This window comes from Helicobacter cetorum MIT 99-5656 (assembly GCF_000259275.1).
GTDB lineage: Bacteria > Campylobacterota > Campylobacteria > Campylobacterales > Helicobacteraceae > Helicobacter > Helicobacter cetorum.
Map to the genome: position 1 here is coordinate 863,895 of NC_017735.1, position 115,343 is coordinate 979,237.

Below are 115,343 nucleotides of genomic sequence, written 5' to 3' on the forward strand. Positions count from 1 at the left end.
GCTTCATTAAAAGCACTACCTTAAACTCGTAAAAAGAGAATTTAAAGTATAATACTCTCCAAGGGGTTTTGCCACTTTTTTTCATGGCTCACTCCTAATAGGGAAAATTTACCCCCTAACTCTTCTAAAAACTAGGGGGTAACTCAAATTTTACAAAACTTCTCCTTAAGATAAAGAAAAAAGAAAATGACAAGCCTTACAAAAACTTATAATGATTTAAATGCTCTCCCCTACAAGGAAAAGTAAATTTTAAAGCGCTAAACTTAGCATTCTATTAAGGAGTTGGTATGAAGATCACCACAGAAAGAAAGACACAAAATAAAGTGATAGAAACTTTTAAAAGCATGGGTTATGACTATTTGGGGGTTTTAAGAAATAGTGATAATGAAAATATTAACAAAGAAATCTTAAAAAAATGGCTCTTTAAACATCAAAAGATAGACGCAAATATTTACAATAAAATTGAGCAAGAAATCACTAACGCCTTAAAAGATGATTTATATGATGCGAATAAAAAGTTTTATGAGCTTTTAGTTTATGGGGTGAAAATAAAAGCGAGTGTGAGTGAAAAACATCAAACTTTTTGGCTCATTGATTGGAAAAATATTTCTAATAATGAATTTTATGTGGCTGAAGAAGTGAGCGTTAAAGGAAAAAACACCAAACGACCTGATATTGTGCTTTATGTCAATGGGATAGCTTTAGGCGTATTAGAGTTAAAAAAGTCTAATAGGAGTGTAGAAAGGGGGATTAGACAAAATTTAGACAACCAAAAGAAAGAGTTTATTAGAGATTTTTTTAAAACTATCCAGCTAGTTATGGCAGGCAATGAAAGCCAAGGGTTAAGATATGGCGTTATAGAAACTAAAGAAAAATACTATCTTTCTTGGAAAGAAGAAAATGATAAAAAAGATTTGTTTGAGAGCATTAAATGCTTTTTAAACAAAGAGAGATTTTTAGAATTTATCAGTGATTTTTTAATTTTTGATAAGGGGCAAAAGAAATGCGCGAGATTTCATCAGTATTTTGCGATTAAAAACACTCAAAAATTTATCCATAGAAAAGAAGGGGGCATTATTTGGCACACACAAGGCAGTGGCAAGAGTCTCACTATGGTATGGCTTGCTAAATGGCTAAGAGCGAATAAAAAACAAGCCAGAATTTTAATCATTACAGACAGAACAGAACTAGATGCTCAAATTCAAGGGGTGTTTAGTGGGATAGGAGAGAGAATTTATCGCACACAGAGTGCGAGAGATTTATTGAGCGTATTATCTGAAAACAAAGAATCCTTAGTTTGTTCATTGATTCATAAATTTAAAGATAATGACTCAGATGTTTTTAAAAAGCAACCTATCTTATACGAATGGATTGTTTTAGTAGATGAATGCCATAGAACTGAAAGTGGCAAATTGCATAAAGCCATGAAAAGCTTGCTTCCTAATGCGATTTTTATAGGATTTAGTGGCACGCCTTTATTAAAGCAAGATAAACAAACCAGCTTAGAAGTGTTTGGTAGCTATATTCATTGCTATAAATTTAATGAGGCAGTTGATGATAAAGTGGTGCTAGATTTATGCTATGAGGCTAGAAATGTAGAGCAATATGTCAATAACCCTAAAAAGCTAGATGAATATTTTGAGCTAAAAACACAAGGATTAAATGATATAGCTAAAACACAGCTGAAAAAAGAATGGGCTAACTTACAAAAAGTCTTTTCAACCAAAGAGAGATTAGAATGTATTGTGCAAGATATTTTAATGGATATGCAAAAACTCCCTAGATTAAGGAATGATAAGGGCAATGCTATGCTGGTGGCTGAGAGCGTTTATAATGCGTGCAGATATTTTGAACTCTTCTCAAACACAGAATTAAAAGACAGCATAGCCGTAATTACAAGCTATGAGCCAAATATTGCCGACATTAAAGATTGTGGGAGCAATGAAAGCGAAGAGAGTTATAAATACAAAACTTACTCTAAAATGCTGCAAAACTTTTTTAATGAAAAAGATGAGAAAAAAGCCCTTAATAGAATCAAAGAGTTTGAAGAAAAAGCTAAAGAGCGTTTTATTAAAGAGCCTCATAGAATGAAACTACTCATTGTAGTAGATAAGCTATTGACCGGCTTTGATGTGCCAAGCTTGACTTATTTATATATTGATAAAAACATGCAAGACCATGGGCTTTTTCAAGCAGTATGCAGGGTCAATAGATTAGATAGAGAAGATAAGGATTTTGGCTATATCATAGATTATAGAGATTTGTTTAAAAGCCTACAAAAAGCGCATTTTGATTACACTAATGAAGTTTTTAAGGACTATGAAAAGCAAGATATTGAAGGGCTACTCTCTAACAAATCCCAAAAAATTAAGAAAAAATTAGAAGAGACAAGAGAGCAATTAAAGGCGCTTTGCGAAGAAGTGAAAGAACCCAAAGATGAAACAGATTATATCGCTTATTTTTGTGGGGATAATTTAGAACAAAATGTTAGGAAAAGGCAATTATTCTATAAACTTGTAGGTGCGTTTATAAGAATGTTTATAGAATTAAATAATTTAGAAAAGCCTATCTATTCTAAAGAAGAAATGCGAGAGATTAAAAAAGAAGTAGAGTCTTACAAATACTTAAAAGAAGTCATCAGTCTATCTGGTGGGGAAGCCATAGATTTAAAAAGCTATAATGAAGATATGCGTAGAACCTTAGACGCTTATATCAAAACCCATGATAGCGAAGTATTAATAAAGATAGAAAATCAAGGGCTATGCGAAGTTTTAGCCCATACAGATATTAATGCGTTTAATAAAGGGCTGTCTAAAGTATTTAAAAACAAAAACTCTATGGCAGAGACCATAGCAAATAACATTAGAAAACTTATTTTAGAAAAAGAGGCGAGCAACCCAAAATATTACGAAAAATTATCTTCAATTTTAAAAGACTTGATCAATCAGCTTAAAGAAAACAAATTAGAATATTTAGAATACTTAAAACAAATCAAAGATTTAGCTAGTCAAGTGATTACAAAGCAAGGCAATCATTATCCTAAAAGCTTAAACACTAATGCCTTAAAAACTCTCTATGATAATTTGGAGCAAAATGAAGATTTGGCATTAAAAATAGATGAGTGCATAAGGGATAATAAAAAGGCTGATTGGATTGGTAATTCTATCAAAGAAAAAAAGCTTAAATATGCCCTAAGCGAAATAATCAATGATAAGAATTTGCTAGAAAAAATCTTTGATTTAGTAAAAAATATAGATGAGTATAGATGAATACCCATCGTTTAATTGTAGGCAATATAGACATTATCGTAGAAAGAAAAGATATTAAACATTTACATCTTAGCGTTCGCCCGCCTAATGGCTTAGTGCATGTGTCTTGCCCTTTAAAATTAAGCCTTGAAAGCATTAAACTTTCTTTAATCACTAGACTTTCTTGGATAAAAGAACAGCAACAAAATTTTTTAAACCAAAACAGACAAAGCAAAAGAGAAATGCTAGAAAAAGAAAGTCATTATCTCTTTGGCAAACGCTACCTGCTCACAATTAAGAATACCACTCAAAAACACTTTGTTCTTCAAACCCCCAAGCATTTGATTTTGCATGTCAATAAAAATACAAGCCCAAAGAATCGCCAAAAAGTGCTAGAAAATTATTACAGACAGGCACTAAGAGAAAAAATACAAACTTATATAAATAAATATGAAAAGATTTTAGATGAAAGCATACAAAGCTTTAAAATCCAAAAAATGAAACGCATATGGGGAAGTTGCAACATATCTAAACGAACCTTACTTTTTAATTTGGAGTTAGCAAAAACATCTAATGAGTGCATTGAATATGTGGTAGTGCATGAATTATTGCATTTAAAAGTGCGTCATCATAATGAATATTTTAGAGATTTATTAAGTTCATATTTGCCTAATTGGCAAAGGGCTAAAGAAAAATTAAAAGAGACCTATTTGGAGTGTCCTTAAAATTCAAAATCCTATTTTTTAAGTTACAATACCCCATGCAAAAAAAGATTTTTTTACTAGAAGATGACTATCTCTTAAGCGAAAGTATCAAGGAATTTTTAGAGCATTTAGGCTATGAAGTAACTTGTGCGTTTAATGGTGAAGAGGCTTATAATCTACTCACAAAAGAGCGTTTTAACCTCTTGCTTTTAGATGTGCAAGTGCCTAAAATGAATAGTTTAGAATTATTTAAAAATATCAAAAATGATTTTTTAATCTCTACGCCTACGATTTTTATCACCGCCTTACAAGATAACGCCACCTTAAAGCACGCCTTTAATCTAGGAGCGAGCGACTATTTGAAAAAGCCCTTTGATTTAGATGAATTAGAAGCTAGGATTACAAGATTTTTTAATTCTGAGCCTATAGAAATTACCCCTAACATTTCTTATTATGAGCAAATCTTAATTGTTAACGGGAAAAAAGAAGCCTTAAAGCCTAAAGAAGCCAAGCTTTTAGAGTACTTTTTAGCCCATAAAGACCAAATCATTAGCTCTCAAGTCTTAGAAAATAACCTATGGGAACAGCCTATTGAAGACTCCACTTTACGCACTTATATTAAAAATTTACGCAAACTTTTAGGCAAAGATTGTATACAAACGCATAAGGGGGTGGGCTATTGTTTTAAACCACTATGAGAAAAAATCTCTCAAACTCTTTTTGGGGGTGTATTTAGGCTCTTCGTTTGTTTTAATGCTCATTATTAGCATTTTAATTTTTAATTATGAAAAAGATGTGCAACTAAAAGCGATACGAATGGAGATGTTTCAGGTGGCTTCTAAAATGGTGAGCGAAGTGGTGGCATTGCACATGCAAACGCAAATTAACCATAAAGAAGCTTTAAACACTTTCATTTCACGCCATAAAGACGCTTCAATGACGCTTTTTGATAGCAGGCGGCGGATTTTATACTCCACGATACCTGAAAGCTTGGAACTGATTAAAGAGCATAGAGATATAGGCTTTTTTAACTTTAGGGGGGCGTATTACTTAATTACAGATAAAACATTCGCCCATTTAGGCGTAGCCAAAATCCTTTTTAAAAATTCTAAGCCCTTAAATTTTTCTTCTTTATACCGCAATATTATTTTGGTGTTTGCAATAGCGTTTTTATGCGTGATAGGGATTTCTATTTTTTTAGGGCGTTTGTTTTTAAAACCGATTAGAAATGAAATCACTCGCATAGATAACTTTTTGAAAAACACCACGCATGAGTTAAACACCCCTATGAGTGCATTACTCCTATCTTTAAAAACCTTAGAAGATAACGAGCAGCACCGCCGTATTAAAATAGCCATTAAACGCATGAGCTTTTTGTATCGCTCGCTCTCTTACTTAGTTATGCAAGATATTGAGCGTGAGTTACCTGTGATTTTAGACTTAAAAGCCCTAATCACTAAAGAAAATTTGCTTTTTAGTGAGATAATAGCCTACCATAAGCTTGAACTTAAAAGCGAACTTTCAGTAGTCAAGCTTAAAGCTAGAGAGCAAGATTTCATTTCGCTTTATAGTAATTTGATTATGAATGCGATTAAATACAATGTAGTGCATGGGTATATCCATGTAGAGCTAACGCCTGAGTTTTTGAAAGTTAAGAGTTTGGGGCATGAAATTCCTAAGGATAAAATTACAGAGCTAAGCGTTCGCTATGCGCGTTTTAATTCTAGTGTGTTAGGCTATGGTATAGGGCTAGACTTGGTTAAAAAAGTGTGTGAGAATTATAAAATGCGTTTAGTTATTCATAGTGAGCCTTGTTTAAATAGCTCGTTTTATGAAAATTCGTTTTGTATCGTATGGAGTGAGAATAGATAATGCGTGCGGTGTATGAAAAAGTGGGTTTCTTAGACAAAAGAGCTGTTGAAGAATTGCATTTAAGCGAAGATGTTTTAATGGAAAACGCTGCTATAGCTTTAGAAAAGGCGGTTTTTAAAAACGCTTCTTTAAATTCTAAAGTGATTATTTTATGTGGGAGTGGGGATAATGGGGGCGATGGTTATGCACTAGCTAGACGCTTAGTGGGGAATTTTAGAGTGCTAGTTTTTGAAATGAGACCCCCAAAAAGCCCTATGTGCAAACTCCAAAAAGAAAGGGCGTTAAAAATAGGGGTAGAAATTAAAAAATATAACCCATTAGATGATTTAGAATGCGATGTGTTAATAGATTGCATTATAGGGAGTCATTTTAAGGGCGAATTAGATTCATCTCTAATTAATTGTTTTGAAAGCCTTTCTAAAAGAGCAAAATTTAAAATCGCTTGTGATATTCCTAGTGGCATAGATTTAAAAGGCAGAATCTCTCAAGGGGCGTTTCAAGCAACTATGACTATCAGCATGGGAGCTTTAAAATCATGTTTATTGAATGATAGGGCTAAGGACTATGTGGGGGAATTAGAAGTAGGGCATTTAGGCATTGCTTCTAGTGTTTATGAGACAAAGACAGACACTTTTTTATTAGAAAAAAGCGACTTAAAATTACCCCTAAGGAAGCACAAAAACGCTCATAAAGGCGATTACGGGCATGCACATGTGCTTTTAGGTAAGCATAGTGGAGCAGGGCTACTCAGTGCGATGAGCGCGTTAAGTTTTGGAGCAGGGGTAGTGAGTGTTCAAGCCCTAGAATGTGAGATTAATCCTAGTAACAAGCCTTTAGAATTAGTCTTTTGTGAGAATTTTCCTAACAAGCTTAGTGCGTTTGCCCTTGGAATGGGATTAGAGAGTTTGCCAAAGGATTTTAAAAAGTGGCTTGAACTTGCGCCATGTGTTTTAGACGCTGGGGCTTTTTATCACAAAGAAATTTTACAAGCCCTAGATTATGAAGTCGTGTTTACCCCACACCCTAAAGAGTTTTTATCGCTTTTAGAATTAGTAGGGACAAAGATGAATATGCAAGAATTGTTAGATAATAAGCTAGAAATTGCAAGGGATTTTTCTTGCAAGTATCCAAAGGTGGTGTTGCTTTTAAAAGGAGCTAATACTATTATTGCTTATCAAGGGCAAGTTTTTATTAACAATTTAGGGAGTGTTGCTCTAGCAAAAGCAGGGAGTGGCGATGTGTTAGCTGGACTGATTTTAAGCTTACTTTCTCAAAAATACACGCCCCTAGATGCCACAATTTGTGCGAGCTTAGCCCATGCATTAGCGAGTTTAGAATTTAAGAATAATTATGCTTTAACACCCCTAGATTTGATAGAAAAGATTCAATTATTAAGAGTGTAGGAACTTTATGAACGCATTAACAGCATTCTATGATTTGCCTAAAGAGTGGGAAGTGGTTAGGCTTGGGGATATGGCTACCTTTTTAAAAGGCAAAGGATTATCAAAAAGTCATGTAAGTAGCCAAGCAAAATATGAATGTATTCTCTATGGCGAGCTTTTTACGCATTATAATAGAGTGATTACAAACATTAAAAGTTTTACAAATATTTATGATAACCCTATCCTTTCTTTAAATAATGATGTTTTAATGGCTACTTCGGGCGAAACGCCTGAAATTTTAGCTACCGCTAGTTGCATTCTTAAAAAAGGCGTTATTTTAGGGGGAGATATTTTAGTGATAAGACCTAGTAGCAATCTTTTAGATGGGTGTTTTTTAGCTTATTGTATTGTTAATAGTAAAAAACAAATCTTATCTAAAGTAGTGGGTAGCACGGTGTATCATCTCTATGCAAAAGACATGAAAGATTTTGAAATCCTTTTACCCCCTTTAAAAGAACAAAAAGCTATCGCTACAATTTTAAATGATTTTGATAGTTATATTCATAGCTTGAATACTCTCATTCTTAAAAAAGAGAACATTAAAAAAGCCTTGAGTTTTGAGCTTTTAAGCCAGAAAAAACGCTTGAAAGGCTTTAATGGAGTATGGGAAAAAGTAAGGCTTGGGGATATAGCTGAAATTAAAAGGGGGGCATCGCCTAGACCTATTGAAAACCCTAAATGGTTTTGTATTAATTCTAGCATTGGGTGGGTAAGAATTTCAGATATTTCAAAAAATAGCTGTTTTTTATATAAAACAACTCAAAAACTTTCTAAAGAAGGTGTTAAAAGAAGTAGATTTGTTAAAAAGGATAGCTTGATTATGAGCATGTGTGCGACAATTGGTAAGCCCATTATCACTAAAATTGATACTTGTATTCATGATGGTTTTGTAGTTTTTGAAAATCCAAAAATAAACTTATTTTACCTATATTATTTTTTATGCTCTATAGAAAGAGAATGGCTAGAAAGTGGGCAACAAGGCTCACAAATAAACTTAAATGTAGATTTAATTAAAAATAAAGAAATTTTTTACCCAAAAAATTTAGACGAACAAAAAGCTATCGCTACAATTTTAAGCGATTTAGATAAGGAAATCACAAGCCTTAAAAATAAAAAAATGAAGTTTCAAAATATTAAAAAATCTTTAAACAATGATTTAATGAATGCTAAGATTAGGGTTTAAGGCTTATTTTAAAAAAACTTGATTTAATAGAGTTTTTTAATGATAAAAGAGTGGTAATGAATAACCCCTTTGATAAAAGGATAAAACATGGAATTAGAACAATTACAGAGATTACAAAACATTGAACGGATTGTGCTTTCAGGCATTGTGTTTGCTAATGATAAGATTCAAGAAGTTCATAGCATTTTAGAGCCTAGCGATTTTTACTACCCGCCTAATGGCTTGTTTTTTGAAATCGCTTTAAAGCTTTATGAAGAAAGCTATCCTATTGATGAGAATTTTATCCGCCAAAAAATGCCAAGCGATAAGCAAATCAGCGAAGAAGATTTGCTCGCTATTTTTGCCGCAAGCCCTATGGATAATATTGAGGCGTATGTAGAAGAGATTAAAAACGCTTCTATTAAACGAAAGCTTTTTAGCTTGGCTAATACGATTAGGGAAAAATCCTTAGAAAGCCCACAAAAATCTAGTGATATTCTAAATTCTGTGGAACAAGAAGTCTATGCTTTATTAAATGGTAGCACCATAGATGGTTTTAGGGATATTAAAGAGGTGCTTAGTAGCACCATGAAAATGATTACAGAAAACATGGAAAAAGGGAGCTTAGAAGTTACAGGCGTGCCGACTGGGTTTACCCAACTAGATAGCTACACCACCGGATTTAATAAGGGGAATTTAGTCATTATTGGGGGGAGACCTGCTATGGGTAAAACCAGCCTTATGATGAATATGGTTTTAGCCGCTCTTAATGATGATAAAGGGGTAGCGGTTTTTAGCTTGGAAATGTCTGCTGAAGCTTTAGTTTTAAGGGCGTTATCGGATTTAACTTCTATCAATATGCATGATTTAGAAAGCGGAAGACTTGATGATAGAGAATGGGAAATTTTAGCCAAACGATTTGATGAACTCTCTCTTAAACAACTCTTTTTTTATGATAAAAGCTATGTGAGAATAGAACAAATCCGCCTGCAACTAAGAAAGCTTAAAGCCCAGCATAAGGGCTTAGAAATCGCTTTTATTGATTATCTGCAATTAATGTCAGGGAGCAAAAACACTAAAGAACGCCATGAGCAAATCGCTGAAATTTCAAGAGAGCTTAAAACTTTAGCTAGAGAATTAGAAATTCCTATTGTGGCGTTAGTGCAACTTAATCGTGCTTTAGAAGGTAGAGATGACAAACGCCCCATACTTTCGGATATTAAAGATAGTGGGGGGATTGAACAAGACGCTGATATAGTCCTATTTTTGTATAGGGATTATTGGTATAGGATTCAAGCTGAAAACAATAAAATAGACAAGCTCAAACGAGAAGGCAAGGTTGAAGAAGCAGAGACTTTGCGTTTAAAGGTTGATGAAGAAAGGCGTCTTCACAAACAAAATGGCAGCGTAGAAGATGCTGAAATCATTGTGGCTAAAAACAGAAATGGGGCTACAGGAACGGTTTATACACGCTATAACGCTCCGCTCACTCGCTATGAAGATATATCTGTAGATACCACTCATTTAGAAGAGCAAGAAACCAAACTAAACATCATGCCCATTTGAAAACAACATCTTTTAAGGGGGCGTTTGATTTGCTTACAACCCCCAAAGAAACTTTAGTGTGTTTGGTTATCCTAGGCTTATTGTTTGTTTTTAATCTCTATTTAGAATACTCTCATTACAAAAAACTTGATTTTTCAAAGCCCATGAGTTTTAACGCTCAAATTTTATTGCAATACTCTAAGATGAAAAATCAAAAATCCTATTTCGTGCTAAAGCTCAAATCCGCTCAAGGCGCAATTTTTTACACCACTACAAAAGAGCCTTTAAAAAATCTTCAATACCGCTATGCGCGATTTTTTGGTAAGGTCATGCCTTGCTCGTTTTTAGAGTCTTTAAAATCATGTTATTTTCACACCTATTCTTTTTCTTTATTGCATAAGCAAGATTTTAAATCCTACTTACGCAATTTTATTGATAGCTTTCATTCAAACAACCTCATCAGCAATTTGTATCGGGCGTTATTTTTGGGCGATAGTCTTAATAAAGATTTAAGAGATAGGGCTAATTCTTTAGGCGTTAACCACCTACTAGCTATTAGTGGGTTTCATTTAGGTATTTTGAGTGCCACACTTTATTTTCTTTTGTCTCTCTTTTATAAGCCCTTACAAAATCGCTATTTTCCTTACAGAAACGCTTTTTTTGATATAGGGGTTTTAGTCTGGGTTTTTATGCTAGGTTATTTAGTGCTATTAGACTTTTTGCCATCTTTTTTTAGGGCATTTTTAATGGGCTTATTAGGGTTTTTAGCATGCTTTTTTGGCATAAGGTTACTAAGTTTCAAGCTCTTAATTTTAGCGTGTTTGATAGCTATTGCCCTATTCCCTAAATTGCTTTTTAGTGTGGGATTTTTGCTCTCAGTTTGTGGGGTGTGGTATATCTTTTTATTTTTTAGACATGCTAAAACTTTTTTTAAAAACGATTCTTTTTTAATGCGATTTTTTCAAGCCATAAGCTTAAGTATTTTGGTGTTTTTTAACATGCTTATCATTGTGCATGCCTTTTTTCCTATGTTTTCGCCCTATCAACTATTTAGCATTCCTTTAGGCTTTGTTTTTGTGGTGTTTTTTCCTTTGGGCTTGTTCTTGCATATAGTCAATTTGGGGCATCTATTAGATAATTTTTTAAGCACGCCTTTAGAAATTCCTACCATTTCCATGCATACACCTTTGTGGCTTTTAGGGGCGTATTTATGCCTAACGCTTCTTAGCGTTCGCTTTTTTAAGGCTTATCTAATAATGAATATTTTAAGCGTTGGCTTTTTCTTGTATTGTTGCTATCAATATATTATAATGCCTAGTTTAATTGTAGGGAATTAAGGGCTTAAAAGTGAATACCATATTACGGCTTATGGGTAAGGGCATTTTGGTGCTACTACCGATTATCATTTTGTTGTGGTTGTTATCCTTTGTATATAGCTTTGTGAAAAATTTCATAGAAATTATTTTTAACACGACCGCAAATAGCCTGAGTGCGACCATGGGCATTTTATTTTTAAGTGCGTTATTGTTGGTGTATGTGGGGCGTTTGTTTGAAAAAAACAAAGAGTTTTTACTTATCAAGGCTTCTGAATACATTATCAGCAAAATTCCTATTATAGGCTCTATTTATAACGCTTTAAAAGACATGATAGCTGTTTTTTCAGGTAAGAATGGCATGGAGTATTTGGGCGTGGTGTTTGTAGAATTTGGGGGGAGTGAAGTCATAGGATTTATTACCAAGAAAGAAGAAGATGAATCTTGCTGGGTATTTGTGCCAACTACCCCAAACCCCATTTCTGGCATTTTATTAAAAATTCCTAAAGAAAAAATGAGGTTGACTGATTTGAGCGTGTCTCAAGGTTTGAGAAAAGTTATTTCGTTAGGAATTAAATAATTGATTAAAAAAATCACGCATAAAATCAAAGCCTTAAGTGAGTTAGTCGCACTAGAACACACCATATTTTCTAGTATGTTTTTGTTTATGGCTATGGTTGTTAGCTCGTATCAAAAAAATCAAACACTCTTTTTTGGCATAGAGATTTTAATCCTTTGCTCTTTAGCCTTATTAAGCGCAAGAAACTTTGCTATGGGGTTTAATCGCTTAGTAGATAGAGATATTGATAAAGATAATCCAAGAACGAAAAATCGCCCTAGTGTTGATGGGCGTATTGGTGTTAAAGGCATGGTTATTTTTAGTTTTTCAAACGCTCTTTTATTTGTTATTGTAAGTTATTGCATCAATGCTTTAGCCTTTAAGCTCTCTTTGCCCTTTTTAGTGATTTTGGGGGGGTATTCGTATTTCAAGCGTTTTTCTTCTTTGGCTCATTTTATCGTGGGCTTAGCACTAGGACTAGCCCCCATTGCTGGAAGTGTGGCCATTTTAGGAGCTATTCCTTTATGGAATGTCTTTTTAGCTTTGGGGGTTATGCTATGGGTAGCTGGATTTGACTTATTGTATTCTTTACAAGATATGGAGTTTGACAAAAAAAGGGGCTTACATTCCATTCCAAGTAAATTGGGCGAAAAGTGGTGCTTAAACCTTTCAAGGCTCTCACACCTTCTCGCACTAATATGCTGGCTAGGTTTTGTGAAAAACTATGATGGGGGGCTTTTTGCGTATTTGGGCTTAGGGGTTTCAGCCTTAATTTTACTATATGAGCAAATCTTAGTGGCTAGAGATTATAAAAATATTCCTAAAGCCTTTTTTGTGAGTAATGGCTATTTGGGGGTTATCTTTTTTATTTTTATTGTTCTTGATGTGGGATTAAAACATGCATAACTTGGTTTTAAAATCTCAAGCCTTAGGGTTTCAAACCCGCCTAGTTCAATGCGATTTAACACTCTCTTATGAAAAATTTATTCCACAAAGCAAACGCTCTGTGGCGGTTTTAGAAGAATTTGAAAGGCTTAATTCTGGTTTTGATTTTTCATGTTTGAATGTTGAAAATGATACTTTAGAATTACTCAAAGCCATGTATTCTAAGCTAGAAAGATTAGAGAGCTTGCTTTTAAAAGAACATTTGCTTGAATTAGAGCAAAGTAGCCATATTCTAGCTTTAGGGCATGGGCTACTTTGTGCAAGAGATAAGAGCTTTATAACACAAGAAACTTACTATGGGCGTTGCTTATTAGAAGCAAAATACTTAGCCTTTTTTGGTGTGGCAAAAGATGAGAGCTTTTTAGAAATCACTCGCATGCACGCCTTAGATATTAGGCGTTATGATGCTTTTATTGTTAATAGTGAAAGAAAGGGATTAAAATTATGAATAGGAGCAATGATGTTATCTTCTAACGATTTGTTTATGATAGTTTTAGGGGCTATTTTATTAGTGCTAGTGTGCTTGGTGGGGTATTTGTATTTTAAGGAAAAAGAGTTTTATCATAAAATGAGACGCTTAGAAAAAACCTTAGATGAATCCTATCAAGAAAATTATGTCCATTCCAAGCGTTTGAAAGAATTAGAAAGCCGACTAGAAGGCATTTCTTTAGACAAAGACACCAAAGATGATGGCACTCTTAGAACGACTTTATCACATCTTTATAGTCAGTTGCAAGAAATCCAAAAATCTATGGATAAAGAGCGAGATTACTTAGAAGAAAAAATCATCATCTTAGAAAATAAGTTCAAAGATATGGGGCATTATGTGGGAAGTGATGAAATCAATGAAAAACAAGTTTTGAAAATGTATCAAGAAGGCTATAGCATAGGCTCTATTTCTAAAGAGTTTAAAGTGAGTAAGGGCGAAATTGAATTTATACTGAATATGGCGGGGTTAAAATAGTGGCTTTAAGCAACACGCTTTCAAGGGTTTTTGGCTCTTTGGCTCGTTATGAGTTTATGCCATTTATTCAAAAACAAATCAATGCCCTTTATGTCAGAATCTTTAAAATTGATTTGAGCGAGTTTGAGCCTTTAGAAAATTATAAAAGTTTGAACGCCCTTTTCACTCGCTCTTTAAAAAAGGAACGCTTTTTTGACACTAGCTCACACACCTTGATTTCTCCATGCGATTCATTCATCACAGAGTGTAAGGCTTTAGAAAACAATCAAGCCTTACAAATTAAGGGCATGCCCTATTATGCAAATGAACTGGTCGGCGAAATTAACCCCATAAGCCCTTCTTTTTTCTATGTGAATTTTTATCTCTCGCCTAAGGATTACCACCACTACCACGCCCCTTGTGATTTAGAAATTTTAGAAGCTCGTTATTTTGCTGGCAAATTACTACCGGTCAATATGCCTTCACTTTATAAAAACAAGAATTTATTTGTCGGCAATGAACGAGTGGTGCTTGTTACAAGAGATGTTAAGGGCAATAGGCTGTATTTTGTGGCTGTGGGGGCGTTGAATGTAGGTCAAATGCGTTTTAATTTTGATAAAAATATTCAAACCAACGCTAAAACTAATTTCACGCAATCAACCACTTACGACCCCCCTATTAAGGTTAAAAAGGGGGAGAATTTAGGGAATTTTGAAATGGGTTCTACTATAGTCATCTTTGCTCAAAACATAGCCTTTAAAGAATTAAGGGAACAATGCGTGAAGTTTGGAGAAAGTATAGGGGAATTTAATGCAGACTAAAAAAGATTTAAAAGCTTCTATTTTAGAACTATTGAATGATTTAAACGCCCTTTTGGTGGCTCATTTTTATCAAAAAGATGAGATTGTAGAGTTAGCCCATCATGTGGGCGATAGCTTAGAATTAGCTAAAATCGCAAGTAAAAGCGATAAAAATCTCATTGTGTTTTGTGGGGTGCATTTTATGGGCGAAAGCGTGAAAGCCCTAGCCCCTGAAAAACAAGTGATTATGCCAAAACTCTCATGCTGTTCTATGGCTAGAATGATAGATAGCCACTACTATAATAAAAGTGTGGATTTATTAAAAGAGTATGGTATTAAGGAATTTTATCCTATCACTTATATTAATTCTAATGCTGAAGTCAAAGCTAAAGTCGCACAGGATAATGGTGTGGTATGCACGAGCAGGAACGCCCCTAAAATCTTTGATTACGCCCTAAAACAAAATAAAAAAATCTTTTTTTTACCGGATAGGTGTTTGGGCGAAAATTTAGCCCTTGAAAATGGCTTAAAGAGTGCGATTTTAGGCATAAATAGTAAAGAAGAAATACAAAACGCTGATGTCATTTGTTATAATGGCTTTTGTTCGGTGCATCAACTCTTCAAACTAGAAGATATAGAGTTTTACCGCCAAAAATACCCAAATATTTTAATCGCTGTCCATCCTGAGTGTGAGCCTAGCGTGGTTCAAAACGCTGATTTTAGCGGTTCTACAAGTCAAATCATAGAATTTGTAGAAAATCTAAGCCTAAATCAAAAAGTAGCCATAGGCACTGAAAGCAATTTAGTCAACCGCCTAAAAGCCAAACGAAACCATCAAAACACCTTTATTCTTTCTAGCTCTCTTGCTCTTTGTCCTACCATGAATGAAACGACCTTAGAAGATGTGTTTGAAGTGCTAAAAGCCTATAAAAACCATAGAGCTATTAATATGATTGAATTAAAAGACGAAGTAGCGCATTATGCCAAAATCGCTTTAACTAAAATGATGGAGTTATCATAATGAATATCAAAACCTTTTTAGAACATGCCCTAAAAGAAGATTTAGGGCATGGGGATTTATTTGAGAGAGTATTAGAAAAAGATTTTCAAGCTACAGCTTTTATTAGAGCTAAAGAAAATGGAATCTTTTCAGGCGAAAAATACGCCTTAGAGTTATTAAAAATGACAGGCATTGAGTGCGTTAAAAGTATCAAAGACAAAGAGTGTTTTAAACCCAAAGACACTTTAATGGAGATTAAAGGGGATTTTAGCATGCTCTTAAAGGTTGAACGCACCCTTTTAAATATTTTGCAACATAGTAGCGGAATTGCTACTCTAACAAAGCGTTTTGTAGAAGCACTAAATTCTAAAAAAGTGCGTTTGTTAGATACGAGAAAAACAAGACCCCTTTTAAGAAGTTTTGAAAAATATTCGGTGCTAAATGGGGGAGCGAGCAATCATCGCTTAGGTTTAGATGATGCTTTAATGCTAAAAGACACGCATTTAAAACATGTGAAAGATTTAAAAAGCTTTTTAGAACATGCCAAAAAGAGCTTGCCCTTTACGGCTAAGATTGAAATTGAATGTGAGACTTTTGAAGAAGCTAAAAACGCTATGAGTGCAGGAGCTGATATTGTGATGTGTGATAACATGACAACTGAACAAACCAAAGAAATTGTAGCCTATAGAAACACGCATTATCCTTTTGTATTATTAGAAGCAAGCGGCAATATTTCTCTAGAAACGATTAATTCTTATGCTCAAAGTGGGGTGGACGCTATTAGTGTGGGAGCCTTAATCCATCAAGCTACTTTTATTGATATGCACATGAAAATGGCTTAAAAAAGCATTTAAAAGGGTTTTAAAAGCGTGTTAAAAGGGTATTTAAAAAACATTAAAGACATTAGCCCCACTACGAATGAATACACGCACCGCCCTTTTTTATACAACTTGCTTAATACTTTAAAAAACAAGTTCAATAAAGACCTTAAGATTGAACACGAACCTTCAAGAGACAAACAAGGGGGTCAGCCAGATTTTCGCATTTCTTATCAAGGGCTTAATATCGGCTATGTAGAAAACTTGTTACGCTTTTTAATGAATTTCTAAATCAAGAAGTTATTCAAATCACTACTGCTAATGACTTTGCCTTGCATTTAAAGGTTAAGATAGCCTTAAAATGTTTTTGTTAGAATCAATAGGTCAACAGATAACAAAAAGGGTTTATTGATAGCAATGGATTTTTTACAAACACACTTAAACTCTATCATAGAGGGGGATTGTTTAGAAAAACTACAAGATTTTCCTAATAAAAGCATTGATTTTATCTTTGCTGACCCCCCATATTTTATGCAAACAGAAGGGGAATTAAAACGCTTTGAAGGCACAAAATTTCAAGGTGTTGAGGATAGTTGGGATAAATTTAGCTCTTTTGAAGAATACGATACATTTTGCTTAGCTTGGCTAAAAGAATGCCAAAGAGTTTTAAAAGATAATGGCAGTATTTGCGTGATAGGGAGTTTTCAAAATATTTATCGTTTGGGGTATTTAATGCAAAATCTAGGATTTTGGATACTCAACGATATTATTTGGTATAAAAGTAATCCTGTGCCTAATTTTGCTGGCAAAAGACTATGTAATGCCCATGAGACGCTTATTTGGTGTGCTAAACACAAAAATAGTAGAGTTACTTTTAATTACAAAACAATGAAATATCTTAATAATGATAAACAAGAAAAATCAGTGTGGCAAATTCCTATTTGTATTGGCAATGAAAGATTAAAAGATGCAGAAGGCAAAAAAGTGCATTCTACTCAAAAGCCAGAGGCGCTTTTAAAAAAAATTATTTTAAGTGCGACTAAACCTAAAGATATTATTTTAGACCCCTTTTTTGGCACAGGCACAACAGGAGCTGTGGCTAAGTCTATGAATAGATTTTTTATTGGCATTGAAAAAGATTATTCTTATATCAAAGAGGCTACAAAACGCCTTGATAATATTATTGATAAAAGCGATTCTATCACTAATTTAGATTTGGAAACTAAGCCCCCAAAAATTCCTATGAGTCTTTTAATTTCCAAACAATTGCTCAAAATTGGGGATTTTTTATATTCGCCTAACAAAGAAAAAATTTGTCAAGTTTTAGAAAATGGTAATGTAAAGGATAGCCAAAATTATGAAACTTCTATCCATAAAATGAGTGCCAAATATTTAAATAAAATCAATCATAATGGCTGGAAATTTTTTTATGCGTATTATCAAAATGAATTTTTATTACTAGATGAATTGCGTTATATTTGTCAAAAGGAGTTTTAATGGATTATCAAAAATTTAACAATATTTTTAATCATATTATTTTTTGCAAATCTAATCCCAAGGCAGATTTACTTATTAATATTGCTAAACACTCTGAACGCTATTTGGGTATTTTTAGACCTACTAAAACCAAAACAAAGTTATTGCAAAGCTTACTAGTTTCTCGTGAAATTAAATTTGGTAAAGCATTTGAATGCTTGGTTGGTAAATACTTAAAGGAATATAAGTTTGATACTTCTCCTGATAAATATGAAGTTTTGTTACAGAAAGCTTTAGAAATAGATCAGCTTGCAAAAAAAGATAATACTTATTATTTTATAGAACAAAAAATGCGAGATGACCATGATAGTGCTAAGAAACGAGGACAGATAGAGAATTTTAAAGAAAAACTAAAATTGTTAATCAATCGTTATGGCGAAAATATTAAGGGTTATTTTTATTTTATAGATGATTGTTTGGCTAAAAATAAAAAATATTATGAAGAAGAATTGCAAAAATTGTCGTTTAAATATAAAGTTCCCTTAAAATTATGCTATGGTAGAGAATTATTTGAATTTCTTAATATCCCCCAAGTTTGGAGTGAGATTTTAGAATATTTAGTGCAATGGCGTGAAACTTTGCCGGATTTACCTAGTTTGAATTTTGATAAATATTTTTCAGAGAGCTTTGAAGAAATCAAAGATTTACCCCCAAATATTTATAGAAAGCTTTTAGATAATGATGAGATTTTTGAGAATATTGTTTTAATGTTATTTCCAAAAAGAAAGGTTTTAGAAATGTTAGTAGAACATTTTAGACAACAAGATGAAACGATTTATCGGCAATTAGCATCAAAGTTAGCAAACAAATTATCCTATCATTCAAAATAGGTGGGAATCCTTTTATTATAAACAGCGTCTTTATATCAACAAAAGCGCTTATTTTAAAGGGGTGAGTAAGGAAATTTATAGTTACATGATAGGGGGATATGGTGTTTTAGAAAAGTATTTAAAGAGCCATAAAAACGAGTCTTGCGACTTTTACCATGTGGAGAAAATGATTAAAGTCATCGCACGCACGATTGAAATCCAAAGCTTACTAGAAATTTTAACGAACGATTTACCCCACCTAGAAGGCAACACTTCTAAAAATTTGATTCAAGAAATATTGCAAGACTTACCCCCCCCCCCCCATTTAAGCCAAGTAGCATTAGCGGGTGTGAGACAAGCACGAGCGAGCCAAAAGTATTTGCATGCGTTTATAACACACTATCATGGAAATGTGTCTCATATCCAACCGCACCACAGAGGGCAACTATGTATTTCCCCTATGTCTAATCTCGCCCTAATTTGCGATAGAGGTAGCAAAGCTAGTCCTATTTCTAATATTTTTATGAGCAACATGCTTTGTGATTTGCATTTAAATGGTTCAGGAAGTTATGCGTTTTTATTGTATCGCTTAGGCTCAAAATAAGTGGGTATATTGTCTAAATTTAGATAGAATAAACACAAAAATTGAATAAGCCCTATTAAGGCTATATTAAAAATGGGTGGTGATACTGAAAATGGCAAAACGACTTTTTAAGGGGTTGTTAGGGGTTTCTCTTTCTTTAGCTCTTTGTGTAACTCTATATGGTGGCGAGACTAAGGAAAAAAAGCCAGTTAAAGAAAATCCGCAAGAATTAGCGGCTAAAAGGGTTGAAGCGTTCAATCGTTTCACTAATGTGGTTTCAGAAATTGAAAAAAAGTATGTGGATAAAATCAGCATTTCTGAGATTATGACAAAAGCTATTGAAGGCTTGCTCTCTAACTTGGACGCGCATTCGGCGTATTTGAACGAAAAGAAGTTTAAAGAATTTCAAGCCCAAACTGATGGCGAATTTGGTGGGCTTGGAATCACAGTGGGCTTGCGCGATGGTGTTTTAACCGTTATTGCCCCCCTAGAAGGCACGCCAGCTTATAAGGCTGGGGTTAAGTCAGGCGATAGCATTTTAAAAATCAATAAAGACAGCACGCTTAATATGAGTATTGATGATGCTATCAATCTTATGCGTGGCAAGCCAAAGACTCCTATTCAAATCACTGTAGTGAGAAAAAACGAGCCAAAACCCTTAGTGTTTAATATTGTTAGAGATATTATCAAAGTCAAATCTGTGTATGTGAAAAAAATTGAAACAACCCCTTATTTATATGTTAGGGTAAATTCCTTTGATAGAAATGTTACTCAATCCGTTTTAGATGGGCTAAAAGCTAATCCTAAAACCAAAGGAATCGTGCTAGATTTAAGGGGAAATCCAGGGGGACTGCTCAATCAAGCGGTGGGCTTGTCTAACCTATTCATCAAAGAAGGGGTTCTAGTCTCACAAAAGGGTAAGACTAAGGAAGAAAATTTAGAATACAAGGCCAATGGCAGAGCCCCTTATGCGAATTTACCTGTTGCGGTATTAGTTAATGGCGGTTCAGCGAGTGCGAGTGAGATTGTAGCAGGAGCGTTACAAGACCATAAACGGGCTGTTATCATCGGAGAAAACACCTTTGGTAAAGGAAGCGTGCAAATGCTCTTGCCTGTCAATAAAAATGAAGCGATTAAAATCACTACTGCACGCTATTATTTACCGAGTGGTCGCACCATTCAAGCTACCGGTATTAAGCCTGATATATTGATTTATCCAGGTAAGGTGCCAGAAAATGAAAACAAGTTCAGTCTGAAAGAAGCAGATTTAAAACACCATTTAGAGCAAGAACTCAAAAAACTTGATACTAAAGACCCTACTTCTAAAAATACAGATAAAAATAAGAAAAGCGAAGAGGAAAAAGACATCACCCCCAAAATGGTGGGCAATGATATTCAGTTGAAAGTCGCCATTGATAGCTTAAAGACTTGGTCTATCATAGATGAGAAAGCTCAAAAAAAGAAATAAGCCAGTTTGGTTTTCTTTGATTGAAGCTGAGATAAAGCAGCATTTTTGAAATGGCTTGTTTTTGCACGCATTCAATGAAAATAATAAAAGCTATCGGCTCGATTTTAGCAGTTTTTATGGTGTTCTTGTATGCAGAGCCAGAAGAAGAAATCAAGCCAAAAGTAGCTTATCTCAAAGTCTCTCATTTAGAAAATTTAGAAAATACACCGGTTTATATAGGACAAACCATAGGTGTAACCTACGAATTATTGTTGTTTGATGCTCAATTTTTGGAAGCCAAAATAGAAGGCGAACTAGATGAAACGCAAATTGAACCTTTAAGCAAAATGCCTAAATGGAGAAAAGTTGAAAAAGAGCTGTTTAAAACGACCTATTACTACAAGATTAAGGGCATGAAGGCTAATATACCAGCCCTAAAAGTCAGTGCGTTTTCTAATAAGGACAAGTATATAGACTATTCTACAGCCCCAAGTGTGGCTTTACAAGTAACCGATTTATCGCAAAACCCCCGCTATGCAGGGATTATGGCAAAGAATTTGGAAGTGGTGCAATACAAGACAAAAGATTATGATGATGAAAATAATATTTTGGTTATGGAATTGGCGTTTAGGGGGGCGAATTGGGAAGATTTTAGCGTTAAAGAAGCGATTAAACAAGGTTTTGATAACGCTTCTTTGAATCAGAGCAAGGCTAAAGAAGGAAGCGTGTTTTATTATTGTGTGTTGCCTAAACACATTCAAAGCCTTTCGTTTGATTACTTTTCGCTTGAAAATAAGGAATTTCAAACCTTGTCTTTTTCAGTTATTCCCACTCAAGAAAGCGTGATAACTCAAGATGAATTAGTGCCTAAAAATAATTTTTTAATCTTTTCTAATATCGCATTATTAGTTTTATGCGTGTTTTTCTTGGTGCTATTTTTGATTTTTGGACGCAAACTCATTTTTTTATTGCTTGGAGTTTTGTGCTTGGGATTTGCTCTATATAATCTCTGGCTCACGCAACGCTCAGCTACTTTGCTCGCTCAAAAAGAAATCCGCATTTTACCCACGCAAAATTCTACGATTTTAGGCGTTTCTAAAAATAACATGCCTATTAAAATCCTAGACTCGCACAACAATTACTATAAAATCTTAACTCCGCATGAACAAATAGGATGGGTGAAGAAAAATGAAGTCAAATAGCTTAAGGGCGATTTATAGAGCCTTAGTTATCGCTATAGGACTAGCCATTATCATTGTTTTGAATTACTTCAATCGTAAGAATAACAACGCGCGCTCCACTCGTAAAACCTGTGCGAGCTTTTTTGCTCTCACAGGCATTACTTTAGAAAAAGTAGGCGAATTTGATACAGATGCAAAACTCATTGTCCTAAACCACCAAAGCTTGCTAGACATCATTTACCTAGAAGCCTACCACCCTAACAATATTTGCTGGATTGCTAAAAAAGAGCTTGGAGAAATCCCTTTTTATGGGCATGCCCTAACAGATACTGAGATGATTTTAATAGATAGAGATGATAAAAAGGGGCTTGTAAGTCTCTTAAAAGCTTGTAAAGAAAAGTTGAACCAAAACCGACCTTTAGTGATTTTCCCTGAAGGCACTAGGGGTAAAGGACAAGAAAAATTTCTACCCTTTAAGCAAGGGGCAAAAATTATCGCTGAAAAATTCCAGCTCAAAATCCAGCCTATGGTTTTAATCAATTCTATTAAAGTTTTCAATTCTAAGCCTTTAGAAGCCTATAAAACCCGCACTAAACTAGTTATGCTAGAGAGCTATACGCCTGATTTTAATGCACCGACTTGGTATGAAGAATTAGAAAAACGCATGCAAACAGAATATTTGAAACATTACCACGAGCTAAATGCTTAATTTTGAAATTAGCCCCTTCAAAGCATGAAACTTTTTGATTACGCCCCTTTGAGCCTACTTTGGCGAGAGTTTCTACAAAGCGAATTTAAAAAGCCCTATTTCTTAGAAATAGAAAAACGCTATTTAGAAGCCCTAGAAAGCCCTAATACTATCTTTCCTAAAAGCTCAAATTTGTTTAACGCTCTTAATTTAACACCCCCCCATGCCGTTAAAATCATTCTCTTAGGACAAGACCCCTACCATTCCACCTACCTAGAAAATAACAATGAATTACCTGTAGCCATGGGGTTAAGCTTTAGTGTAAATATTAACGCTCCTATTCCACCAAGCCTACGAAATATCTATAAAGAATTGCATGCGAATTTAGGCGTGCCTATCGCTTGTTGCGGGGATTTGAGCGCATGGGCTAAAAGGGGTATGTTGTTATTAAACGCCATTTTAAGCGTAGAAAAGCACAAAGCCGCTTCGCACAAGCATATTGGCTGGGAACGCTTTAGCGATAGGATATTAGAACGCCTTTTTGAAACCACCACCCCCTTAATCGTGGTGTTATTAGGACAGGTCGCTCAAAAAAAGAGCGCATTAATTCCGTCTAATAAACACATCGTTATCACAGCACCACATCCTAGCCCATTAGCTAGGGGGTTTTTAGGGAGTGGGGTTTTTTCAAACATTCAAAAAGCTTACAGAGAGATTTATCACACGGATTTTGACTTCAGCTTGTAACTTAAGAATAACTTTATTTAAGGGCATTTGTGATAGAATGCTACTTTTTAAATAAAGGAATATTTGATACCATGCCAATTAAAATCGCTATCAATGGAACAGGACGCATAGGTTTATGTGCAATAAGAGCCGCCAGCAAGAGAAAAGAGTTAGAAATCGTAGCCATTAATTCTACCGCCGAAATAGAAACTCTTTTGCATTTGCTACGCCATGATAGTGTGCATGGGCGTTTTGAAGCCAAGTTGAATGCCGATAGAACCCTAAGTATCGGGCATAGCAAAAATATTTTGGTGCTGAGTGAGCGAGATATAAATAAACTTGATTTTTCCGTAGCTCAAGCTGAAGTTATCATAGAATGCACCGGAAAATTCAATTCTTTAGAAGCTTCAAGCGCACATCTTAAAAACGGCGTGAAAAAAGTTGTCATCTCTGCCCCAGCAAAGAATGCGCCCACCTTTGTCTATGGAGTGAACCACACAAATTATCACAATGAAAGCGTTATTTCTAATGCATCTTGCACGACTAATGCGACCGCCCCTTTACTAAAAATCTTAGATGAAGCTTTTCATATAGAAAACGCTCTTTTAACCACTATCCATAGCTACACTAACGACCAAAATCTCTTAGACACCAAGCACAAGGATATCCGCCGTGCTAGAGCGGCAAATCTTAATCTCATTCCCACAAGCACCGGCGTAAGCAAAGCCATTTCGCTAGTCTTGCCCCATTTAGGCCCTAAGATTACAGGGCTTGCAATTAGGGTGCCTACCCCTAATGTGAGTTTAGTAGATTTGTCGCTAACTTTTAACAAAGCTGTTACTAAAGAAAGCATTCAACACGCATTCAAAGAAGCTTGTGAGAATGAATTTAGGGGGCTTGTAGGTATTGATGAAGAGAAGCTTGTTTCAAGCGATTTTATTTCTTCGCCCTTAAGTGCTATTGTGATTGATGACCAAGTGATGACAATAGGTGAAAAAAATGCTAAAGTGTTAGCATGGTATGACAATGAAATGGGCTATAGCGAGCGCTTAATTGATATGGCACAACATGCCGCACAAAATTAAAAGAAAGGATTTTTATGTTAGCTAAAATGTCGTTTATGCAAAATGTTAAAAACATTCAAGAAGTAGAAGTTAAGAATAAAAGGGTGCTAATTAGAGTGGATTTTAATGTGCCTTTAGATGAAAACCTTAATATCACTGATGACACACGCATAAGAGAGAGTCTCCCTACCATTCAATTTTGTATTGATAATAAGGCTAAAGATATTATTTTGGTCAGCCATTTAGGTCGTCCTAAGGGCGTTGAAGAGAAATTGAGCTTAAAGCCCTTTTTAAAACGCCTTGAAAGGCTATTGAACCACGAAGTGATTTTTTCACAGAATATCACGCAATTACAACATACTCTAAAAGAAAAATCGCAAGCAAGGATTTTTCTTTTAGAAAATATTCGTTTTCTAAAGGGTGAAGAAGAAAATGACAACAATCTAGCTAAAGAATTAGCGAGCCTGTGCGATGTGTTTGTTAATGATGCCTTTGGCACAAGCCACAGAAAGCATGCAAGCACTTATGGGGCGGCTCAATTTGCCCCCATTAAGGTGAGCGGATTTTTACTCAAAAAAGAAATTGATTCTTTTTATCAAGCGTTTAACCACCCCTTACGCCCCCTATTATTAATCGTGGGGGGAGCTAAGGTCAGCTCTAAACTCACTCTATTAAAAAACATTTTAGATTTAATTGACAAGCTCATTATTGCTGGGGCGATGAGCAACACCTTCTTAAAAGCCTTAGGTTATGATGTAAAGGATTCTCTAGTAGAAGATGCTTTATTAGGAGAAGCCCTAGAATTATTAAAGAGTGCGAAAGAAAAAAAAGTCAAAGTCTATTTGCCCATAGATGCTGTTACAACTGATGATATTTTAAATCCTAAACAAATCAAAATTTCACCCGTTCAAGATATTGAGCCTAAGCATAAAATCGCTGATATAGGACCTGCGAGCGTGAAGTTATTCTCTGAAGTCATAGAGAGCGCACCTACCATTATATGGAATGGTCCCTTGGGTGTGCATGAAAAACAAGAATTTGCTAGAGGAACAACCTTTTTAGCTCATAAAATCGCTGACACTTACGCCTTTTCTCTCATCGGTGGGGGTGATACTATTGATGCGATTAATCGTGCGGGTGAAAAGGATAACATGAGCTTTATTTCTACAGGTGGGGGGGCGAGTTTGGAGCTGTTAGAAGGTAAGATTCTACCTTGTTTTGAGGTTTTAGATAAGCGTCATTAACTCTTTCAATAAGGATTGCTTATGGTGAATGTGTTTTTCAAGCAACAAGAATTTGTCATCAAAAAACGCTTTAATGATTTTAATGGTTTTGATATAGGGAAAAATGAAGTTCTGTGGTTTGAGCTTATCAACCCCACGCCAAGTGAATTAGCCATCTTAAGCCAAGAATACGCTATCCACTACAACGCAGACAATTCTCAGCGTATCTCATCGGTAACAAAATACTGGGAAGATAGCTCAAGCGTTACTATCAACGCCTTTTTTGCTAATCAAGATGAAGGCGAGAGTTTCCACACTGAAATGGCAACCTTTATTTTATCTAACAACATTCTTTTCACCATTTACTACGGCACTTTAGAGATTTTTGACGCTATCCAAAAGAAAGTTCTAGCAAGCCCTAAAAAATTTGAAGACGGATTTGATGTTTTAACCAAAGTCTTTGAAGTGTATTTTGAAAAAGGGGTAGAATGCCTAGAGTGGATAAACAAGCAAACAAGCCTGTTGCGTAAAGACATCATTTTTAAAAAAACTTCATGCATGCATGACAATGTTTTGGTGCGTTTGTCTAATTTGCAAGAGTTTAATGTAGCCTTAAGGGATTCTTTTTTTGACAAACGCCGCATTATTACCGCATTACTAAGAAGCAACAAAGTGGATAGCGATACCAAAAATAATTTAAATATTATTCTAAAAGATTTCAGCTCTTTAGTGGAGTCTGCAACCATTAATCTCAACTCATTAGACAACATTCAAAATCTATTCGCTTCTCAAGTGAATGTGGAGCAAAATGAGATTATCAAGCTCTTTACCGTGGCGACAATGGCGATGATGCCCCCCACTCTTATTGGCACCATTTATGGCATGAATTTCAAATTCATGCCTGAGTTAGAATGGCAGTATGGCTATCTTTTTGCCTTGATTATCATGGCGGTCTCTACGATTCTACCTGTGATTTATTTTAAGAAAAAAGGCTGGCTATAGCCTTGTTATGGAGTTTCTACATCCACTCTTAGGCGCTCTTTCTACAATCCATGGCGTAGTGTCTTTGATTACACTCACGCTCTTAGAAATCATTCTAGGAATTGACAACATCATTTTTATTATGGTGGTAGTCTATAAACTCCCTAAGCACCAGCAGAACAAGGCTAGGGTTTTGGGCTTAGGCTTAGCTATGCTTACTCGTATAATGCTCTTAGGAAGCTTATTTTTCATCAGCCATTTACAAAAACCCTTGTTTGTAGTGGCGAGCATGAGTTTTTCAGGGCGTGATATGGTGCTGCTTCTTGGGGGGACATTCCTAGTCATTAAGGCATTATTAGAATTGAAAGAACAAGTTTCTTTAAAAGATTCAAAAACTGAAACACGCTCCAAAAAATCCTTTCTATTGACTTTAATAGAAATCATGCTTATAGACATTGTCTTTTCTTTAGATTCCGTGATTACCGCCATTGGTATTGCGAAGCACTTAGAAATTATGGCGCTAGCCATTATTTTAGCGGTAGTGGTGATGATGTTTTTTTCTCAAATGATTGGCGATTTCATTGAAAAGCACTATCGGGTCAAAACCCTAGCCTTTGTGTTTTTACTCTTTGTGGGCATGAGCCTATTTTTAGAAGGCTTGCACCTACACATCAATAAGAATTATTTGTATATTGGCATAGGGTTTGCCCTACTGGTAGAATGCCTAAACATTTTCATAGAAAAAACGCTTCAAAATCCTAAGAATTAAAAATATAGAAGTTAAAAACACAAATAAAAATTTCAGCTCATTGCAGCTCTTGCTAAAACTTGGTAACGAGCCTTGTTGCAATGTTGGAGAATTAAAATCCTTGACTCATAAACATGTTTTTGGATAAAAGGGTGGTTAAACAAAAGAGTTTAAAGTCATATTTTTAAAAACACTTTTTTGATTTCCTTTGTTGATTACCAGAACACATTCTTGTAGGAGCAGCTCACTATTCATTGCATCTTGTATCTTTACCCCCTTGCTTCAAAAGTCTTTTTGAAGTCCCAAAACACCCCGCAAGGCAATTCAAAATTATCGCTCAACTGAGTTAAACTCTTATTTTTTCAAGCTACCATAAAATTTAAAAGGATTTGTTGTAAAATTTTTGCTACGCCCTATAAACATCATTATAAGAGTAAATGTTTCTAAGGAGCATTCCGTAAATCCTAAAAGCACAGCAAAGCTTCTTCTTAAAAGAATATACCCAAAATTAGTTCTTAGACTTAAAGTTTAAGCTCAAGGATTAAACCTTAAATTTCTAGGGGGTTGAGTTTAGACTTAGGGAGTTTTCCTTAAGATGAATTTGCTTTAACTTTTTAGAGCGTCTTTTATTTTTTAAAATAATGTGTCTTTTTTTTGTAGTTTTTGCAAATTATCTTTCCCACAAGCTTAGTGGCATTGATTTTGTTTTCGCTGTATTCTACTACGCCTTATATTGTGAAGCTCTTATTGTTTTTATTTGTTTCTCAAAAATGCTTTTTTGTTTTTAAATTTCACTTTTTAAAAAATAGCATTTCTTAAGGAAGGCTTTAAAATACTTTCGCATTATTCACTATTTTTAAAAGTGTGTTTATCACTTTTAAAAACGCTCATCGTTTTAAAGCTCTTTATTTTTATCTTTCTCTATCGCTTTTTAAAATAAAGTGTTTTGTTTAGGAGTTTTTTTGACTTAGCGCTTTCTTTAATATAAGGTATTTTTGATTAAAAATTCTTTTTTGATGGCTTGTTATTCAAGAAAGGTCAGGGCAGAATAACGGCTTACCCCCTAGTTTTTTCAAGAGATTAGGGGGGTGAAATTTTCTTCAAAGGAGTGAACCATGAGTAAAAATGGCAAAACCCCTTGAAAAACATTATACTTTAAAATCTCTTTTTGGGTTTAAAGTAGCGTTTTTCATTAAGCGTTAGTTTTCAAGGGGGGCTTCTTTTTTGGGAGCCTTCTTTGAAAGAAAATAACAACAAAAAATACTTTTTAAAACAAACCCTCTTTTTTAATCATTTGTGAATTTTCTTTTTCTATCACTTGTTTTGTGGCTTGGATTTTGAGCTTGTTATAGGTTATTGTGCTTTTAATAATGCTTTTTAATTTTTATCTTTCGCTTACCCTATAAAGAAACCCCCTATTTTAAGGGGGGTGGGGGGGGAACCTTTGGCTTAATAGACTTTTTTGACTACTAATTTAAACCTATACTTGAAAAATGGAAATTTCAAGTATAATAGCACCAAAGGTTTTTTACTATGCTTTTTAGCCATAGTAAATCCTTAGCGGTAAGTTGTTACCCCCTAACTTCGCTAAAAACTAGGGGGTAAATGTCATTTTACAAAAATCTTTCTTAACTCTAAAAATAAAGTATCTTTTTTAATCATTTGTAGATTTCCTTTTTCTATCACTTGTTTTGTGGCTTGGATTTTATTGTAAGATTTTATCACGCCCCATAAGGTGAAATTATGGGGCAAATTACAGACATAGGAGTTTGTCATGTCCAAACCACATGATAAAAACTCTTGGTTAGCAGTATATCTTAAATTCTCTTTTAAGGGGTTTAAGTTTGTCTTTTTAGTTGAAAGATAGCTAATCAAAGTTCCCTTAAGCTCACGCTTAGGGGTTTTCCTTAAAGTAATTTGCCTTTAACTTTTGGGGCGTTTTTTTAAAACAAGCTCTCTTTTTTAAGTGTTTGTTTGTTGTCTTTTTTTATAACTTATTTTTTAGTTTTAAATTTTGCTTTTTTAAAAATAGCGTTTTTTTATAGGCTTTAATTTCATAAAAAGGTTTTGTTTTAAGAAGGCTTAGGGTAGAATAACGGCTTACCCCCTAGTTTTTTGAAGAGATTAGGGGGTAAAATTTAACACTAGGAGCAAGTATGTTTAAAAAACATACAAAAAGCTCTTATCGTTCATTATACATTAAGTTGTCTCTTTTTGGGTTTAACTTTGTGCTAAAAATCAAACGATAGAGTTTAGCCCCCTATTTTTAGGGGGTGCTTCTTTTGTTAAAAACCTTTCTTAAAACAAACTATCTTTTTTTAAATTTTGTATGTTTTCTTTTTCTATGATTTGTTTTGTGGCTTTGATTTTAGTGCTATTGCTCAAGGTTTTGTTTTAAGAAGGCTTAGGGTAGAATAACGGCTTACCCCCTAGTTTTTTGAAGAGATTAGGGGGTAAATTTTGACACAGGAGCAAAGCATGAAAAATCGTGCTAAAAGCCCTTGTCGCTTATTATACATTAAGTTATCCTTTTTAGGGTTTAAGTTAGTGTTAAAAATTAAGCGATAAAGGGTTTGCCCCCTTTAGGGGGTGCTTTTGATGTCAAAATAAAGTTTGTGTGTTTTGTAGATTTCCTTTTTCTATGACTTGTTTTGTGGCTTGGATTTTAGTGCTATTGCTGAAGGCTATTGTTTTAAGAAAGGTTAGGGTAGAATAACAGCTTACCCCCTAGTTTTTTGATAGAGTTAGGGGGTGAAAAATTTGCTTTTAAAGGATTTTACTATGCGTAAAGAACATAGTAAAAACTCTTATCAAGCATTATACTTTAAAATCTCTTTTTATGGTTTTAAAGTGGTGTTTTTTATCAAACGCTGATTGGTTAAGAGTTCCCTCTCTCTTTTAAGGGTGGGGGTTTCTTTAAAGCAAAATAACAACAAAAATAAATTTTTGATTTTTTGTTTTATTTTTTTTAATAAAAAACCTTTCTTAAAATAAAGTATCTTTTTTAAAACTTTGTGCTTTATCTTTTTCTATGACTTGTTTTGTGGCTTGGATTTTAGCATCGTTATATTCTGCTATGGCTTTAATGAATTTTGTTTTTTCTAAGAAGTTTTTTCAAATCATATTTTTATTCTTAGCAAAATTTTCTAAATTCATTCTTTAAGGGGGGCGAAGACACTCTTCATTGTGTCTTACCCCCCCTTAAAAATCCCCCCATATTCCGCAAGGCTTTTAAAGTTATCGCTTTAAAACTTTGTTTTAAAGCTCTTTTATATTTATTTTAAAAAGCTATCGTTTTTTTCTTTTTCTATGATTTGTTTTGTGGCTTTGATTTTGAGTTCGTTATATTCTACTACGGCTTTGATGATTTGCTTTTGTAGGGCGTTGATGAGAGCGTGCATGAAATTAAAGTCTATATTGCTGTGTTTAGTGGTGGGTAGGGTGATTAATTCGTTTTTAACTTTGTTCCAGCTTGCCTTATTTTCATAACTAAATTTTAATTTAATAGCCTTATAAATACAAGGCACAAAAAATAATAGTATTTCTTTCGTTGGTGTGAAATTTGGTTTTATTAAATAAGCATTGTAAAGAACGCCTGTTTTAAGCGGTTGCGGATAAACATTTGCAGTTGAAACCGCCCCATCATTGACAATATCAATTGTCATTTCCGCACTTTCAAAATCGCTTGACCTACCATAATACATAATTCCATTATCGCCATTTTTAGCATTGACAAGCGGTAAATCAAACTCGCTCGTTTGGTTTTTTGAAATATCCTTTTGTTTATTAAAGGTTTGTTTCTTAAATTTTAAGTCTAATTTTTCAAACAAATCCCCTAATTTAAAGCTTTTCCATTCTAGGCGACCATGCGTTTTACTCTCTCTCTCTCTCTCTCGTTTTCGTTCAATTGTTTAAGGGCGTTTTCTTCATCGCTATTTAGAGTGGTGTTTTTTAGCCCTGTAGCTTGTAAGTAAGCGTCAAGTTCGGCGAGCCGACACTCTTCAAGTTCGGCTATAAAATTTTCCATAAAATTAAAGTCAATGTCGTTTAGAGTGGGGGTTTGTGAATCTTGGGTTTGTGGTTTTAGGGGTAGTTGGATTTTAAAATCATTATGCTTTAATTTAGAACTTGATAATTGTGTTCCATAAGTAAATTGATTATAAAAACATTTATTAAGCTGATTAGTAATAAATAACCCTACTCGCCTTGTAAAATCATAATTTTTTAATTTTAATACATGGACTTTCATTTCTACACTTGCTAAATAAGGGTGATAAAAACAATTTCCAAAAAAATTTACGCTGATAAAATTTTCAAAATGCCTTGCTTTTTTATTGTTTAAAGTGTCAAAATAACCATAAACGCCATTATTATCACTTTTGACTGATATGCGGACAATATCGCCTTTTACTAGGTCATCTTGACTTAATAATGAGCCTGTATAAATCTCAAACAAATCCCCTAATTTAAACTCGCCCCACTTAGTCGCTTCTAATTCGCCACTAAGGGGGCTTACAACTTTGGGGGCGTATTCTGTTTTAAGATTAAGCTCACTTCATAAGCGAGGTAATCGCTAATGGTTCTTTTAAAATCTTCTAAGGTGGGTTTAGTGTCTCTTGGTTTAGTTTGGTTCCAGTCGCTCCCATTTTTGGGGTCTATAACATTCTCGTAATATTCATCTTCGCTTAAAAAATTCAAACAAGATTTGCCATAATGGACTAAATCTACTACTTCGTTATAGCGTTCTTTAGCGTTATTGCTATCTTTTAAGTTGTGGCTGGCTTTGGCTTTTTTGCGATTCGCCCTTGTATAGCCATCGTTACTAAAATCTATGAATTTAACCATGTGTTTAGGGTTATGTTTTTCATTGACTTTAAACACATAAATATGCGTTTGCACACTGGATTTTCCTATAAATAAATCTATAGGCATTTTAATGCTAGCTATTAGTGTATGCTTTTCTAAAATCCTAAGATTGTATTCTTTAGCTTTGCCACTGCCGGCACTACTTTGGATAATTACGCTGGCATACCCGCTTTGCATTTTTTCTAAGGCTTGTTCTACAAATACCATGCCATTACCGCTTGCAGAATAAGGTGGGTTTAACACAAAGGCGTTCGCTTTAAAAGGCTCATTATTGATTTCTCCATTAAATTCATTTAGGCTGTCTTTGTTGAGCATGTGGCTACTCCCATCGCCCATTAAAATCATATTCAGCACTGCTAGAATATAGACATCTTGTAAGATTTCTAGCCCTAAGAGTTGCTTGGCTTTGATGTGGGCGATTTTTTGCTCTAAAATTTCAGGGCTTGAAATAGAGTTTTTAGCGTCTTCTATCATTAAATTCATGCTTGCGACTAATAGTCCGGCACTGCCTGTGGCAAAATCCCATACGAAGCTATCTTTATTGACTTTAGAAAGCTTGGCTAAAAGCGTGGCGACATAAGGGGGTGTGAGGACGACATCGTTTAATTTGTCTTGCGTGAAACCTAACCAGCGATACATTTCATTAAACAATTTACCGGTAAAATCCGTGCTTAAGTTGATTTTATAATAAATGCCTAGACTATCTATAATCTCAGTAAAACAGCGTTTTAATCGGCTCTCGCCGTTTATGGCTAGGTTGTTATTTTCGTTGTTTAATAAAGGCTCAAGCGAAGAAATAACGCTTTGTTTTTTCTCTAAAGGTAAATTTTTATGCTTTAAAAAGGCGTTGATTTTTCTTAAAATAATATCGCCATCTCTATTACCTGCTTCTATACTAGATTTTAAATCGTCTTTAGTTAAAGGGCTTACTAGGTTTCTTATGCCTAAATTAGCGATAATGCTCGCAATGACTAAATACACTCTGTTATGTTCGCTTAAAAAATTCTTTTCTTTGTTGTAGATGCTGTTATTGAGCTGTGTTAAACAATCTTCTATTTCTTGGTTTTTCTTTTCTTTAATACGCTCTAATTGTTCATCGCTTAAATGTAGAATGTCTAGGTGTTTGATAAAGTTATCAAAATGCTTAGGGGCTAAAAAGGATAAATCGCTGTATTTTAACTCTTTGTCTTTTAAAACTTCTATGCCTGCACCTAGATTATCCTTGCTCACATAATAAATAGCGATTTGTGGGGTTATTTTATCCTTAAGGTCTTTATGCCCTGTAATGCCTATGGCTAAACACTCTGTGTAGCTCGTGTAATGTAAAATCGCACTCGCATAATGCAAAGCCCCATTTAGGGCGTATTCTTTGATGTTTGTATAATGGGGGCGGTTGTTTTTAGAATCAAAATTTTCTACTAAATGGTGTTTATCAAGCTTAATGAGTTTGTCCTTAGAGCCTTTATATTCTATTAAAACAGGGATTTTTCTGTTTGGGTCTTGTGTGTTTAATAAAAGTTTGACATCAGGGCGATTACCCCCTAGCCCTCCACTTTTAGAAGCATAATTTTTAAGGGCGTTATCAATTTCACTATTTAGGCTTTCTTGTTCTAGTTTAAAGTCTAGTTGATAACTAGCTAGTTCGCTATTAAAATGGTGGGCGATTAGGGGTTCAATGGATTGTTTCATTAATTTCCTTTTAAAAAATTTTAATTATAGCTTAATCGCTCGCATCAGCTAGTGCGATAGCAAAATGCACTTTTATATCTAAATTTTTAAGATAGCTAATTGCTTCTTTAAGAGTTGTGCCGGTGGTGATAATATCATCTAGCAAGAAGTAATCTAAAGTTTTATCGCCTTTGAATGTGAAATTCTTTGGGTTGTTTGTGCGAAATTCTAGGCTTTTTCCTGCGTAAGTAATAAAATTAGTTGCCCTTAAATTCCCATAAGTGGCTTTTAAGTTGTTTTTACAAAAACCTTTTAAAAGCACGGCGGAGTGTGAGTAAAAAGACTTCACTCTGTCATCAACAGCGATTCCATAAAGGGTGGTGTTTAAACCCTTTTCTTTTAAAATTTTTAGAAATTCCTTGCTCGCTTTTTGAGAGAGCAAAAATAAAAGGCGTGAGCCTATTAAAGAATACTTGCTTTTAATCAATTCTTCTACTTCGCTATAGGCATAAAAGCTATACACGCTCACGCCTTCTAAGACTCTTACTTTTAATTGTAGGGGTAAGTCATTCAAGCAACTTTGGCAAAGGGGTTTGAAAGAGAGTTTTAAGCAAGTGAGACAACGCATTCAATAAACGCTATTATTTTTTGGTGTAAATCCTCTATGCTTTCCTTAGCATTTAATTCTAAAATCTCGCATTCAAACTTTTCTTTTAATAAATAAGCTTTCTCTTTTAAGCGTTGCTGGATATGAAGTAACTTTTCTGTGCCTTGATTTTCTATTTTATCTAAGGTTTTAAAGCTCAAACGCTTTTTTAGATTTTCTGCATCTAAAAGTAAAAGAATGATTTTTTGGGGCAAGATATTTTGCGTGGCTAAAAGATTTAATTCTAAGCTTGACAACTCGCTATAGGCCATGCCAGAGATTAAACTTCTATCACTGATAATGAGTTTTTTTTCTTTTAAAGCTGGTTTGATTATGCTTTCTATATGCTCGGCTCTATCGCTCAAGAATAAAAACGCTCTAGCTAACTCGCTTAAATTTTCATTTAAAGCGATTTCTCTTAAATTTTGACCGATTTTTGTCCCACCCGGCTCTTTAGTGAAAACGGCGTTTTTAAAATGCGTTTTTAACAATTCTATTTGGGTGCTTTTACCCGCACCATCAATGCCTTCTATGGTGATATACATTCAATCCCTTTGGATAAATTCTAAAATTTCTTCAGGCACCAAATGGCTCGCATCGCCCTTGTGAATAATGATAGAACGCACAATAGAAGAGCTAATGAAAGCGTTTTGTAAAGTGGGCATGAAATACAATGTTTCTAATTCATTGTTTAAAGATTTGTTCGCATAACCCATTTGCAATTCGTATTCAAAATCGCTCACTACTCTTAAACCCCTTACAAGCACCTTACAATGATGCTCCTTTGCAAAATGAGCGAGTAGCCCATTAAAGCTCACGCATTCTACATTTTTGAAACTTTTTGTAGCAAGTTGTATCATCTCTAAGCGCTCTTCTAAACTAAACATGGGCTTTTTAGCACTTGAATTGGCTACTGCAACAATAAGCTTTTCAAATAATTCACTAGAACGACAAATAATATCCACATGCCCATTGGTTACAGGGTCAAAAGTGCCTGGATAAATACCTACTTTTTGCATTAGCTTAACACTCCCCATCGTGGGTATAAATCATTCTCTATCCCCAAACTATCAAACCACTTCCCCACTAAAAAATCTTGCATGCTCTCTAAGGTCTTACTTTGGGTGTAATAAGTCATCATAGGGGGCGAAATAATAGCGTTAGAGCGAGCGAGTTTTAATAAGTTTTCTAGCATAATATCGCTTAGGGGCATTTCTCTAGGGGCAATGAGTAAAGGGCGTTTTTCTTTAAGCATAACAGACGCAGCCCTAGAGATTAAATCCCCAGAAAAGCCATGGGCGATTTTAGCGACCATGTCCATGCTGGCTGGAATAATTGCCATTTTATGAACACCATAGCTCCCTGATGAAATGCTTGCATGAATGTCTTGTTCATTAAAGAATGTGGCGTTAGGGCGTAGGTCTTTCAAGGTGTTTTTGAGATTAATTTGCATTTCTTCTAGGGCTACAACATGGGCGTTTTTAGAAGCCACCACAAACACTTCAAACTCTTTGGGTAATTTTTCTAAAAACCGCAAGGCTAGGGGTATTCCGCTTGCCCCACTAATGCCTAAAACTAATTTCATCATCATTCCTTTATAATATTTGAACTTTAGAGTTACTTAACACGCGCACTTTTAATATCTTATTGCTTTCTAAATTCTTAGCCTGAATGATTTGATTTAATGAGCCATTTTCTAAGGCTTTCAAGCTTGTTTCTATGCTGATATGCCCTTCTTTATACACCCCTACCACCATGTCGTTTTTACGCACAATAATTAGGGCTTGAGTTTTATTCGCACTTAAAAGCGTGTTAGATGCGATGAAATTTTTCGCACTCGTTTTTTCAATAGCACTCTCTAATAAGGGGTCAGAAAGAGTGCCAAAAAGAATGCGTTCTTTTTTGGTGTTACTAGCCGTAATATTTTCATCTTTTTTAATCGCATTCACACTTCTAAAAGCTTGAATACTCCCTACAATGCTATAACGCACCGGTAAGCGTAAATGCGGCTCATTCTCTAGCCTTAAAAACACGACCCCGTCTTTTTTGAGCTTGTTTGAAGTGCCTAACTCATAGCTTAAAATTTTAGCGTTAGAAAAACGCTCTGGTATTTCTAAATTAATTTTTTCAATTTCTAGTTTTAACTCTTTGTATTCTTTAAGATAAGTTTCTTTAATCTCTTTTTTAAGCGTGTTGAAATCTAGGGCTAATAACCCTTTTAAAACCATTAAAAAGAGAACAAGAATTTTCAAAACCCTTCCCTAACCTTTTCTAAAAATCCTTGCATAACCCTTTGGATACGCCCCCCAAAATTCACTTTCATACACTTTGTGCTATCTTCTATTGCAAGCACTCGCCCTGTGCCAAAAATCTTATGGCTAACCAAGTCCCCCACTCTAATAGGCGATACTTTTTTATCATCTTTATGAAGCAATTTAGCTTCTTTGAGAAATAAAGACGGCACACAAGGGGTCTTTCTACCAAAATACAAACGCTCTTTGACATAAGAGAGTTGTAATTCTTCTTTAGCCCTAGTGATAGCCACATAGGCTAAACGCCTTTCTTCTTCTAAATTATCTTCATCATTATAATCATTAAACCCCCTATGCGGAAAAAAGCCTTCTTCTAAGCCAATAACAAACACATGTTTAAATTCTAAACCCTTACTCATATGCACGCTCATGCAACTCACTTTGTGCGAAGTATCTGTGCTATAAACATCTAGCGTGCTTTCATTTAAAAAATCTAATAAGGAATGCGTAGGGTTAGTTTTAAAATGCTCTTTGACTAAGCCTAGAAGCTCTTCTACAAAGCCCTTTCTCTCTTCATAATTGTCTTCTTTTTCATAGCTTCTCAAAAGATTTGTTTCTTCTAAAAAACACTCGCAAAACTTCTCTACAGACACATTAAAAGCATCTCTTAAACGCTCTATCATAGCGATAAAATCTTTTAAAACCTGTTCGTTTTTAACGCTCAACTTACCTTTAAACACGCCCTTTTTCAACGCTTCTTCTAAGCCAAGCTCTTCATGGTCTAAAACAGAAAAGATGAGTTCTTGAGTGATTTTACCAATACCCCTAGTAGGCTTGTTTAAAATGCGTTTGACAAAAAAGCGTTCGCTTTCTTTAGCCACTAAATGCATGGTTGCTAATGCATCTTTAATCTCAGCCCTTTCATAAAAACTCACCGCCCCTATAAGTCTGTAAGGAATGTTTAAGGCATTCAAACTCTCTTCAACGCTACGACTAAGTCCGTTCAAACGATACAAAATAGCAATATCTTCTAAATCTTCGCCCTTGTTTAAAAGGGCTTTAATTTGATAAGCCACATTCAAACTCTCTTCTTTTTGCGTTAAATACTCTTTACAAACAACGCTTTTATGCGGACCCTTAAAACTCTTGAGCGTTTTATTGTGGCGGTTTTGATTGTGGCTAATGAGAGAATTTGCACACTCTAAGATTTCAGCACTTGAGCGGTAGTTTGTTTCTAGTTTTACTACCTTAGCCCCTTCATAATGCTTAGAAAAATTTAAAATATTAGAAATATCAGCCCCCCTAAAGCCATAAATACTTTGGTCATCATCACCCACCACACACAAATTATTATGCGTAAAACTCAGCGTTTTTAAAAACTCAAATTGTAGGGCGTTCGTGTCTTGATACTCATCTACCATAATATAATGGTATCGTTCGCTTGTCTCTTTAGCTAATTTTAAATTATCTTGTAAAATCTTAAGGCTTAGAACCAACAAATCATCAAAATCTACTAAGTTATCTCTTTCTAGGGCGTTTTGATAGCGTTCGTAAGCTTTATAACACTCTCTATCTTGCGTATCTAAACTTATCATGCGGTTTTTGATTTTAGAAATGCTCTCTCTATAATGGGTGATTTTGAGTTGCTTACAGAGTGTTTTAGCATCATCACTATCTAACAGAGAAAAATCGCACGCCCTTTTTAAAAGGCTCATGTGCTGTCTTAAAAACAACAAACCAAAACGATGGAAAGTGCAAAGCAAGGGGGGAATAAGGATTTGATTTTTCAATAATTTCAAAGCCCTTTCTTGCATTTCTTTGCTTGCTTTATTAGTAAAAGTAAGCGTTAAGGTGTTTTCACTAGGCACGCCACAAACACCGATTAAATAAGCCAAACGGCTTGTCAAAGTTTTAGTCTTGCCACTTCCTGCCCCAGCTAAGATAAGCATCGCCCCTTGAACATGGCATACTGCAGCTTTTTGTGCATCATTTAAGCTTTCTAAAATACTTTTTTCAAATCCCATTTATTCTAAAAACTCGCCCTTTTTCTCTTTAGTCAAACGCTCTTTCAAAAGGCTTGTATCAATTTCAAAATCAAAATAAGGCGAAGAAAAATTAGGGGTGCTAATGGCTAGAAAATGGTTCAAGGCCGATTTCAAATCCCCCTTTCTTTGATACAATAGCCCTAAGGCATAACGGATATTTTCATTTTTTGGTTCATCTAATTTGCCAAGTTCTAGCAATAAAGCGGCATTGTCATAATGACCTTGTGCGATGTGAGCTAAGCTGGCAAAGATTTTTAAGCGCGTGTCATTGTCTCTAAGCCCCTCAATCAAATTTTGATACAACGCGCTCGCTTTTTCATACTTGCCTTGAAAAAGGCTCACTAAAGCTAAGCTTTCTAGCCAATCATTTGGGGCTTCAGTTTCTTCTAAACTAGCGATTTTCTTTTCTAACAATCTCTCTTGCCTGTCTAAATCCCCCACAATAAATCCCATGTAAGCGTAGAAGTTACGCCCTAAAATGGGACCTAACATGGTTTGTGCCCAATCAATCTTATTAGAATCTAGTAAAGTATAAATACTCAAAGTATGACGGATATTTGCATCATAATAGGAGACGATTTCATAAAAGATATTAGAAAGCAAATCTTTAGGAAGCATTTTCTTTAAACGCCCAAAAGATTCTGTAACTAATTTTTTATCCTTACTCTCTTTAGCAAATACCGCTTGAATAGCGTAGTAAAAAGGAAGTTTTTTAGGGGCATTTTCAAGCCAATCCATATCCCAATTAGTGCGGTGATTTAAATAAGCTATCAATGAATATAGCAAAGCTTTTTGTGTAGGACTAGAAAAATCTTGATTATAAAAATTCTCTGTGATTTCTCTCAAAAACTCTGCGCTGTCCTCATGGGTAAAATGCGATGCCATGATGGCAAAAATCGCGCTCAAATAATCCGCCGAATTTAAATGAAAAGCCCTTAAAAAATGGAAATACGCTTTGTGGTAGTTCTCTAATTGTGCATAAATCAAACCCACATTATAATGAACGAGTGCGTTATTGGGGCTGTTTTTTAAAGACAAATTAAAAAAATAAAGGGCAATATTTAAACGCTTTTTTTCTAGCTCTTTTAACCCCTTAAGGGCGTTTTTATCTGCTATAGCCATTAAGCGCCCCCTTTTTAAGGCAACACTTGCCCCCTCTAAATCTTTTTGTGTTTCAGAGTCTAAGAGAAACAGCCCTTCTTCAATCACACCTAAAGTCTCTTTAGAGTCTAAGACCTTAAAAGGGGCATAATAGAATAACAAACGATAGATAAAATCCTTTCTCCCTTCAAGATATTGGGTATTCCAAAAACGCTCCTTAGCCCTTTCTTTGTCTAAAAAAACAGAGTCTATCATAGGCTTGATAGGGTAAAAAGAACTTGCTAACAGCATGTCTTTTTGCGTATAACTAGCTAGTTTTAGGGCTTCACTAGCACTAAGAGTATCGCCTTTTTTCAAGCTGACTAATTCTAAAGCCATTAAAGCCTTTAAGTCATTAGGGTAGTAGTGTAAAAAGCGTTGCACATGCTCTAAAGCCTGCTTATAATTCCCTAAGCGAGCTTGTAAAAGCCCTAAAGTCAGCTCATCTTGAATATCTGCACTCTTTTGTAATTGCGTATAAGCATTTTCTTCATCTTTAAACATTAAGAACAATTTAGACGCTAAGCGTGCGTTGGGTTTTAAAAAAGCGTTTGAATTAGGATGCATTAAAGGTGAAAGAGTTTCAAAATACTCTTGTGCATAATAAGATTTGAGGGCATATGCATACGAATAAAAAGACTTTTTATAGTCTTTATATAAAGTCTCTCTTGCAATTTTTAAATAATGATAATACAAATCTGCATCTTGTAAATGATAAGCCGTAACTAATGCATCTATCGCATTCACGCTCGCATTTTCTTTTGAAGCAATGCCAGAATCAAACAAATCTAAAGCCCCATTAAAATCTTTTTCTTTAAATTTAATTACCCCTAAATTATGGCTTGCAATACCTTGCGAAAAAGAAGCGATTTTATCAAATAAATGCAAGGCTTCATTTTTTTGCCCTTGTTCATATAAGATACTAGCCTTTTTTATCATAGCATCCACTTGAGTTTCATCGTTTCTTTTTAAAGAATCTTTCCCTATCAAATCAGGTAAATCAAGATTTTCTATTTGCCCATCAGATTCTTTATTATTTTTATTGCTAGTAGCAATATCGCTATTAGTCGCACTAGCTGTGCCGACAGAAGTTTGTGCAGAAGTTTCTTTATTCTCTTTAGTTTCTTTATGCCCTACAAACAAGCTCAAAGCAATGATAATAGCTATAAGCAAAACCAAAATCCCAAGAGAGATATAGAGCTTTTTTTTATCTTGTAATAGTTGCTTAAAAAACTCTTTAGGACTTTTTAATTTGTTAAGGGTCTGTTCTAAAGCCTGTTTGAAAGAAGGTATTTTAGAATCAGTGGTGTTTTTGGAATTTTGCTCTTCATTTAGCATAGGCTAACCTACAAATATTTTTCTAATGCCTTAGGAATGCTAATACTACCATCAGCAAGCTGATGGTTTTCCATTAAAGCGACCATAGTCCTACCTACCGCTAAAGAAGAACCATTTAAGGTATGGACTAATTGATTTTTTTTGTTTTCTTTAAAACGAATTTTAGCCCGCCTAGCTTGAAAATCTCTTGTGTTAGACACAGAGCTAATCTCTCTGTAGCAATTTTGTCCGGGTAACCACACTTCAATATCTATGGTGTTACTCGCACTAAAGCCTAAATCCCCACCGCATAATTGCACAAATCTATGCGGTAATTCCAAAGCCCTTAAAATAGAGCTTGCACTCTCTAGCATATGTTCTTGCATTTTATCGCTCTCTTTAGGGTGCGCAATAGCGACTAACTCCACTTTATCAAATTGGTGTTGTCTAATCATGCCCCTTGTGTCTCTTCCAGCACTACCTGCCTCACTTCTAAAGCAAGGCGTGTGAGCGGTCATTTTAATAGGAAGTTTTTCAGATTCAATGATGGTGTCGTTATATAAATTAGTGAGCGTTACTTCAGAAGTGGGGATTAAATACAAATTTTCATTTTCTATTTTAAAAACATCTTCTTCAAATTTGGGTAATTGCCCGGTTCCAAAAAGCATTTTTTCATTCACTAAAGCGGGCGTGTAGATGACTTCAAAGCCATTTTTTTCATTAAAATCTAGCATTAAGTTAATGAGTGCTTTATAAACCTTAGCCCCAAAACCCCTGATAACAGAAAAACGGCTTTTGGCTAATTTCACGCCACTTTCAAAATCAATCCAGCCATTGTTTTTTGCGAGTTCAAAATGCTCTTTAGGTTTGAAATCAAAAACTCTAGGGGTTAAGATTTTTTTAATTTCTACATTATCTTCTTCATTTTTGCCTAAAGGGGTTTTTTCATCTACAAGATTAGGCATTTTGGAAAGTTCAAAATCAATATCACTCTCTAGCCTACTAACAATTTCAGAAAGGGTATTTAATTTTATTTTATTATTTTCTAGCTCTTTTTTTAACCCACTCACATCTTCCTTTTGAGCCATTTTGATACCAAATTCTTTAGACACCTTGTTTTGAAAGGCTTGCAAGCTTTCTAGTTCTATAAGTTGCTTTTTATAGTCGACAATGATTTCACGCAAATTACCTAGCTCATTCTCCATAATATCATTACGCTTTTTTAAAGAAGTAGCCACCTTTTCAAAATCTTGTAATAAAAGTTTTTTATCAATCATTCAACCCTCTTTAATCGTTCTAAAATGCCATAGTCTAGCCCATTCATCTATATCATCTTTATGAATTTGTGTGCTTAATGCCCCCATTTTACCTTGTAAAGAATTTTCAATTCTCCCATTAGGTAAAGCCACAAAGCTATCCCCATAAAATTTCCACAAAAATTCGTTTTTTTGCTCTTTTTCTACAACCACTTGGCGATACGCTCCGATTCTGTTGGCTCTCACCACCACGCAAGATGCACAAAATGCACGCATTTTACACAAATGCCGCCACCTTTCATTAGACTCAAAAGTCGCCACACTACTTAAAAGCACCACATCTACGCCCTGATTTTTAGCTTGAACCCATATTTCATCAAAATGAGCTTCAAAACCAAACAAGGGGGCGATTTTTAACTTCTCTTTTTCAAACACAAGCAACTCTTTAAAATCCGTTTTTTCATTGTCAAAAAAACTCTCTTCATCCCAGTGCGAATAAGGAATCAAGCGTTGTTGCGTGTAGTATTGAACGCCTTCTTTAGAAATTAAAGCGATTTTTTTATAAATTTTATTTTCTTCTTCTAATAGCACCGGAGCTGAAATAATTAAGTCTAGCTTCTCGCAACTCTTTAATAAAAATTCAATCGCTCGTTTGGATTGATGCGTAATTTCAGCAAATTCTAACGCCATGTTATGGTGGAAAAAAGGGTTAATCACATATTCAGGCAACACAACCACACTCTGTGGTGGGGCTGAGTTTAATAATGATTGCATAAGATTTTCTTTAAAAGACTCTAGCTGTAAAGCAATAACTTGCACCACTAACCCCTTTTAATCAAGTGTCTGTAATTTTTCATATTCTAAATGAGCGTCTGTTAAAAGCTTTTGAGCTAGAAGTAACTCTTGCATGCCCATTTTATACCACTCTATGCCTTCTTTTAAGGACAAATCAGGGGCATTCAAATGCTCTATGGCTTGCTCTAAGGCTTGAACATGCTCTTCAAAGCTTTTTTCAACGCTCTTTTTGGAAGTGTTTTTAACATTCTTTTTGGGGGGTTTCTCTGTTTCAAACAAGCAATTTTGCATTATCAGTCCTTTAGCTTTATTTCTTTCTAATGAGCATGGTGGTGGAAATTTGAGCCACTGAATCTTCAGTCCTTAAAATCTCAAGTCCTGTGCTTTCTAACTCTAATTTCAAACTTTCTAAACTCAAAAACCCTTCAATGGATTGTGGCAAATAAGAATAGGCTTCATAATTCTTGCTAATAGCTCCCCCCACTAAGGGCAAAACCTTATTCGTGTAAAAACCTGAGATTTTATCCAGCCAAGTAGGGTGGTCTTTTTTTAAAAATTCTAAAATAACCAAAACGCCCCTGGGTTTTAACACTCTAGCAAATTCTTTCAAAGCAACTTGTCTCTCTACTACATTACGCAATCCATAAGCAATAGAGAGAATATCTACGCTATTATTTTCAATACCTTCTAAATTCTTAGCTTCAGCTTGAATAAACTCCGCTCCTTCTTTAAGCTTTTTTTTCGCCACCATAAGCATGTTATTTGATGGGTCAATCCCTATAGATTTTTCAAAATGCACCTGATGTTTCAAACCCACTTCTTGCCATGCTAAAAGCATATCTCCCGTCCCACATGCCACATCTACAAGTCTCAAAGACTTCTTGCTCTCTAAAAACAAAAACGCTTGCTCGCAAGCTCTCTCTCGCCATTTAATATCCATTCCAAAACTAATCAAACGATTTGCTTGGTCGTAAGAACTCGCTATATCATCAAACATGCTGATGATTTTTTCTTGTTTTTGTTCTAAATTCTTTTCACTCATTTTTAGGTCTTTAAAAGGGCTTGACAACCACTAAAATCACAATCCCTATGAGCAAAATCGTAGGCACTTCATTAAAAATGCGATAGAACTTCCCACTCCTTTTGCTAGGGTCTTTAGCTAAATCTCGCATGCACTTCTTACAATAAAAATGATAGATTAAAAGCAACAAAACAAGAAGCAACTTAGCATGCAACCAGCCCCCACTCTTAAATAACAAAGGGTTTGCTAGTAGCATTAAAATTCCTGTAATGAGCGTAAAACCCATAGCTGGCGAACTGATAAAAGTGTAGAGCTTCTTTTCTTGAATTTTGATAATTTCTACAAACTCATTTTTATGAGCGTTCTCTGCATGATAGACAAAGAGTCGCGGCAAATAAAATAACGCCGCCATCCAAGAGACAACAGCTATAATATGAAAAGCCTTAATCCATAAAAAATACTCGTTTAAAAAACCCATCCATTCTTCCTAATAAACTTTAATTTGTGCTAGAAACACTTCTAAATCCTGTCTTGCACCGCTAATTTCTACTTCCACGCCTTGAGCTGAAAAATTCTTTTTATTCAATTGTAGGCTAAATTTCTTAACTTCACGCTGAAGGCTATCTAATTCTTTGTAAGAATAATGAGCGTTAAATGTTTCTAACTCCACAAAATCTTTGAAAGCATTCTCTATTTTAGCGTTTTCTACACATAATAGCACACTATTTGCATAAGCTTTCATCAAGCCCCCCACCCCTAAAAGCGTACCTCCAAAATAACGCACACTTATCATGCCTATATCCATTAAATTTTCTCGCCTTAAAACATTGAGCATGGGCATTGCTGAACTCCCTTTAGGCTCGCCATCATCACTAAAACCCTCCGTAATTTTGCCCTTTTTTTGAAAGCGAAACGCCGTTACAAAATGCACCGCCTTAAAATGCTCCTTTTTCAAATGAAAAAGCGTTTTTTCAAAATCATCAAAAGGCACAAGATACCCTAAAAAGCGTGAAGCTTTGACTTGGTGCTTAGAAGTGATAAGTTTTTTAAGCGTTTTCACAAGCTTTCTTTAAAGAGCCAAGCTTAAACACACTCCCTACAAAACTCACTACAAAAATCCCCCAAAGGGCGTAAAAATGGCTTGCCACATCAATAAATTCAGCATGCATTTGATTCAATCGCCCTAACAAACTAATCCCATGATAAGCTGGCACTACTTGAGTCAAAGCCTGTAAATAAGGGGGCAAGGATTCAAAAGGCCACACAAAACCCATCATAAAAATTAGGGGTAAAGAAGAAATCAAAATAATTTGAGTGGTATAGGCTTCATTTTTTATCCAAGTGCCTAAAAAAGTCCCTAAGCTTAGAGTTGAAAGCACAAAGACTAAGCTATTAAAAAACACCATTAAAGCACTCGCATGCCTTTCAACTCCATGAATAGAAAATAGCACCCCAAAATACAGCAAAATAAAAACACTAAAAACTCCCATAAAGACCAAAAGTCTTGCACACAGCCTTAAAGCAATTTCTCCTTTATTCAATGAAATAAACTCCAAACGCTTGGAGCTAGCAAACATGCTTGTTGCGATTAACATCACTTGGTGTAAGATGAAAATAAACACGCTAGAAAGGGCGTAATTCAAATACCCTTCACTAGGATTATAAAGAGCGATGGGTTTGATTGTAATGCTATTAGTGGTGAGCAAGGCTTCTTCTCTAATGGCATTATTTTTGAACTTGATTTGATTATTAAGAGCATTAACACTCTCAACGATGACATTCGCCAATGTGCCATAAATCAAAAAGTAATTTGAATTAGCATAAAAATCTATGGTTACAGGCACTCGCTTATAGATATTCGCTTCAAAATGACTGGGAATGTGCAAAATCCCATAAATTTTTTCTTCTTCTAAAAGTTTCTTAGCTTTCAGCATAGAAGGGCTAAAAAACGCAATGTTTAATTCATTAGAGCTTTGTGCCATGAAGGCTAATTTCCTAGAAAGCGATGAATTGTCTTCATCTACGAGGGCAATCTTTTGTTGCGTTACAATATCCTTTAAATAGGGCAAAGGGTATAGTAAGCCATAGATTAAGGGTGCTCCTATGACAATCAATAACACGCCCTTATGAGCAAAAATCGCTCTCAATTCTATTAAAAGGATTTTTAAAAAATTCATGCGTTAGCCTTATTCCTTTTGAAGAAAAGATAAAATAACAAAAGCCCTAAAACAAGAAAAACTAAAAAAGGCACAAGATTCATCAAAGAGTGGATAGACTCTGTCAAATCAGTCCTATAATACGCTTCCTGTAAAAAAAACTTCATAAAATGGCTGATAGGTAAGCAATGACTCCAAAAGCTTCCAAAAATTTCCATGTTGTTTTGCGGATAAGTAACCCCAGCAAAAGCAAAGCTTGGAGCGGTATACACCCCAATTGCACCAGCCACTTCAACAGCATTGTGTAAAATGCTATAAGCTAATACCACAAACCCACTCATAATTAATGCCATTAAAACCACCGCTAAAAAGACTAATGACAAATGCGTGTAGTTTCCATCCATGCCAATGAGATTAAAATACAATACCATAGCCACTCCCCAGAAACTAAACACAAACACATTAGCCAAAATACCCACCAAAAGCTCATGCATGTTAGAAGTTTTTTGAATAAAATTGAGCATGCCAATAGCAATGAGTATGAGCCACATGCAAGGCAACATCACGCTTAAGAGATATTGCGTGTAGTTATTTTCTTCATTATATAAAGCATGCAATTTAATCAAAATAGGCATCGCTTGAGCTTTTGCTGAATCCAAATTAGAGTCCCTTACTAAAGCCTTTATCGCTAAAGATTTTGCATCTAAGGTCAAAGCGGTTTGTAAAAAGGCGTTTTTGAGTGTTTTTCCTACTAGGACATATTCAGCGTTGTAGTAAAAAGGCAAGTCAATATCACGCCCCATTTTAATTTGGCGTTCTAAATCCTTAGGCAAAACTAACGCTCCATAAACTTCTGCAGAGTTTAAAAACCGCTTAGCTTCTAAAAGGCTTGGCACATAAGTTTTGATTTTAATCGCACTTGTAGCGTCTAATTCAAACGCTATCTTGTGGCTTGTAGTCGTTTTGTCTAAATCCACCACCACAATAGGAAGCCCTCTAGGAATCCCTTGCTTAAAAATTTGCTTACCCAAAATCCCTAAAAAAAAGGGCAAGACAAAACATAGCACTAGTAAAAACTTGTCTTGTAAAAGCCATGTGCCTATCAATCTAAACAAAGTAATCCTTTAAGGCTTGATAGTTACTAACACACTCATTCCCACCCTAAAACCTTCTAATTCTTCTAAGGGGGTGGCTTCTACTTCATAACTCTTCATATCATAGCTGTTAGAACCACTTGTCGCCTTCCAGGTGGCAAAATCTCCCATAACGCTCAAATACTTGACTTTAAATTTCGCAGTCTTTTTCAACGCTGGAATATAGCCTTCAAATTCTTTACCCACTTCAAAATCGCTCAAATATTTTTCAGGCACACTAATTTTTAACCAGCTATCTTTCAAATCTATCATTAAAACCACAGGAAAACCCTTAGGACTAAGCTCGCCACTTCCTAAAAGCACATTACTCACTTCCCCATCAATAGGAGCTGTAGCTTTTATATCCTTTAAATACGATTCTACTTCATTCACTTGTCCTAAAGCCGCACTCTCTTTAGCCTTAGCAGCGATTTTACTTTCTTTGCTCGCCCCTTCTAACGCCATTTTATATTTTTGATAGGCGGCACCTTCATTGTATTTAGTGCTTTGATAGGCCGCATAGGCTTCATCACGCTTCTGCAAGCTGGCTACACCGCTATCGTATAAATCTTGAATCCGCTTATAAGTCTCTTTAGCCAAAGTGGCTTGAGATTTAGCTGCTTGCCAAATATCATGGGCTGAAATGATGGTCTCATCTCTTGCCCCCTTTTTCACTTCATCACTTAAAGCTTTTGCTGCCTTATGCCCCGCCTCAGCTTGAGCAAGCTTTGCCTCTAACTCAGGGCTAGAAATACTAAAAGCTAAATCGCCCTTGTTAATCCTATCGCCCTTTTTCACAAAAACCCTATCAATGCGTCCAGGCACTTTGGAACTTACGCTATATTCTCTAGCTTCTAAAAACCCTTGTAAAACTTCGGCCTTAGGGCGATAAGCTAAATAAAAAAGCACCACTAACACCACTAATAAAACCCCACCCCCCACTACAATGACTTTTTTTCTGTCTAACATGCTTTTCCTTTAATAAACATAATCATAAAATAACTCCATATGGTCGCTTAATGCCATTAGATTTGCTAAAGAAACGATGTATTTGTAAGCCACACTCTTTTGCTCCACCATGATAGAAGAGAGCGTGTTTCTAGCGTCAATGACTTGAGCGTTTGTGCTCAAACCTTGCATAAAGGCTTGCTCTTGGAGTTTAAGATTTTCATTAGCTAACTCAACGCTAGAAATCAAACTCTTATATTCTTTCAAAAAAGAAAGGGTTTGTTTGTAGGTTTTACTCACTAATAACTCCATATCTTTTTTAGCCTGAATACGCTCGCTATTGACTTGTAACTCAGCAAGCTTGCTGGCCTGATACTTTTGAATGCGTCCTGTAGGCGAGAGAATCGGCATGCGTCCTGCCACACCCACAAACCAATTAGGAATCATATCTTCAAAAACGGAGTTATTTTGCTTCATGATATAAGAACCAAAAAAACTCACTTGGGGTAAGAACTTAGAAATCTGTAATTTAGTGTTTTCTTTAGAAATTTGAACCTGATTTTCTAAAGTTTTTAGGGCTGGATAGGAATTAAGCGTAGAAGAAACAAACCAGCTCAAATCCGGTAGGGCTTTATCAGCATGGATATTTAAAGTCTTTGAAGGCAGTAGATTATCCTTGCTAGATAAAATGGAATTAAAAGTGAGTTGCGAAACTTCTAACACATCTTTAGCCTTAATACTAGCAATATGGGCTTTATCATAGGCTACTTGAGCACTCAAAGTCTCTACCTTCGCAATTTGCCCTACTTTTTGCATTTTGAGAGCGTTTTGGAAATGTTTGTAATGCCCTTTTTCAACATCTTCTAAAACATCTGCAATTTCAGTATTCAACACCATACCATAATACACACTCACTAATTCTTGAAAGGTGGAGAGCTTTTTTAAGCGATACGCCTCTCTAGCATCTTTTTGCATCAAATCCGCAATACGCACCATAGAAAACCTTGCTCCGCCCATATAAATGGGATAGATGATACTCAAAGCCCCAAGCACGACATTTTGTTTAGAGAATAACAAGGGAGCTCCTAAAGTGCTAGCCAAAGTGCCAAAACCTTGCATAACCCCTTGCATACCAGCTTGAATTTGGGGGGTTATCATTTGGGGGGGGACACTATGTTGAATGCCCTGTAAGCCTTGATTGATTTGTTGAGTGGCTTTTTGAACGCCCGCTTGCTTTTGCTTAGCAAAATCCATTTTAATGGGGTTAGAGAGATACACATAAAAAGCACTCAAATCAATTTGGGGTAAAAAAGAGAGCTTAGCCGCTAATTTCAGTTTGCTCGCACGCTTGATGCCGTATTCTTGTGCATGCAACCCTTCGTGGTTAGACAATACCCTATTCCATGCGTTTTTCAAAGAAAGTTTTTGGGCGTTAGTTTCTAGTTCATCTTTAGCAAGCGGGTTTGAAAGAGAGCCATTTGAAGCGCTTTGAGCGGATTCTTCAAGGGCGTTTAAAGGGCTATTTAGTAACAAGCTCAATAAAAAGATGGTTGTTTTTTTCATGCTAATTCCTTGTCTTCTTTGGTCGCCTTTAAGCGTTTAATCCTTGCCCCATCCACACTCAATACTTCAAATAAATATCCATGTGAATTAATCGCATCGCCTTCTATAGGCATGCGTTCTAAAAGGCTAAAAATATACCCTCCAAGGGTTACTTGCTCACATTCTTTATCAAATTCAATGTGTAGCACTTCTTCTACGCTCTCTAAATCCAGCATGCCATCTAGCTCAAACACGCCTTCTTCAAGCTCGCTCACGCCTTCTTGCTTCAGGTCGTATTCATCACTAATATCCCCCATAATCTCTTCAATAATATCTTCCATAGTGAGTAGCCCAGCTGTGCCACCATATTCATCAATCACCAAAGCGGTATGAATTTGTTCTTTATTCATCTTAATGAGAATTTGAGAAATTGATGCACTTTCTGGAACAATAATCATCTTTCTGACTAATTGTTTGAAGTCATGCATTTCTGGGGTAAAAATAGAGCGAGAGAGCAAGTCTCTAATATGCACCATGCCGATAATATTGTCCTTAGAGCCTTTGCAATAAGGGTAGCGAGTGAAACGGCTTTTTAAAACGATATCAATATTTTCTTCATAACTATTTTCTTCGTCCAAACAAACCATGTCTTTTCGTGGGGTCATAATCTCTTTAGCACTCGTATCAGAGAAGTCTACGGCATTTTTAATGATTTCGCCTTCTACAGAATCAATTATCCCTTCTCTTAAGCTTTCACCCACAATGATTTTTAACTCTTCTTCAGAATGCGTGCCTTCATTTTCTTTAGGGTCAACCCCCATTTTTCTCAAAAAGAAATGAGCAATCACATCAAACAAACGCACGATAGGATAAAACGCCACCCAAAACACATGCAAAGGGCGTGCGATAAAAAGAGCTGCTTTTTCGGATTTAGCAATGGCTAAGGATTTTGGCACAATCTCACCCAACACCACATGCAAAAAAGTAATGCTCAAAAACGCTACAACTACACTTAAAGAATGGATAAATAGGGGGCTACTTCCCAAATCTATAGGCTCTAATAGTGTGGCTAGCAATCTCGCAATAGCAGGCTCACCCACCCAGCCTAAGGCTAGTGAAGAAAGTGTTACACCTAATTGAGTTGCACTCAAATAAGTATCTATTTGCTTACTCATATCCAAAGCAAGCTTAGCATTTAAATTGCCCGCTTTAACTAGCTCTTCCAAACGGGTTTTACGCACCTTTACAAGGGCAAACTCTGAAAGCACAAAAAAGGCGTTCAACAACACTAAGAAAAAAGCGGCCATCAACATCAGAATCGATTCAGACGGGTCCAAATAAGCTCCTTGATTCCTCCCCCATTCTCAAAAAATCTAAAATCATATAAACTATAAAATGCCAACATTTTAACATAAAAGATTAAGCTTAACTTTAAAGATACCCTTTAATCTTTGATGAAGCGAGTGTTTTAAAAAATAAAATCATCTCAAGAAACCCATAGAAAAAACTTATAGGAATCTTTCTATATACACTAACGCCATAAAAAGAATCGCTCCTAAAAGTGCCGATACAGGCACTGTTACAATCCAAGCTGTAACAATCTTTTTTAATACTGAACGCTTAATCACTTCTTCTTTATACACTTTCTTAAGTGATTTTTTTTCTTTCTTTTTTAATTCTAAAGCAATAGCGGTGTTCTTATTTTTTTTCAAGCCCTCTAGCATGAGCGATTTTTCTTTCAAACTAGCCTTATCAAAGCGGTTCAAAAAGCCTTCAATTTCTTCTAAATCTTCTCCAAAATGTGCGGCTACAATGCTATCTCTTATCTTGTAAAAACGCCTCCTTAATTGCTCTCTTAAAAACCCTACTCCAAATACCGCTCCAATGACAATGTGCGTAGAGCTTACCGGCAAGCCTAATTGAGACGCTAAAAGCACGGTAATCACTGCAGAGAGTGCAATACAAAAAGCTTGCATTTTATCTAGCTCTGTGATTTCAGAGCCAACCGTTTTAATGAGCTTTGGTCCATACAAGCTTAAACCTAAAGCAATTCCAGCTCCCCCTACCACCATAATCCACAAAGGCACAGAGCTTAAGGTGTTCCCTATAGGAGTATTTGCATCTCCTAAAGCTTGACTAATAGCAGCTAAGGGACCTATAGCATTAGCCACATCATTAGCTCCATGAGCAAAGCTCAATAATGCAGCCGCAAAAATCAAAGGAATGTTAAAAAGTTCATTAATACTCGCATGGCTATTTTCTATCATAGGGGCTTTTTTCAACACATAGCTCCTAAAAACAACAAAAATAAAAAGAGCCAAAAGCAACCCCAAAACAAGTTGAAGCCCAAAGCCCACTTCATAAAAACGCTTCAAAACCTTCAAAATCAAATACCAACTAAACGACACGCTCATTAAGGCCACCAAGTAGGGTACAACCTTTAAAGCAGCACTCTTTTTATCTTCTTTATAAGCAATGGTTTTTTTAATCAGCATTAAAAGCAACATCGCAATCACGCCCCCCATTACAGGCGAAACAACCCAACTAGCCACAATGCCTAATAAAAAATTCCAATTGACTACAGATATGCCTGCAGCTGCAATTCCAGCCCCCATAACCCCCCCAACCACTGAATGCGTGGTTGAAACAGGGGCTCTTACTAAAGTGGCTACATGCAACCACAATGCCCCACTAAGCATGCCCGCAAGCATGACTTTAATAAAAATAGGTGCATCACTAATGAGTTCAGGCGAAACAATACGCCCCTTAATCGTAGAAACCACTTCCCCCCCAGCAATAATCGCCCCAAGCATTTCACAAATTCCAGCAATGAGTATCGCTCCAGTTATGCTAATGGCTTTAGAACCTACGGCAGGTCCGACATTATTAGAAACATCATTAGCCCCAATATTCATGGCCATATAGCCCCCAACTACAGCTGCAAACACTAACAATAATCCCTTAGAGCTAGCTTGCCCAAAAATAAGGGCCAGTAAGGCTACGCCCACAAGAAATGCAACCGCAAAAGCAATTTTAAGAGTGTCTTTTTGAAGTTTTTTAGAAGCTTTTTCAAATTCTTTGATGCTTTTAATTTCCATAATCGTAATAACAACCTTAATTTAAGTAGCCCTATTCTATCCAATTACCCCTTGACCCGCTCTTAAAAATTAGTTTGCTCTGTTTGATAAAAATGGCTCATTATATGGTATCTTAGAGTAAAATTTTAAAGAGAGTTACTAGAATGATAGAATTTAGTGATGAAGATTTACAAAAACCGGTGCATATTGTCATAGAAAAAATCCGCCCTTACTTGCTAAAAGATGGGGGTAATGTTGAAGTGCTAGGTGTAAAAAGCATGAAAGTTTATGTTACCTTACAAGGGGCTTGTAAAACATGCTCTAGCAGTAAGGTAACTTTAAAAAATGTGATTGAAAGACAGCTCAAGGTGGATATTCATCCTAATTTAGAAGTGGTCTGTTTAGAAAATGCTAAAGATTTTCAAAGGCTTTGACCCAAAGGATTAATAAGCGTGCATAAATTTGATTATGAGTTTAAAAAACGAGCGTTAGTTAAAAACGGCTTTTTAGCTTTCAAAAAAAACCACTATTCTAGGGCGTTACGGCTCTTTTCTGAAGCACTCTTTTTAGACACAAGCGACAACAAGGCAAAAGTAGGGGCGTTACTAAGTGATATTGCCCTAGACTTTCCTAAAGAAGCCCATAGCTTTTATGAACTCTATCAAAGCCTTATAGCTATGCAAAAACGAAGCCTTAAACACCAGGCTGAAGAACAAATCCTAAACCTTATTGCTTCTTTTGATGAAGGGCTAAACAAAATGACTGAAGCCATAGACACTCAAATCCACCAAAAAGGCGAAGAGTTAAATGGTATTTTGTATGCAGATTTCAAACGCTTGAGTTTGGAGCGTGGCTTTAAAGAAGCGTTTGAAGATTTGATGTTTAGCACAAGGGTAATTTTTGACAACAAAGAAGATTTTTATCAATTTTTACAAGAATTGAACCATTATGGCTACCATGAATTAGCGATAAATTACATTGAAAACATGCATGAAGGCTCTTACATCCATGACAGCTTTTTGTGTGCCATTTTAGAAGAAGCACTTAAGCATGTTTAATCCTAAATTCAAGGCAAAATTTTGAAACTCAAAAAATCACTTGTTTATAAAAACCATACTTACTCCTTTTTAAGTGATGACACTAACGAAGTCTTAAAAGACCCTAATAATACTCTCTTTGTCAAAACCCCCCTAAATGAAAAATACGCTCATTTGATTGAAGAAAAAAACCTAGCCATTTTAGATTTTAACGAGCTTAAAAACTATTTTGATTTTAAGATTAAGATTATAGGCATCACAGGCACTAACGGAAAGACCACTACAGCAAGTTTGATGTATTCTTTACTCTTAGATTTGGACAAAAAGGTCGCTCTTTTAGGCACAAGGGGGTTTTTTGTCAATGACAAACGCTTAAAAGAAAAAGGCTTAACCACCCCCACTCTTTTAGAACTCTATAACAACTTAGAGATAGCCATGTCTTTAGAATGCGAATACTTTATTATGGAAGTTAGCTCACATGCAATCGCTCAAAATCGCATTGCTGGGCTTAGTTTCTCTCTTAAAATTCTCACTAATATCACCAGCGACCACTTAGATTTCCATGAGAATATAGAAAATTATAGAGACACTAAAAACAGCTTTTTTAAAGATGAGAGCTTAAAAATTATCAATAGAGATGAAAAAAACGCCCTTTTTAATCCTATTAACGCTCACACTTACGCCCTAGATAAAAAAGCTCATTTAAACATTCAAGCTTTTTCATTAAATCCTTCTATTAGTGCGTCCTTATGCTATCAAGACAATTTAAGAGAGCCTAAAATTATAGAAAATGCTTTAGCTTATTCCCCACTTTTAGGGCGTTATAATCTTTATAATATTCTAGCTGGGATTTTAGGGGTCAAATTACTCACACAACTTCCTTTAGAAACTATCACGCCTTTATTAGAAAATTTTTATGGGGTCAAGGGGCGTTTGGAAATTGTGCATTCTAAACCCTTAGTCATCATAGATTTTGCCCACACAGAAGATGGCATGCAACAAGTCTTTGAAAGCTTTAAAACCCAAAAAATTGTCGCTCTTTTTGGAGCAGGGGGCGATAGAGATAAGACTAAACGCCCCAAAATGGGAGCGATGGCAAGTTACTACGCTCATAAAATTATCTTAACTTCAGATAATCCAAGAAGTGAAAATGAAGAAGAGATTATCAAGGATATTTTAAAAGGCATAGACAAAAACGCTCATTCTAAGGTTATAGTAGAAACAGATAGAAAAGAAGCGATTTTAAAGGTTCTACAAGCCTTAAAAGATGATGAAGTTTTATTGATTTTAGGCAAGGGCGATGAAAGTATTCAAATCTTTAAAGACAAAACGATTTTTTTTAGCGACCAAGAAATTGTTAAAAACTATTATCAAAATTTAAAACAAGGATAAAACATGCAAGAATTTAGTTTGTGGTGCGATTTTATAGAAAGAGATTTTTTAGAAAACGATTTTTTAAAGCTTATTAATCAAGGGGCGATTTGTGGAGCAACAAGTAATCCAAGCCTATTTTGTGAAGCGATTACTAAAAGTGCGTTTTATAGAGATGAAATTACTAAACTTAAAGGTAAAAAAGCTAAAGAAATTTATGAAACTTTAGCTTTAAAGGATATTTTACAAGCTTCAAATGCTTTAATGCCCCTATATGAAAAAGACCCAAGTAATGGTTACATTAGCCTAGAAATTGACCCTTTTTTAGAAGATAGTGCGTCTAAAAGTATTGATGAAGCCAAACGATTATTTAAAACTCTAAATCGCCCTAATGTGATGATAAAAGTTCCAGCAAGCGAAAGCTCTTTTGAAGTCATAGAATCTCTAGCCAAAGCTCTCATTCCTATTAATGTAACTTTAGTCTTTTCGCCTAAAGTCGCTAGTGAAATTGCCAAGTTACTAGCTAAAGTAACACAAAAAAGAGCAGTCATTAGCGTGTTTGTCTCACGATTTGATAAAGAACTAGACTCTCTTGTGTCTCAAAATCTACAAGCAAAAAGTGGCATTATGAACGCTACAGAATGTTATTATGAAATAGAAAAACACGCCAATCATCTTACAAGCACTCTTTTTGCATCTACTGGGGTTAAATCTAGTTCTTTAGCTAAAGACTACTATATCAAGGCTTTATGTTTTAAAAACTCTATTAACACCGCTCCCCTAGATGCCTTAAACGCTTATTTACTCAATCCAAATACAGAGTATCAAACCCCAACAAGCATAACAGAAATTGAAGCGTTTAAAAAAGAATTAAAAAAAGAAAACTTGGATTTAGAAAATGTCGCTCAAAAACTTCTTGATGAAGGCTTAGTGGCATTCAAACAATCCTTTGAAAAGCTTTTAAGTAGTTTTTAAATAATTTTTTAAGGGTTTTTTAGATAGGATAAACCCTTATTTTAATTTTAAAGGATTAACATGTTAGAAGGCGTTATTAGAGAGAGTATTACTAAGGCTAATGCCAAAGCTTTAAAAAGAGATGGCTATCTAATCGCAAATGTCTATGGTAAGGGGATTGAGAATGTCAGCTGTGCGTTCAAATTAAACCCTTTCATCAAATACCTTAAGGAAAAGAAACATTTGATTTTTCCGGTGAAATTAGGGGATAAAACTTATGAAGTCGTGGTTCAAGAATATCAAAAAAATCCTGTAACCAACGAGCTTATCCATGTGGATTTACTCGCTGTAACCAAGGGCGTAAAATCTAAGTTTAAAGTTCCGGTTAAGCATCACGGCACTCCGGTAGGCTTAAAAAACAAAGGGATTTTAATGCTCTCTAAAAAGCGTGTGCGTGTGGAATGCACTCCAGAGCATTTGCCAGATTGCTACCTAGTAGATGTAACTTCTTTAGATGTGAATGAATCTATCTTAGTGCGTGATTTGGAAAAACACGAAAATGTTAAGATTTTAGACAATGATTCTATCGCTGTAATTGGCGTGATTAAGGCGAAGTAATTTAAAAATATGACGCTTTTAGTAGGTTTAGGCAACCCTACTTTGCGTTATGCTAATACCAGACACAACGCTGGTTTTGACATTTTAGACTTGCTTGTTAAAGAGCTCCAACTTAGTTTTACTTTTTCTTCCAAGCACAACGCGTGCATATGTGTTTATAACGATTTTATCTTGCTTAAGCCCCAAACTTACATGAATTTGAGTGGCGAAAGTATCCTAAGCGTTAAAAATTTTTATAAACCCCAAGAAATTTTAGTTATCCATGATGAATTAGACCTAGCTTTGGGCGTTATGAAGTTTAAAAATGGCGGAGGGAATGGGGGGCATAATGGCTTGAAATCCATTGATTTGCTCTGTTCTAATAGTTATTATCGTTTAAGAGTGGGTATTTCTAAGGGGACTAATGTTACTGAACATGTGCTTTCAAAGTTCAGCAAAAACGAAGAATCTCTAAAAAACGCTGTGTTTGAGCATGCTAAAAATGCCTTAAAATTTTTTATAGAAACAAATGATTTTAACGCTACACAAAATCGTTTCACCCTTAAAAATCCTTTGATTTTAGAGAGCTAGTAATAATGCTAGAGAATAACTTAAAAAGCATTTTGATTAAAATTTTTAAGAAACTTAATCCAAACACTCTTTTAAAAATCTTGAAAAAAATATTTTTCATTAAAACTATTTTTTTATACATGAAATTCAATTCTTTAGAAAAACAAGCTTTAAATGATTTTTTATTTTTAAAAAACCTTAATTTTAGTATTTTTAAAGAGCCTTATCAAAAAAATACCTTCACTAAAACTTTTAAAAAAATATTTTTTACTAAAAATTTTAAAAATTCTATTGATTTTTTTAATTTTAAAAACCCTTTTTATAGGGGCTTAAATGCGTTTGTTTAGATTTGTAGGGTGGTATTATTTCAAATACTTTCTCATTGTGCTTTTAGCCTTAGAATTGTTTTTTGTAAGTATTGATAGCTTGAAATACGCTGACAAAATGCCCGATTCTGCAAACATGATTATCCTATTTTTCACCTACGATATATTATTTGCTCTCAATTACACTTTGCCCATTTCTTTGCTTTTAGCAATGGTTCTATTTTATATCTCATTCATCAAATCTAATCAATACACCGCACTGCTCTCTATTGGCTTTTCCAAACGCCAGATTTTAAACCCAGTGCTTATCATTAGCTTTTTTTTCACTTCTATTTATGTGGGATTGAATGCAACTTCTTTTGTATATATGGAAGAAAAAACACAAAATCTCATCTACAAAGAAAATTTTTCAGCTACTTCAGAGCATTTATTAGTGAAATACAATAATGATTATGTGTATTTTGGCAAGATTAATCCGTTATTGCAAAAAGCTGAAAATATCAAAGTTTTTCGCCTAAAAGATAAAGTGTTAGAGTCTTACGCTGAGGCTAAAGAGGCTTTTTTTGAAGGCAAGTATTGGATATTGCATGATACTACAATTTATAGCATGCCTTCACATTTTGAGCTTGGCACAAACGCCTTAAAAACTACTTATTTAAAAACCTTTAAAACGCTCAAAAATTTTCGCCCCAAAGTCCTAGACACCATTTATCAAAATAAACCCGCCGTTTCTATTGCAGATGCCATTTCTTCTTTGCATGCTTTAATGCGACAAAACGCAGATACCAAAAAAGCACGAGCCTTTTTATATGTCTTTGGAATTTTGCCCTTTTTTGTGCCGTTTTTAGGTGTTCTAATCGCTTATTTTTCGCCTAGCCTTGCTCGCTATGAAAACCTAGCCCTTTTAGGGCTAAAATTTATCATTATCACACTCGTTATTTGGGGGCTATTCTTTGCTTTAGGAAAATTCAGTGTTTCAGGCATGTTCTACCCTGAAATTGGTGTGTTGCTACCATTTTTCTTATTTTTAGGCTTAAGTTGCTACTATCTTAAAAAACTCAATACAAGATTATAAACAAATATAATCTATCTCTTGAATCCAATTTAATCTGCCTGAAAGAGACTTTTTGACCATAATTTCGTTAAAATGCATTCAAAATATCATGCCCACTCGCAAAAAGGTTTGAATTAAATGCTCATTATCTCAAAAAGTGTACGGTTTTTAGCCCATGCTGTTTTCAAAATCCTAAATAAGATTTTACCCCATAAAATTAAAAATTATTTTGTTTCCCTAACACTAGAACATTTTCAGCAAGAATCTTTTGGCATACTCCATAAAAGTTTAACTAAACCTGCAAACCATAGGCGTAGTTCTCGTTTTTCAGACGACACTACTCTAGATAATCTCAGTTCTCAACAACTTGAGAGTTTCTATAATAATCTTTTCAAAATCATCAATAATAGAATTAAAAATTCCGAAGAAGAAGCGCTTATAATTGTGGCCAATATCATCCAAATGATGACATTTAGAACTCTTGGCACTAAAGAAAAACTTGCAGAAGGTGTGATGGATAAAGCTTCCTTAATGGGAATAAAACTAAGAACTATAGAAAGCTTGTTGCCCAAAGGATATGGAATTATCAATATAAGGAATTGCCTTTTAGCATTCTGTGATATTCGCTTTAGCAAACTGCAAAAACTTGATTTTCTTATCCACAACTTACTCTTTTTGCAAAATTTACAAGTCAAAAATCCCACAACTTCTGATACTATCTCTCTTTTAGAAGTAAAAACCCTTACTTTTCATAGTGCAAAAACAGGGGGGGGGGCGTACCACTTCAGTTTTGGAATCGCTAACACCTGGCTACCTGAAGGATTACTAGAAATCAAAATTGAGTATGAAGAAGAAGAGAAAAAACAATTTCTCTACAAGATGAAATTTTGTGCCTTAGACAATGAATATCTCCTTGTCTCTTGTATACAAGGCACTAAAGACTTACAAGAAAAACATTATCAATTCTTTTCTGAATATTGTAAAACCAAACCTAATTCTTTCTTAATTGGTCTTGCTAAGGTGTCAAGCAAGCTTTTAGGCTATTCCAAGCTGTTTGGCATTCCTAATGATGGACAAATTTCTACCCATCTAAAAAGAATTAAGGGCGAAAAGTGTTTTAACTATGATGCTTTCTTCAGTGGCTGTGATGGACAATTGACAGAAATAAAAGGGCTTTCTTATTGGAATATCCCCTTAGAAAAAAAAGCACAAAAACGCTCGAGCAAACGGAATGCTAGAAGAAAGGTATTAGAAATCTTTAAGCAAGATTTAGAAAAAATCCTTGTTTTGGATTAAAATCTTTCATTTTATTGTATTCATAGTATAAATTCTTTTAAAAATCTTAAATTTTAAGCTTAAATAAAAAATTCCCTATTATAATGCGTATGAAAATTATTATCAAAGGATTTCAAATGGCCGACTTTGCAAAAAATATAGAGATTGTGCTTGATGACAAAACTTATGGCTTGCACTTGGTTTTTCACAAAGGCGAAGCCTATCCTGTTATAGGAGCTGTGAGTGGTTCTATTACAGCGAGTATTGATTCTTTAGGGCGTATTATCTTTGTCCATCATGGAGTGCATTTGGCTCTCACAGCTCCTGATAGCGTTACAGGACTTTATGGCTCAAGCACTGAAAAATGGGATTATCTAACCTTTCGCCCTGCAGTGTTGAATGACGATAACCAACGCTTCATTATTAGAGACAAGAAAATTCTTACTGCTAACAAAGAATTTATCCTTAAGGTCTATAAAAACACCCTATATATTTCTAAAAATGCTTTAGACTACTATGATTTTCATTTGAGCGATAAAAGCGCCCATTTCTTAAGCCATCCAAGCGAAGTGTTTAATTTTAGTTTTAAAACCCCTATCTCATGGCTTTATGAAGAAAAAGGGGTTGTATATTATGTAGAGAGCAAACGCTCTGCGCTTGATTTTATTACTGAATATTATTATAACCCTATCACAGGACATATCGCACAATACCATAAAGAGAGCGGTGAATTGTATGGTCTAACCTCAAGCTCAAACATTGATACATGGGAATACATTCATTTCCAACCTTGCAAAGATGAGATGACCACCAAAGAAAAAGAAAATAACAAAAATCAATTTTTCCAACTCTTACTTGTGGATAATAAAGCCATTATTTTAGATGCTTATGGAAATAATTTGCGCGTAAAAACTTATGGACCTTATTGGGGTGTGCCTTATTTTGTTAACCCTTCCTATGCTAATCAAGATGACGCTAACACGCCCATAGATTATTTCTATTTGGATAACGCCATTAGCGATTTGTCTCGTTTCACGCATAAAAGCCTAGAAACTTGCTCTAAAGGTGCACCACAAGCTCCGATTTTAGACCCTAGACTTGCTCACAGAAAAACTAGCCGTGAATTATTGGGGCTAGGGAATGACTTTCAACTCACAGATGCATGGAAAAGACGCTTGCATGCCATTGCGACCACTTGTATTCGTGGGGTAGTTAGTCGTATTGGAATGTGTGGGGTATGCCTTTTACAAAGCTATCAAATCGTTTTAGAACTCTTGCGTTATACAGACAATCCTTTGCAAAGTGGCGGAGCCTTATTTGACACAAGAGAAAATACTGACCCTTTTATCTCTTTCACTTCACGCTTTCCGGGGCTTGCCCTAGCTTTAGAAATTCCGGGCGAATTTATTCGTAGAGTGAGCGACCCCGCTTACATGCCTACTCGTGCCGCACATGCCCATACCGGTATGAGCTATACCATGTTAGCTGGGTATCAAGTCAGCACAACCCCCATGTTAGATTCAACACAATTCCCCACACGCCTAAATGAAATGTTGCATGCAGAAGCTGGAAATGTGTGGATTGTATTTGTTTATAGCATTGATTCATCAGGACGCACTAACCAAATGGTAGGGCATGCCTTACCATTTGTTCGCACAAGAGATGGGCTGATTGCTATACGCACTAACACGCCAAATAGAACCTATGAAAGCTATGCACATGATTTATTCCCTTTGAGAGATTTGCGTGCTATCTTAAATGTGCTTACCACAGGATTTAACCATACCATTAGATATGTCCAACTTGTGCATGTAGACCACCCTATAGCTAACCCTTTTAGCCAGACTCTAACATGCCATTCTTTCGCACAAGCTTCACAATAAACATCTTAAAGCGCTTGAGTATCCCTAAATAAAAATAAAACTTTTATTTAGGATAGTGTATTGCTTTTTAAGGCTTGGTTTGATACATTTTACAATACAATAATTAAAGAGTTACTCAATGCAAAAAATGATTATCAAACTAGAAACTATCCAACAATTATTTAGTTCCCTTAGCTGATACCACATCATAAGGTAGCTAGTGGAAAAATTTAATCTAAACAATCGTCGCTATATTGGTTCAAAAACCAAACTCATAGAATGGATATTTAAGGAATTTTTGAAAAAACTTATATTATTGCAACAATGTCGATTTTTATCATGTTTTTGCTATAGTATCCGTTACAAAAACAAAATTTTATAGGAAATACTTATTTTGCTAACTTATGCAGATTTATTTGCGGGTATCGGCGGTTTTAGACTCGCTTTAGATTCTTTAGGCTTAAAATGTGTTTTTAGTGCAGAAAATAACCCCCATGCCATAGCCATGTATCAAGCAAATTTTGATGATGACTCCACTTGTGATATTACCCTTTTAAATCCAAATACTATGCCAAATTTTGATATTTTATGTGCTGGGTTTCCTTGTCAAGCGTTTTCAGTATGTGGTAAGCAAAAAGGCTTTGAAGACACAACAAGGGGGACATTATTTTTTGACATTTGTAGGATTTTAGAAAATAAAAAACCAAAAATTTTTATCTTAGAAAATGTAAAAAATCTCTTAAAACACAACAAAGGCAACACGCTATTTGTAATGTTGCAAGCCCTTAGTAATTTAGGCTATAGTGTGAGCTATAAAGTTTTAAATGCTAAAGATTTTTCAGTCCCACAAAATAGAGAAAGAATCATTATTATAGGATATTTAGGCTCTCAAGTCTTTGATTTTAATTTCATTAAAACAAATCCTATTATTAACATGCAAAACTTTTTAGATAAGAGTGGTTATTTTGAGATTTTAGAACCTTGCGAATATACATTGCTCGATAGCCAATTGCTCAAAAGACAAAATTCAGGACTTATTTTTTGTGGCTATCGCAATAAAAAAATCCGCACTAAGGGTACAAGAGAAAATACAAAACATTTAAGTCGGGTTCATAAACAGCCTAATAGAATTTATCATGCAGGGGGTATACACCCCACTATTGCTAGTCAAGAACAAAGTGGTCGTTATTTCATTTATACGGATAATTTAGTAAGAAAATTAACCCTAAATGAATGCTTTTCTTTTATGGGGTTTCCTAGGAATTTCAAAAAAATAGGCACAAACTCGCAGCTTTATGAACGCATCGGCAATAGCGTATGTGTTCCTATGATTAAAGCGATTATACAAGAAGTCTTAAATCAGTTTTACAAACTACCCCTTAAGGAAAATAATATGCAAAATCAAATTTTGGAATTTTTAGAAAAAATTTATAAAGAATGTGTGAGCTTAAAAAATTTAGATAGCTTGGGTTTAAGCAGAACACAACTTCAAAAAGCTCAAATGATTGTTGAAAAAGAAGAGACTTTTAAAGGTGTTTATACGGTTTTAATCACAAGTTTAGTTTATAAAAGCAACTATCCCAAGCAAGATATTAGATTTCATCAAGCAAATATGAATAATGGATATAGTGGTAGAAGTTTTGATACCAAATTTATCACACCTTTTTTAAAGCAAAAGCAATTTTTAGGGGCTATGAAAGAAAGTGGGTGGCTTACAAGAAGTTTAGAACAAAACTTACCCTATACTCTAAATTATCCAGGAAAAATTTCAAGCGTTTCTATTAAAAAAGCGTTTTTAGAAATTTTAGATGATATAGAAAAAAATCCAAACTTATCTACACCATACTTAAAAGCTCTATTTTATTTAAGTATTAGAGAAAAAACGAGAAAGGCTATTATTCTTGTTAAGCCCATCATAAAAGAATCTAGCTATAGCATAGATTTTATTATCAATACACTACAAAAACATTTTAACTATGCCTATAAAAGTAGGGGGGCTTCTATATTGCCCGTAGTAGCTTTGTTTAGCATATATGAATGTTTAATTTTAGAGTTAGGGCGTTTTACTAATAAAAGCTTAAAACCTTTAGATTCTCATTATAGTTGCGATAGAAGTAGTGGTAATGCTGGAGATATTGTAGTTTTGGACGAGCAAAGACAACTATTTGAAGTTATAGAGATTAAATTTAATATTGCTATAGATAGCATTATGCTACAAGATGCTTATAAAAAAATCGCTCAAACACCTATTAAGCGATACTACATTTTAAGCACTTTGCCTATTCAAAACAAAACAGAATTACAAAAGATTATAGATAAAATTGAGCATGAACATGGTTGTCAAGTAATTGTCAATGGAGTTTATGATACTTTAAAATATTATTTGAGACTGATTAAAAATACAGAACAATTTATAAATAATTATCTTAAAAATATCTCACAAGATACAGAAATCAATGAAGAACATAAACTTGCATGGAATAATATTATTAGTTTAAAATAGATAGTGTTTTTAATTATAAAATTTTCTAAACACAATAAAAAACATTATAGAAAAAACAAGCATATTTGGAGCTATATTTTTTAAACGCTCTATCTAAATATGAAGTAGGAAACCCTTACAAAAAGAACTTAAACCATAACAACCCTTTCAAGTTATTACTCGCACTCTTAGACAAACTCAAGAATGCGAATTTAACTCCCTTATCTATCAAAGAAATTCCTATTTTACTTTGTTGGCGAAATAATAATGCTGATGAGCTTTATAACTATATTACTACCTTAAGACAAGAAATCTATATTGCTAACAAAACAAAACTTAGCTACTCAGATGAATTTATCTATGAAAAATGCTTAGAGCTTTTAGAAAGCGATAATAAAATACGATTTAAATTAAGTCAAATCACTAGCGAAGCGCTTGATGAATACATTAGAAAAATGCGTATCACAGGGCTGATTTCATTGCGCGGTAATGGTAGGTTTATTGATATCAACACCAATGAAAGCAACAAAGTAAATTATATTTTACAAACTCATAACGCTTTTAAAAAAACTATTTAGATGATAGTCAAGCTAACAAACTTGCTTTTTTTAACTACATGTCAAGTGTAGATAGCTTTCTTATTAGCACCACCAAAATTAATGTTGATGAAAATATTAAATCAAGCAAATTACATGAACTAGCTACTACTTACTCTAAGGATTTTGTAAAACAAGAATTGCTTATTACTTGCAACAAGCAAAAAGAGTCAAAAGATAGTTTTTTAAGACTCATTGACAAACCTTTACGCTTGGAATTTTTAACAGCCATTTTCTTAACACAAAGTTTTAAAAATCTAAGCGTTATACCAAATTATAAGAGCGATGATGAGGGCTTACCCATATTTACAGCAAGCGGTGGCAAGGCTGATATTATCGCTATGGATACAAGAGCTGAGAGCTACATAGAAGTGAGTTTGATTAGAGATAGAAATCAAAGCACTTTAGAGATGATACCCATTGCAAGACATCTAAAAGAGTTGATTAGAAACAGCACTAATAATAAAGAAAAGTTTAGTGTCTTTGTAGCTCCAAATATCCATGACGATGCCAAAGAGTATGCAAGATTTGCTAAATTTAAAGACGACAAAATCAATATACCTTATTACGCCATTGATGATTTTATAAAAAAGGTAGAAAATAGCACAGAATGGCTACAACTCAACGATGAGAGTTTGTTGCAAAACCCCATCCCAACAATAGTTTAAAAGCTTGAAAAACAACACCTTCACACGCCGTAGCTATAAAAAATAAAAGCGTGGGCTTTAAAAGGTGTATACATAACGCAAATACATAGAATACTGACGGCGTAAGGTTTGCGTTAAGCTGAAGTTTGTTTCTGCCCCAGTGATAGTTGTTGGCTTCCCATCTTTTGGTTGCCCCTGACTTTTCTCTTTTATAGTCGTAGAACCTTTGAAGAAATGATTAGGAAGCGTAGGAATTTTGATACCAAACTCAATACCATGGTGTTCAAAAATATTAGTCCTAATCCCTACATTCACTAAGAACTGAAAAATAGTGTTATTCACTTTAGAATTTAGCTTTCCTGTGGTATATACGCTGCTAGGATTGATGCCAACATTACAACTAGCTGGAGTAGTATCCCCACATGTAATCGTGCCATCAGCATTAGTCATGTAAGCATCAGCTGTGGTGTTTACACCATAAACATACCCATCTCTAAAATACCCCACACGATTATTCGTCCAAGTATTGCCAGCAAAATTCACGCCCACAAAAAACCCGGCCGTGGCTTTAGGCTTATCTATAATGTTAAAAAGCATGTCCGTGCCAAAACCATAGGTATACATATCTACCTTTTGATTACTTAAATAGAAGGGTGATATGGCATTAGCGGCACGAGAATTGGAGAAATTAGAATGCCCGTAATCAAAAAATCCATAGTAACGCAAGCCAAACCATCTCTTCTTGCCCATGAAATGCTTATAACCCGTCATCACACCCAGTCCATACATAGGCTGGTTACGACCGGGGATTTTCCTGTTAGTGCTAAGCATGGTACGAGAAGTCCAATTAACTATACAATTAGCCGGAGTAACTTTGCCGGTATCAGGGTCAACCGAAGCGGGTTGACAACCGCCACCTTGCCTCAAAGGAACTTTACCATCATCATTTGCAGAAACATCGCCAAAAGGCACCTGAAACAACTCGCCATTTTTATAAGCGTTTGTCTTCTGGTCAGCCCTACCCACTTCCAAACTAATCCCCACGAACGCCCCATTCTTTTCATGAGCTACCAGCGAAGGCATTAAGCACAACGAACCTAAAAAAACGCCTAAAACTACCGAACCTTTTTTAGAAATACCTAAAGATTGAGCCACCAAAACAGATTCCTTACGATTAAATTTTTACAAACCACTTTACAACTTCGCACTCTACTTCTCTCATTTCTCAATGAAACTGAGCATGTTTTGCTAAAGTATTACTTTCTGAATTATTTTATTATAGCCAATTGCACTCTTAAAAGTCAACAAAAAATCATACGCAAAAAACCGCCCCCTACTTAAATAATTTTAGCTAAAATATATCGCATTCATTTTGACTAAAAAACCTTCAAGGAAGCCCTATGGTAGCCATTTATCCGTATGTTTTGGTAGTCCATTTATTATGTGCGATTATTTTTATTGGATACTTGTTTTTTGATATGGTAATTTTCCCCAATGTGAATAAAATGTATGGCGAAGAGTTTGCTAACAAAGCCAATATGAGTATCACTAAAAGAGCGATTAAGATTATGCCCTTATGTGTTTTAACGCTTGTTATCACAGGGGGTATGATGCTTAGTCAATACATGGGGGGCGATAAAGGTTGGTGTGAAACCCCTTTTCAAAAAATGTTAATGATTAAGGTTATTCTAGCTTTAAGCATTTTTGCTCTAGTGGTTTTCTCTCTATCTTGCAAGTGTTTGGGCAAGAAAAATCCTATCGGTAATTATATCCATCACATCGCTTTAACTTTTGGTTTTTTAATCGCCATTTTGGCAAAGACGATGTGGTTTGTTTAAGAACGCTTTAATCTCAAAGAATTTAACACCACTAATAGCGAACTAGCACTCATGCTTAAGCTCGCTATTAAAGGGTTAATGTAACCTAGCATAGCTATAGGAATTAAAATAGCGTTATAAATCAAGCTTAAAATAATGTTTTGTAACACTATCTTATAGACTTTTTTAGCATTGCTAAATGCTTTTTCTAACAAACTCAAATCTTCTTCTAAAAGCAAAATATCACACGCACTCTTACTTAAAGCACTTTTTTCAAACCCTAATGAAACATCTGCGCTTTTTAAGGCTAGGGCGTCATTATTGCCATCGCCTATCATGGCACACACACCTTTATAAGAGCTTACTATTTGAGCCTTATCTTCAGGGGTCAAATTCGCATGGTAATTAGAAATCCCTAATTTTTTTGCACAACTTTTAACAGAATTTTCATTATCCCCACTTAAAATTTCTAATTCTAAACCCTTACTTCGTAAAGTTTGAATGACTTCTTTAGCATTAGACTTCAAACGCTCTTCTAAGATAAATACCGCTTGTAAGGTCTTGTTCTTAGCAAAGCCTACCATAATATTCGCGCTTTCCTTAATCTCTTCTTTGAGACTTAAACTAACCCCCATAGAATCTAAAAATTTCAAGCTCCCCACTAGCAAGGTTTCATTTTGATAACTTGCTTTTAACCCATGGGCAAAAAACTCTATTTTTTCTAAAATGACCTCATCGCAATCTAGCGATTGAACGATAGGTTTATGAGCTAAATGCTCTCTACTTTTTAAAAGACTCTTTAAAAGCCTTTCATCAAAATTCTCATAAATAATGCTATCTTTTAAAAGGACTTCTTTTTGAGTGAGTGTGCCGGTTTTATCTATAAAGATTTTTTTGACTTTTGCTAGAGTTTCTAAAAACAACGCTTCTTTAAACACAATCAAAGGGTTTTTAAATACCCCTATCACTAAGGCAATAGGCGTAGCTAAAGCAAAGGCACAAGGACAGCTTATCACTAAAACACTAATACACACCATTAAAGCTTTTTCAAAATTAGCCCCCAAACCAAATTGCCATAACACAAAGCTTAAAAAGGATAAAAACAACACCGCTTTAGAAAAAATATCTGCAATTTTATTCGCACTACTCTCAATTAAGGGCTTTTCTAAAAAACTCTTTTTTAAAGTTTCTAATAAACTAGAAAGGCGTGAGTTTTGAAAATTTGCACTAACTTGATAGCTAAAAGGCACGCCTACATTCACATAACCCCCTAAAATCTTATCCTTAAGATTTAATTCCAAAGGCTTAAATTCCCCACTAATTAAGGACGCATCTACGCTTGCACTACTTAAAAGCACTCCATCTAATGCGATTTTAGCCCCACTAGGCACAAAAATAGTGGAACCTATAGCGACATCTTTGGGGTGTTTTTCAATATGCTTGTCATTTTCTACAACAATAACGCTATGAATTTCATGCGATTCTAAAGCTAGGCATTTTTCATTCGCAAACAACCTAGCCTTTAATTCCAAAAACTTAGAGCCAAAAACAAGGGTTAAAATCGTGCTACTAGCTTCAAAATAAGTCTCTTCTAGGTTAAACATCGCATAAATGGAATAAACAAACGCCGATAACGCCCCAAAAGACACGCTCAAATCCATACCAAAAACGCCATTTTTTAGCCCATAAAACGCCCCCTTAATAAAAAATCGCCCCACAACCACTAGCACTAACAAGCTTAATAATAATGAGACAATATCTAGGTTTCTTTGCATAAGCTTGTCCATGCCATTAGCATAACTTGCATATTTAGCAATGGCAATAAACATCAAATTCATGGTCGCAAAAAACCCTACACTTAATGTAAGCAAGTAAGAGCGTTGCTCTTTTTGGGTTTTTAGGGCGTAATTTTTAGCACTATAGATTTTAGCTCCATAGCCCAAACTCTCAATTTTTTGAATGATTTCTTTAGGGTTTAAGGATTTGTCAAACACAATTTGTAAGTGATGCGTGGTAAAATTCACGCTCACTTTTTTAACCCCCCTTAAACGCTCTAAAACCTTTTGATTGAGCCATAGGCACGCACTACAATGGGTTTTTTCTAGCAAGAGATTAAGAATCAAATCGCCCTTAGTATTCTCTTCAAGGGCTTGTTCTAATTCCAAGGAGCTAATGGCATTTTCACTCACTACAGGGGCTAAAGTAGAAGTGCCTAATTTGTCATAAAAGCTTTCTAGATTCAAATCTAATAATAACGCATACACCCTAGCACACCCCGTGCAACAAAAAACTAATTCTTTATGATTGATAGTCTCTTTAAAAAGCTCACTTTCCTTAAACTCTAACTGACAATGCGAACATTTCATTCTCTAATCCTTAATCTAAAGGCACTTTAATAGAATAAGTGTTACAAGTTTGATAGATTTTTAAAACTTCTTTGGTGTTGTCGCTTTGATTTTTGGAATTATGCGTGATTAGTGGAGGTAGGACTTTTAAAGCGCTTTTAGAATTATTCCTAGCCACTCCAAGCATTAAATGGGCATTTTTGTCTTTAAAACTTTGAACAAATCTTAAGGTCTCTAAAGTGAGTTTAACACCCTTTAAACTCTCTATGACTAGACAAAGCGATAAGGCTTCATAGCAAAAAATAAAATACCCCTTAGGTTTCAAACATTTTTTAACCTTAGAAACAAGAGAAAAAAAATCTAATTCGCTTTGGTGTCTTGCATGCCCTTTAGTCATAGATTTAATAGAGCCTAAGGCATAAAAAGGGGGATTACAGATAATGATATCATACAAAGTAGGGGGGTTGAAATCTAAAAAGTTAGTTTCAAACACTTGAGCGTTAGGAAATTTAAGGGCGTTTTTCTCACAACAAAACGCCATTTTACTATCCTTTTCTACAAGATGAATGTTTGCTAGTGGGTTGTCTCTCGCACATAATAATCCTAAAATCCCACACCCTGAGCCTACATCTAAAATTTTATCTTTTATTTTGATAAAGGGGCGCAAAAAATCGTATAAAAAGAGCGAATCGCTATTATAAGAATAGGCGTTTAAAGGCTGATATAATCTTAAGAGTTTGCTATCCATAAAAGGGCTTCATTTTCTAAAAGTTGTGTGTGTAATAAACGCCCTTTAAAAGGGGTTTTTAAAATAAATGAGTTAAAACTCTCGCCAATCATAGATGCATAAGAGTGTAAGAGTAACATATCCACTTGCTCTCTTAAGTTCTCAAATAATTCCCATCCCCCTTCAATAAGGTTGAACCCTTTGTCTAGGGGCAAATCTTTAGGGTTATGATAGACATTTACCAAGCGATTAGGCACAGAAAAAACTCTTAAGTTAGAGTTGATAGAATGCTTAGACAAAATAGCAATATTAGGGTTTTTATTTTGATAAAAGCTACTACAAAAACGAGTATCTAGCAAAGGGTTATCCACTCTTATCGTATTTCCAGAGATTATGAGAGAATTACAAACCGAACGCTGATTATGCGTAAAAATGGTGCTTCTTTCACCAGTGATTTTACCATGCTTATAATCCCCATTCATTCTTAAAGCGAGTTTAAACAAATTGAAACGCCCTTGTTTTTCCATTATCCTAAAAGGTAGAAGTAAATCATTAGCCTTTTTTTCTAAACTCTTACACATTAAAACTTCAATGCGAGCTTTTTTTAGCCTTTCTAAACCCCCTTTTTTAGTCTCACACTCTTGTGTGGCAATAACCACTCTTTTAGGCTTTAAAATTTCTAATAATTCACTACAGGCTGGGGTTTTACCATAAGAGTTGCATGGCTCTAAGGTTACTAAAAAAGTGCAATCTTTAAAAGCGTTGTTATGGTGTTTTTTTAAAAAATCACTTAAAATTTTTGGGTCTTCTAATTGTTCTAAATCGCTTTTTAACTCAGGTCTTAAAATTTTTAGAGCCGATTTGGAGGCTAGGACTTCTGCATGCGAAGTTCTAGCCTTTTTATGCACTTCTAGGCTTAAAATTTCACTGTCTTTATCTAGCACCATAGAAGCCACGCTTGGGTTTTCTAAGGCTAGAGTTTGATACTCCCACGCCTTATTCAAACAAGCTTCTAATAAGCTCTCATAAAGTCTCATGGTTTAGCTAGGAAAAAAGGGCAAAGACAAAAACCCCTTAATAACTAAAGCGTTAATAATATCAATAAAAAACGCCCCCACTAATGGCACCACAATAAACGCCATATGCGATGCTCCATAGTGGTTAGTAATGGTTTGCATATTCACCATAGCCGTTGGGGTCGCTCCAAGTCCAAAACCACAATGCCCAGCACATAGCACCGCCGCATCATAATCTTTCCCACATGCTCTAAAGGTTACAAGAACCACATAAAGTATCATAAAGACCACCTGAACGCTCAAAATAACTGCTAGTGGCACAGCAAGCTTCAATAATTCTAGCAAATTCACACTCATTAAAGCGTAAGCTAAAAACAGGCTCAAACTTACATTGCCTATGACAGAAACTTCTCTATCAAACACGCTATGGATTTTAAAAAACGATAAAGCGTTTCTTAAAATAACCCCCACAAACAAGCATAATACAAAAGTAGGTAGCGTGAAACTCTTAGGCATTAGATGTGATAAGAAAGTCCCTAAAAGGAGAGCTACCGCAATCAAAGCTAGAGATTCTACAAAGCTTGATGCAGTGATTAGGCGTTGCTCTTTAGGGGTTTCAAAACCTTTAGAAACAATACCTTCTAACGCATCTTTTTCTTTAGTGTCTTTTGGCTCTAGTTTGTATTTAGAAATCAAATATTTTGCGACAGGTCCTCCGATAATCCCTCCACTCACTAAGCCAAAAGTCGCACACACCATGCCCACTTCCAGGCTTGAGCTAAAATCATAGGGGCTTTGTGAAAACGAACTCGCCCATGCCGCACTTGTGCCATGCCCTCCTACTAGAGCGATAGAACCCCCCAAAAGCCCCATTAAAGGATTCACCCCCAAAAGACTTGCCATAGAAACCCCTACAACATTTTGACACACCACAAACCCTACCACTACAAGCAAAAAAATAAAAAGCATTTTCCCGCCTTTTTGCAAAGATTTGAAATCCGCACTCAAACCGATAGTGATAAAGAAAGTTAGCATTAAGGGGTCTTTTAAAGAAGAGTCAAATTGCAAGTTAAATTCAAAAAATTGATGGCTTAGCATGATAAAGAAAGCCACTAAAACCCCGCCTACAACAGGCTCTGGAATATCATAATCTCGTAAAAACTTGACTTTAGAAATCACATAACGCCCTAAAAGTAGCACCAAAACCATACATACCAAAGTGGCATAAACATCTAACTTAATTTCTTGCAAGCTTGCATCCTTATTAAGCAAATTTATCTTATTATAATATAATAGCTCCCTAAAAATAAACGATATTAAGTTAGAAAGTAGGTGTTCCTTGCATACAGTATTACAAATTGGAGCTGGTGGCGTAGGCAGTGTGGTAGCACACAAAATGGGTATGAATAGAGATGTTTTTAAAAATATCATCTTGGCTAGTAGAAGCTTAGACAAATGCTATGCAATTAAGGAAAGCATGCTTAAAAGGGGTCTTGGGGAAATTAGCGTTGAACAAGTCAATGCAGATGACACTCAAGCCTTAGTTGCATTAATCCATAAATATAAGCCCAAAGTGGTTGTCAATGTGGCATTGCCCTATCAGGATTTAACCATAATGCAAGCTTGTTTAGAAACTAAAACCCATTATATTGATACCGCTAATTACGAGCATCCGGATTTAGCGAAGTTTGAATACAAAGAGCAATGGGCGTTTGATAAGGCCTATAAAGAAGCAGGAATTTTAGGGGTTTTGGGGGCTGGGTTTGACCCAGGCGTAACGAATGCTTATGTCGCTCACGCTCAAAAACACCATTTTGATACTATTCATACTTTAGATATTTTGGACTGCAATGCAGGAGACCATAAACGCCCTTTTGCAACCAACTTTAACCCTGAAATCAACTTAAGAGAAGTTAGCTCTAAGGGGCGCTATTATGAAAATGGCAAGTGGATTGAAACTAAGCCCTTAGAAATCAAGCAAGTATGGGCTTACCCACAAATTGGCGAAATGGATTCTTATCTTTTATACCACGAAGAATTAGAATCATTAGTCAAAAACATTAAGGGCTTAAGAAGGGCGAGATTTTTTATGACTTTCTCTCAAAATTATTTAAATCATATGAAATGCCTAGAAAATGTCGGCATGCTAGGCATTAAAGAAATAGAGCATCAAGGCGTAAAAATCGTGCCGATACAATTTTTAAAGACCTTGCTTCCTGACCCAGCAACCTTAGCCAAAGATACTACCGGCAAAACAAACATCGGATGCTATATGACCGGAATTAAGAATAATCAAGACAAAACACTCTATATTTACAATGTGTGCGACCATAAAAAGTGCTATGAAGAAGTAGGCTCACAAGCCATTAGCTATACTACCGGTGTGCCAGCCATGTGTGCAGCTAAAATGATTTGCAACGACACTTGGAGTGTGGAGCAATTTAAAGCCGGCGTGTTTAACATAGAAGAGTTAAACACTGACCCTTTCATGGAAGAATTGAGTAAACAGGGCTTACCTTATGAAGTGATTGAGCGTTAGTCTCTAAGGCTCAATCCTTGACTGGGCATAATAAACACCGTTTCTCTCTCTATCGTAATTTTCTTATCATCTGTGCTATAGGCTTGCACCCTAATGGGTATAATGGTGTCTTTGGTGCGTTTGTGTTCTGTAACTTGGATATTGTTATTTAAAGGTTTTCGTAAAATCACTACCGCTTTAATCTTTTGCCCCGCTTTAATAGTGATAGGCTCTAAAGGTTTTTTGATTTTGATGCTCTCATGCCCTAAAATTTTGAAATAAAACTCGTGGTCTTTGTTATCAGTGTTATGGAATAAAAACACATAATCATTATCCACATACCCACTAGAGCGTAATTCATACAAGTCGCTGTTGCGATTAATATCTAAGAGCATGCGTTCTTTTTTAAGCGAAGTAATGACCAACAAGCTTACTACAATGGCAATAACCACCATGTAAGCCATCGTTTTTAAACGCATTAAACGCACTTTTTTATGCGTATTTGTAGCATTAGTTGAAGACCATTGAATGAGCGATGGGCGGTTATATTTAGACATCGTTATCGTGCAAGCATCTACGCATTCCAAACAATTGATACATTCTAATTGCATGCCCTTTCTAATGTCAATATGAGTAGGACACACTTGCACGCAATGCCTACAATTCACGCATTCATTTTCTACGCTACGCTTTTTGGGGGGTAGGGGATAGAGATTGCCTTGAGTGTCATAAAGCTCTCCACCACGCTTTTCATCATAAATAGGGTTTAAAGTGTCATTGTCATACAACACCGATTGCACTCTTGCATAAGGGCATAGGTAGATACAAAAACGCTCTGCAACCACTACAATATCAAATAACACTACTAACGCACTTACAAGCCAAAAACCCATAGCAATGAAATGCTCGCTAGGATTTTTAAGATAGAGAAAAAAGTCTTCTGGGGCAATGAAGTAAAAGAAAAATACCATCATCAACCCTGCCACAATAGGGGCGAATAACAAGACGCTCAACGCCTTACGCACCTTGTAGCTTGGAGAATCTTTAGCGACTTCTTGCTTATTACTAATCTTTTTATGGAGTTTGAAAATCTTTGTTTCAATCACATCTCTATACAGCACTCTTAAAAAGGTTTGCGGACAAGCCCACCCACACCACACACGCCCAAGACTAGTGGTAATAAAAAAAATGCCAATAAAAAGCAAAATAACCATAAAAGGCATGATTTGTAATTCTTCAGCATTCCAAATCTCGCCTAAGAAATGCACTTGTTTATACTCAAACGAGATTAAAAACAAGTGAGCCCCATCAATACGAATAAATGGTGTAACCACCAAAACGAAAAAAATGAGAGCATAGCCTATATAGCGTTTCAGACGAAACGATTTTAAAAAATGATTAGAAGTATCAAGCATAAAATATCCTAAAAATTTAAGTGCCTTACTATACCCTAACAACTTAACGCTTTCACTTAAAACCATCAACATGTTATAATGCCGACTATTTTATTTGAAGGGGTATTTATGGATAGCGTTTTAAACTTTCTAACTAATATCAATGTTGTTTTTACCATTTTGGGCTATCTTATTGGGGGGATTCCTTTTGGCTATGCGTTGATGAAAATCTTTTATGGTGTGGACATTACAAAGGTCGGTTCTGGTAGCATTGGTGCGACTAATGTCTTGCGTTCTTTACAAAATAAAGGCGTAGCTAATGCGAAGCAAATGGCATTATTAGTTTTAATCCTAGATTTATTTAAGGGCATGTTTGCGGTTTTTTTAAGCAAATTATTTGGCTTAGATTATAGCCTACAATGGATGGTAGCTGTTGCGAGCATTTTAGGGCATTGTTATTCGCCCTTTTTGAATTTCAATGGGGGTAAGGGCGTATCTACAACTATGGGTGCGGTAGCCTTACTCATTCCTATTGAAAGTTTAATAGGGTTAGTGGTGTGGTTTTTTGTGGGTAAAGTGCTTAAAATCTCTTCACTAGCAAGCATTCTAGGGGTAGGCACAGCAACCCTTTTAATCTTTTATGTTCCTTACATGAATATTCCTAGTAGCGTGAATGTCTTAGAACAAGTAGGCACACAAACCCCTTTGGTGCTAATCTTTATTTTCACGCTCATCAAACATATCAGTAATATTTTCAACTTGTTACTAGGTAGAGAGAAGAGAGTTCTATGAGAATCCAACAAAGCGTTCATGTCCATAATTTCGTTTTTGAAACCATTTTAGGGATTTTAGAGCATGAACGCTCAACCCCCCAAAAAATAAGCATAAATTTAAATCTTTCATATACAGAGCCACAAAACAAGGCTTACCTAGATTATATAGAAATCCAAAACATTATTAAAACTACCATGCAAGAAAAACAATACTTGCTGATTGAAGACGCCCTTAAGGACTTAAGCAACATTTTAAAAACCCGCTATGAAGAAATTTCTGAAATCTTTTTAAAAATCACTAAATTAGAAGCTTCTTCTTGCTCTCAAGTAGGGGCGAGCATTAGGATTTGCTATGAAAATAACCCTTAATCTCTTTTTTCTCATTATTTGCTTGAACGCTCACTCCACAAACCCCTTATTAGAACCCTTATATTTTCCTAATCATGCACAATTTTTGGATTTAAAACCCCATTTTATCATTAACAATAAACATGCTTACAAACCCTTTGAATGGGGGAATACCATAATCATTAAACGCCAGGATTTGGAGCAACGCCAAAGCAATGAACCAAGTGATATTTTCCGTCAAAATGCTGAAATCAATGTATCTTCTCAAACCTTTTTGAGGGGGCTTAATAGCGATTTTTCACGAGTAATGCTAGATTCAGTGGCTCAATAAAGTGCTAAAACTTTCTTTAGTAGTATTTTTTTTCATATTTTCTTAATTTTTAAAACAAAATTTAAGGTATTATTAAATAGAATAGTGTAATAATAACAATAGGTTTGAAACTCGTTAAACTCTTAAAGAAAAGGCTGAAAAAGAATGTTTAAAAATAAATTTCGTATTGTATTTGTCTCTTGCATTGTGGCGAGCAGTTTGCAAGCTAAGGAAGAAACCCACACTTTGGGTAAAGTAACCACTATGGGCGAAAGGACTTTTGAATACAACAATAAGATGTATATTGACAGAAAAGAACTCCAACAACGCCAAAGCAATCAAATCAACGATATTTTTAGAACTCGTGCTGATGTGAATGTAGCTAGTGGGGGCTTAATGGCACAGAAAATCTATGTTAGGGGTATTGAAAGCCGTTTGTTAAGGGTAACTATAGATGGTGTCGCTCAAAATGGTAATATTTTCCACCATGATGCTAACACCGTGATTGACCCCAACATGATTAAAGAAGTGGAAGTGATAAAAGGGGCAGCGAACGCTTCAGCAGGTCCGGGTGCAGTTGCTGGTAAGTTAGCGTTCACCACCATTGATGCTAACGACTTTTTAGGCAAGCATCAGACTTATGGGGCTAAGGCTGCGGCAGGCTTTTACACTAACTTTGGGTATCGCATGAATGCCACTGCGGCTTATCGTGGTAAGAATTGGGATATATTAGCGTATTATAACCACCAAAATATTTTTTACTATAGGGACGGAAACAACGCCTTTAGAAATCTCTTCCACCCTAACTTTGATTTACAAGACCCAAGCAATAGCGACCAAGGCATAGGAACCCCTAGTGAAGTCAATAGTGTCCTAACAAAGATTAATGGCTATATCAACGAAACCGATACCATTAGCTTGAGTTACAACATGACACGAGACAACTCCACAAGGCTCTTGCGTCCTAACACCACTTCAGCTCTCTCTAAAGCTAATGACCCAGGAAGCCAGCCAGCACCCTTTGTGATTGACTTTGGTAAAGAATTAGCTCATGTGATTAACTTCAACCATAATTTGAGCTTAAAATACAAGCATGAAGGTGGCACAAGCTTCAACCAGCCACGCATTGAATCTACCGCTTTCTTAGGGGTAAGGGGGGGTAACTATAATCCTGTAGTGAACCCTTTTGCTTATAATTCTAATGAACCATCAAACCCAGATTATATCCCTGAAGTTAAAGATTGGTGTAATGACCCAAATAATATGAGTCAATGCACACCAGGGGCTATCAGACCATCTGATGGGGGGTATCAAATAGGATACGGACAGCCTAGTAACATCGGCTGGAATATGGCACTAGCTCAGGGCAAAACCGGAGAAAATGTTACAGGCATGGCAGATGTCTATCACGGACTGGTTCCCAAGAACCCTGATTACGACATGACGCCTCCTAACGCTAAGAACCCTGATGCGAATGATTGGACTTTAGGAAATGCCGATGCTGAAGGGACTCTAGCTAGAAGGATTTTCTTAATTAATTCGGGTGTTAATTTCAAAATAACACACCCTATTACTGAAGATTATGGGAATGTGTTTGAATACGGCATGATTTATCAAAATCTTAGCGTATTTTCTGGGCTAGATAAGGGAAAAAATGGCTATTATAAGAATAATATTGACCCTAACGACCCTAACGGTAAGGGCTTGCCCTACCGCCATTACTATACTGACCAAAGTTCTCAATACCCCCAAAACTTAAATTCGCCAAATCCGCTCTATCGTAATATGCCTCAAAATTCGCATGCCATTGGTAATATCATCGGTGGCTTTTTACAAGCGAACTACAATCTTTTAAGAAACTTAATTGTGGGTGCGGGAACTCGTTATGATATTTATACCTTGCTAGACAAAAATGGTCGCACCCATGTAACTTCTGGTTTCTCACCTTCTGCAACCGTGTTGTATAATCCTATTGAGAGCATTGGTTTAAAGGTGAGCTATGCGTATGTGACCAAGGGGGCATTACCTGGTGATGGTGTCTTAATGAGAGACCCTACGGTAATTTATCAAAGGAATTTAAGACCTGCAATCGGTCAGAATGTAGAATTTAATGTAGATTACAACAGCAAATATTTTAATGTGCGTGGTGCGGCGTTCTACCAAGTGATTAATAACTTCATCAATAGTTATGGTCAAGACACTTCTAAGAATGGTGGGGGTAATGCAACTGCAAAAAACATGTCAGGGAATTTACCAGAAACCATCAATATCTATGGTTATGAAGTTTCAGGGAATGTAAAATACAAGAATTTCTTAGGGACTTTCTCTGTGGCTCGCTCTTGGCCTACAGCTAGGGGGCATTTACTAGCGGATACTTACGCATTAGCTGCAACTACAGGAAATGTGTTTATTTTAAAAGCCGACTACAATATACCCAGGTGGGGTCTCACGCTCACTTGGCTCTCACGCTTTGTAACCAACATGTTTTATGAAGGCTATTCTATCTATTATCCACAATATGGCTTGATGAAAATCCATAAACCCGGTTATGGCGTCCATAACATCTTTATTAACTGGACTCCACCATTTAAAAGGTGGCAGGGTCTAAGGATTTCAGCGGTGTTTAATAACATCTTAAACAAGCAATATGTCAATCAAACTTCCGTATGGCAGGCGAGTGCAGACGCTCCAGCAAGCGATATGATTCCTAAAGATAAGCGTATGGCACTTCCTGCCCCCGGATTTAACGCCCGCTTTGAAGTGTCCTATCAATTCTAATTTGCAAAAGAAATCTTAAGATTTCTTTTATTCTCACGCATGAAAAAACCCTATAAAAATTACCAAACCTTATGGAAAAAGTTTCGCTTATTTAGTAAGCTCACTAAAATGCTTTTAAGAATTTTAAAAAAGTAGTTTTATAAGAAATTTAGTGAGTTTAGATTAAGATAGAAACTTTTAAATCCAACACTAGAAAATAAGCATGAAACCAAATTACCAAGCCATTCCAAGCACTCAAAGTGTGCTACAACTTTTAGAAAATGAACCTTATAATAAAACATTCCTAAAAAAAATCATTACGCAAACGATAGAAAACGCACGCAAAAACCCCTCCATTCTCACGCCTAATCAGCAAGAAAACGCTCAAATTATGGCTAAAGAAACTAAGCACGCTATTCAAGAACTTTTGAAAAACCCTTATCAAAAGATTATCAATGCAAGCGTGAGTGCATTTGGGTCAAATTATGGGCGAGCGTTTTTTAGCCAAAAATTTTACGAAAACATTGAGCCAAATTTAAGAGAAGTTTTAACAAACCCCATTAATTTAGAATGCGATTTAAACACCGCTAAAAGAGACAATCGCTTAACCCCCCTAAAAAAGCTTTTTAAAGCGTGTTTTGATACTGAAGAAGTCTTAATTGTGAATAATAATGCTAGTGCGGTCGTTTTAATTGCTAACGCCCTAGCCGAACAACAAGAAATCATTGTTTCTTATGGCGAATTAGTAGAAATTGGGGGGAATTTTAGGATTAAGGATATTTTACTAGCTAGTGGGGCTAAATTGCACTTAGTAGGGAGCGTAAATCGCACTTATTTAAGAGATTATCGCCTAGCTTTGAATGAAAAGAGCAAAATATTGCTTAAAATCCACCCCAGCAACTTCACTCTTAAAGGCTTTAAAAAAGACACGCCTTTTAAAGATTTACAAACCCTAGCAAAAGAGCATAACCTAGTTGATTATTACGATTTAGGGAGTGCAAGCTTACTAGACAATCTTAAAGAAGAGACTTTAGAAGAGATTCTAGCCTTAAAGCCTTCATTATTAAGTTTTAGTGCGGATAAATTCTTTAATGGCGTTCAAGCTGGCATTATTATGGGTAAAAAAGAATTGATTGACATCTTAAAAAACCACCCCCTTTATAGAGCCTTTAGAGTGGATAAAGTTACGCTCACTCTATTATTTCATAGTCTCAAAGCATGGATAAGCGCTAAAGAAGAGATTAAAGTGTGTGAATTACTTAATCAAACTAAAGATGATTTATTACAAAAAGCCCTAAAACTTTACGCTCTTTTAAAACCCCTAGAGTTAAATGTAAGCGTGGCATCTAGTTTTTCAAGCATTGGGGCAGGGAGCTTGCCAAATTTAGAAATAGAATCCTTTTGTGTGAAAATCCAGTCTAAAAATAAAAAGACTTTAGATTGTGAAAAACTTTATTTAAGGCTTTTTCAAAAAGGCATTATTACAAGAATCTCATGCGAACATGTGTGTTTTGAAGTCTTTAGCTTAAATGAAAAAGATTTTGAAAAAATCGCTTTAATTTTAGAAGAAATCCTAAATAAGACTTAAAAATTAGTTATAATAAAACTTCTTTTAAACCACAATCTTCCCCCATATGAAATTAAAGGAACTTAAGAAATGGAAAAAATCAGCGACCTAGTAGAATGTATTGCGTATGAAAAAAATTTGCCTAAAGAGATGATTTCAAAAGTGATTCAAGGCTGTTTGTTAAAAATGGCACAAAATGAACTAGACCCCTTAGCACGCTACTCTGTGATTGAAGAAAACAAACAACTCCAGCTTATCCAACTCGTAGAAGTTTTAGAAGACAATGATGAAAGATTACTCAACGACCCTTCTAAATACATCAGCTTGTCTAAAGCTAAGGAAATGGAGCCAAGCGTTAAGATTAAAGATGAATTGTCCTATAGCTTGAGTTTAGAGAGTATGAAACAGGGGGCGATTAACCGCCTTTTTAAAGATTTGCAATACCAGCTAGAAAAGGCGTTAGAAGACAGCCATTTTGAAGCGTTTCAAAAGCGTATCAACAGCGTGTTAATCGGGCAAGTGATTTTAGTAGATAACAATCAAAACACCTTTATTGAAATTGAGCAACAATTTCAAGGTGTCCTTTCTATGCGTCATCGCATTAAGGGTGAGAGCTTTAAGGTAGGTGATAGCATTAAAGCCGTTTTAACGCAAGTCAAACGCACTAAAAAAGGCTTATTATTAGAGCTGAGTCGCACCACTCCTAAAATGCTTGAAGCGTTGTTAGAATTAGAAGTGCCTGAAATTAAAGACAAAGAAATTGAAGTGATGAATTGTGTGCGAATCCCGGGTAATAGGGCAAAAGTGAGCTTTTTTTCAAGTAATTCTAGAATTGACCCCATAGGAGCGGCAGTCGGGGTTAAAGGCGTGCGTATTAATGCAGTAAGCAACGAGCTGAATAAAGAAAATATTGATTGCATAGAATATTCAAATGTGCCTGAAATCTATATCACTCTAGCGTTAGCTCCAGCAAAAATTTTAAGCGTTGAGATTAAAAAAATCCCCCTAGAAGAATTAAGCGTTGAAGATAAAGAACAAGTTCAAGAGCGTTTTGTAGTAGATAACCATTTACAAAAAGCTAAAGTGCGTTTATTAGATATAGAAAAGTCTAAAGCTATCGGTAAAGGTGGTGTGAATGTATGCCTAGCGTCCATGCTTACAGGCTATCATATAGAATTTGAAACGATTGCAAGCGTTAAAGAGAATGCTAATACTGAAAATGAAAACGAAAAAGAAACGCAAAAAGTAGGGGTAGAAGCCTTAGAATCCTTGTTTAAGAGTTAAAATTGTTTCATGTGAAACTTATTAAAATCAAAAGGTAAAAGTAGCATTGAATATCAATCAAGTATTTTATCATAGTAGCACAAGTATGCATGAAGTGTCAGATAATAGCGTGGATTTAATTATCACAAGTCCGCCTTATTTTAACATTAAAGATTATAGTAAGAATGGCACACAAGACAGACAACACTCTTTGCGAGATAAGCAAGATCTAGGTGCATTAGAAAAATACGAAGACTACATCTTAGGGCTTTTAAAAGTATGGCGTGAGTGCTATAGGGTGCTAAAAGCAAATGGCAAGCTATGTATCAATGTGCCTTTAATGCCCATGCTAAAAAAAGATTTAAACACGCACTATAACCGCCATATTTTTGATTTACATGCTGACATAGAACATTCTATTTTATATGATTTAAACAACTCATTAACTGAAAATAAACCTAAAATATTCTTACTAGATGTGTATATTTGGAAACGCACAAATCCTACTAAAAAATTGATGTTTGGAAGTTATCCTTATCCTAGAAATTTTTACGCCCAAAACACCATTGAATTTATCGGCGTGTTTGTCAAAGATGGCAAACCAAAACAAGCTACAAAAGAGCAAAAAGAGCAAAGCAAATTAAGCCAAGAGGAGTGGGTGGAACTCACCAAACAAATTTGGGAAATCCCCATACCTAATAAAAATGATATTGCCTTTGGCAAACATAGTGCTTTAATGCCATCTGAATTAGCAAAGCGTTTGATTAGATTATATAGTTGTGTGGGTGATGTGGTGCTTGACCCATTTACTGGAAGTGGGACAACTTTAAGAGAAGCCAAACTTTTAAAAAGAAATTTTATGGGCTATGAACTCTATGAAAATTACAAACCCTTGATAGAACAAAAATTAAGAGAGCCAAATACCCTTGATTTTAAATAAAATTTACATAGAAGATGTTTTTACATTCTTAGATAAATTAGAAGATAAAAGCGTTGATCTAGCCATTATTGACCCCCCCCCCTACAATCTTAACATTGCTTTATGGGATAGTTTTAAAAGTGATGAAGAGTTTTTAAAATTTTCTTATGCTTGGATAGACAAAATGCTACCTAAAATCAAAGATACAGGAAGCTTTTACATCTTTATAATACCCCTTTTAATTGTGCCTTATTTTTAGCGTATTTATGCTCTAAAAAAGTGCATTTTTTAAATTTGATTACTTGGGTTAAAAAAGATGGGTTTGCTAACGCTAAAAAGCGTTACAATAACGCACAAGAAAGCATTCTATTTTATAGTATGCATTCTAAAAATTACACTTTTAATGCAGATGATATTCGCATTCCTTATGAATCAACAAAACGCATTAAACACGCTCAAACTAAAGGAATTTTAAAAAATAACAAACGATGGTTTCCTAACCCTAAAGGTAAATTATGCCTTGATGTATGGGAAATCACTTCACAAAGACATGTAGAAAAAAAGAATGGTAAAATCATCAAGCCAAAACACCCTAGCATTAAGCCTAAAACACTTATTGAGCGCATTATAAAAGCTAGTTCTAATGAAAACGATGTAGTTTTAGATTTATTTAGTGGTAGTGGAATGATAAGTCTAGTCGCAAAAGAGTTAAATAGAAATTTTATAGGGTGTGAGCTTAATAAAGAATATGTGCATGAGAGTTTAGAGATAAAGGAAATTTAACATGTTAGAAAAAATTTTACAAGAAATTACCCAGCTTGACCCTAGCAAAAAGTGTTTAAAATTCTTAGTCAATCGTATAAAAAGCCCTGATTATAGAGGTATGCATTTATCACAACATAACCGCTACACTAAAAAAGAAATTAAAATCATTATCCAAGCTATTTTTGATGAAGTAGGCAAAGATTTATTGCAAATCCGCACAACAGATATAAGCAAACGCCCTAACAATATAGATGGAGAAAAAAGTTACTCAGAAGTAGTCAATACTATTCATAAAGAAATAGACAGAATGACTCAAGATAGCTTAAGAAAAAACTTTTTTGTGGATATGCATAGAATGGGCTTGATTGAACGCTACAATAAACATAAAAAACCCACAAATCCTTATATGAAAAGCCCTATTAAATATGTGAGTTTAACCCCCTTAGCCTTAGAATTTTTAAATGCTACTGATTTGTTAAAAGAAAAATTTTGTTACACACAAGCCTTAGAAAATCTTTTAGAGGGTTTTATAGCAGAATGCAGAGAGCTGTTAGTAGAATTAAATAGCGAAACTTTAAATGTTGAAGAAATGATGTTTTTTGCTACTTTTATACATGTAAAAAATTTTACTAGAAGTGAGATTGTAGAATACATTAAAGAATATAGAAGTTTAAGCCGTTTTCAAAGAGAAAAACTTCTTGAATTAGTGCAAAATTATTGTAACCCTAAAAATTTTGATGGGGATAAAACACATAAGAGACTATCATAATTGGAAAAATGAAACAGACCAAATTTTTACTTTACTAGAACAAAGCGTATTTTTTGAAAGAGATAAAAACAAGCTTATTTTAAGAATGCTAGACAAAGAAAATAAACAAAGCGATAGAAAGCTCAAACGCTCTATTAAAGAAAAAGCCCTTTATTTTGAAAAACACAGCGTTAAAAAAGAAAAAGGCTTTGAATTGCACCACATTGTGCCTTTATGTTTGGCTCGCTCTATAGAAGAATTTGAGCTTTTAGATAAGTGGGAAAATTTAATTTACATTGATGCCTTTAACCATGCAAAGATTTCTCAAACACAAAATAAGCACATTTGTTTGTATTTTCAAGATTGTGATGTAATTTTATCTAAAGGCTCAAAAGAAGAACAAGAACGCATTTATTTTACTTATCTTAAAAATGTATTGTATAAACTTGATTTACAAAATATCATGCTGAAATATAATAGCGATTTATTGCATTCTAAAAATAACTGATAACATAATATTCAGATTACTTGAAACTTATTAAATAAAAAATTTAAAAGTAGGTTAGTTTTATGTTTCTACTATTCTCTAAATAAAATAATTTTAAAATTACTTAATTTCATCTTAAAATTCCAAATGTTTCACATGAAACATTTTATCAGTTTTATTAATAAGATTTTTTAGCTCTGTTTTAATTCAATATTGATTTTAAATATTGTTTTAAGAGTAATCAATATTTTTTCTATAGGAATTTAATTAAAACCCTATTTAAATTCTTTTATTTCTTAAGGATAATTAGGGTATTTAATAAAGATTTTTCGCATTATCCACTGATTATAGAAGTATAAGATAAAATCACATTAATGCTTTTTATAAGCATTCATTGATACCCCCTTAACCCCTATTTTAACCATTAATTTTTATAAAACATGTTTGAGTAGGGGGGTTAGATTTTTCAAACAATACAATCTACTATTTAAGTCTAATCTGCATAGCGTAAAACTTCATTAATCAATTCCCCTAATTGCTCATTATTCATCTTCGTTCTATATTCAATATTTAGACCTTTCTTTTTTAAGGTTTCAAAAAATTTCTTAGCGTTAGAAATTTTTAATTGCTCTTTAGAACTCAATTCGCTTTTGGTGGTATACCCCTTAGTTTCTACCACTAATAACAATTTTTTATCTCTATCTTCAATCACATACCCAAAATCAGGACTATAAGATTTATTGAATGCCACAGGAATTTTAACCCTAGGAAGTTTGCCAAAAACAATGATTTTAGTATCACTAGATTCTCTAATCGTGTCTTTTTCAATCTCACTATCTACCTGCATAAAGTTTTCATACAGACACTTTTCTAACACATTTTGATTGTTAATTTCATATTTTTCTACCCCCAAACTCCCTTCTAAAAATTCTCTAATCTCTCCCTTTTCATCATAGAATGCATCGTTTTTAATTTCTATTTCGCACATTTGATAAGAAATTTTATCCTTAATATTTTGATAAATCGCTTCCAAAAACAGCCCTTCTAATTGTTTTAAACTTTCTTGTTCATTGAGTTTAATCAAATCAAACTTTTCTTTATGGATTCTTTCTAACACTTTAGCCACACTTCTAAAGCTAAGTTTCACCTTATTAGATAATTCGCTGATAAATTCATGCAAACTAAACAAACATGTCCTTTCTAGTTTCAAAGTCTCTGTGGTAGTGTTATTTTGCATTTTCTCTACCTTTTTATGCGTTGTAATAAGAATGCTTTTTTGACTGATTTCAAAAGAAGTGTTAATATTTTTTACAATCTCTTTAATCAAACTTTCGCTATCAATAGAATAAGTAATCCTAGCTTGGTAATGCAAGCTGTCCCATAAAGTTTGAAATTTTCTGAAATTCTCTTTATTAATTTTAATTTTTTCACCTTTGTGTTTTGGTTTCACTCTAAAATTGCCAAGCAAACGCTTTTTTAAAAAATCTTTTAATTTTTCAAGATTTAACCCCTTAATCTCTAAAGTTTCTAACGCTCGCTCTTTTTCTAAAAACTCTTCTTTGTTAAGCACGATTTTAAAACTATCTTCTTTTATCTCTTTTAAAAAGCCTAAATTTTCTAATTTCTCTACTAACTCCCCATAGCCCCTATGATTAATCGCCCCACTTTCTATTAACTCTTCTGCATTAAATTCCTTAGATAATTTAGCCAAACTATGCTCTCTAATTTCTTGCTGAATCGCTTCTACAAAATCCCCTTCAACTTGTGGCACAACCACCACTAATTCATTAATAAAATCAAAATCATTACGCTCTTTAGTAATGCGTTCGCCCCTATGATTCACAGCTAATCTTAGCCCTCTACCGATTTGCTGTAATTTAGTGATATTTGAATGGCTAGGGGCTAATTTACAAATCGTCATCACATTAGGGTTATCCCACCCCTCTTGTAATGCCCATTGTGAAAAAATAAATCTTAAATCAGATTCAAAACTGAGCAGTTTTTCTTTCTCTTTTAAAATGAGTTCAATCATTTGAGTTTCATCACTCTCTTTATTGCTTTTAGCAAAATACCCTCCATGCACTTTTTTAATATTATCTTTTGTGCGTTCTAAATATGCCCTATAGCCACTATTTAAATCTTTTTCTAAGACTTTTTCAAGCTCTTGTTTATAGAGTTTTTCAAATAAAAGGGCTAATTTACCTTGCGTTTTACCATCTATTAAATAGCTATTCACCCCACTAATAAACACCATACACAAGGCTTTCACACCTCTTTTAAAAAGCTCTTCTTCTCTCTCAAAATGATATTGTATCGCTAGTTTTAGCATCACTTCTTGCTCACTCTCTAAAAGATTTGAAAAAGGTTCTTTTTGCTCTAACAACAAGTTAAAGCCATTATTAAATAGCACTTCATTCTTAGTAATCTTTTCTACAATATAATCTTCTAAAGCACTGATTTTTGTGATAACCCCCAAATTAACATTCTTTTTGACCCTGACACTCTTTATTTTATTTTCAAAATTAGTGTAGTTAATAGTGGCTTCATAATCATTTTGGATTTTTTTGACCCCTTTAAATTCTAAAGAATAATCTTTACTCTCTCCCACAGATTCTACGCTAATACTCTTTACCAGACCTTCTTCAAAGGCTTTTTTGCTATCAAGGGCATAAATCAAATTACAATACACATCTTTAAAAGTCGCCCCAAATCTAAATGTTATTAAAGCGTTTAACTTTTCTAAATAATGTGTCGTTTTATTGCCTAAAAATCTATGCGGTTCATCCATAATCACTACAGGACGAATATTAGCTAAAGCTTTCATATAACTCGTTGCACCATTGAATAAATGCGTGTTTTCTAAACATGATTTATTGATAGTATTATCTTTTTTGTTAAAGGCAGAAAAAGTCATCACTAACACACAGCACTTATTGTTACTGGCTAGAATAAAGCTTTCTGCATTCTCATAGCTTTCTAAATGTGTGTTAGAATATTCGCTTTTAAAAAACTCTCTTGTGATTTCAATACTCTTTAAAACCCCTAATTTAATCGCATTGCTTGGCACTAAAATAATAAATTTTGACAAATGATATTGTTTAAATAAAGCATAAACACATTCTAAAAAGCAAAAGGTCTTCCCTGTGCCTGTTTCCATTAAAATATCACAACTCAACGCCTTATTTATTTTCACTTGCCCATGCGTAATTCCTTGCTTACATCTCAAATCATGGATATTTTCTAGCAAAAACTTTTGCGTTTCTTTAAGGTCAAAAATAGGGTTAGAAATTTTTTGAATATCATCTTCTTGTTCTATAAATTTAACCTTGTCAAACACCCCTAAAATTTGTTTTAAGCATTGTTCTTGATAATCTAATCGTTTGAATTTGATTTTCATCTTTAGCCTCTAATCTTTAAATCACTACTCTCTAATCCCAAAGAAAACAAGTTGCTACTTAACTCCAAAATTAAATTGTCGTTACTAATAGCTGGCATATACAAACTAATCCTTTCTACCCCCTTATCTTTCAAGTTTTCTAAGACAGCTCTCGTTTCTATATCCCCCACAATAAAAGCCGTATTTTTAGCTAAATACAACGCATTATTAACTAAAGAAACTATAGGTGTAGTGAGTTCTAAACTCTCACATAACAAAAGATTGACTAAAAGCGTTTTAGTCTCAATTTGTATGGGGTTAGAATAAGAGAGTAAATCCTTTTGATTCACTTCACTTAAATTTTTACTATGAATGGCTTGCGTGCTATCTTCAATGATTTCAAAAGTTTGAAAATTGCAATCTAAATTGGGGCATTGCTCTTTGATTTTTGCTCCCGCTCTTTTAATCCTTTCTTTCGTAATGTCAAAAATGCTAGGACTTTGTGAGTTTAAGGTATTTTTGCAAAAATCATAAGCACTTTTATTTTTCTTTGCATCAATAATCTCATCTAACTGAACGAGAATAAATTGTCTTTCTTTAAATCCGGAATTTAGGCTACCAAGTTGCCCCCCCCCCCCCTCATTTAATTTTTGATAATCGTTCTTATTACTCTCTAACACGGCATGGGCGGTTGTGCCACTCCCGGCGAAAAAGTCTAAAATGATGTCGCCTTCGTTTGTGGCGATTTCAATCAATTTATTAAGTAAAGTTAAAGGTTTAGGATTTGAAAAAACAGAAAGTCCCCCAAATAATTCTTGTAACATTTTTGTTCCATCTGCATTTCTATACTGCTCAAAAAAAGCTTTTTCTACTTGATACTCATTTTGGTCTTCGGTCTCATCTATATAAACTTTTCTATATAGTTTTCCGTCTTTTATCTCTATTAAATGTTTCTTTTCTTCAAATGTCTTTGCTTTCCATATCCAACGACCCTCCTCGCCTTTTATCAATGTAGGCAAAATTATTTCATATTCCTCTTGTTTTGGCTCTATGGCTGTTAGTCCATTCTTAGTCTTATAAATAGGGTAAAACATATTTGGTCGTGCATTTCTTGTAGATGCTGAACCAGTCGCTTGAAATTGCTTTAACTCATATTTTCCTAATTCATCTTTAAACGGATATTTTTTTTCGCCAACAATCAATTTGTTAAATTTAGCTTGTTTAGTTTTTATATAAATAAGAATAAAATCAGATACATTTCTCAAAGCATAATCCGAATTAGTTACTGCAGAACCTGCCCCTGTTTTTCTAGGTGCAACTGCTACAAAATTATCTTCCCCAAAAATCTCATCGCATAAAAGTTTGAGTTGAGCCATTTCATTATCATCAATGGAAATAAAAATCACGCCATCTTTTTTAAGCAAATCTCTAGCCAGTAATAATCTAGGATACATAAAGCTAAGCCACCCACTATGGCATTTTGAACCATAAAGATTGTTAATATAATCTAGCTTATCCTTAGGATAGTCTAGGTTTTCTAAAATTTCTTCATTAGATTGTGAGAAATTATCGCTATAGATAAAGCTATCGTTTTTCGTGTTGTAAGGGGGGTCAATGTAAATCATTTTGATTTTTTCACTATAGCTTTGTCTTAAGATTTTGAGAGCATCTAAATTATCGCCTTTAATGAGAATATGCTTACTAGGCGACTCTTTTATACTTGTTTCATTTAGGGGTTTTAAAATCTTAGTGTTTTTCTTAAAAGCTTGATTTAAGGCGATTTTTTTACCCACAAAATTTAGTCCATAGCCTTCTTCTTTCACTTCGCTAAAATCCCCTAGTAACGCCTTTAATTTTTCTACATCTAGCGTAAGTTGATTATTATTCTCTATGCTTAAACAACTAGGAAAAAATTCGTTAAAAATCTCTAAATTCTTTTCATTTAGGCTCTTTTCTTGAAAAATATCTTTATTTTGCATTTCTACCCTTTACTAACTAAAATTAATTCTTTAAAATTACTCAATTTCATCTTAAAATTCCAAGTGTTCCACGTGAAACATCAGCATTTTTTAAAAAATCTTGCTTCACTTCAGCGACAATATTTTCATCTTTAGACAAATCAATGTATTCAAAACTATTTCCGCTCTGTTCTTCGCCCTGAAGTAAATCTCCGCTTTTTCGGTATTCTAAATCTAATTCAGCGATTTTAAATCCGTCTAATTCATCAGCAAATTTTTCTAATCGTTCGTTTTCTTCTTGAATCGTGCATAAAAAACAATAACCTTTCAAACCATTACGAGACACACGCCCCCTTAATTGATGTAAAGTCGCTAAACCTAATCTCTCAGGGGCAAGAATTACAATCACGCTTAATCGTGGTAAAGAAATGCCTACTTCAATAAGTGTGGTTGCTAGTAAAATACTTCCTTTTTCTTTAAATTCTTCAATAATTTCTTCTTTATTCTTATCTTGCCCTGAAGTGATATAAACATTTTTAAAGCGTTTTTGCCAAAAACTAGCCCCTTCATTGAGCGATAAATAGGGGATTTTTTCACTCTCATTCACAAGCGGATAGACTACAATGACTTGATGGTTTTGTGCGATTTCTTTATGGATACGCTCCATAACAATATTAAATTCTCTTTTATGCAAGACTAGAGTTTCAATCTCTTTTTTATAAGGGATTTCTCTAATTGCGGTCGTTTTAACAAACGCACTTTTAGCTAAGGCTAGAGTGCGTGGAATGGGCGTGGCTGAAAATTGTAATGAATGGGGCTTATTACCCTTATGACTAGCCATTTTTTCTAGTTGATAGCGTTGTTTGGTGCCAAATCTGTGTTGCTCATCAGTAATCACTAGTGCAAATTCATTCAAGTCTCGCTTGTCAAATAACAAAGCTTGCGTGCCTATAACAACATGAATAGTTTTTTCAAACAAATTATTTGGTTGCTTTTTACTTCCGCCTAGTAGTAACTCCACTTCAAAATAGGGGGGCAAAAATTTTAAGGCTTCGTTATAAAGTTGTTTAGCCAGAATAGAAGTGGGTGCCATTAAAAGGGTTTTATTAGGGTAGGCTAACACCATGCTTGCTAAGATTACCATTGTTTTTCCACACCCTACATCACCTACAATCAAACGCTTGCATGCTATAGGACTAGCCAAGTCATTTTGAATTTCTTTAATGGCGTTTTGTTGGTCGTTAGTGAGACTAAAGGGTAAAGAAGTGATAAATTCATTCAAGCGTTGGCTATTATTAGCACACACAATTTTAGCACTAAATCGTAATTTCTTACGCTCCAAACTTTTCATATAAAAAAGCATTTCAATGTATTTTAACGCATTTAAATGTTGTAAAGGAAAAGTCTTAAAGCGTTCATAATCTTTTACAAAATTTTGAGTGGGAAAAAAGATTTCTAATAATAGATGTGCGATATTTTCTTTAATACCTTCATTTTTTAGATTTTCTAAAGAAATGAGACTTTGTAAATTTTCTTGGATTTTTTCGTGGTTTTTGACCTTTTTAAAAAGCAAAGAAATTTTTCCAAATTCTGTAACGATTTTAGGGGTGTTAATAATAGTAGCTTGATTAAAAGAGCTTTGCTCTAATTTGCCATAAATAAATAAGCTTTCGCCTATTTTAAACTGATTGTAATGAAACGCACTATAGTTAAAAAATACAAGCTCTAAATTCTCATTAAATCGCTTAGAATACACAAAGATTTTTAAGACTTTCGCATAGCTTTTTTTATCTAAAATAGTAACTTCTAAAGTGCCACTAAGACCCATTTCAAAATGCTCTAATAAGTTTAAATCCCTGTATCCCTTAGGCATATAGCATAGTAGTGCTTCTAAAAGCGATTTAGCGTTTAATTTTTCTAATAATTGTTTTTGCAATTTATTCTTACCTTAGAAAACCCTATTTAAAAAGCCTTTTATTTCGCTTATTTTGTCCTAATATTTTAACCATTTTGTGCTAAGATAAACAAATTATACATTACTCAAGGAAATTTAATCCATGAAATCTAAAATCATTAGCTTTATAGCTATTTCTCTTGCTTTAAGTCTATTTAGTGCGTGTAAAGACGAGCCTAAGAAATCTTCTCAATCACATCAGAGCAATACCACTACTACTAAAACTAATCAAGCTAGTAACGATATAGAAAAAATTGAGCATGAAGAAGAAGATGAAAAAATCACGCAAAAGGTCAATGATTTAATCAATAATGAAAATAAAATGGACGAGTTGAATGAAGAAAATGCTAGTCCTTCACAACCTAGAATTAACAATATCTTACAACGCTCCACTAATCATCAAGATAATCTCAGTTCTCCGCTCAATAGGAATTATTAAACCTTGAATATTTTTTCAAAAGATTTATTTAAAAAAGTAACTCCCTTATTTTTAAGCGTTTCTTTTTTAAGCCCTACGATTATTCAAGCAAAAAGCCGTTTTTATGTTGCTTCTCAATATCAAGTGGGAAAAATGATCATGCAAAAATACAATAATCTTAAACGCACCATAGAAGGGGCAAGCTTTTCTTTAGGCTGGGAGATTAATCCTACTAATTATTGGTTTTATTCTCGGTATTACTTTTTTATGGATTATGGTAATGTTATTTTAAACAAATTCTCTCAAGCTGAAGCAAACATGTTCACTTATGGTTTTGGGGGAGATTTAATTGTGGAATACAATAAAAATCCCTTGTTTGTTTTTGCCCTTTTTTATGGCATGCAAATTGCTGAAAACACTTGGACTATGTCTAAATATAGTGCGAACATGATTATTAATGATTGGCGTAGCATTCAAGGATTTTCACTCAAAACTTCTAATTTTAGAATGCTTGGTTTAGTAGGGTTTAAATTCCAAACCGTGTTATTCCACCATGATGCAAGCATTGAAGTAGGTGTCAAATGGCCTTTTGCTTTTGAATACAATTCGCCCTTTGTGCGAAACTATGCCATTTTTATTTCACACACCTTTTATCTTTAAGCTAGTTCTAACCCCACCGGGCAATGGTCGCTCCCTAAAATATTTTCATAAATCTTAGCGTCTTTAAGCTCTGTTTTTAAGCTCTTAGAACATAGGAAATAATCAATCCGCCAGCCGATGTTTTTATCTCTTGCTTGTTGCATATAGCTCCACCAAGTATAAGCCTTTTCTTTAGTAGGATAAAAATGTCTAAAAGTGTCTATAAAGCCAGCGTTTAAAAGCTCACTAAACTTTTCTCTCTCTTCATCGCTAAAGCCGGCGTTTTTTCTGTTAGCTTTAGGGTTTTCTAAATCAATTTCATTATGAGCCACATTCAAATCCCCACACACAATCACAGGCTTTTGAAGCTCTAAATTTTTTAAAAATTTTCTAAACTCTACTTCCCAACTCATGCGATACTCTAATCTTGCTAAAGCTCGTTGCGAATTTGGGGTATAGACATTCACTAAATAAAATTTATCAAATTCACAAGTTACTACTCGCCCTTCTGTGTCATGCTCTTCTATGCCTATGCCATAGCTCACATTTAAAGGCTCTGTTTTAGAAAAGGTTACTACGCCTGAATAGCCCTTTTTAATCGCACAATTCCAAAAATCAAAATACCCTTTAAAATCAAAAGTGTTTTGCTCTTGTTGCATTTTAGATTCTTGGATACAAAACACATCAGCATTAACGCTTGTAAAAAAATCCATAAAGCCTTTATTCATGCAAGCTCTTAAGCCATTCACATTCCATGAAATCAATTTCAATTTGAATCCTTTTAAAATTTTGATTTTATTATATCTTTTTGACAATTTTTTTAAAAATTAAGCTTCATTTTACCTTTTTTATGTAATAATCTGCTTTCGTTTGGCTTGATAGCTCAGTCGGTAGAGCAGAAGACTGAAAATCTTCGTGTCGGTGGTTCGATTCCGCCTCAAGCCACCATCTTGTTAAACTTCACTAAATAAATAATTTCCCCTTTTCACACAAACAAGTCGAGAATTTTCAATACTTAAAGGTGTACTTTTAGCTCGTCGTTGCTCCTCTATCTTTAAAGTGATACACACCCCTTCTTTCAAACGCACATGCTCTTTAACCCATTCTTTATATTCGCTACTCTCTTTGACTATATCGTTTAAATAATGCCCTTCATACACTTCTACAAATTCCATAAATTTATCGCTCAAATGCAATTCATTTTGTGTAATTTCGCTCTTTCGTGTGGAAGTGTAAGCTAACTCGCTTGTTTCATAGAAAGTTGGCTCTTTTTGGTCATCTTGCATAGGGCGTTCATAAATAGCCTTTATTAATTGCGTTGTAATTTCTCATATTGACTTTCCCAAGCTTGTTTTAAAGGCTCTTCTATTGAATAGCATTGTCTAGTTGTGCCATCTTTTCGCATTCTAGCTCCTTTACATCTTTCTACAGAGCTTTTAGCTTGAAGAACAGAAAAGTTATTTTTAGCTTCAAAAGTTTGTGGTTCTTCTAGGGCTTCAGGGGTCTTTTGAGCGATTTTAGTGTAGGGGGTGATGATTTTACCAGTTTTTCCCTCAGTAGTGTTGTAATCACAAGGAGTAATATCAGTGTAGATTTGTTTTTCTTCATCAAAGCGTTTTAAAATACTAGGGCGGGTTGCTTGTAAATTTTCATCATCATAAACCCATTTTCCGCATGCAAATTCTTTAATATTAGGGTCTTTAACAACTTCAACAGGTTCAGATTCAATCTCTTGCTTTTTGGTTGTAATAATAAGATGTTTATTCTCTTTTTCTTCTTCTAAGAAGTTTTCCTTATTTTGAGGAGTTAAATTTTCTTTTGAAGTGGGTTTTAAAGGCGTTGTTTTAGTTTCTTTTGGAAGTTGGTTAGTGGGTGCATCAGAAATGATTAAAGGTTTAGAAAGATTGTTTTTAGGATTTGTATAGCGTAGTTTATTAGGTAATTCTAAATAAGAGATACTTGGTAAAGTTCCTTTTTGAGATAAAGAAATTTTATTTTGTGGTTTTGGTATAGGGGGTTGTTTTGAGAGTGTTTTAGTTAGAGAGTGGGGTTCTTTAAATTCTTTTGAAGAAAAAACAATCTGAGTGTTGGTAGGAATAACTGAGCGTTTAGGACTTAAAATAGTTTGTAAAGAAAGTTTTTCATCAAGGGGTTGGTAAGTATTTGAGATAGCTATGTGGGTGAGAGTTAAAGTAAGTTTTTGATGTGAAGAAATTTTATAAGTTCCTAAAACCTGTTTGGGTTCATTAGAATCAATGATTTTAGCTTCAAAAGTGCCTTTAGATGGCGTGGTCTTAATTTCTTCTAAGAGTTCAATCACAAGAGCCTTAAGGGAGATTGAATAGAGTAGGAAAAACAAACAAAGGATTTTTTTCATGCATGTTCCTTTTTTAATTTGAAATTGTATCTTAAAAAAGAGTTTAATGAAAGTTATTGAATAATTTAATAAATAATTTAGTAATAGTAGTAGGGGTGTGAATGAATGGAATAAAAATTCAAAAAGTTTTAAAAGTTTGCGTTTTTAAGGGGGCTGTAAGGGTTGGAAAAATGTGAATGAAACGCTTTTGAATAAGCCATTTTTCATTCACATGAACTGAAAGTTGTTTTTTTGTCATTCAGTTCATTCAAGCGGTTTTTGATTTCTTCTCTAAGGCTTAAGATAAAAGGGTTTTTTTCTTCAAGCGATTTTTTAATGCTAGAGTAGCTTTTAGAAATGCTTGAATGGTCTTTCAAATCTAAAAATTGAGCGAGTGAAAGCGTAGGGTTAGGGGTATAGAGCCTTGCGAAATACACGACTAATTTCCTGGCTAATGCGACATTTTTTTGGCGTGAAGATTTTTTATTTGTTATTTCGCTAGACTTGAGATTCAAGCTTTGTGCGACAGCGAGCAAGATGTTTTCTAAGCTTGAACCTTCAGCATGGTCTTTTTGCAAATCTTCTAAAACGGTTTTAGCAAGATTCAAATCAATTTGAGCGTTCATTAGGTTTGCATTCACACTGATTTTGATAATCGCTCCTTCCATTTGGCGGATATTGTCGCTGATATTTTGAGCGATGTATTCCATCACATCTTCAGGCAAAGTGATTTTATTGAGCTGGCATTTTTGTTTGACGATAGAAAGTTTGGTTTCTAAATCAGGGGGCATAATTTTAGCGGTTATACCCCATTCAAAACGAGATTTTAAGCGGTCTTCTAAACCGGCGATGTTTTTAGGCGACCTATCAGAAATCAATACAATTTGCTTGCTATTAGCGTGCAATTCGTTGAAAGTGTGGAAAAATTCTTCTTCTAGCTGGGGTTTTCCTTGTAAAAATTGAGCGTCATCTAGTAAAAAAAAGTCGCAATTGCGGTATTTTTCCTTAAAAGAATCCATTGTTTTATTGTTTAAATGTTTTAAGAAATCTCTTAAAAAATCTTCAGAAGTTACTAGCACGACTTTTTTATGCTTTTCTAGGGCATGGTTGCCGATAGCGTTTAAAATATGCGTTTTGCCTAACCCTGTGCCACCATAAAAAAGCACCGGATTATAAGGGGGGGTATCGCTTTGTGCGATTTCTTTAGCGATTTCATAAACGGTGTGATTGCATGAGCCGACGACAAAATTTTCAAAAGTGTAAGAGTCTTTGATACTAGATTTTGTGGCTTTGTAGTTGATACTAGGGCGTTCACTAACTTGGACTTTAGAAGCTACTTCAATACGCACATCTACGCTATGGGTTAAATGCATGCCGATTTTATTTTGGCTTAAAATTTCTTTGAGTAGGGGGCTGTATTTGGATTGGATATGCTTACACAAAAGCATGTTTGGAGCATAAAAAAAGGCAATATCACTTTTGCTTGCATTAGAGTTGTATTTAAGCTGGCTCAAGTAACTCTCATACTCTATGGGGCTAACTTTTTGCTTCACTAATTCTAAAATTTCTTTTTCAATATTGTTGTTGGTATTCATGGTGTTATTATAGCGTGAATAAATTGTGAATGAAAAAGGCTTCACATGTGAATGAAATGTGAATAAAAGCTTAAATTAGTGGGGGGGGGGGTTCTTTTATAAGTCTGTTTGTAATGCTTTCTAATAGAAATGAGTAAATAAATGAAAAGAACGCTAAAAAAGAATAATAACCCTACAAAAACCAAGCATTCTTGAGAAACATCAAAGAGAATTAAAGTTTTCATATCCTATCCTTTTGTGAGTTTGTGATTTTACACTACAGATTTTAGAAAATAGGATTAAATTACAAGCAAATAAAACCGCAAAAAAGGGTCTTGATGTTACTTTGTGCTGGAAGAAATGAAATGTTAAAAGGGGCTATGCCGATAGGCGTGGGCTTAGTGGAAAGTGCGATAAATCTCACTTCAATATGCTTAAAAAATCCTAGTATAGAGAGCCTTATTTTTATAGGGAGTGCTGGGAGCTATAGTCAAGAAATTGAGCTTTTAAGCGTGTTTGAAAGTGTTGAATGCTATCAAATTGAAGAGAGTTTTAGTAACCTTAAGAGCTATACGCCTTTAGATAATTTTATTAAAGTGGAATATGAAGAGAAAGCTCTTTTAAAAAGAGTGAAACTTAATAGCAGTAATTACATTCATACTAATGAAATTTTTGCCAAAAAAATGGCTCAAAATGGGATTTTATTAGAAAACATGGAATTTTTTAGCGTGCTAAGTGTGGCTAAAACCTTTTCTTTAAGGGCTAAAGGGATTTTTTGTGTGAGTAATTATGTGGGAACTAACGCTCATAAGGAATTTAAAGAAAATCATGCTGAGGTCAAACGGATTTTAGAAAACACGCTTAAAGGATAGTTTAGCTATCATGCAACATTTCTAAAATTAAAGGCAATAAGATGTTTGAAAAAATACGCAAGATTTTGGCGGATATTGAAGATGCACAGAGTGAAATTGAAATGCTTTTGAAATTAGCGAATTTGAATTTGGGGGATTTTATTGAGATTAAAAGAGGGAGTATGGATATGCCTAGTAGCGTAAATGAAGCATTTTTTGCACAATTAAGCGAAGAAGTGGAGCATTTAAAGGACTTGATAAATGCTTTAAATAAAATTAAAAAAGAATTGTTGGTGTTTTAAATGTGTGGGATTGTAGGTTATATAGGAAATAGTGAAAAAAAGCAAATCCTTTTAGAAGGCTTAAAAGAATTAGAATATAGGGGTTATGATAGTGCCGGTTTAGCGGTGTTGAGTGATAATCATTTAGAAGTGTATAAAGCTCAAGGAAAATTAGAAAATCTCAAATTAGAGCTTGAAAATAAAGAGTTTTTGAATTTTGGCGTAAGCATCGCTCACACAAGATGGGCGACCCATGGAAAGCCTAGTAGCATAAACGCTCATCCGCATTTCACAGAAAATTTAGCTTTAGTGCATAATGGGATTATTGAAAATTATGCGAGCTTAAAAAAAGAATTAGAAGCTAAAGGGCATGTGTTTTTAAGCCAAACAGATACTGAAGTCATCGCTCATTTATTAGAAGAAACGCTTAAAAAAGAGAGTGATTTATTGAAAGCCTTTCAAAAATGCATTAGTCTTTTAGAAGGGAGTTATGCAATCTTAATGCTCCATAAAAGAGCTAAAGAAAGTTTGTTTTATGCTAAATCTTCTTCGCCTTTAGTCGTGGGTAAGGGTCAAGAAGGGTTATTTTTTGCATCAAGTTTAAGCGTTCTAGCGACTAAAGTGGAGCAATTTGTAGTCTTAGAAGAAAATAGTGTGGGGCAAATTTCTTTAGAAAGTTTTAAAGATTTAAAAAATATTGAAAACATGAAAGACTACGCCTTTGATAATGAAGATAATTCTAAAGGTAATTTTAGAAATTATTTAGAAAAAGAGATTTATGAGCAACATAGCAGCCTATTAGAGTGCTTAGAAGGGCGTTTAGAAGGCTTGAATGTGTATTGTGAAATTGACCCTAAGTTTTTAGAAAATGTGAGTGAAATCACGCTGTGTTCTTGTGGGAGTAGCTACCATGCGAGTATGGCTAGTGTGTATTTATTTGAAAGATTAGCCAAAGTGAGAGCAAGAGCCATTTTAGCGAGCGAATACCGCTACGCTAACTTTAAGGCTAATAAAAACGAGCTTTTTATAGCGATTTCTCAAAGTGGCGAAACCGCTGATACTTTAGAAGCCTTAAAATTAGCCAAAGCTCAAGGGCTTAAAACCATTAGTTTGTGTAACGCCCCCTTTAGCATGATGAGTAGAATCAGTGATTACACTCTTTTAACTAGAGCAGGCGTAGAAAGAAGTGTGGCATCTACTAAGGCGTTTTCTTCACAAGTGATGCTTTTATGGCTCTTAAGCGTGTATGTAGGCAAACAACTTGGCAATATTTCTAAAGAAGAAGAAAAACTTCAAGCCAAGAGCATGCTAGATAGCGTGAATGCCATGCTAGTAGAGCCTAAATTGCATGAAAAAATCAAACGATTATCCAAACGCTATTTGCATGGGCATGGCTTTTTTTATATCGGGCGTGATGTGTTTTATCCGCTCGCTTTAGAAGGGGCGTTAAAACTTAAAGAAATTAGCTATTTACACGCTGAGGGGTATGCGAGTGCAGAAATGAAGCATGGGCCCATTGCATTAGTGGATTCTAATCTTTTTACGATTGCTTTATTATCTAAGCATTTGCTATTTGATAAAACTAAGAGTAATATTGAAGAATTAAGTGCAAGGGATTCTACCATTTGTGTGTTAAGCTCTGAAGTTTTAGAAATAGCTGATGATTTTATTAAGCTAGAAAAGAGTGAAAGTTATATGGAAGAATTTTTTCGCACTAATTTAGCGTTGCAACTTTTAGCCTTAGAAATTGCTATGCGACTAAATCACGATGTAGACCACCCTAGAAATCTAGCTAAAAGCGTAACGGTGGAGTAAAACCATGAAAGACAATGGCTTGAAGAGCAATCAATATAAAGTAAGCGAGCAACAGAAAAGGGCATTTAGAGATGACGCACTAGAAAGAGAGCTGACAATTTTAATGGGAAAAATAGTCATGAAATGGGTAGTTATATTGAGTGCGTTTGCCTTGAGCATGCTTTTTTGTTTCGCTATGGTTTGGCGTTTTATTATTGTGCGTTATCATTTTTCTGATTTTATCCATTCTGTATTCGTTTCTTTGTCCATAGTTGCTGGCTCAATGCTTGTAATTGTGCTATATAAAATGATACGAAATCCATTAGGTAGTCGCTTTTTACTTTTTGTTTTCTCATCTATTTTAAGTTTTATCGTGGCAGGTCAGTTTGGCGGTGTAACTTCTTGGGAAGCTTGGGGTGTGTTTTTTGTTGCGTGGGGGCTTTTTGGTTATCTTTTTTTGATGTTTTTGAATACTTTATGGTGGCTGTTTGAGAATGATAAAAAATTAAAATGTTTCAAGGGAGTTATCTATGGAAGTCATTTGTAAGCACTACACCTCGCGATACACAATTTGGTTTTGATAGGGTGATTGTTTAGAATGACAAAAGAGCAAGAAAAAATTGTTTTTTCACAAGAACGCTTAGTCTTAGTTAATGCTACTGCAGGCTCAGGCAAAACTACCACACTTTTAAAAGTTATGGAAAGAAATTCTGATAAAAAAATATTGTATTTGTGTTTTAATGCAGCATTAAAATCTGAAATGGAGCAAAAAACAAAGCAACTATCGCATGTTAGGGTTAAAACTATCCACGCTTTAGCTTATCAAGCCACTAAAAGCTTTCAATATAAAGAGCGTTTGGGGACTTTGCGACCCTTACATTTTAGAGAGATGCTAGAAGAAAACCCGAAAATTGACAAAAATATACGATTGTTAGATTATTTAGATGTTAAAGCAGGCTTAAGCGCTAAAGAAATATTACGCTTTCAAGGGGTATTGCACAAGCTTTTAGAGTTTTATAAAAAAAGTGATTTAAAAACCATCGTTGGGTATGAAAAGCTTTTAGAATATTTATTAAAACGCATAGAGGGTGATAAAAATCTTCCTTATTCACATGCTTTTTATTTAAAAAAGTTTCAATTGAGTGAATTTATTTTGCCCTTTGATTTGATTTTAATTGATGAGGCTCAAGATTTGAATGGTGTGATGCTTGGGATTTTAAAAACGCAATTAGAAAAAAATAAGAGCGTTCGTTTAATTTTGGTGGGAGATAGTTTTCAAAAAATCTATTCATTCATGGGTTGTGAAGATGCACTAGAGACGATGTATCAATTCACTAAAGCTCCTATTTATTATCTTTCACAAACTTTTAGATGTCCCAAAAATATTTCATTTGTGGCTAATCAATATTTAGGGTTTTTAAATGCCCCAAAGCTTATGTTTTCTCAAATAGAAAATTTTAATGAAAAAATAGAAAAAGATGGTTTTAATGAAAATAATTGTGCTTTTTTGGCCCGTTCTAATGGAAGCATTTTAAAACGCTTAATTGAAGACTATAAAAGAGAACAGAAAAAATACAAGCTTTTTTCTACAAATGAAAATTTAGATTTAAGAAAAGAATTTATTGATATTTTAGATTTTTATTACTTTAAATATGGATTTTATGACAAGATTTCTAATAAAACTTTTTATGCAAATTTTAACTATTTAGAAGATTTTATTGAATACGCTCAAAATAGTAATGATATTAATGCAAGAAGGCTTGTTGAAGATGTGGCTAGTATTGAAAAGGCTTTAGATGAAATCCATTTAACTATTGAAGAGTTTCTTTTAAATTTTAAAAACCCTAAACACGCTCATTGCGTGATTTTGAGCGCTCATAAATCTAAAGGTTTAGAATTTGACTTTGTGATTTTAGAAAACGATTTTTTTGATATTGAAAGATGTTTGGTGGATTTTTTAGAAAATTATGAAGATTTAAATGCTTTTTATCAGGCTAAAAAATGCCATAAAAATTATGATGTTAGTAATGAAGACGCAAAGTTTTATTATGAAGATTTAAAACCGTATTTTGAAGTGATTTTTGATAATACGCCATTAAAAGAGTCTTTAGTAATGGATTTATATCAAGATAGGATATTAAAAGAACGATTTAATAAGGTCTTTTTTGGTTTTTATATGGTTTTGGATTTAGAAGCCTTAGCTTTAGGTTTAGAAAATAAAAAACCAGATTATAACCCTTTAAGAGACATTTTTAAAAACCGCTCTATAAGAGTTAGAAACCCTTTAGCAGATGAATTACGCCTTTTATATGTGGCTATGACAAGAGCCAAAAAGAAGCTTTATCTACAAGGCAAATACAAGATTGAAAATCCTAAAAAATTGCAAAAAGAGTTAAAAGAAATTGTTTTTAAAGCTCAAGGTTTTTTAAATTTACAAAAAGAGATGAAGGATTATTAGCATGGAAGTCATTTGTAAGCACTACACCCCTTTAGAAATAGCAAGTCAAGCGATTAGGACTTGCTGGCAAAGTTTTGAATACAGCGATGATGGGGGCTGTAAAGACAAGGATTTGATTCATAGAGTAGGGAATATCTTTAGGCATTCTTCCACTTTAGAGCATTTATTCTACAATTTTGAGATTAAGGGCTTAAGTAGGGGGGCGTTACAAGAACTAAGCCGTCATAGAATAGCGAGCTTAAGCGTAAAGTCAAGCCGTTATACTCTAAGAGAGCTTAAAGATAAAGAGAGTTTTTTACCCATAAATGAGACTAATCTAGCTAGGGCGAAAGAATTTTTAGTGTTTGTGGATAATGAGAAAGTTAATGAAATGAGCGTTCTAGCTTTAGAAAATCTAAGGGTTTTATTGAGCGTTCATAATATCAAAAACGATTTAGCCAAATACGCCATGCCTGAAAGCTATAAAACGCATTTAGCCTATAGCATTAACGCACGCTCTTTGCAAAATCTACTCTCTTTACGAAGTTCTAATAAAGCCTTAAAAGAAATGCAAGATTTAGCGCTAGGCTTATTTAATGCTTTACCAAAAGAACATCAATATTTGTTTGTTGATTGTTTGAAACAGACATGAGCATAAAGAAGGAATAAGGTGAGCGAAGATAATCAAGTTAAATTATTGAGCGAGAATTTTAAAATTTTACAAGTTACTTAGTTTTAGAGAGAAAATTTAGAGAGATGTATAATCAACATGTTAAGAATTTTTATAAAGAACCACTGAGATTGTTTGATTTTCAAATTTCAACTGATGGGAAAGATTTTATAAAGGCAATGGGTTCAAAAGGCATTTATTTGTTTTATGGCAACATTCTTGTTGTTGATACAGCATTAATGGTTTACTCTATTTTTCAGAAAGGATAATGATGAGACATGTTTTTTTGAGCTTTCACTATAAAAATGATTGTTGGCGTGTTCAGCAAATAAGGAACATGGGAGTTATTGAAAGTCAAAGACTATTTCATGCAAATGAGTGGGAGGATGTTAAGCGTAAAGGTGATTCAGCAATCCAAAGATGGATAGATAGCAACTTGCATGATTGTTCGTGTTTAATTGTATTAATTGGTTCACAAACAGCTAATAGAAAATGGGTTCATTATGAAATCCAACAAGCCATTAAACAAGGCAAAAAACTTCTAGGAATTTATATTCATCATCTTAAGAATGAGAATGGAAATAAAGATGAGAAAGGTGCAAATCCTTTTGATTATATTCAAGCAGATACAAGGGGTATTCTTGTTACAAGTCCAAGTCCATCTAATCCTTATAAAGACATCAAGGACAATTTAGAATGCTGGATAGAAAAAGCTAGACCTTTAAGAGACAATAACCCTATGACAAGATTTTGAGTCATTTGGTTATTAAGTAGCAGTTTTTAGGGGGGCAATAACATTATGCATTTTTTTTATTCTTCAAATGGTAGCGTTCAATTCTAAAGAGATCTTTTTGGAGCTTGATATATTTTCTGTGTTTAGTCCCATTTGATTTATCTGTTAAAAGAGACTTTTTAATGCACTCTCTAGTAGGTGTTAAAAAGAAATTGAACGCACGATTTCATCGCCACAAATGTTTCGCACTTTAATTCGCAAAGGTTTTTTGGTGCTTGTGATGGTGCCATCCCAAAATTCTTTGGTTTTAACTCCATTTTTAATTACAAAACCCAGTTTATCTATTTTGATTTCAGTGCTACTAACCCAAACGCCATGAGAGTTTTCACAATCTAAAGAAATCAATTCTATCAGTTCCAAGCCATTTTCACTGATTTGTATAGGTGAAAAATTTTTTTCATTTTGTATGGCTTGCAAGGAGCCTTTTTGGTTGAAATCTTTCATTTTTTGCAAAAGAGTGTCGCTGATAAAATTTGTGATTTCTATTTTAAAATGATTGTTTGCTAGTTCTTTGCAACTAAATTCTATTTCGTCATCAACAATGCTTTCGCACAAAAGATTTTTCAAATCTCTTAATTCTATTTCAATTAAAGTGGCGTTATTTTCTTTAATAAACTTTTTCAACTCTTTTTCATTCTCTATATCCACAAAATAAACAATGATTTTTTCCACTTCAAAAGGAATCTCTTGCAATTCTAAATTAATAATTTGATTGATGGTAACCATATCAAGCACCTTTTGCTTGCTATCAAGTAGATTAGGCACATATACAGGAATAGTGCCTAGCTTACTGTCTTCTAAACAACCAAACCAAAAATCTGAAAGACCTGTTGGGTTTTTTTGCAATCCTGTGATGAGCCTTGCCAATTTATCCATGGTTTGCTTAGGGTTTCTAAACAAATTGATGCCATCTTTAATTTCTAAAATTTCAAAATGAGCCTTATTTTTGATAAGCCTATCTCGTGCTGTTTGTATGCTATTGATACCTATATCGCAATGGATAAATTTCCTCTTCAAATCATGAGCCACTTTTGCTAAAACGCCACTCCCTCCAAAGAAATCAGCGACTAGCATGCTTTCATTAGAGCTTGCCTTAATAATGCGTTCTAATAGAGCTTCGGGTTTTTGCGTGGCGTAGTTTACAGATTGTGTATTAACAGCAAATGAAGAGCCTAAACCTGGCATATCCATCCAAATATTAGAGACTTGCACTTCTTTTCCAGATTCGTTTTCACCAATAGTGTGCCAAAGACCTTTTTCATCAATGCTGTAATTAAGCGTTTTTTCGTATTCTTTGTTAAAGACATAATCCTCGCCATTTACATAATAAAGAATGTAATTTGATTTGTATGTCCAATTTTTACCATTACCTTTAAAGCCAATCGTTGAAGCTGTGGTATCCCAAGTAATCATGGTTTTAAAAGAGTCTTCCCCAAACACTTCATCCATTAAGATTTTTACATAATGAACAATGTTGTTATCTAAGTGCATATAAATGCTAGCGGTTTCGCTCATTATGCTTTTAATCGCTTGAAGATTTTCATACATCCAGTTGAGGTAATCTTCTTTTTTCCAGATATCGCCATACATAATTTCTTCAAACGCTTTTAACTCATCTATTTGCAATTCTTTTTCAGTGATTTTTTGAGCTAATTTAGGGTTTTTACGCAGATAGACTTTTTTTGCATAATCTGCCCCACTTGCAAAAGGAGGGTCAATATAGACTAAATCTACTTTGATACCTTGTTCTTTGAGATAAGCACAAGCGCTCACGCATTCCCCACGAATTAACAAATTTTCGCTTTTTTTATCTATTTCGCCTACTTTTTCTATACTTTGAACTTCATATAAAGGCATCCCCCTTTTAATGCGGTAAAAAACTTCATTATTACTACGATATTTTAATAGTCTTTGTGTACGAGTGAAATTATCTAAAATAGCTTGCCCTTGAACAGGATTTTTGGTGTAGGGTATGTATTTTTTCATTAGTCTTCCTTAATTTTAATCAAAAAATTGATTGATTCTATCATTGATATTTTTTGCATAATTTGTATTTTCTTGTAAATACAAGAAATCAAATTTTGTGTAGCCAAATTTTTCATTGTTTTGCTCTAAAAATGTTGTTTCTATAAAAGCTTTCTTTTTCTTAAATTTTTCATCATTAGCATAAATAGAGCCTTTGGTTTCCACCATAAGGACTTTATGGATTTTATTTTCTTTGCGTTGTAAAATCAAAAAGTCGGTTGTGTATTTGCCTATGCTATAGTAGTTCTTATCTCTTTTTTCAAAGCAATTAATCACAAAATCACTTATGCCCCTCTCACCGTTGAAATAAATTTCTAAATGCTTCCTTTTAAAGTCGTGTGATTGCAGCGTATTGATTAAAAGGTCTTTTTCAAAAGAGCTGTCAAAATTGTAAGGCAAGATGTGAAAAGTTTTATCTTTGTTTAAGGTTTCAAAAGCGATGTTTTGGTTGAGTATTTTTATGGCTTCTTTGACGATTGACGAAGGGTTTTTATCAAATGCAAGAATCTGTTTGCAAGTTTCTTGGTTTGGGTAGAGATTTTTGTGTTCTTCAATGGCTTTGAGCTTATCCATAATAAGTAAACTCGCCTCTTTTGGAATAGTTTCTTTGCTAGTATTTAAAGTTCGTTTAATGCTAAAAGCTAGGCGGATATCTTGATTGATTTTGTATCTGTCAAATTCCACATTAAAGACCTTTTGTGTGTTTTTGATGAAAGTGATTTTTTCAAAAATCTTTTGTAATAACGCATCAAATACATGCAATTGCTCACGGCTTATCGTATTGAAACTGTCTTTGCTAATATCTGTAAGCCACATAGAATAATAAGTAGGTTCATCGCCAATGTCTTTTAAGTATTTAATGTCACCTAAGTTAAGATGTTGCAAATCGGTCGTTTTAATACTTATATTTGAATGGTATTGTTCGATGTTGCTTAAAATATTTTGTAATTTTTGCTCGGTATTTGGGGTTTCTTCTTGAGCTATAGATTGATAGGATATTTTAAGTTCATAATAATCCACTTTGGGTAGTTGCAAAAACTCTATCCGTGGCGTTCGTTCTAGCATGGTGTTTTTAATTTTTTGCAAACGATTCAATTCTTCAATGCTTGTGTGTTGTTCAATTTGAAGTTGTTTGTTAAGAATATCAGCGTTTTCTTGATTGAGCCAAATGAGGGCTGTTTCGTCTTTGTTTTTATCAACTTGTCGCAAGCATCGGCAAGTTGTTTGAATGATAGAGTTTTTAGATGAGCTTTTGCTTATTTGGGGCAAAATGACGCTTGTTAAACTCTTGCAATCCCAACCCTCCTTGCCAATGCCCACAAGCAAGATATATTTCTTTTGTGAAAATGCTGTGTCTAATTGTCTAAACTCTAATGTATTTTCTTTGGGTAAAGAATATTTTTTATTTCCCCCATGAAATCGTAAAATTTCATTAGGGCTGATTTTTAAATCACTAATGAGATAAGGATATACTTCTTCTTCTAGCATTTCAATAGAGGAGCAATAAATAGCTACTTTTGCGATGGTATTGTTTGAATAAGTTTTATCGCCATAGGTTTTCTTAAAGTCTTCAATACCCTGTTTGATGATGTGTAAGGGTGATAAGTTTTTAGCTATTTTAACTTGTGGCGTTTTTAAAAAACTTTTAATAGCACTTGTTAAAGGGTAGTAGTAGATGGTGTTAGTAATCTCAGCGATTTTGAGTGTATCATTGGGCGATAATACAATTTTTTCAGCTGACGGCAAGTAGGGTGTGCCAGAAAAACCCAGAACGGTGGTAATATTTTCTGTTTTGCTCCAAGCATTGATGACTTGTCGCAGTTTTATATCTGATTTTTGAGCGTGATGGACCTCATCAATTAAAATATTAAGATGAGGAATTTTTCCTATTAGATTTCGTAATTCATTTGCTTGCAAATCCTTTTCATCTTCATTATATTCAAAATTGAGTTCATTGTCATAGAGACGATTGAGAATGACTTTTTCTGCATTAAGCACAAAAACTCTCCCAAAAGGATTAGGCAGGCATTGATTCACTTTTTGAGCGTTAGGATTTCGTGCTTTATTGCTTTTCTTAGAAGTTGCTTGTTCATCTAAAATTTCAAAAACAAGTTGTTGCTTAAGCTGAGTTGCTGATGGCTCTTTAATGACCCATGAAGGGTCAAAATCAGCAATGGTTTTTAAACTTGGAGCGATAGAGTTCTTTAATCCTTGTGGTATAAGCACTAAAAAATTATGACCAAAGCTTTTATTTTCAGGCTCGTTTTGTGCAAAATACAAATCAAGATAGATAAGGCTTGCCATAAGATAGGTTTTTCCTGCTCCCATAGGCAAGCTCAACAAATAATCTGCGTAACTGACATTATAAAAAATACTTTTGATAATGCGTTCATACTCTACGCTTTCACAATGATTGCAAATCAACTCTTCTAAATGGGGTAAACGAGATTTTTTGCCGACTTTATCGCTGGCAAAACGATAGAGAGCGTAGGCATTTTTATTGTTTTCTAAAAAGTTTCTTGTATGTGTATTGATATTCAGTTCTTGGAGATGCTTAGCATTCTCATCAATAAAAAAACCTTCTGAAAATAACTGCCATAAGGGTTTGTTATTGCCTTCTATCTTTAAAAATAGGTAAGTTTCAATCGCTTGGATTTGGGTTTCTCGTAGTTGCCCTTTTTGTCGTATATAAGTGATAATATTGTTTATCGTGCATCGTTTTGATTGTAACCAATGCTGAACTTTTTCTCTGATTATCTCGTGTAGCATGACACAAATTTAACTCTCTTTTTAAGGATAATTAAAGGATTATAGCGTAAAAGTTTTTAGATTGACTTTCAAGGGCTTAAGGGTGCTTATGCTAAAATTGAGTCAAAAATCAATGCTTAAATTTGCTTAATAAGAGAGTTAATTTAATATGGAACAACCAATCACTAAAGAAGGGACTTTAGCCTTAATTGATACTTTTGCGTATTTGTTTAGAAGTTATTATATGAGTGCTAAAACTAAGCCTTTAACTAATAGCAAAGGCTTTCCTACAGGGCTTTTGACTGGGCTTGTGGGCATGGTTAAGAAATTTTATAAAGACAGAAAAAACATGCCCTTTATTGTGTTTGCCCTAGAAAGTCAAACTAAAACTAAAAGGGCTGAAAAACTAGGCGAGTATAAACAAAATCGTAAAGATGCCCCAGAAGAGATGCTTTTACAAATTCCTATCGCACTAGAATGGTTGCAAAAAATGGGTTTTACTTGTATAGAAGTGAGCGGGTTTGAAGCTGATGATGTTATAGCAAGTCTAGCCACACTAAGCCCTTATAAAACCCGCATTTATTCTAAAGATAAGGATTTTAACCAGCTTTTGAGCGATAAAATCGTGCTTTTTGATGGTAAAACAGAGTTTTTGGCTAAGGATTGTTTTGAAAAATACGGCGTAATGCCAAGTCAATTCACAGATTATCAAGGTATTGTTGGAGATAGTAGCGACAATTACAAAGGAATTAAGGGTATTGGGGGCAAGAACGCTAAAGAATTATTGCAAAAATTAGGGAGTTTAGAAAAGATTTATGAAAATTTAGAGTTAGCACAAAATTTGCTTAGCCCTAAAATGTATCAAGCTCTTATTGAAGATAAAGAAAGTGCGTTTTTAAGCAAGGAGTTAGCCACTTTAGAGAGAGAATGTATTAAGGAATTTGATTTTTCAAGTTGTGCTTTTCCTAGCGAGAACCCCTTATTAAAAATTACAGATGAATTAAAAGAATATGGTTTTGTCTCTACTTTAAAAGATTTAGAAAATTCCCCTTCGCTTTTAAGTTTAGCCACTGATAGGGGCGAAAAAACAGCTAACACCATAGAACAAACAAACATGATAGCTTTAGAAAATACCGAGCAATTCAATGCGTTTTTAGAGCGTTTAGAGACGCCACATGCTAGAGTTTTTATGCGTTTAGTGGTTAGTAAAAAGAAAGAAATTCTAGCCCTAGCATTCTTATGCGAAAATCAAGGCTATTTTTTATCCTTAGAAGAAGAGTTGTTTATGCCTTTTTCTTTAGAGTTTCTAAAAAACGCTTTTTCTAAAATGTTAAAGAACGCTCACATCATAGGGCATGATTTAAAAACCCTATTAAGCTTTCTAAAAGCAAAATACAAGGTGCCTTTAGAAAACATTCAACTCCAAGACACTCAAATTTTAGCGTTTTTGAAAAATTCTGAGAAAGTGAAATTTGATGAAGTTTTAAATGCGTATTTAAAAGAAGATTTAATTACGCATGAAGAGATAAAGGATTTCAATACAAAAAGTAAGGCTGAAAAATTAGAACACATGAGCTTGGAATTAAAAGCTTTAAAGCGTCTGTGCGAGTATTTTGAAAATGGGGGGCTAGAAGAGAGCTTGCTTGTTTTAGCTAAAGAAATTGAAATGCCTTTTATGAAAGTGCTAATAGATATGGAATTTCAAGGCTTTAAAATTGATGTGAATTATTTCACGCAATTAGAGCAAGAATTTAAAAATTCATTGAGTGAATTAGAATCTAAAATTTTAGATTTAATAGGTATTGATTTTAATCTCAACTCCCCTAAACAGCTAAGTGAAGTCTTGTATGAAAAGTTAGAACTTCCTAAAAATAGAAGCAATTCTACTGATGAAAAAAACTTATCAAAAATCATTGACAAACACCCAAGCATTCCTTTAATCTTAGAATACAGAGAGTTAAACAAGCTTGCTAACACTTATGTAGCCCCTTTATTACGCTTAAAAGATAGGGAAGATAAAATCCATACCACTTTTATACAAACCGGCACTACCACAGGGCGTTTAAGCTCGCATACGCCAAATTTGCAAAATATTCCGGTGCGTTCTAGCAAAGGGCTACTCATTCGTAAAGGTTTTATTCCTAGCTCTAAAGATTATTGTTTATTAGGGGTGGATTATTCTCAAATTGAGTTGCGTTTGTTAGCCCATTTTAGTCAGGATAAGGACTTAATGGAGGCGTTTTTAAAAGGGCGAGACATTCATTTAGAAACTTCTAAGGCGTTGTTTGGCGAAAACTTAGCTAAAGATAAACGATATATTGCTAAAAGCATTAATTTTGGGCTTGTATATGGCATGGGGAGTAAGAAATTAAGCGAAACCTTAAATATTCCTTTAAATGAGGCTAAGAGCTATATAGAGGCGTATTTCAAACGATTTCCTAGTATAAAAGATTATTTAAATAGCATGCAAGATGAAATTTTAAAAACTTCTAAAGCCTTTACTTTACTTGGGCGTTATAGGGTGTTTGATTTTACGAATGTCAATGATTATGTTAAGGGCAATTATCTAAGAGAGGGCGTGAATGCGATTTTTCAAGGGAGTGCGAGCGATTTATTGAAACTTGCGATGTTAAAAGTGAGCGAGCGTTTTAAAAATGACTCTTCGGTGAGATTGCTCTTACAAGTGCATGATGAATTGATTTTTGAGATTGAAGAAAAAAACGCTTTGAAGTTAAAACAAGAAATAGAGCATATTCTTAATAACGAAGTTTATTCTTTAAGAGTGCCACTAGAAACAGGTGCGTTTATTGCTAAGCGTTGGAATGATTTAAAAGGTTAGCATTTTTTAATTGAGTTTAAGAAAAAATATATTATTATTGTCCCATAAGTAATACTTAGCACTTTAGCTAATTACAAAAGAATAATAGTAAAGGGAAAAGACTGACGACATGTTGAAAAAAGTTATATTATTAGGGGCATTGGGTGTTGTGGCGAACGCTGAGGAGAGCAGTGCTTTTGTAGGGATTAATTACCAAGTGAGTATGATACAAAATCAGACTAAAATGGTTAATGAAAATGGCACACAAAAGCCTTTGATGAAATTTCCCCCTTATGCAGGGGCTGGGGTGCAAATTGGTTACAAACAATTTTTTGGCAAGAAGAAGTGGTTTGGAATGCGTTATTATGGATTTTTTGATTATAACCATAACCGCTTTGGTGTGATGAAAAAGGGTACTCCGGTTGGCGAGAGTGGTTTTATTTATAATAGCTTTAGCTTTGGGGGCAATACCTTGACGGAAAGGGATTCTTATCAAGGGCAATACTATCTTAATCTATTCACTTATGGTGCGGCTCTTGATACACTATGGAATTTTGTGAATAAAGAAAACATGGTTTTTGGTTTTATGGTGGGCATTCAAGTTGCAGGAGATAGTTGGGCAACAAGTATTAGCAAAGAGATTTCTAATTATGTGAAGCATAGTCATAATGGCTCTACTTATAGCCCAGCAAATTTTCAGTTTTTATTTAATTTTGGGATTCGCACCCATATTGCTAAACACAATAGCTTGGAGTTAGGCATTAAGGTGCCTACGATTACGCATAAGTTTTTCTCTCTTAAAAATGAAAAAGGAGACATTTTAGAAGCTAATATCCGCCGTGTGTATGCGTTTCAAATCAGCTACATGAGAGATTTTTAATCGCATTTAGATACAATCATACCTATTTTGGATTAAAGGTGTGAGATGATAGAAAATTTAGACTGGGAACATTTAGGCTTTAATTATATTAAAACGGATTTTCGTTTTGTAGCTATTTATAAAAACGGCTCGTGGTCAAAGGGCGAGCTGGTGAGCGAAAATATTTTACAACTTAGTGAAGCTTCGCCGGTATTACACTATGGGCAAGCTTGTTTTGAAGGCTTGAAAGCTTATCGCTCTAAGGATAATAAAGCCTTGTTGTTTCGCCCCTTAGAAAATGCCAAACGCTTACAAGACTCATGCGAAAGGCTGGTTATGCCAAAAGTGAGCGAAGAGTTGTTTTTAAAAGCATGCGCTCAGGTCGTTCAAGCTAATATAAAATTCCTTGCCCCCTATAGAAGCGGTGCGAGTTTGTATTTACGCCCTTTTGTTATAGGTATAGGGGATAATCTAGGGGTAAAACCTGCTAGTGAATACCTTTTTAGCGTGTTTTGTGTGCCTGTGGGGGCGTATTTTAAGGGGGGTATAGAAAAAAATGGGGCGAGATTTATTTCCACAACTTTTGATAGGGCTGCTCCTAAAGGCACAGGGGGGGTCAAAGTTGGAGGAAATTATGCTGCAAGTTTGTTAGCCCATCAAAAAGCCATAGAACAAGGCTATGATGATTGCATTTACTTAGACCCCATAACACATTCTAAAATTGAAGAAGTAGGGGCGGCTAATTTTTTTGGCATAACACAGGATAATTGTTTTGTAACCCCCCATTCGCCTAGCATTTTACCAAGCATCACCAGAAAAAGTTTGATGGTTTTAGCTAAAGAATTTTTAAATTTGGAAGTCAAAGAAAGAGATATTTTTATTGATGAATTAAGCGGTTTTAAAGAGGCTGGGGCGTGCGGGACAGCGGCGGTGATTACGCCTATTAGAGAGATTAGACACAATGAAAAAACCTATCATTTTGAAACGCCGGGCAAAGTTACTAAACAGCTCTATGATTTGCTTTTAAACATCCAACAAGGCGAGCAAAAAGCCCCAAAAGATTGGGTGCTTGAAATTCCATTGAATGGTTAGGATTTTACTAGTCGTTTTGAATTTGAGAGAGCGTTCTTATTGTTAGTCATTAAGCGTTTTTAAAAATTCCAAAATATTCTGTTCTCTTAAGACATGCTTATGCGAAAAGAAGCTTTCAATTTGGTGGTTGTTAGAAAATTCTCTTTTATGTGCATAGGCTTTTCTAATGTAGGGGGCAAATCCAAAAGGATTTTCTAAATTCCTTAAGGCGTTTTTCAAACTATTTTCATTTTTATTTAAATTATCAAAATAATTGAGCAAGACTTCTCTTGTTTCATAACTCAAAATGTCTGAACCTTTAAAGAAAGTAACATCTTCATTAGCGACTCCATACACATAAATTGCATTAGGCTTAGGGAGGTTTGAATTCCACATGGGGCGAGAAGACTGAAGATTTTTTTCACCCTTATCATTTTTAGAGAACTTAATTTCAATACCCACCACATAATTAGAGGTAAAAACCAAAAAATCAGGGTAGTTTTGTGAGCCAAAAGGTTGGTATGAAAAATGGCTTGTAATGTTTAAGAAAGGGTTTTTGATGATGTGGGGATTATATTTTTTTCTAAAACTTGCTTTTTGAGATGATTAAGGATAGTTTTTATTTCCTTGCTAGGCGTTTCTGCAATATGGTTTCAGTTCTTCTTTCAAATCGCCACTAATTTCGCTAAATTCCTTTTTTAAAGCGTTTCTAAATTTATCTTCAAATTGCTCCCCTGTGCTAGAGCTTGCAAAAAACTTTCTTTTTTTTAGAATTTCCTTAAACACATTTTCAAGCATATAATTCCTTTAGTCTGCAATATTCTTCCACAAAATCATAGGTAGAAAATCCCAAAACTTGTGTGTTTTTATGAGCAAGTTTATTAAAATCAATTTTATTAATAATGGCTAGGGCTTCCTTTGAATGGGCTTTAATGAAAAAATATTGCCGGTTTTTGACAAGCAATTTTGCATTTGTAATCTTTTCGTTGTAATCATA

95 protein-coding genes, 1 tRNA gene and 11 pseudogenes (1 of these 107 only partly in view) are annotated in these 115,343 nt (G+C 34.5%); 66 read left to right on the plus strand and 41 right to left on the minus strand.

The features are described from left to right. The first annotated feature begins 293 nt into the window (after positions 1-293). The 28 genes and pseudogenes from HCD_RS04210 (at position 294) to HCD_RS04340 (ending at position 27,358) form a co-directional block, all read left to right on the plus strand. Positions 294-3,269 carry a type I restriction endonuclease subunit R gene (locus tag HCD_RS04210; protein ID WP_041594898.1) on the plus strand — a complete coding sequence of 992 codons (2,976 nt, stop codon included), beginning with the start codon at positions 294-296 and terminating at the stop codon, positions 3,267-3,269. After that, on the plus strand, positions 3,266-3,973 hold the full coding sequence (locus tag HCD_RS04215) for a M48 family metallopeptidase (protein ID WP_014659352.1): 708 nt from the start codon (positions 3,266-3,268) through the stop codon (positions 3,971-3,973). Before HCD_RS04210 ends, HCD_RS04215 begins: the two co-directional genes overlap by 4 nt. Positions 3,974-4,008: 35 nt before the next feature. Then, positions 4,009-4,650 (plus strand): copper response regulator transcription factor CrdR, encoded by a 642-nt coding sequence (gene crdR / locus HCD_RS04220; RefSeq protein WP_014659353.1) that lies wholly within the window; start codon positions 4,009-4,011, stop codon positions 4,648-4,650. Positions 4,651-4,678: 28 nt separating this feature from the next. Then, a complete protein-coding gene (locus HCD_RS04225; protein ID WP_275450037.1) occupies positions 4,679-5,824 on the plus strand; it encodes a sensor histidine kinase in 1,146 nt (381 codons plus the stop codon). Beyond that, entirely contained in the window at positions 5,824-7,227 is a 1,404-nt protein-coding gene (locus HCD_RS04230; RefSeq protein WP_014659355.1) for a bifunctional ADP-dependent NAD(P)H-hydrate dehydratase/NAD(P)H-hydrate epimerase, read from the plus strand. The genes HCD_RS04225 and HCD_RS04230 overlap by 1 nt, the downstream gene beginning before the upstream one ends. 7 nt (positions 7,228-7,234) lie before the next feature. Next, entirely contained in the window at positions 7,235-8,449 is a 1,215-nt protein-coding gene (locus HCD_RS04235) for a restriction endonuclease subunit S (protein ID WP_014659356.1), read from the plus strand. Between the two features lie 87 nt (positions 8,450-8,536). Continuing rightward, complete coding sequence (locus HCD_RS04240; protein WP_014659357.1) at positions 8,537-9,994, plus strand: replicative DNA helicase; 1,458 nt, start codon at positions 8,537-8,539, stop codon at positions 9,992-9,994. Next, complete coding sequence (locus HCD_RS04245) at positions 9,991-11,310, plus strand: ComEC/Rec2 family competence protein (protein WP_014659358.1); 1,320 nt, start codon at positions 9,991-9,993, stop codon at positions 11,308-11,310. The genes HCD_RS04240 and HCD_RS04245 overlap by 4 nt, the downstream gene beginning before the upstream one ends. Before the next feature lie 10 nt (positions 11,311-11,320). Next, positions 11,321-11,866, plus strand: coding sequence for a DUF502 domain-containing protein (locus HCD_RS04250; RefSeq protein WP_014659359.1), 546 nt, complete (start codon positions 11,321-11,323; stop codon positions 11,864-11,866). 24 nt (positions 11,867-11,890) lie between these two features. Further along, entirely contained in the window at positions 11,891-12,751 is an 861-nt protein-coding gene (mqnP, locus tag HCD_RS04255) for a menaquinone biosynthesis prenyltransferase MqnP (protein WP_227624876.1), read from the plus strand. Beyond that, the gene (locus tag HCD_RS04260) at positions 12,744-13,238 is read left to right on the plus strand and encodes a hypothetical protein (RefSeq protein ID WP_014659361.1); all 495 of its coding nucleotides are present in this window, start codon (positions 12,744-12,746) and stop codon (positions 13,236-13,238) included. The genes mqnP and HCD_RS04260 overlap by 8 nt, the downstream gene beginning before the upstream one ends. A gap of 12 nt (positions 13,239-13,250) precedes the next feature. After that, entirely contained in the window at positions 13,251-13,754 is a 504-nt protein-coding gene (locus tag HCD_RS04265; protein ID WP_014659362.1) for a hypothetical protein, read from the plus strand. Next, positions 13,751-14,554: a phosphatidylserine decarboxylase gene (locus HCD_RS04270; RefSeq protein ID WP_041594824.1), complete on the plus strand. Its 804-nt coding sequence runs from the start codon at positions 13,751-13,753 to the stop codon at positions 14,552-14,554. Before HCD_RS04265 ends, HCD_RS04270 begins: the two co-directional genes overlap by 4 nt. Beyond that, entirely contained in the window at positions 14,544-15,554 is a 1,011-nt protein-coding gene (gene nadA / locus HCD_RS04275) for a quinolinate synthase NadA (protein WP_014659364.1), read from the plus strand. The genes HCD_RS04270 and nadA overlap by 11 nt, the downstream gene beginning before the upstream one ends. After that, complete coding sequence (gene nadC, locus HCD_RS04280) at positions 15,554-16,375, plus strand: carboxylating nicotinate-nucleotide diphosphorylase (RefSeq protein WP_014659365.1); 822 nt, start codon at positions 15,554-15,556, stop codon at positions 16,373-16,375. The genes nadA and nadC overlap by 1 nt, the downstream gene beginning before the upstream one ends. 27 nt (positions 16,376-16,402) lie before the next feature. Then, positions 16,403-16,615: pseudogene (locus HCD_RS04285) on the plus strand (adenine methyltransferase); the annotation flags it as partial. Between the two features lie 153 nt (positions 16,616-16,768). Then, on the plus strand, positions 16,769-17,848 hold the full coding sequence (locus tag HCD_RS04290) for a DNA-methyltransferase (RefSeq protein WP_014659367.1): 1,080 nt from the start codon (positions 16,769-16,771) through the stop codon (positions 17,846-17,848). Then, the gene (locus HCD_RS04295; RefSeq protein WP_014659368.1) at positions 17,848-18,717 is read left to right on the plus strand and encodes an HpyAIV family type II restriction enzyme; all 870 of its coding nucleotides are present in this window, start codon (positions 17,848-17,850) and stop codon (positions 18,715-18,717) included. Before HCD_RS04290 ends, HCD_RS04295 begins: the two co-directional genes overlap by 1 nt. A gap of 19 nt (positions 18,718-18,736) precedes the next feature. Beyond that, a pseudogene (locus HCD_RS09775) lies at positions 18,737-19,028 on the plus strand (type ISP restriction/modification enzyme); the annotation flags it as partial. Between the two features lie 128 nt (positions 19,029-19,156). Beyond that, a pseudogene (locus HCD_RS09780) lies at positions 19,157-19,300 on the plus strand (adenine specific DNA methyltransferase 2 domain protein); the annotation flags it as partial. A 91-nt stretch (positions 19,301-19,391) separates the two neighbouring features. Further along, positions 19,392-20,747: a S41 family peptidase gene (locus tag HCD_RS04305; protein ID WP_014659370.1), complete on the plus strand. Its 1,356-nt coding sequence runs from the start codon at positions 19,392-19,394 to the stop codon at positions 20,745-20,747. Positions 20,748-20,797: 50 nt separating this feature from the next. Continuing rightward, positions 20,798-21,928, plus strand: coding sequence for an SH3 domain-containing protein (locus tag HCD_RS04310; RefSeq protein ID WP_014659371.1), 1,131 nt, complete (start codon positions 20,798-20,800; stop codon positions 21,926-21,928). Beyond that, a complete protein-coding gene (locus HCD_RS04315) occupies positions 21,915-22,616 on the plus strand; it encodes a 1-acyl-sn-glycerol-3-phosphate acyltransferase (RefSeq protein WP_014659372.1) in 702 nt (233 codons plus the stop codon). Before HCD_RS04310 ends, HCD_RS04315 begins: the two co-directional genes overlap by 14 nt. A gap of 24 nt (positions 22,617-22,640) precedes the next feature. Beyond that, positions 22,641-23,342 (plus strand): uracil-DNA glycosylase, encoded by a 702-nt coding sequence (ung, locus tag HCD_RS04320; protein WP_014659373.1) that lies wholly within the window; start codon positions 22,641-22,643, stop codon positions 23,340-23,342. Positions 23,343-23,413: 71 nt separating this feature from the next. Next, positions 23,414-24,406: a type I glyceraldehyde-3-phosphate dehydrogenase gene (gap, locus tag HCD_RS04325; RefSeq protein ID WP_014659374.1), complete on the plus strand. Its 993-nt coding sequence runs from the start codon at positions 23,414-23,416 to the stop codon at positions 24,404-24,406. Positions 24,407-24,420: 14 nt separating this feature from the next. Next, the gene (locus tag HCD_RS04330; protein WP_014659375.1) at positions 24,421-25,629 is read left to right on the plus strand and encodes a phosphoglycerate kinase; all 1,209 of its coding nucleotides are present in this window, start codon (positions 24,421-24,423) and stop codon (positions 25,627-25,629) included. A gap of 21 nt (positions 25,630-25,650) precedes the next feature. Continuing rightward, on the plus strand, positions 25,651-26,610 hold the full coding sequence (gene corA, locus HCD_RS04335) for a magnesium/cobalt transporter CorA (RefSeq protein ID WP_014659376.1): 960 nt from the start codon (positions 25,651-25,653) through the stop codon (positions 26,608-26,610). Between the two features lie 7 nt (positions 26,611-26,617). Next, positions 26,618-27,358, plus strand: coding sequence for a TerC family protein (locus HCD_RS04340; protein ID WP_014659377.1), 741 nt, complete (start codon positions 26,618-26,620; stop codon positions 27,356-27,358). A 1,587-nt stretch (positions 27,359-28,945) separates the two neighbouring features. Here the strand turns inward: HCD_RS04340 and HCD_RS09460 are convergent. From HCD_RS09460 to HCD_RS04455, 23 genes are all read right to left on the minus strand, one after another. Beyond that, positions 28,946-29,212, minus strand: a complete 267-nt coding sequence (locus HCD_RS09460; RefSeq protein WP_014659378.1) for a hypothetical protein — start codon at positions 29,210-29,212, stop codon at positions 28,946-28,948. A gap of 1,400 nt (positions 29,213-30,612) precedes the next feature. Further along, entirely contained in the window at positions 30,613-31,167 is a 555-nt protein-coding gene (locus HCD_RS04350; RefSeq protein WP_014659379.1) for a type II restriction endonuclease, read from the minus strand. A 26-nt stretch (positions 31,168-31,193) separates the two neighbouring features. Further along, on the minus strand, positions 31,194-31,793 hold the full coding sequence (locus HCD_RS04355) for a restriction endonuclease subunit S (RefSeq protein WP_014659380.1): 600 nt from the start codon (positions 31,791-31,793) through the stop codon (positions 31,194-31,196). Positions 31,794-31,849: 56 nt separating this feature from the next. Next, complete coding sequence (locus HCD_RS04360; protein WP_014659381.1) at positions 31,850-33,892, minus strand: N-6 DNA methylase; 2,043 nt, start codon at positions 33,890-33,892, stop codon at positions 31,850-31,852. A gap of 31 nt (positions 33,893-33,923) precedes the next feature. Continuing rightward, positions 33,924-34,499, minus strand: coding sequence for a ComF family protein (locus tag HCD_RS04365; protein ID WP_014659382.1), 576 nt, complete (start codon positions 34,497-34,499; stop codon positions 33,924-33,926). Further along, entirely contained in the window at positions 34,478-35,062 is a 585-nt protein-coding gene (tmk, locus tag HCD_RS04370; RefSeq protein ID WP_014659383.1) for a dTMP kinase, read from the minus strand. Before tmk ends, HCD_RS04365 begins: the two co-directional genes overlap by 22 nt. After that, positions 35,063-35,536: a pantetheine-phosphate adenylyltransferase gene (gene coaD, locus HCD_RS04375; RefSeq protein WP_014659384.1), complete on the minus strand. Its 474-nt coding sequence runs from the start codon at positions 35,534-35,536 to the stop codon at positions 35,063-35,065. Further along, positions 35,536-36,102, minus strand: a complete 567-nt coding sequence (locus HCD_RS04380; RefSeq protein WP_014659385.1) for a UbiX family flavin prenyltransferase — start codon at positions 36,100-36,102, stop codon at positions 35,536-35,538. The genes coaD and HCD_RS04380 overlap by 1 nt, the downstream gene beginning before the upstream one ends. A 10-nt stretch (positions 36,103-36,112) precedes the next feature. Continuing rightward, the gene (flgA, locus tag HCD_RS04385) at positions 36,113-36,769 is read right to left on the minus strand and encodes a flagellar basal body P-ring formation chaperone FlgA (RefSeq protein WP_014659386.1); all 657 of its coding nucleotides are present in this window, start codon (positions 36,767-36,769) and stop codon (positions 36,113-36,115) included. Further along, a complete protein-coding gene (gene uvrD / locus HCD_RS04390; protein ID WP_014659387.1) occupies positions 36,766-38,793 on the minus strand; it encodes a DNA helicase UvrD in 2,028 nt (675 codons plus the stop codon). The genes flgA and uvrD overlap by 4 nt, the downstream gene beginning before the upstream one ends. Next, positions 38,794-41,292 carry a tetratricopeptide repeat protein gene (locus HCD_RS04395; protein ID WP_014659388.1) on the minus strand — a complete coding sequence of 833 codons (2,499 nt, stop codon included), beginning with the start codon at positions 41,290-41,292 and terminating at the stop codon, positions 38,794-38,796. Between the two features lie 8 nt (positions 41,293-41,300). Continuing rightward, positions 41,301-42,548 (minus strand): serine--tRNA ligase, encoded by a 1,248-nt coding sequence (gene serS / locus HCD_RS04400; protein WP_014659389.1) that lies wholly within the window; start codon positions 42,546-42,548, stop codon positions 41,301-41,303. Beyond that, a complete protein-coding gene (locus HCD_RS04405; protein WP_014659390.1) occupies positions 42,549-43,346 on the minus strand; it encodes a carbon-nitrogen hydrolase family protein in 798 nt (265 codons plus the stop codon). A 12-nt stretch (positions 43,347-43,358) separates the two neighbouring features. Continuing rightward, positions 43,359-43,613: an exodeoxyribonuclease VII small subunit gene (xseB, locus tag HCD_RS04410; protein ID WP_014659391.1), complete on the minus strand. Its 255-nt coding sequence runs from the start codon at positions 43,611-43,613 to the stop codon at positions 43,359-43,361. Positions 43,614-43,629: 16 nt separating this feature from the next. Continuing rightward, the gene (gene ubiE / locus HCD_RS04415; protein WP_041594903.1) at positions 43,630-44,364 is read right to left on the minus strand and encodes a bifunctional demethylmenaquinone methyltransferase/2-methoxy-6-polyprenyl-1,4-benzoquinol methylase UbiE; all 735 of its coding nucleotides are present in this window, start codon (positions 44,362-44,364) and stop codon (positions 43,630-43,632) included. 10 nt (positions 44,365-44,374) lie between these two features. Next, complete coding sequence (gene hemJ, locus HCD_RS04420; protein ID WP_014659393.1) at positions 44,375-44,821, minus strand: protoporphyrinogen oxidase HemJ; 447 nt, start codon at positions 44,819-44,821, stop codon at positions 44,375-44,377. 9 nt (positions 44,822-44,830) lie between these two features. After that, a complete protein-coding gene (locus HCD_RS04425) occupies positions 44,831-45,403 on the minus strand; it encodes a YigZ family protein (protein WP_014659394.1) in 573 nt (190 codons plus the stop codon). Then, positions 45,390-46,520: an ABC transporter permease gene (locus tag HCD_RS04430; protein WP_014659395.1), complete on the minus strand. Its 1,131-nt coding sequence runs from the start codon at positions 46,518-46,520 to the stop codon at positions 45,390-45,392. Before HCD_RS04430 ends, HCD_RS04425 begins: the two co-directional genes overlap by 14 nt. Beyond that, the gene (locus tag HCD_RS04435; RefSeq protein ID WP_014659396.1) at positions 46,517-47,614 is read right to left on the minus strand and encodes an ABC transporter permease; all 1,098 of its coding nucleotides are present in this window, start codon (positions 47,612-47,614) and stop codon (positions 46,517-46,519) included. The genes HCD_RS04430 and HCD_RS04435 overlap by 4 nt, the downstream gene beginning before the upstream one ends. 9 nt (positions 47,615-47,623) lie before the next feature. Then, positions 47,624-48,601: an HlyD family secretion protein gene (locus HCD_RS04440; RefSeq protein WP_014659397.1), complete on the minus strand. Its 978-nt coding sequence runs from the start codon at positions 48,599-48,601 to the stop codon at positions 47,624-47,626. A gap of 9 nt (positions 48,602-48,610) precedes the next feature. Beyond that, the gene (locus HCD_RS04445; protein ID WP_014659398.1) at positions 48,611-50,143 is read right to left on the minus strand and encodes a TolC family protein; all 1,533 of its coding nucleotides are present in this window, start codon (positions 50,141-50,143) and stop codon (positions 48,611-48,613) included. Further along, complete coding sequence (locus HCD_RS04450) at positions 50,140-51,435, minus strand: hemolysin family protein (RefSeq protein ID WP_041594825.1); 1,296 nt, start codon at positions 51,433-51,435, stop codon at positions 50,140-50,142. The genes HCD_RS04445 and HCD_RS04450 overlap by 4 nt, the downstream gene beginning before the upstream one ends. 195 nt (positions 51,436-51,630) lie before the next feature. Next, positions 51,631-53,220 carry an inorganic phosphate transporter gene (locus HCD_RS04455; RefSeq protein WP_014659400.1) on the minus strand — a complete coding sequence of 530 codons (1,590 nt, stop codon included), beginning with the start codon at positions 53,218-53,220 and terminating at the stop codon, positions 51,631-51,633. A gap of 143 nt (positions 53,221-53,363) precedes the next feature. Here HCD_RS04455 and HCD_RS04460 point away from each other — a divergent pair, with 143 nt between their 5' ends. The 13 genes and pseudogenes from HCD_RS04460 to HCD_RS04515 form a co-directional block, all read left to right on the plus strand. Beyond that, complete coding sequence (locus tag HCD_RS04460) at positions 53,364-53,633, plus strand: NifU family protein (protein WP_014659401.1); 270 nt, start codon at positions 53,364-53,366, stop codon at positions 53,631-53,633. An 18-nt stretch (positions 53,634-53,651) separates the two neighbouring features. Continuing rightward, a complete protein-coding gene (locus tag HCD_RS04465; protein WP_014659402.1) occupies positions 53,652-54,257 on the plus strand; it encodes a hypothetical protein in 606 nt (201 codons plus the stop codon). 21 nt (positions 54,258-54,278) lie between these two features. Continuing rightward, the gene (locus tag HCD_RS04470) at positions 54,279-55,628 is read left to right on the plus strand and encodes a UDP-N-acetylmuramoyl-L-alanyl-D-glutamate--2,6-diaminopimelate ligase (protein ID WP_014659403.1); all 1,350 of its coding nucleotides are present in this window, start codon (positions 54,279-54,281) and stop codon (positions 55,626-55,628) included. 3 nt (positions 55,629-55,631) lie between these two features. Then, entirely contained in the window at positions 55,632-56,582 is a 951-nt protein-coding gene (locus HCD_RS04475; protein WP_014659404.1) for a transaldolase, read from the plus strand. 60 nt (positions 56,583-56,642) lie between these two features. Next, a complete protein-coding gene (locus HCD_RS04480; protein ID WP_014659405.1) occupies positions 56,643-57,179 on the plus strand; it encodes a 50S ribosomal protein L25/general stress protein Ctc in 537 nt (178 codons plus the stop codon). 9 nt (positions 57,180-57,188) lie between these two features. Further along, complete coding sequence (gene pth, locus HCD_RS04485) at positions 57,189-57,749, plus strand: aminoacyl-tRNA hydrolase (protein WP_014659406.1); 561 nt, start codon at positions 57,189-57,191, stop codon at positions 57,747-57,749. 5 nt (positions 57,750-57,754) lie between these two features. Then, entirely contained in the window at positions 57,755-58,075 is a 321-nt protein-coding gene (locus HCD_RS04490; RefSeq protein WP_014659407.1) for a hypothetical protein, read from the plus strand. Continuing rightward, entirely contained in the window at positions 58,062-59,129 is a 1,068-nt protein-coding gene (locus tag HCD_RS04495) for an LptF/LptG family permease (protein ID WP_014659408.1), read from the plus strand. The genes HCD_RS04490 and HCD_RS04495 overlap by 14 nt, the downstream gene beginning before the upstream one ends. A gap of 117 nt (positions 59,130-59,246) precedes the next feature. After that, positions 59,247-60,404, plus strand: a complete 1,158-nt coding sequence (locus tag HCD_RS04500) for a DUF535 family protein (protein WP_014659409.1) — start codon at positions 59,247-59,249, stop codon at positions 60,402-60,404. Between the two features lie 116 nt (positions 60,405-60,520). After that, positions 60,521-62,266 (plus strand): DUF1561 family protein, encoded by a 1,746-nt coding sequence (locus HCD_RS04505; RefSeq protein ID WP_014659410.1) that lies wholly within the window; start codon positions 60,521-60,523, stop codon positions 62,264-62,266. A gap of 199 nt (positions 62,267-62,465) precedes the next feature. Further along, positions 62,466-62,534 (plus strand): annotated as a pseudogene (locus HCD_RS09540) (type II methylase); the annotation flags it as partial. Positions 62,535-62,639: 105 nt separating this feature from the next. After that, positions 62,640-64,748 (plus strand): DNA cytosine methyltransferase, encoded by a 2,109-nt coding sequence (locus HCD_RS04510; protein ID WP_014659411.1) that lies wholly within the window; start codon positions 62,640-62,642, stop codon positions 64,746-64,748. 77 nt (positions 64,749-64,825) lie between these two features. Further along, positions 64,826-65,991, plus strand: a pseudogene (locus HCD_RS04515) (AlwI family type II restriction endonuclease); the annotation flags it as partial. A gap of 57 nt (positions 65,992-66,048) precedes the next feature. On the opposite strand, the pseudogene HCD_RS04520 reads toward HCD_RS04515, so the two are convergent. After that, a pseudogene (locus HCD_RS04520) lies at positions 66,049-67,199 on the minus strand (outer membrane protein). A 171-nt stretch (positions 67,200-67,370) separates the two neighbouring features. Here HCD_RS04520 and HCD_RS04525 point away from each other — a divergent pair. Then, entirely contained in the window at positions 67,371-67,808 is a 438-nt protein-coding gene (locus HCD_RS04525) for a CopD family copper resistance protein (protein ID WP_014659413.1), read from the plus strand. Here the strand turns inward: HCD_RS04525 and HCD_RS04530 are convergent. The 4 genes from HCD_RS04530 to gltS are packed head-to-tail and all read right to left on the minus strand — an operon-like array spanning position 67,805 to position 73,126. Then, entirely contained in the window at positions 67,805-70,153 is a 2,349-nt protein-coding gene (locus HCD_RS04530) for a heavy metal translocating P-type ATPase (protein WP_014659414.1), read from the minus strand. The genes HCD_RS04525 and HCD_RS04530 overlap by 4 nt on opposite strands. A gap of 10 nt (positions 70,154-70,163) precedes the next feature. Further along, on the minus strand, positions 70,164-70,880 hold the full coding sequence (locus tag HCD_RS04535; RefSeq protein ID WP_014659415.1) for a tRNA1(Val) (adenine(37)-N6)-methyltransferase: 717 nt from the start codon (positions 70,878-70,880) through the stop codon (positions 70,164-70,166). Next, on the minus strand, positions 70,862-71,896 hold the full coding sequence (locus HCD_RS04540) for a dihydrofolate reductase family protein (protein ID WP_014659416.1): 1,035 nt from the start codon (positions 71,894-71,896) through the stop codon (positions 70,862-70,864). Before HCD_RS04540 ends, HCD_RS04535 begins: the two co-directional genes overlap by 19 nt. A 3-nt stretch (positions 71,897-71,899) precedes the next feature. Further along, entirely contained in the window at positions 71,900-73,126 is a 1,227-nt protein-coding gene (gltS, locus tag HCD_RS04545) for a sodium/glutamate symporter (RefSeq protein ID WP_014659417.1), read from the minus strand. Between the two features lie 88 nt (positions 73,127-73,214). Here gltS and HCD_RS04550 point away from each other — a divergent pair, with 88 nt between their 5' ends. After that, positions 73,215-74,414: a saccharopine dehydrogenase family protein gene (locus HCD_RS04550; protein WP_014659418.1), complete on the plus strand. Its 1,200-nt coding sequence runs from the start codon at positions 73,215-73,217 to the stop codon at positions 74,412-74,414. Here HCD_RS04550 and ccoG read toward each other — a convergent pair. Beyond that, positions 74,411-75,808, minus strand: a complete 1,398-nt coding sequence (gene ccoG, locus HCD_RS04555; RefSeq protein WP_041594904.1) for a cytochrome c oxidase accessory protein CcoG — start codon at positions 75,806-75,808, stop codon at positions 74,411-74,413. The two genes, HCD_RS04550 and ccoG, sit on opposite strands and share 4 nt — an antisense overlap. 108 nt (positions 75,809-75,916) lie before the next feature. On the opposite strand from ccoG, the gene plsY reads away from it, so the two are divergent. From plsY to HCD_RS04600, 9 genes and pseudogenes are all read left to right on the plus strand, one after another. After that, positions 75,917-76,579, plus strand: a complete 663-nt coding sequence (plsY, locus tag HCD_RS04560) for a glycerol-3-phosphate 1-O-acyltransferase PlsY (protein ID WP_014659420.1) — start codon at positions 75,917-75,919, stop codon at positions 76,577-76,579. Next, positions 76,576-76,929: a FolB domain-containing protein gene (locus HCD_RS04565; RefSeq protein WP_014659421.1), complete on the plus strand. Its 354-nt coding sequence runs from the start codon at positions 76,576-76,578 to the stop codon at positions 76,927-76,929. Before plsY ends, HCD_RS04565 begins: the two co-directional genes overlap by 4 nt. After that, positions 76,913-77,239 carry a Plug domain-containing protein gene (locus HCD_RS04570; protein WP_014659422.1) on the plus strand — a complete coding sequence of 109 codons (327 nt, stop codon included), beginning with the start codon at positions 76,913-76,915 and terminating at the stop codon, positions 77,237-77,239. The genes HCD_RS04565 and HCD_RS04570 overlap by 17 nt, the downstream gene beginning before the upstream one ends. Positions 77,240-77,383: 144 nt before the next feature. Next, the gene (locus HCD_RS04575; protein ID WP_014659423.1) at positions 77,384-79,996 is read left to right on the plus strand and encodes a TonB-dependent receptor; all 2,613 of its coding nucleotides are present in this window, start codon (positions 77,384-77,386) and stop codon (positions 79,994-79,996) included. Between the two features lie 202 nt (positions 79,997-80,198). Continuing rightward, positions 80,199-81,563, plus strand: coding sequence for an L-seryl-tRNA(Sec) selenium transferase (selA, locus tag HCD_RS04580; protein ID WP_081482783.1), 1,365 nt, complete (start codon positions 80,199-80,201; stop codon positions 81,561-81,563). 69 nt (positions 81,564-81,632) lie between these two features. Continuing rightward, positions 81,633-82,826 (plus strand): transcription termination factor NusA, encoded by a 1,194-nt coding sequence (gene nusA / locus HCD_RS04585; protein WP_014659426.1) that lies wholly within the window; start codon positions 81,633-81,635, stop codon positions 82,824-82,826. Between the two features lie 46 nt (positions 82,827-82,872). Then, positions 82,873-83,745 (plus strand): DNA-methyltransferase, encoded by an 873-nt coding sequence (locus HCD_RS04590; RefSeq protein WP_041594826.1) that lies wholly within the window; start codon positions 82,873-82,875, stop codon positions 83,743-83,745. Next, positions 83,732-84,507, plus strand: a pseudogene (locus tag HCD_RS04595) (DNA-methyltransferase). Before HCD_RS04590 ends, HCD_RS04595 begins: the two are co-directional and overlap by 14 nt. Position 84,508: 1 nt before the next feature. Then, a pseudogene (locus HCD_RS04600) lies at positions 84,509-85,745 on the plus strand (restriction endonuclease subunit R). 472 nt (positions 85,746-86,217) lie between these two features. Here HCD_RS04600 and HCD_RS04605 read toward each other — a convergent pair. Genes HCD_RS04605 through recG form a run of 3 tightly spaced genes read right to left on the minus strand, consistent with a single transcriptional unit; the run spans position 86,218 to position 92,994 of the window. After that, the gene (locus HCD_RS04605) at positions 86,218-89,121 is read right to left on the minus strand and encodes a restriction endonuclease (protein WP_014659428.1); all 2,904 of its coding nucleotides are present in this window, start codon (positions 89,119-89,121) and stop codon (positions 86,218-86,220) included. A gap of 2 nt (positions 89,122-89,123) precedes the next feature. Further along, positions 89,124-91,079, minus strand: a complete 1,956-nt coding sequence (locus HCD_RS04610; RefSeq protein WP_014659429.1) for a site-specific DNA-methyltransferase — start codon at positions 91,077-91,079, stop codon at positions 89,124-89,126. Positions 91,080-91,125: 46 nt separating this feature from the next. Then, positions 91,126-92,994, minus strand: coding sequence for an ATP-dependent DNA helicase RecG (gene recG, locus HCD_RS04615; protein WP_014659430.1), 1,869 nt, complete (start codon positions 92,992-92,994; stop codon positions 91,126-91,128). A gap of 121 nt (positions 92,995-93,115) precedes the next feature. Between recG and HCD_RS04620 the strand changes: the two genes are divergently transcribed. Both HCD_RS04620 and HCD_RS04625 read left to right on the plus strand, forming a co-directional pair. Next, on the plus strand, positions 93,116-93,451 hold the full coding sequence (locus tag HCD_RS04620) for a hypothetical protein (protein ID WP_014659431.1): 336 nt from the start codon (positions 93,116-93,118) through the stop codon (positions 93,449-93,451). 3 nt (positions 93,452-93,454) lie between these two features. After that, positions 93,455-94,090, plus strand: coding sequence for an outer membrane protein (locus tag HCD_RS04625; protein ID WP_014659432.1), 636 nt, complete (start codon positions 93,455-93,457; stop codon positions 94,088-94,090). Here HCD_RS04625 and HCD_RS04630 read toward each other — a convergent pair. Further along, complete coding sequence (locus HCD_RS04630) at positions 94,087-94,839, minus strand: exodeoxyribonuclease III (protein WP_014659433.1); 753 nt, start codon at positions 94,837-94,839, stop codon at positions 94,087-94,089. The two genes, HCD_RS04625 and HCD_RS04630, sit on opposite strands and share 4 nt — an antisense overlap. 102 nt (positions 94,840-94,941) lie before the next feature. On the opposite strand from HCD_RS04630, the gene HCD_RS04635 reads away from it, so the two are divergent. Next, positions 94,942-95,017: transfer RNA gene (locus tag HCD_RS04635), tRNA-Phe, on the plus strand. 5 nt (positions 95,018-95,022) lie between these two features. Here the strand turns inward: HCD_RS04635 and HCD_RS09785 are convergent. The 4 genes and pseudogenes from HCD_RS09785 to HCD_RS04650 form a co-directional block, all read right to left on the minus strand. Then, positions 95,023-95,774: pseudogene (locus tag HCD_RS09785) on the minus strand (competence protein); the annotation flags it as partial. A gap of 182 nt (positions 95,775-95,956) precedes the next feature. Then, a pseudogene (locus HCD_RS09790) lies at positions 95,957-96,446 on the minus strand (competence protein); the annotation flags it as partial. Between the two features lie 203 nt (positions 96,447-96,649). Next, complete coding sequence (dnaA, locus tag HCD_RS04645; protein ID WP_014659434.1) at positions 96,650-98,020, minus strand: chromosomal replication initiator protein DnaA; 1,371 nt, start codon at positions 98,018-98,020, stop codon at positions 96,650-96,652. Between the two features lie 41 nt (positions 98,021-98,061). Beyond that, on the minus strand, positions 98,062-98,244 hold the full coding sequence (locus HCD_RS04650; RefSeq protein WP_014659435.1) for a hypothetical protein: 183 nt from the start codon (positions 98,242-98,244) through the stop codon (positions 98,062-98,064). Between the two features lie 93 nt (positions 98,245-98,337). Here HCD_RS04650 and HCD_RS04655 point away from each other — a divergent pair, with 93 nt between their 5' ends. The 8 genes from HCD_RS04655 to HCD_RS04690 all read left to right on the plus strand — a co-directional run bounded on the left by HCD_RS04655 (position 98,338) and on the right by HCD_RS04690 (position 104,786). Next, positions 98,338-98,871, plus strand: a complete 534-nt coding sequence (locus HCD_RS04655) for a nucleoside phosphorylase-I family protein (RefSeq protein WP_014659436.1) — start codon at positions 98,338-98,340, stop codon at positions 98,869-98,871. Positions 98,872-98,912: 41 nt separating this feature from the next. Then, entirely contained in the window at positions 98,913-99,152 is a 240-nt protein-coding gene (locus tag HCD_RS04660) for a DUF2443 family protein (RefSeq protein ID WP_014659437.1), read from the plus strand. After that, the gene (glmS, locus tag HCD_RS04665) at positions 99,153-100,946 is read left to right on the plus strand and encodes a glutamine--fructose-6-phosphate transaminase (isomerizing) (RefSeq protein WP_014659438.1); all 1,794 of its coding nucleotides are present in this window, start codon (positions 99,153-99,155) and stop codon (positions 100,944-100,946) included. A gap of 4 nt (positions 100,947-100,950) precedes the next feature. Further along, positions 100,951-101,472: a hypothetical protein gene (locus HCD_RS04670; RefSeq protein ID WP_014659439.1), complete on the plus strand. Its 522-nt coding sequence runs from the start codon at positions 100,951-100,953 to the stop codon at positions 101,470-101,472. A 51-nt stretch (positions 101,473-101,523) separates the two neighbouring features. Then, positions 101,524-103,383 (plus strand): UvrD-helicase domain-containing protein, encoded by a 1,860-nt coding sequence (locus HCD_RS04675; protein WP_014659440.1) that lies wholly within the window; start codon positions 101,524-101,526, stop codon positions 103,381-103,383. Between the two features lies 1 nt (position 103,384). Next, positions 103,385-104,014 carry an FAD-dependent thymidylate synthase gene (thyX, locus tag HCD_RS04680; protein ID WP_014659441.1) on the plus strand — a complete coding sequence of 210 codons (630 nt, stop codon included), beginning with the start codon at positions 103,385-103,387 and terminating at the stop codon, positions 104,012-104,014. A 104-nt stretch (positions 104,015-104,118) separates the two neighbouring features. Further along, positions 104,119-104,301: a hypothetical protein gene (locus tag HCD_RS04685; protein ID WP_014659442.1), complete on the plus strand. Its 183-nt coding sequence runs from the start codon at positions 104,119-104,121 to the stop codon at positions 104,299-104,301. Positions 104,302-104,303: 2 nt separating this feature from the next. Further along, the gene (locus HCD_RS04690; RefSeq protein WP_227624857.1) at positions 104,304-104,786 is read left to right on the plus strand and encodes a TIR domain-containing protein; all 483 of its coding nucleotides are present in this window, start codon (positions 104,304-104,306) and stop codon (positions 104,784-104,786) included. Positions 104,787-104,966: 180 nt separating this feature from the next. On the opposite strand, the gene HCD_RS04695 is transcribed toward HCD_RS04690, so the two are convergent. After that, positions 104,967-106,811, minus strand: a complete 1,845-nt coding sequence (locus HCD_RS04695) for a DNA-methyltransferase (RefSeq protein ID WP_014659444.1) — start codon at positions 106,809-106,811, stop codon at positions 104,967-104,969. 15 nt (positions 106,812-106,826) lie between these two features. Continuing rightward, positions 106,827-109,619, minus strand: coding sequence for a DEAD/DEAH box helicase family protein (locus HCD_RS04700; RefSeq protein WP_014659445.1), 2,793 nt, complete (start codon positions 109,617-109,619; stop codon positions 106,827-106,829). Positions 109,620-109,767: 148 nt separating this feature from the next. Here HCD_RS04700 and polA point away from each other — a divergent pair, with 148 nt between their 5' ends. The 3 genes from polA to HCD_RS04715 all read left to right on the plus strand — a co-directional run bounded on the left by polA (position 109,768) and on the right by HCD_RS04715 (position 114,367). Further along, complete coding sequence (gene polA, locus HCD_RS04705; protein WP_014659446.1) at positions 109,768-112,437, plus strand: DNA polymerase I; 2,670 nt, start codon at positions 109,768-109,770, stop codon at positions 112,435-112,437. Between the two features lie 109 nt (positions 112,438-112,546). Continuing rightward, positions 112,547-113,296 (plus strand): outer membrane protein, encoded by a 750-nt coding sequence (locus tag HCD_RS04710; protein WP_014659447.1) that lies wholly within the window; start codon positions 112,547-112,549, stop codon positions 113,294-113,296. Positions 113,297-113,341: 45 nt separating this feature from the next. Continuing rightward, a complete protein-coding gene (locus tag HCD_RS04715; protein ID WP_014659448.1) occupies positions 113,342-114,367 on the plus strand; it encodes a branched-chain amino acid aminotransferase in 1,026 nt (341 codons plus the stop codon). 42 nt (positions 114,368-114,409) lie between these two features. Here HCD_RS04715 and HCD_RS04720 read toward each other — a convergent pair. Then, positions 114,410-115,144: pseudogene (locus HCD_RS04720) on the minus strand (type II restriction endonuclease). Then, positions 115,137-115,343, minus strand: partial view of a type II methylase gene (locus tag HCD_RS04725; protein ID WP_014659449.1) — the 3' portion only. Its footprint extends 696 nt past the window's final position; 207 of the gene's 903 nt are visible here — the last part of the coding sequence; the start codon falls outside the window, past its right edge; its stop codon occupies positions 115,137-115,139. Before HCD_RS04725 ends, HCD_RS04720 begins: the two are co-directional and overlap by 8 nt.

Coding starts and splice junctions, on each gene's coding strand:
- HCD_RS04215 (WP_014659352.1), top strand. CDS start 3,266: ATGAATACCCATCGTTTAATTGTAGGCAATATAGACATTATCGTAGAA.
- crdR (WP_014659353.1), top strand. CDS start 4,009: ATGCAAAAAAAGATTTTTTTACTAGAAGATGACTATCTCTTAAGCGAA.
- HCD_RS04230 (WP_014659355.1), top strand. CDS start 5,824: ATGCGTGCGGTGTATGAAAAAGTGGGTTTCTTAGACAAAAGAGCTGTT.
- HCD_RS04235 (WP_014659356.1), top strand. CDS start 7,235: ATGAACGCATTAACAGCATTCTATGATTTGCCTAAAGAGTGGGAAGTG.
- HCD_RS04240 (WP_014659357.1), top strand. CDS start 8,537: ATGGAATTAGAACAATTACAGAGATTACAAAACATTGAACGGATTGTG.
- HCD_RS04260 (WP_014659361.1), top strand. CDS start 12,744: ATGCATAACTTGGTTTTAAAATCTCAAGCCTTAGGGTTTCAAACCCGC.
- HCD_RS04265 (WP_014659362.1), top strand. CDS start 13,251: ATGTTATCTTCTAACGATTTGTTTATGATAGTTTTAGGGGCTATTTTA.
- nadA (WP_014659364.1), top strand. CDS start 14,544: ATGCAGACTAAAAAAGATTTAAAAGCTTCTATTTTAGAACTATTGAAT.
- nadC (WP_014659365.1), top strand. CDS start 15,554: ATGAATATCAAAACCTTTTTAGAACATGCCCTAAAAGAAGATTTAGGG.
- HCD_RS04290 (WP_014659367.1), top strand. CDS start 16,769: ATGGATTTTTTACAAACACACTTAAACTCTATCATAGAGGGGGATTGT.
- HCD_RS04295 (WP_014659368.1), top strand. CDS start 17,848: ATGGATTATCAAAAATTTAACAATATTTTTAATCATATTATTTTTTGC.
- HCD_RS04305 (WP_014659370.1), top strand. CDS start 19,392: ATGGCAAAACGACTTTTTAAGGGGTTGTTAGGGGTTTCTCTTTCTTTA.
- HCD_RS04310 (WP_014659371.1), top strand. CDS start 20,798: ATGGCTTGTTTTTGCACGCATTCAATGAAAATAATAAAAGCTATCGGC.
- HCD_RS04315 (WP_014659372.1), top strand. CDS start 21,915: ATGAAGTCAAATAGCTTAAGGGCGATTTATAGAGCCTTAGTTATCGCT.
- ung (WP_014659373.1), top strand. CDS start 22,641: ATGAAACTTTTTGATTACGCCCCTTTGAGCCTACTTTGGCGAGAGTTT.
- gap (WP_014659374.1), top strand. CDS start 23,414: ATGCCAATTAAAATCGCTATCAATGGAACAGGACGCATAGGTTTATGT.
- HCD_RS04330 (WP_014659375.1), top strand. CDS start 24,421: ATGTTAGCTAAAATGTCGTTTATGCAAAATGTTAAAAACATTCAAGAA.
- corA (WP_014659376.1), top strand. CDS start 25,651: ATGGTGAATGTGTTTTTCAAGCAACAAGAATTTGTCATCAAAAAACGC.
- HCD_RS04340 (WP_014659377.1), top strand. CDS start 26,618: ATGGAGTTTCTACATCCACTCTTAGGCGCTCTTTCTACAATCCATGGC.
- HCD_RS04360 (WP_014659381.1), bottom strand. CDS start 33,892: ATGAAACAATCCATTGAACCCCTAATCGCCCACCATTTTAATAGCGAA.
- HCD_RS04365 (WP_014659382.1), bottom strand. CDS start 34,499: ATGCGTTGTCTCACTTGCTTAAAACTCTCTTTCAAACCCCTTTGCCAA.
- tmk (WP_014659383.1), bottom strand. CDS start 35,062: ATGTATATCACCATAGAAGGCATTGATGGTGCGGGTAAAAGCACCCAA.
- coaD (WP_014659384.1), bottom strand. CDS start 35,536: ATGCAAAAAGTAGGTATTTATCCAGGCACTTTTGACCCTGTAACCAAT.
- HCD_RS04380 (WP_014659385.1), bottom strand. CDS start 36,102: ATGAAATTAGTTTTAGGCATTAGTGGGGCAAGCGGAATACCCCTAGCC.
- uvrD (WP_014659387.1), bottom strand. CDS start 38,793: ATGGGATTTGAAAAAAGTATTTTAGAAAGCTTAAATGATGCACAAAAA.
- HCD_RS04395 (WP_014659388.1), bottom strand. CDS start 41,292: ATGCTAAATGAAGAGCAAAATTCCAAAAACACCACTGATTCTAAAATA.
- serS (WP_014659389.1), bottom strand. CDS start 42,548: ATGATTGATAAAAAACTTTTATTACAAGATTTTGAAAAGGTGGCTACT.
- xseB (WP_014659391.1), bottom strand. CDS start 43,613: ATGCAAAATTGCTTGTTTGAAACAGAGAAACCCCCCAAAAAGAATGTT.
- ubiE (WP_041594903.1), bottom strand. CDS start 44,364: ATGAGTGAAAAGAATTTAGAACAAAAACAAGAAAAAATCATCAGCATG.
- hemJ (WP_014659393.1), bottom strand. CDS start 44,821: ATGGGTTTTTTAAACGAGTATTTTTTATGGATTAAGGCTTTTCATATT.
- HCD_RS04430 (WP_014659395.1), bottom strand. CDS start 46,520: ATGAATTTTTTAAAAATCCTTTTAATAGAATTGAGAGCGATTTTTGCT.
- HCD_RS04440 (WP_014659397.1), bottom strand. CDS start 48,601: ATGTTAGACAGAAAAAAAGTCATTGTAGTGGGGGGTGGGGTTTTATTA.
- HCD_RS04445 (WP_014659398.1), bottom strand. CDS start 50,143: ATGAAAAAAACAACCATCTTTTTATTGAGCTTGTTACTAAATAGCCCT.
- HCD_RS04450 (WP_041594825.1), bottom strand. CDS start 51,435: ATGTTGATGGCCGCTTTTTTCTTAGTGTTGTTGAACGCCTTTTTTGTG.
- HCD_RS04455 (WP_014659400.1), bottom strand. CDS start 53,220: ATGGAAATTAAAAGCATCAAAGAATTTGAAAAAGCTTCTAAAAAACTT.
- HCD_RS04460 (WP_014659401.1), top strand. CDS start 53,364: ATGATAGAATTTAGTGATGAAGATTTACAAAAACCGGTGCATATTGTC.
- HCD_RS04475 (WP_014659404.1), top strand. CDS start 55,632: ATGCAAGAATTTAGTTTGTGGTGCGATTTTATAGAAAGAGATTTTTTA.
- HCD_RS04480 (WP_014659405.1), top strand. CDS start 56,643: ATGTTAGAAGGCGTTATTAGAGAGAGTATTACTAAGGCTAATGCCAAA.
- pth (WP_014659406.1), top strand. CDS start 57,189: ATGACGCTTTTAGTAGGTTTAGGCAACCCTACTTTGCGTTATGCTAAT.
- HCD_RS04490 (WP_014659407.1), top strand. CDS start 57,755: ATGCTAGAGAATAACTTAAAAAGCATTTTGATTAAAATTTTTAAGAAA.
- HCD_RS04495 (WP_014659408.1), top strand. CDS start 58,062: ATGCGTTTGTTTAGATTTGTAGGGTGGTATTATTTCAAATACTTTCTC.
- HCD_RS04500 (WP_014659409.1), top strand. CDS start 59,247: ATGCTCATTATCTCAAAAAGTGTACGGTTTTTAGCCCATGCTGTTTTC.
- HCD_RS04505 (WP_014659410.1), top strand. CDS start 60,521: ATGGCCGACTTTGCAAAAAATATAGAGATTGTGCTTGATGACAAAACT.
- HCD_RS04525 (WP_014659413.1), top strand. CDS start 67,371: ATGGTAGCCATTTATCCGTATGTTTTGGTAGTCCATTTATTATGTGCG.
- HCD_RS04530 (WP_014659414.1), bottom strand. CDS start 70,153: ATGAAATGTTCGCATTGTCAGTTAGAGTTTAAGGAAAGTGAGCTTTTT.
- HCD_RS04535 (WP_014659415.1), bottom strand. CDS start 70,880: ATGGATAGCAAACTCTTAAGATTATATCAGCCTTTAAACGCCTATTCT.
- HCD_RS04540 (WP_014659416.1), bottom strand. CDS start 71,896: ATGAGACTTTATGAGAGCTTATTAGAAGCTTGTTTGAATAAGGCGTGG.
- ccoG (WP_041594904.1), bottom strand. CDS start 75,808: ATGCTTGATACTTCTAATCATTTTTTAAAATCGTTTCGTCTGAAACGC.
- plsY (WP_014659420.1), top strand. CDS start 75,917: ATGGATAGCGTTTTAAACTTTCTAACTAATATCAATGTTGTTTTTACC.
- HCD_RS04565 (WP_014659421.1), top strand. CDS start 76,576: ATGAGAATCCAACAAAGCGTTCATGTCCATAATTTCGTTTTTGAAACC.
- HCD_RS04570 (WP_014659422.1), top strand. CDS start 76,913: ATGAAAATAACCCTTAATCTCTTTTTTCTCATTATTTGCTTGAACGCT.
- HCD_RS04575 (WP_014659423.1), top strand. CDS start 77,384: ATGTTTAAAAATAAATTTCGTATTGTATTTGTCTCTTGCATTGTGGCG.
- selA (WP_081482783.1), top strand. CDS start 80,199: ATGAAACCAAATTACCAAGCCATTCCAAGCACTCAAAGTGTGCTACAA.
- nusA (WP_014659426.1), top strand. CDS start 81,633: ATGGAAAAAATCAGCGACCTAGTAGAATGTATTGCGTATGAAAAAAAT.
- HCD_RS04605 (WP_014659428.1), bottom strand. CDS start 89,121: ATGAAAATCAAATTCAAACGATTAGATTATCAAGAACAATGCTTAAAA.
- HCD_RS04610 (WP_014659429.1), bottom strand. CDS start 91,079: ATGCAAAATAAAGATATTTTTCAAGAAAAGAGCCTAAATGAAAAGAAT.
- HCD_RS04620 (WP_014659431.1), top strand. CDS start 93,116: ATGAAATCTAAAATCATTAGCTTTATAGCTATTTCTCTTGCTTTAAGT.
- dnaA (WP_014659434.1), bottom strand. CDS start 98,020: ATGAATACCAACAACAATATTGAAAAAGAAATTTTAGAATTAGTGAAG.
- HCD_RS04650 (WP_014659435.1), bottom strand. CDS start 98,244: ATGAAAACTTTAATTCTCTTTGATGTTTCTCAAGAATGCTTGGTTTTT.
- HCD_RS04655 (WP_014659436.1), top strand. CDS start 98,338: ATGTTACTTTGTGCTGGAAGAAATGAAATGTTAAAAGGGGCTATGCCG.
- HCD_RS04660 (WP_014659437.1), top strand. CDS start 98,913: ATGTTTGAAAAAATACGCAAGATTTTGGCGGATATTGAAGATGCACAG.
- glmS (WP_014659438.1), top strand. CDS start 99,153: ATGTGTGGGATTGTAGGTTATATAGGAAATAGTGAAAAAAAGCAAATC.
- HCD_RS04670 (WP_014659439.1), top strand. CDS start 100,951: ATGAAAGACAATGGCTTGAAGAGCAATCAATATAAAGTAAGCGAGCAA.
- HCD_RS04675 (WP_014659440.1), top strand. CDS start 101,524: ATGACAAAAGAGCAAGAAAAAATTGTTTTTTCACAAGAACGCTTAGTC.
- thyX (WP_014659441.1), top strand. CDS start 103,385: ATGGAAGTCATTTGTAAGCACTACACCCCTTTAGAAATAGCAAGTCAA.
- HCD_RS04685 (WP_014659442.1), top strand. CDS start 104,119: ATGTATAATCAACATGTTAAGAATTTTTATAAAGAACCACTGAGATTG.
- HCD_RS04690 (WP_227624857.1), top strand. CDS start 104,304: ATGAGACATGTTTTTTTGAGCTTTCACTATAAAAATGATTGTTGGCGT.
- HCD_RS04695 (WP_014659444.1), bottom strand. CDS start 106,811: ATGAAAAAATACATACCCTACACCAAAAATCCTGTTCAAGGGCAAGCT.
- HCD_RS04700 (WP_014659445.1), bottom strand. CDS start 109,619: ATGCTACACGAGATAATCAGAGAAAAAGTTCAGCATTGGTTACAATCA.
- polA (WP_014659446.1), top strand. CDS start 109,768: ATGGAACAACCAATCACTAAAGAAGGGACTTTAGCCTTAATTGATACT.
- HCD_RS04710 (WP_014659447.1), top strand. CDS start 112,547: ATGTTGAAAAAAGTTATATTATTAGGGGCATTGGGTGTTGTGGCGAAC.
- HCD_RS04715 (WP_014659448.1), top strand. CDS start 113,342: ATGATAGAAAATTTAGACTGGGAACATTTAGGCTTTAATTATATTAAA.